The following is a 115343-nucleotide window of genomic DNA, read 5'->3' on the forward strand; positions in this document are numbered from 1 at the left end:
CGGCCCAGCCGAGATGCTGTACTTTTAACTCTGTGCATACGCCTGGCAATACAGTACAAGATGGGGGGAGACGAGGGACATGGTGATTCTGCTGCGGGTAAAAGTAAGGATAACCGGGCATATACCGGACAAGAGTGGCAGTATGCCTCTGGTGCATCGACCAGAGCTCATCTTCCCGATAATGAGTTCGGCCGCCCCACATATCGTAGAATCGGAAGGCAAACCAATCTGCATAATCCTGGTTAATAAGTTTGCGTATCGCCTTTTTGGCTTCTGTGCTGTATAGCTCATCCGCATCGACCGAGAGAAGCCAGTCTGGGCAGGTACTTATAGCTGCTTGCCACAGGGCGTTCCGTAGGCGCCATTCCTCGGAAAATAAAGGCTGCTCCAGCACCTCCAGGCGTACAACCTTTGGGAAAGCCCGGCATATATCCGAGGTGTCATCCGTACTGGCGTCATCCACGATGACAATCTCATCCACGAATTCACTCAGATGATGCAGCACTTCCTCAAGATATCTCCCTTGTTCGTTACGTACCTGAAGCATCGCTGTCAGCTTGTTGTTTTTACTTTTACGTACCCGTTGTATAGGGGAGAATTGTTTGAATGCATCTACTCCCATATCCCGGTTAGCGGAAGCGTCCGGTTCCTCTTCGATCCGGGAGTTCATCACGCGATGAATCTGACTTTGCTCGGTCGTAACGCCTGTATGCTCATCCGCTGCGGTTCGTTTGTCTGTATTTTGCGTTTGTAGAGAATCGTACATAATCGGTCTGCTCCCAGGGGTTCTGCGCTTTTTCGGGTCCATATTTTAAGGCACCTCCCCAAGTAGCTGCTGAACGGCATGATCCAGCAGCTCCAGTTCAATAATGCGTGACAGAGCATCTTCATTCTCCAGCGCTGTCTCCAGAAACAGCCTCACCGCTCCGTGGCGCTCTCCCCGAAGAGCGAGAGCTGTACCTGATAATTGCCGATACTGACGGAGGCTGGTTTCGTCCTGAATGTCGATCGCATGGATCAACGCTAGCGCAGACTCTACGCACTCCGTCTCCTGATAGATACGAAACTTCCAATGCCTTGCCGTTTCCCCACCAAGCTCATCCAAAATGCGCAGAGCTGTTCCATAATCGTCATTGATGCGAAGCAGCTCCGCTTGAACTAACGAAGTTTCTCCGGCTTCAAGCCAGCGGCATAATTGCTCGTAATGATGACGTTCCTGCTCATTGCTTGCGCTGATGCCAAAGACCTGTAAGGCTTCTTCGATCTGACCTGACCTCGCATAGATGGAAGAAAGAAAGCGATAATGCGACACTACACAATCTTGCCGTCCGTTGATGACAGCTTGGATGAAAGATTCTTTCAACGAAGTCGTGGCCCGGGAATCCTCCAGCAAATATTCATAAGCGGACAGAAGAAACGAGATCGTTTCATGAGGACCTGTTTTGGTTCGAAGTTGTCTGTAATAATCGGCACGCATACGGCTCTGAAGCGTCGTAATGTGGTCTGGCTTCCCGGCTAGTACCTCCTGCAATGCATGCATGAAAAACAGTTCATAGTCGCGCAGTGGAACGCGTGCTCCATGATGATGGATGTAACCGGCAGGAGAGGAGTCTTCTCCCCCTAACCAGACAGCACGGCTACCTTGAAAGAGTAGCTTCATGTACCGGGTTTCCGAAGAGGTCCCAACCAGGTCGGCAATGCCAACAAGCCTGGAGATGCTGTTCTCCCAGAGCGGAGAACTAGATTCATCTCCGACCGGTTCAGGAAGCAGGGCAATACATACTTGTGGATGCAGGGAAGCCACAGCGATCAGCCAGTAAGGATGGGCAACGACTGCAGCAGTGTTTGGCTCTTGTAATCGTGCCTCCGCTTCTTGCAGGGTAATCACTTGAATGGCTGTTGGCAGTTCTTCCTCTTCAGCAGTACGGCTGCTGACATAATAGATCGTTCCTTGCTGAGCCGCAAATAGAGCAGCAATCTCAGGGTAGGGAAAAGAAGACCAACCCCCTTTTCGAGGGAAAAGCACGAATTGAACCGGAGGGTATGCGGGCATAGACAGTTCGGGTGTTACCTTTTCCCATTCATCCTCCCATTCATCGGTGCAGTCGTCTGAACTTGTCTTGGAATCTGTATTGATTATCGAATCCAGTTGCTCCAACTGTAGTTCACCTCACTCTCTAAGGATGTTTCTCCTATGTAAAGTTGTTGTAGCGCTTCATATAATCTGTCTGACACTAACATATGGGCGTTTACCTCTAAACATGAACATCTTCCATGAATACATACAGCGATTAGGTTAATGAAGCATCGAGGAAGGTGGTTGAATAGGCTTAATTTTATCTATTGTGTGACTGAGGTCACTTTTTTTTCCTAGAAAGGGCCTGATTGTGATAATTATCACATGTGAAAAATAGGTAATCTGGCACAATACGATCATTAACGTATTTGGGAGACAGAGAGCGAAGATGCCGCTTCAGAGCCCTGTACATATCTTGCTAATGCTAACAGAAAGAAGGGGTAACGTATGGATCCGATTATGCTATCGCGTATCCAGTATGCACTTACAACGATTTTCCACTTTTTCTTCGTACCGTTGTCCATCGGCCTTGTGCTGCTGGTTGCGATTATGGAGACGTTGTATGTCATGAAGGGAAAAGAGATATACAAAACGATGGCCAAGTTCTGGGGCAAACTGTTCCTGATCAATTTCGCCGTCGGAGTAGTGACCGGTATTTTACAAGAGTTCCAGTTCGGGATGAACTGGTCGGAGTATTCACGGTTTGTTGGGGACGTCTTCGGTGCGCCACTGGCGATTGAGGCGTTGCTGGCTTTTTTTATGGAATCTACATTTATCGGTTTATGGATATTCGGCTGGGATCGTTTGTCTAAGAAGGTACATCTGGCCTGCATCTGGCTTGTGTTTGTGGGTACATTCCTCTCAGCACTGTGGATTTTGGCAGCTAACTCGTTTATGCAGCATCCGGTTGGATTCACCATCAATAATGGCCGGGCAGAGATGACCGACTTTTTTGCGCTCATTACGAATGGACAACTTCTCGTTGAATTCCCGCATACGATTTTTGGTGCGTTAATGACGGGAGCTTTTGTAGTAACGGGCATCAGTGCCTATAAACTAATGAAAAAGAAGGACGTGGAAGTGTTCCGCAGATCCTTCAATATCGCCGTTATTATCGGGCTTGTATCCTCGCTGGGTGTAGCTTTCTCGGGGCACTTTCAGGCTCAATATCTGGTGGAGACACAGCCGATGAAGATGGCTGCAAGTGAGGGCACATGGACAACAACGGAAGATCCGGCACCGTGGACGGTCATTGCTTCCATTGACCCGGAGAAACAGGAGAATTCAGGCGAGATCAAGATTCCTGGATTACTCAGTTATCTGTCTTATGGTAAATTCTCTGGTAGTCTCAAAGGCATGAAGGAGTTGAATGCCGAGTACCAGCAGAAGTACGGACCTGGAGATTATATCCCGCCTGTACGAACGACGTTCTGGAGCTTCCGTATCATGATCGCTGCTGGCGGACTAATGATTCTGCTGGCGATGTATGGAACCTATCTGGCTTGGCGCAAGAAGCTCGAAGTGGCCAAACCGTGGTTTATGCGTCTGATGATGTTTGCGATCTCACTACCGTTTATCGCGAATACAGCAGGATGGATTATGACCGAAGTGGGCAGACAGCCATGGACGGTATTTGGGTACATGACGACCGAAGCGGGTGTGTCGCCTAATGTATCCGCAGGTATGATTTTGTTCTCCACGATCGCCTTTACTGCGGCTTACACCGTTCTTGGCATCGTGATGGTTTACCTGTTTGTCCGTAAAATTAAAGCAGGACCATATGCCGTCGATAAGTCCGAAGAGCAAGACGAGTCTACGGATCCGTTTGACGTGGATGGGGGGTATTCCGTTGTTACTAAGTGAGCTGTGGTTTGTACTGATCGCCGTATTGTTTATCGGGTTTTTCTTTCTTGAAGGGTTTGACTTCGGAGTAGGGATGTCTACAGGTCTGATTGCTAGAACGGATCGTGAACGCCGCACACTGATTAACTCCATTGGTCCGTTCTGGGATGGCAATGAAGTCTGGCTGCTGACCGCAGGTGGTGCTATGTTTGCGGCCTTCCCTCACTGGTACGCAACGCTGTTTAGCGGATTCTACCTACCGCTAGTTGTTGTGTTGCTATTGTTGATTGGACGCGGTGTAGCCTTTGAGTTCCGCAGTAAAATGAAACAGCAGCGCTGGCGTAAAACATGGGATATCATCATTCTGGTGGCGAGTGCACTGCTTCCGTTCCTGTTCGGGGTCGTTTTTGCAACGTTGATGAAAGGTCTGCCTATTGACGAGCAGATGCAGATGCATGCTGGTTTGCTGGATATCGTGAATCCATACACCGTTGTGGGCGGTCTAAGTGTAACTTTATTGTGTCTCGTTCACGGGCTGTTGTTTGCTTCCCTGCGCACGGTAGGTGAATTGAGAGAACGAGCACTTCATTTGGCGAAAAAGTTAATGATACCGCTGGCGGCAGTCCTTGCTATATACGCGATATTAACCTATCTGATGACCGATATGTTTGCTGTTCGCGGCTGGGCGCTATGGATTATGGTGGTGCTTGGTGCTGTGACACTGTCTCTTGCTGCTTACTTCATTCGTCAGCAGCGCGAAGGCTGGGCTTTTGGGATGACGGGTGCAGTGATTGCCATTGCCTTTGCATCCGTATTTATCGGACTTTTCCCAAGAGTCATGGTGAGTTCAATCGATTCGGCATTTGACCTGACCGTATATAACGCAGCATCGGGTGCTTATTCACTAAAAGTGATGACGATTGTAGCGTGTACCTTGTTGCCGTTTGTGCTTGGATATCAAATCTGGAGTTATTATATTTTCCGCAAACGTCTGAACGACCAGCACCACTTGGAGTACTGACATGGGACGCGGGCTCATGAAGCTGCCGGGGATCCGGCCGGTACTTGCACTGGCCTCTATGCTAGTGTTGATGCAGGCATTGACGATAATTATGCAGGCCAAATGGCTGGCACAGGCCATTACAGCGTTATTTGACGGGGCTACTGTTTCTTCACAGTATCCGGTGCTGCTACTTTTCCTGGCTGCTTTTTCTGCCCGCTACGCCTTGTCATTCTGGTTGCAGCTTGTCACTACGAGCTATGCAGAGAAAACAGGGACCAATCTGCGCAGAGAGATGACGGAGCAGTGGTTTCGTCTTGGGCCGCGTTATGCCAAAACAGAAGGAACAGGACATCTGGTGACGCTGGCGCGAGAAGGTGTTTCTCAGTATAAAACGTATCTGGAACTGTTTATCCCGCGTATGCTGGGCATGGGATTCACACCTGTTGTCATTCTGCTCTATGTATTCAAACTGGATACGATGTCCGGCATTATACTCATGCTGACATTGCCTATACTGATCGTGTTTATGATCCTGATTGGTTTGGCAACTCAACGTAAGATAGATGGACAATTCAAGTCTTACAAAGCGCTGGCCAATCATTTTGTGGATACACTTCGTGGTTTAGAGACGTTGAAAACGCTGGGTCAAAGCAAGGCCCACGAAGGTTCCATTATGCGAGTGAGCCAGCGATATCGAAAAGCAACGATGTCCACGCTACGCATGGCCTTTTTGTCCTCATTTGCGCTCGACTTTTTTACGATGCTGTCGGTTGCGTCGGTTGCAGTAGGTCTTGGTCTCCGGCTGACAGAAGGACATATGGCGCTATTCCCTGCTCTGACCGTATTGATTCTAGCGCCTGAGTACTTTCTGCCTGTACGCATGTTGGGTGCGGATTACCATGCGACATTGGATGGCAAGGAAGCTGGGGAAGCCATTCATCAAGTGATTGAACGAGGTAAGGCTACAGAACAGCGCCAGAATGAGGCCTATGCCGCTATAGCGGATTATGCTGAAATGCTGGATGAGAACGTATCTGGGAATGGAGAAGGAGACGGAAATGGGATTGGAATAGGAAGTAGACATGGCAATGATGTGGGCGTGGCGGAATCAATGCAGGCTTGTCCAGCTAACCTGAATGATCTTGATCGAAGGTCGTCTTCTCAGCCGCATCAACCTGTATCCACTTCACAGCTCCGGGTAGTATTTAACCGGGATAAACATGGAATGCATCTGGCGGCAACCGCAACAACATCTTCTCCATCAGCTACAGTTGCTATGATATCTCCTAGCTCCTCTACTTCCTTAGACTTGGGAGATTCCTCGACATCCTTGTTCTCTTGGGGAGAACATAGTCGATTAGCGCTGACGGATATTCAGGTTCAACATGAAGCAAAAGGAGCGTATTCTCTTCAGAACGTGACGTTCCAGCTGACGGGACTAGGGAAAATTGGAATCATTGGTGCCAGTGGAGCGGGGAAATCTACGCTGATCGATGTTCTTGCCGGTTTTCAGGTGCCAACAGCCGGACAAGTGTTGGTCGACGGTCAGCATTTGACCCCGGAGATGCTTCAAGCCTGGCGTAACCAAACGGCGGCCATACCGCAGCATCCGTATATTTTCAGCGGTTCCATTGCAGATAATATCCGCTTTTACATGCCGGAGGTATCTGATGCAGAAGTGGCACAGGTGGCACAGGTAGCGGGGCTGACGAAGCTATTGTCATCCCTGCCCAAGGGGCTACATGAACCTATTGGTGCAGGAGGCAGGCAGCTCAGCGGTGGACAGGAACAACGTGTGGCATTAGCAAGAGCTCTGCTGAGCGAACGCAAAGTTCTACTCCTAGATGAACCTACGGCTCATCTAGATGTAGAGACCGAATATGAATTGAAGCAGACCATGTTGCCGCTGTTCGAAGGTAAACTGGTTTTCCTGGCAACTCATCGTCTGCACTGGATGCCGCATATGGATTGGATTATCGTCATGGAACACGGGACAGTAGCAGAGATGGGAACACATCAGGAACTGCTTGCACGAAAAGGTGTGTATTATCATATGATTCAGGCACAGATGGAGGCGATATAAGATGAAATCCGGATATTCGAGGGAAGAGACTGAACGCAGCAGTGAGTATCGGAAAAATAGCTGGATCGCTCCATATGCAGCACAGTACCGCTGGCGATTGATCGGTGCCATTGCGCTGGGCACATGTGCGGCATTCTGTGCGGTGATGCTCCTTTTTACCTCTGGATATCTGATCTCGAAGTCTGCACTGCGTCCTGAAAATATTTTAATGGTGTATGTCCCGATTGTAGGTATACGTGCCTTTGGTATTTTTCGAGCGGTGTTTCGCTATGCTGAACGATTGGCAGGCCATGATGCTGTCTTACGCGTTCTGGCGGATCAGCGGGTGAAGCTGTATCGCATATTGGAGCCGCAGGCCTTGTTCCTACGTTCGCGGATGCAGACCGGGGATGTGCTTGGTGCGCTTGCTGATGATGTGGAACGCCTGCAGGATATTTATCTGCGTACCGTATTTCCGGCCATTACAGCACTCGTGATCTACGGTGCGGCTGTGCTGGCTTTTGGCAGTGTAGATCCGATGTTTGCACTATGGATGGCACTTTATATGTTGTTTATTGTTGCAGCACTTCCCGCAATTTCTCTGAAAATCACCTGGAGATGGCGCGTACAGCTCAAAAGAGAAAACAGCAAGCTGTATACACGCCTGACCGATGGGGTGCTTGGGCTTGGTGACTGGATTGCCAGTGGCAGAGCAGCAGCATTTGTGCAGTGGCAGGAAGAGGATGAGGATCAAGCTGACCAGATTCGTCGCAAATTGCGGCGCTGGAACCGTTGGCGCGATTTTATTGCGCAATGTGTCATTGGGCTGATGGTTGTATCGGTGGCGCTGTGGGCAGGACAGGCGGCATCCGCTGCCCAGTTGCCCGCGGTCATGATTGCAGCATTTGTACTCGTCCTGTTTCCGCTCACAGAATCATTGTTGCCAGTGAACGATGCGATTGGGCATGTGCCCGATTACCGGGAATCATTGGATCGACTAAACAAACTGGAAGAACCAGAAGAGAATAAGCATCAGGGCAAGGAAGAAGATCGGGAGGAACATATTCAAGCGAGCGGATATCATAATGAACATCGATCATCCACTCTGGTTAAATTGCAGCAAACGGACGGAGATGAAGCGCCGGATGGACGTATCCGGCTGCGAATTCCACCGAAGCTACGTGCGGATATAAGCATGGAGCAGTTAAGCTATCGATATGAAGCAGAGGGAGAGTACGCCGTTCAGGATATTTCTCTGCACCTGCCTCAAGGCAAGCGACTGGCAATTCTTGGGCGTAGCGGCGGCGGCAAATCTACGCTGTTAAAGCTCATCCAAGGGGCGTTGTCCCCTTCATCCGGTAAAGTTTCGATTAATGACCTGCCTGTGGAGATGCTTGGCGAGAGTGTAACCGAAGTAGTGGCTGTGCTCAATCAGAGTCCACACCTCTTCGATACAACCGTTGCGGGCAATTTGCGAATTGGTCGTCCGGATGCAACAGATGAGGAGATTCGGAAGGTGGCTGCGCAGGTTGGTTTAGCTGATCTGATCGAGTCTTTGCCGCTGGGCTACCAGACCCCGATGTTAGAAACAGGACTGCGTTTCTCCGGTGGAGAGCGGCAGCGAATTGCGCTAGCCAGGGTCTTGCTGCGGAAGACGCCCGTTGTTATTTTTGATGAGCCGACCGTAGGGTTAGACCCCGTGACTGAGCGCGAACTGATTCGCACCATGCTGGACAGTCTGCAGGGCAAAACGCTGATCTGGGTCACCCATCACCTGATTGGTGCGGAGAAGATGGACGAGATTGTGTTTATGGAAAATGGAAAGATCGTCATGCAGGGTTCTCACGAACAACTGCTGGCGAGGGAAGAGCGATACCGCCGACTCCTTGAATTGGATCGGCCCGGGTGGCTGGGGCGGCAGCAGCGTGCAACGCTGCCTCCTGCAGTTTCCAAATAACGGACAGCATCGAGAGGTTCTGATGAGAAGTGAGAGAATCGGTGCCTCCCTGCTGATACCGATAGCTATAGCAAAAAGACGAAGCAGATCCATTGCCGCTTCGTCTTTTTGATCTTTCATTATCATTTTACTATTTAAGCACTACCGAGGGGTAGCGGGCGCATAAGGAGACTCTCCTCAGAATCTGGAAGTGTGGCCGAATGATACTTAAGCCCAAGCTTCTGCTCTGTATACTGCCTGATTTACGGATACGCCAGCAGTGTACCGCATGAGCGCCGCAGAACGAGCTCTGGCTCTACTTTGATGCAACGGTTATCCATCTGTTTATTCATCAGGTCGAATAGAATCATTGCGGCAAGACGGCCGATTTTTTCAGTATCCTGCTTCACGGTCGTTAGCGGTGGATCACTGTAGCGGCAAGCTTCAATGTCATCACATCCCGCAACTGCGATGTCCTCTGGAATGCGTAATCCAGCCTCTTTGAAGGCTCGTACTGCTCCAAAGGCGAGTAAGTCTGTGGCAGCGAAAACGGCGCGCGGCAGAACTTCCGCCTCTAACATCTGTTTGGCTGCCTCATAACCATCTATTGCGGCATAGTCTTTGCTGTATACTACCCATTCGGGTTTCTCTTCGAGACTAAACTGCTTTAGGGATTGTTTAAAGGCTTTCTCCCGCTGTTGCATGACGAGGGAGGCACGCTCGAGACCGATGAATCCGAGCTCACGATAGCCGTTCATATAAAACTGCTCCACCACTTTGGTGGAGATTTTCTCGTTATCTGACATGATGTAACAGGAGTTCTGTCCAGTCAGCTCAATATCGATCCCGATACATGGAATGGGGCTGGCATCCAGGTCGAATACGCTGCTCTCCACTTCATCCCCCGCAATAATAATACACCCATCAACCTGAAAATATTTGGAACGTGCCAGGTAATCCTCACCCTGATCAAGGAATTTTTCATTAGAAAAGAACAACAGATCATACCCTAACAAGCCAATCTGTTTCTTGAAGGCGTTAATAACCTCTACAAAGAAAGGATGACTGAAATCAACATTCAGTTTCCCTGCAAAGACAACACCCACCAGATTGGATTTTTTAGTAGCCAACGTTTTGGCTGATGATGAAGGGCGGTATCCTGTCTCCTCCATAATCTTAAGCACACGCTGGCGTGTCTCCTCGCCAATGTCAGGGTAGTTGTTAATAATTTTGGACACCGTTGCAACAGACACGCCGGCCAAACGAGCGATCGTTTTGATATTCATTTACATCCCTCTAATTCTAAACTAGTTTCGTAGATTGTGGCAGTGTCTTTATTATACTTTCCTGCCAACATTCTATGTCACAACCACCAGAGAGTCAATAAGATAAAGGGGAATAATCGAAGTGTTTATGATATGCATCCATATGATTTAGGCTTATCCTTTGGAGTTTTAACGAAAATCTGGCGTGATTTTAGTGAAATCACTCCCGTAGTAACTGAGTTTTAAGCCGATATAACGGAGGTGACAGTGTGTGGGGTTGTGAAAAAATCCGCTTTTACAGTTGCCATTTTCGTGAACTGTACTCCAAATTAATGACTACAAAAGCTAATGATTCTCAGGTGCGGAGCGTTTTTTTTCAAATTTTTGGGGAAAATTTAAAGAACCTATTTACAAATGTTTCAGGTAAAGGCATAATGAGGTTGTGAATAACGAAACTGATTTCGTAAACTCTTAAACGTGTAAATCAATCTAGAATGCTGGGGGAAAGTGATATGAAGAGAAAGTTTTTATCTATTACAATTGTAACCGCTTTAATGTTCGTGCTTGCAGCCTGTGGTAATGGCTCGACTGAATCAGAGGGGCAGACACCGGCTGATGGAAGCAAAAAAGTGACGTTAAAGATCATCCACTGGCAGCAAGAAAATATCAACAACTATATCAAAGAGTTCAATACCAAGTTTGAAGAAAAATATCCGGATGTGAAGGTCGAATACACCACAGTTCCAGCAGATGCAACTTACGACCAGTTGATGCAAACACGGATGAATGCTGGCAATACGGGTGATGTGGATATTATCCCGCTGAAGTCCAGCTTTGTAGGTGCTCCGCAAGATTGGTCTAAAGGTGCGGCTGATCCGATGTGGAAGCAGTGGATCGATGCCGGACTGGTTAGTGATCTGTCGGATCAGTCTTTTATCAAAAATTATAATGAGGTTGATGTGCAGAATGCGATGACGTACAACGACAAGGTGTACGGTGTGAACATGGGTAAAGTGGCGTTTACAGGCCTGTTCTACAATAAAGACCTCTTTGCCCAATATAATCTGCAAGTGCCTACAACGTGGGACGAACTGCAAAACGTCATCAAAGTGTTCAAAGATAATGGCGTAGAAGCACTGGGCTTTGCAGGTAAAGATGTTTGGCCGATTGGCCTTGCAGTGCAAGGGCTTCAAGCTTCCATTCATGACGACCAGCTCAGTTATATCCAAGGTCTGTGGACGGGTGAAACCAAGCTGACTGATCCGGTGCAGATTGAAGTATTACAGAAAGCGCAAACGTTGATGAACAGTGCAATGCCTGGATTTATGGGAATTGACTATGGAACATTGCCAAGTCTGTTTGCTACAGGCAAGGTAGCCATGATTGCTGACGGTACATGGGATGCAACAACGATTCAAGCAGCTAACCCGGAATTGAAATTTGGTTATTTCCCGATTCCAGGCAGCAATGATGCAGCTAAAAACAAAGATTTGGCAGGTAAGTACGATATGACCTGGATGGTTGTAGACAAATCACCAAACAAGGACTATGCATTGAAATGGCTTGAAATGTTGTCCGAGAAAGAGAATTACACCGATTTTGTAAATGCAGCCGGATTCCTTCCAACACAGCCGGATGTGGAGATCAAGAGTGAGTTCATCCAAGAAATTCAGCCGTACCTTGAGAACTTCAAGCTCTCCTGGGATCAACTGTTCATTAATCGTCAGAACGTAGGACAGTACATTGCAGAATCCAGCGTTCACGCAGAGATGCTCAAACCAGCTGGACCGATTGCAACACCTGAGGAGCTTGCAAGCAAATCACAAGCCGACTGGGATGCCGCAGCTCCGAAATAATGAACGCTTCATGCTGAGGTTCATCCGAATGATGGACTAAGCTGTAACATAATCCGGAATAGCGCTTGAGGTTAGAGCCTTCAGGCCAAACCAAGCTAGCGGTTATTCCGGTTTTTTCTTATGGTGTGCTTCATTGGTTTTGGCAGATTGGTTTAGTTTTACCCGATGAAAGGTGTGAGAACAATGTATCCGTTTGGAAAAGGGAAGGCGCGGCTGATTCCTTATCTGTATTTGAGTATTCCGCTGCTGCTTTATGTTGTGTTTGGCTTTGGTCCATCCCTTGTGACTGTACTGTTTTCGTTTACGGATGCGACAGGTGTGCGGGGACAGGAGTGGAGCTTTATTGGCTTGGAAAATTACAAAACGTTCTTTGGTGCATCCAATGCCGGAGACCGGCTGGATGCGATTGGACGATCTTTATATTTTGCGTTTGCTGTAGTTATCATCCAGAACGCCGTAGGTCTATTCATGGCCATTCTGATTAACAAAAAACTTCGGGGCGACAAGTTGTACCGTGCCGTATTCTTTTTACCAGTCGTGCTGGGTGTGACAGTGTCTGGACTGATCTGGCAGCTCGTAGCGAATCCGCTTGGCGGTCCAGCGCAGTCGATTCTGAATTTCTTTGGCACCAGCTCCAACTTTTTTGGAGATTATAACATCGCCTTCGAGCTGATTATTTTCGTTCAGATCTGGATGTATATGGGGTACTCCATGACCATTTTCCTTGCAGGTTTGCAGACCATTCCGAGTGATCTGTATGAGGCAGCTTATATGGATGGTGCATCAGGATGGAAAACCTTCACCAACATTACATTCCCGATGATTGCTCCTTCTTTTACAGTTAACATGCTGTTGTCCATCATCGGTGCACTACAAACCTTTGATATTATCTACGTCCTCACAGGCGGAAAGTTCAATACAACGACACTGGCATTTGACGTGTATGCAACCGCGTTCGGTAGTGGCACATCCGATTACGGCCTGGCTTCTGCGGTAGCGATGATTCAGTTTCTGTTTGTGTTTACGATCTCCATGGTAGCCTTGTTCTATCTTCGCAAAAGAGAGGTGGAAGTGTAATGAAGCAGAGCAGAACGTCAAGAACGATCAGCTACATCATTGTGCTGCTTATGCTTGCGTTATACGTCTTTCCTCTGTTCTATCTGTTTAATGTGTCGATGAAAACACAGACAGAGTACCTGCTGAATCCTGTGGCACTCACGGAAGGTATTCGGCTGGAGAACTTTGCTGAGGCGTGGACGAAGGGTAGCTTTTCGCAGTACATGTGGAACAGTGTGCTATACACAGGGATGTCTACACTGCTGACATTAATTTTGTCCATATTTGCAGCATTTCCGCTTGCGCGCAGATACGTGAAGTTCAGCACGCTGATCTATATCTTTTTTCTCATCTCGATGTACTTGCCGAATCCGCTGATTCCGCAGTTCTCTTTGATCAATCAGTTGGGTCTGTATAATACACAAACGGGATACATTTTGTTAAAAACGACCGGCACGGGCATTGCGTTTCTGATGTTTGTGGGTTATATCAAATCGGTATCACGCGAGCTGGATGAGGCGGCGGCCATGGATGGGTGTGGCTACACCCGGTATTTGTTCACCATCCTGGTTCCGTTGATGAAGCCGATTCTGGCAACGGGCATTATTCTCACAGCAATCGGGGTATGGAATGATATCATTGGACCAACGATCTATTTGTCTGATCCAAGTTATCAGCCGGTTACCAAAGGGTTGTTCACCTTCTACGGGCAATATATGAATAACTGGCCGCTGCTGGCGTGTGGTATTCTGATCGTTACACTTCCACTGGTTGTACTGTACGTTGCATTGCAACGTTTCATCGTTGGCGGTGCGATGGCGGGGGCAGTTAAATCATAAGTGTTGCTAACTCCAAGTACTGCTAACGCCACATCACCGCTGGTGGTGATGATTCATATGATTCAACAACATATGATAAAGAAACGAAGCCACCCTCATCGATTAAGGGTGGCTTCTTATTTATCTACGGGATTAGTTCATTTACTTATACTGTCTTGTAATTTGAATGAATTCTATTTGTACATATCCACTAACAACAAAATAATAGAGGAAAGACACAGACAAGTGCTGACCAGATAGAGCACGGCAACGACTTGTTTGTGGTTAAGACCGGCGCGCAGCAAGCGGTAGTGAGCTTGACTTGCATCCGCTTGATAGATAGCCTTGCCTTGCAAGAAACGTTTAATCACGACAAACACATTATCAAAAATAGGTACACCCAGTGCCAGGATTGGAATAAAAATGGACAGCATCGTGGCTTGTTTGAATGCACCGTCAAGTGCGATAACGGCCAGAATAAAGCCAAGGAATGTAGCGCCTGCATCCCCCATAAATACTTTGGCAGGAGCCTTGTTGTATTTGAGATAACCGAGTGTTACCCCCACGAGTGTGATGGACATAAGTGCAGAATCGCTCTGACCCTTCGTAATAGCTACAATAAACAGCGTAATTGCCGAGATGGCTGATAAACCGCCAGCCAATCCATCCATACCATCGGAGAAGTTAATGACCGTGGTCACTCCGAAGATCCACAAGATCGTCAGAATAAATTGCAGCCAGATCGGTAACAGCACATATTCTGCATTGAATGGATTCACGAAACCGGTAAACGCAATACCAGAGGCAAATACGAGCACTGCAGCCGAGACCTGGATGATCATCTTAGGCAGAGCAGGGAAATCTTTACCCTTGGTTTTGTACCAGTCATCAATCGTACCAATCGTCAGAAGAAGCATACCACCTGCAACCAGTGCAGCAGTTTCCCAAGTTAATTCTTTCGTAAAAGCAATGTATGTCAGGAAAAATCCAGTAAATATTGCGTAACTCGCCGTCAGCGGGATGGGCTGCCTATGCAGCTTGCGCTCCACATCTTCCCGGGGCTTGTCCACAAAATCCAGCCTGTGTGCCAGCCGGCCCAGCGGCGGAATCAGCAGAACCACGACAGCAAAAGACAATATGAAAGCCAGTATGTACATCATAGACTCGCTTGGTTCACTCCCATCTTCCCATTTCCTCTTATTATACGAGTTCAACACGAATTCTGTCGATGTCAGTATTGTAACCTGGAGCTTTGATGGATGCATGAGAGGTAAGGTGTCAGACTAGGTTCGGATATCCGCTTGAGGCAGGTATGAGCCAAAGTAATCGAGTACTTTTTCGGCATGATAGCCATCATCACCTTGCCATGCTGCTACAAATTCAAAATCGCTTAACCCACCTTTTCGTTTCCTTGGTGTATCACCGGGAACCAGGATGCCTGCGGCTGCCCAGATTTCTAGCAAGACATCTCGTTCCTGTTTGCTGGAGGGCAGACATTCCTTCCACTTTTTCTCCAGAGAGCGTGCGCTGTCTTTAGGGTCTCCCGTCTGCGCGGTTTCCAGCAGCTTGGCAAGAATCGTCTGGTCTTCCACAGTTACTTCGTACGGGATGGTGTCGTCCAGTAGCAGCAGTTCCAAATCCATCAGGCAGTAGAGCAGCCAACCATGTCGCACACCACCCCATTTCAGCCGTTCAAAATTCAGTACGTTCAAATCTTCATTAATATATTGTTTATCTGATTGTAAGCAAAGGAAGTTACAATCCCCGCAGGCACTTGTATTGGCATACAATGCCCGACGCTCAGCGTAGGTATGCAGAGGTATGTTTCGTGTCAAAGCCCAGCTGGCTAATGCGCTGCGTAGATAAACCTTTTTGGTCGAGAGACTGTGGAGAAAGGCTGTAATGACTCGCTCTTTGAGTGAAGAATCCTGATGTATCGTATACAGCCTCTGTACGATCTCGTCATGAGTAATGGTAACTGGGTCAAACATGACTCCCTTGCTTTTGGCGTATTCAAAATCATCACCCGAAAAGGGGCCATACTCTGATTTCCAGCCGCCCCCTCCCCAAAAAGTGTTCATTAGAATTTTGACTGCTTTTTTATCCATTAGGTAAGTCCCCCTGTTTGCAAAATCATATCAACCAGCCCCGGAAAACGGGTATTTAAGTCATCCTTTCTGAGCGAATAATAATGGTGTTTGCCTTCAATGCGAGGCTGAATAATGCCTGCCTCACGCAGTAGTTTGATATGGTGGGATAATGTTGATTTGGAGATGTGGTCGACTTCAAAAGCCGAGCAGTTTTTCTCACCTGAACTAGCCAGACAAAGTGCAATCTTCATGCGAATGGGGTCACCAAGTGCATTGCAAACCGTTGTCAGATTCATCTCCGAAGCTGTAGGCATCGTTAAAGTTCTCATAATGTAGACGTTAGCATAATCAACAGGCTCATTCAATGTTTGAAAATTTTCGAACTGATAAAAAAACCAAACTGTTAATACAGAAGCCCACATCACGATGTTAAATAACGATTTCCGCTTGTTTGATGCTTCACAAGCGGTAAAATTTCATAAGATTATCACCATACGTGAGGGTTATATCATGTGTAACAGTGCTATAGTCGGAATGTCTATAGCACTGTTACGCAATGATGACGAATCTTGAATTTTTGAGGGTCTTGAGAGACGCTATTGTGTGAATTCTCCATCCTGCATTATCCGATTCTGAAAAGCCGCGATGTCGGCGTATTCTTCTTCGAATTTGCGGGAGATGCGAATAAAAATGGGCAGCAATTCACGATACACACGCACACTGTCCACGTGAGGTTGATGGCGGTGTGTCGATCCGATCATGCCGGAGACGGCACTTAAGGAATCGATACGGCCGGTAGCATACAGCCCAAGTACGGCCGCGCCAAGGCAAGAGCTCTCGATGCTTGCAGGGATGATGACATCCTGATCGAAGATATCGGCCATCATCTGCCGCCATAGCTCGGAGCGGGCGAAGCCGCCGGTCGCCTGAATTTTTTTCGGACGGCCAATCTTCTCCTCAATCGCCAGCATGACCGTATACAGATTAAAGAGCACACCCTCCAGTGCTGCGCGAATCATATGCTCCTTCTTATGATGCAAGGTTAGGCCGAAGAATGAGCCTCGTGCATTCGGATTCCAGAGCGGCGCGCGTTCCCCAGTCATGTAAGGGTGAAAGAGCAGCCCTTCGGAACCGGGTGGTACATTTTCGGCGACACGTGTCAGCACTTCATATGGATCGATGCCGAGCCGCTTGGCCGTCTCAACTTCAGAAGCCGCGAACTCATCCCGAATCCAGCGAAAGATGACTCCGCCGTTGTTCACCGGTCCCCCGATTACCCATAGATCCTCGGTAAGTGCATAACAGAAGAAACGCCCTTTGGGATCAGTCACCGGTTGATCAACAACCGTACGAATAGCACCGCTGGTGCCGATGGTCACCGCAACAACCCCGGGGTCAATGGCGTTCACGCCCAGATTCGAGAGTACGCCATCACTTGCTCCGATGACAAACGGAGTCGTCTCTGCAATCCCCATTGCTTTGGCATATTCGGGGTTGAGTCCTTCTTTTAATACATGAGTTGTCGGTACAAGGGTGGAGAGATGTTCTGGAGTAATGCCAGCCACATGAAGAGCTTCTGCATCCCAATCGAGCTTCTCCAGATTCATGAGTCCGGTAGCTGAAGCCATGGAGTGGTCAATGATATATTTGGAAAAGAGCCGATAGAACACATATTCTTTCATGGAGATCAATTTATGGGTTTGCCGGAACATGTCGGGTTCTTCCCGGGTGAGCCACATGATCTTGGTTAGTGGAGACATCGGATGGATCGGCGTACCCGTCCGCGAGTAGATTTCATGGCCGTTCATCTCCGATTTGAGCGCTTCTGTCCATTCGGCACTTCGATTATCTGCCCATGTCATCGCTCGCATCAGTGGTTTGCCTTGAGGATCTACAGGCAGGATGCTATGCATCGCGGAGCTGAACGAGACAAACAGAATGTCATCCGGCTTCACCCCTGCTCTGGAGGTGGCTTGCTGCACGGAGGTAAGGACTGCCTGGAAAATATCCTCCGCATCCTGTTCTGCTATTGCAGGAGTTGGTGTGTGTAGCGGATAGCCTGCACTGCCCTGGGCCACGATACTGCCGTTCTGTTCAAACAGCACGGCCTTGGTGGAGGTTGTGCCGATATCTACGCCGATCATGTAAGGTGAAGCCGCCATTGGTGATCATCCCTCTTTCTTGGAAAATGAGCCTCTTGTATAGAATAGAATATCAGAGTTGAGGGATGGATCAAAATTCCTTAATCTTTCACAGCTCCCGCAGCGATATCCGAGATGAACTGGCGGCTGATGAACAGGAACATCAGGATAAGCGGGAGAACCGCGAGCAGGGTGCCTGCAATGACCATCGCGTAGTCTGTGTTATAGAGTCCGTTTAATTGAGACAAAGCGATCTGGAGCGTGTATTTACGTGCATCTGTCAGTATAATCAGTGGCCAGAGGTAGTCGTTCCATACCCCGATAAAAGTAAAGGCACCGAGAAAAGCAAACGCAGGACGCAGAATGGGCAATGCAACGTTCCAATATAAGCGAAAGAAGTTACACCCGTCGATCCGTCCGGCATCCAGCAGATCATTCGGAATGGATTCTGTCGCGTACTGCCGTATCCAGAAGATGCCGAAGGCATTGACCATGCCCGGTATAATGAGGGCTTTGAAGGAACCCACCCAGCCGAACGTGGCCATCAGCACGAAGGATGGTACCAGCGAGAGCTGGGAAGGCACCATCATGGTGGCGAGCAGCAGAACGAAGAGCCACTTTTTGCCCGGAAACTCAAACTTCGCAAAAGCAAACCCCGCCAGTGAATCAAAAAACAACACCAACATGGTCACAACACCCGACACAAACAATGTATTTAAGAAAGCCCCCCAGAAGTCAATCTGCTGCAGCACGCGCGTAATGTTGTTCCATAGTTCACTGCCGAACCAGAGCTGAGGCGGAAACTTATAGATGTCGGACGTCGTCCGAGTGGACATAACGATCAGCCAATAGAACGGGAACATGGATATGAGCATGCCACCGATCAGGCCAACATACAGCACCAGCGACTTGAGATGTTTGGACACCATGAACGCTCCTCCCTTGTCATATCAGGATGATTTGCCTTGAACAAGCTTCCAGTTCACGATGGAGAACAGGGCGATGATCAGGAACATGCCCCAGCCAACGGCAGCGCCGTATCCGAAGTAATTGTTGATAAAGGATTCCCGGTACAGATACAACACGATCGTCATACCTGCGGCTCCAGCTCCACCGTCATTCCCCACCAGCACCTGCGGTTCAGTGAATAGCTGCATGCCGCCGATGGTCGAGGTGATTACGGTGAACAGGATGACCGGGCGCAGCATCGGAATGGTGATGCGGAAGAAGGATTGTACAGCAGATGCCCCGTCGATTTTAGCTGCTTCATACAATGTCTGGGGGATGCTCTGGAGTCCGGCCAGATAGATAATGGCGTTATATCCCGTCCAGCGCCAGACAACCATGGAGGAGATGGCTACTTGGATGCCCCATGGTGCATTCAGCCACTCGACCACCGGGAGGCCCACCGACTGTAAAAGATAATTAAGGAAGCCGTAGTTGTTAGCAAATAAAGCTCCGAAGATAATTGCTACTGCCACAATGGACGTCACGTTGGGCAGAAAGTATCCAACCCGAAACAGGGTACGGAACTTGACGAAAGGTGCATGCAGTAAAAAGGCAATCAAGAGGGCGAAGAAGAGCATCGGAACAGTCGCGTAGATCCAGATCATGAGTGTGTTGCCCACCGCTTGCCAGAATTCAGCATCGGTAAGCATATATTTGAAATTGTTCAGGCCGTTATACGTCATGACACCAATACCATCCCATTTATGGAACGCCAGATACAGCGAGAAGGCAATCGGGAACAGTCCGAACACGGCGAACAGAATGTAAAATGGCGAGATGGCAACATAAAGCGCGCGATTCTCCCATATGCGAGTCCAGAGCGACTTTTGCGGGTCCAGATCAGGTTGAAATGAACTGGAGTCTGGGGACATGCGAGGTTCGGTAACAGCCATATGAATTCCTCCTTTGCGGATAGTGAAACTACATCAACGCGAGACTACTGAAGCCGAATATAACCGAATGATCCATGTTGGGATGAAAAAGGATCACAAAGGATTAAGAGGCCGCTTTAACGTTGTAACTCCCGTTCAACACGGTGCACCGTATCCGGCCAGACCTGCTGCGGATCAGCATTCTGTTTGGCGATATCATTCAGCCGCCTAGTAATGATGCTGTTGACGGATGGATATCGTTCACCAAAAAAGGCTTCCGGCACATGCCGTGCAGATTCCGCAAATACCGGACCTGTCGCCTGCCCACCGAAGAAGGGTTCATGCTCTTGCATGGCTGGTGAATCAAACACGCCTGGGGCCGACGGGAACAAGTTGATCGTCTTATATTGCTCCAATTGGTTCTCTGGACTTTGGAGCCAGCGGATGAGTTCAAAGGCCTCTTCAGGATGTTTGCTGGATTTTAAAATGGAGAGAAAGGAGCCGCCATTATTGCCATCTCCTCCAGGAGCACGCGTGACACGCCATGCGCCCGAGGTGTCTGGCGCAGCCTCCTGAAGCACCTGTTTCATCCAGACTGCACCGACGAAGGAGGCAATTTCTCCATTATTCATCGCTGCATTCCAGCCGGGTGTCCAGCCATCTGCGTTGGCGAGTAGTCCTTTTTCTTTAAAAGTAACAGCAGTATTCCAGCTTGTGCGTACAGCAGGAGAGTCCATGCCGATAAACGAACCATCCGGGCGGAAATAACGTTCGGGAGATTGGGAGAGCACTTGACTGTAAACGCTTCCAATATTATCGGTTAGAAAAACCTTTCCCTCGAACTTCTCCTTAATTTGCTCTCCGGCAGCTGCATAGGTTTCCCAGTTGTTGATCTGGCTTGCAACCTGCTCCGGTTCTGATGGTAGCCCTGCTTCTTTGAACAGGTCTGCGCGATAGAATAGTGCTGTCGGCCCCGTATCCATAGGGAATCCGATCATCTGTCCGTTTGGCGTTACGCCCTGCTTCCATTTCCAAGGTAAATATTGGTCTTCTACCTCACTTGCGCCAAGATCGTACAAGTTATAGAAACGGTCCTCGCTTGGAAATAGCTCCATAATCCAGTCGTTAAGTGCTACGATGTCAGGCTCACCTGAACGTGCAGCTAGGGTGGTTTTAAGTTTGGCTTTGAAATCTCCGCCGATCTTCTGGGCAATTAGTTCAATATTCGGAAACTTTTCTTTAGCCTTGGCAAGAAGTTCGTCATCAATGGATCGGTTCCAATACCATAATGTAAGCGTTATCTTTTTGTTGGATGCCGAATCATCTTGTCCCGACCAGATGGAGCATCCGCTGATGAACAGGACACAGACCATGATGATGGCTGTCCAGCAGGTTCTTTTACGGCCGATCATGTGAATAACCCCCTCATCATTAAGTTTGAGGCAAGAAGTGCCAAACTACAGCTGGGCTTCATGGACTACACCAATAGTGTATGAACAATTTTTAAACTCATGCCCATTATTCTTCATATAAAACACTAGCATTGTTTCTACTGCATAACATAATAATTAGTAGTTACTTTAAAAATAAAAGTTACTTGACACATGATAATTTTTATTTTAAACTTACTTACATTAAGTAACTAATTATAGTGAGAATAATATAGATACGTAATAATTAGCTGTGCATATGATCGTATTCAGTGGTTGTTTGAATAACGAGTGATCCCAAAATTAAACATTTGCGAATGTAATATATTGTGACAAGACGAGATAAAGATGGCTTAATAGGAGGAAGAAACGATGATCAATTCACATATTATTCAGTTGCTTGCACCTAAAATCCAAAGTTTTCCGAGTGGAAAAGAATTTATATATCTGGTGGGGCCGATCAAACTTCCCGTTAATCTGGATGGGGAAACCCAGACATTTCAATGGTACAGTTGGTTAAAATCCGACAAAGCGATGGAGAGTGGAGAACTGATTGCTTCTCTTGCGGATGCTGAACTGGCAGAGCACCAGCAATCGAGCGTGCTTGTGTATGGTGATTTCGCTGCATCTCAGGAAGCGTTGATTCGGATGCATAGCATCTGTCACACGGGCGATATCTTCGGCAGTAAACGTTGTGACTGTGGATTTCAGCTGGAGCAATCGATGAAGATGATTGCAGCACACGGCGCAGGTGCACTGTTCTATCTGGCGAATCATGAAGGACGGGGCATTGGTCTGTTCAGCAAGGCGATGGCTTATATTTTGCAAGAAGAAGGTTTGGATACGGTAGATGCGAACTTGCAGCTCGGGTTCACGGATGACGCACGGAATTATGATGATGCGATTGCTGTATTGCGTGCACTTCGCCAGGCTCCAGTTACTCTGATTACGAATAATCCACGCAAGCTGGCAGCTTTGCAGGAAGCAGGGCTCAATGTGGGCGGACGTGTTCCGCTGTGGGGAGATCGGTCAGCGTATAACGAAAAGTATCTGCAAACTAAAGTTAAACGTTCGGGTCATCTTGCGGAGATCGATGGCTGGGTAGATGCTGAGACAGATGCACGCATTCCACATGCACAGGCTTGACGAATGCATCTAGACTGTAAATATGAATCCGTGGGCTGTTACGATGCTTTTCACATTGAAAAGTAGCGTGGCAGTCTTTTTTTTGTGGAGCAAAATGTATGAGGGTGGTAAGGAATATCGCTTGGGGTCTGGATCTTCAATCTTCAATAATATTGTTCTCGAACTCGGTCTACTTGTCAATGAATGCCTTAAAAGTCTTGCTGTGGATATGTGACGGATTATACAATAGGGACATCAGATCATTGCAGGAGGAACAATCGTGGTATTTGAAGCACAGCGTATTTTGCCAGCTGCGAAGAGTATGAAGCAGTTTGAAGCAATCATCGAAGGACCCTTCACTTACGGGGTTATGTTGGAAACGCATATTGCCCAGTTACAGAGCATGATGGATCAGGCTCGGCGATATGAGAAGAAGATTTTGCTGCATGCTGATCTGGTGCAGGGATTGAAGAATGACGAGTACGGCGCAGAGTATCTGTGTCAGCATATACGTCCGGCAGGGCTGATCTCCACAAGAGCCAGTACCATACAGAAAGCGAAACAAAAAGGGATCACAGCGATTCAAAGGGTCTTTCTGCTCGATACACATGCTCTGGAGAAAAGTTATCAGCTACTCGCCAAAACACAACCGGACTACATTGAGGTATTGCCGGGTGTCATTCCGCATATTATTGCGGAGGTATCCGAACGTACAGGCATACCGATCATTGCCGGCGGGCTGATTCGTACACCTGAAGAGGTGGAGCTAGCGCTTGGGGTAGGAGCCGCAGCAGTAACTACATCGAATGATGATTTAATCAAGTATTTTAGGAAATCGCTTACATTCTAACTAAGCATAGGAGGACACCCATGGAAAAATTTATTTTGGCTCTCGATCAGGGTACAACGAGCTCTCGAGCAATTCTGTTTGATCACAGCGGTGATATTGTACATATTGCACAGCAGGAGTTTCCGCAGTACTTTCCCAAACCCGGCTGGGTGGAGCAAAATGCGAATGAAATCTGGAGTTCCATTCTGGCGGTCATGGCTTCATGTCTGGCGGAGAGTGGGGTCAAACCTGTGCAAATCGCAGGGATCGGTATCACGAATCAACGGGAAACTGTAGTGGTATGGGATAAACAAACGGGCAGACCGATCTATAACGCAGTGGTATGGCAGTCTAGACAGACGGCTTCGATCTGTGAGGAGTTGAAAACGCAAGGGCTGGATCACCTGTTTCACCAGAAAACAGGTTTGCTGATTGATCCATACTTTTCAGGGACCAAAGTGAAATGGATTCTGGATCATGTCTCTGGTGCCCGTGAACGGGCAGAGAGAGGGGAGCTTTTGTTTGGCACCATCGATAGTTGGTTGATCTGGAAACTAAGTGGCGGCACCCATGTCACGGACGTATCCAACGCCTCGCGTACGCTGATGTATAACATCTACGAACTGCAGTGGGATGATGAATTGCTGGCTATCCTGGGTATTCCGAAAGCGATGCTGCCAGAAGTACGAGGTTCTTCCGAAGTATACGCGCATACGACAGATGATCACTTCTTCGGACATCGGATACCCATCGCGGGAGCAGCTGGGGACCAGCAGGCTGCATTGTTCGGTCAGAGATGTTATGCCAAGGGGAGTATGAAAAATACATACGGTACCGGATGTTTCATGCTTATGAACACAGGTGAAGAGCCGGTACAATCCAACCACGGCCTAATTACAACGATTGCCTGGGGCATGAACGGGAAGGTTTACTATGCGCTGGAGGGCAGCATTTTCGTAGCGGGATCGGCTGTGCAGTGGTTGCGGGACGGTCTGCGTATGCTTCGATCATCCAAAGACAGTGAGGATTACGCCAAGCGAGTGCCTTCAACGGATGGGGTTTACATGGTGCCTGCCTTTGTGGGACTTGGAAGTCCATACTGGGACAGTGATGTGAGAGGAGCCGTATTTGGCTTGACCCGCGGCACAACGAAAGAGCATTTTATACGTGCTACGCTGGAGGCGCTGGCTTATCAGACCAAAGATGTGTTGGAAGCGATGGTCACGGATTCTGGCTCACCGGTTGATGCTCTGCGTGTGGACGGCGGGGCGGCGGCCAATGACTTCCTCATGCAGTTCCAGAGTGATATTCTGGGTATTCCGGTGGAGCGACCATCTGTTAACGAGACAACGGCTCTTGGAGCAGCCTATCTGGCAGGGCTGGCTGTCGGATTCTGGTCGGGGATAGAGGAATTGAACCAGCATGATAATTCGGAACGGACTTTCGAAGCCGTAATGGCAGAGGAGGAGCGAGAGCAATTGTATTCTGGCTGGCAGCGAGCAGTTCAAGCGGCCATGGCTTTTCAATAAAAGAGATCAGGTGTGTCATATCTCGTGTATGGGTATTTGTACTTTTTTGTTAAGTATATGCTATATATGATATTTACTAGTTGAAAATGATGTAAAACTTACAGGGATTAAATTCCTGGATTGTTCAAACCAGTTGCCCACAATAAGGAAAAATACAAGTTTAGTGGATTGCTTTGAAATTCCAACCTTATCCCCGAAAAAGTTTTTAAATTTTTTTGAATAATGTGTCAAATCAGGCCTTCACGCCATCGAAATTCTGTGATAGGATTAAGTCACAAGTTAAAAAATGATGTCTGGAGATCGGGAGGGACCACGTGCGTTCAGCAATTGCTGAGCGAATGACGTGGTCCTTTTTTTGTTGTTTTTTAGAGATAAAACAAGGTAAATAATGGAGGTCTACGACATGAAAGCAACGTTCTCGGCGACAAAACGAATGGAATATATGAATCAGATGTCAGATGCACAATTTGACGTATTGATTATTGGTGGCGGTATAACGGGGGCTGGGATTGCATTAGACGCGGTGTCTCGTGGGTTGAAGACCGCACTGGTGGAGATGCAAGATTTCGCGGCAGGCACTTCCAGCCGTTCTACCAAACTGGTTCATGGTGGTTTGCGTTATCTGAAGCAGTTTGAAGTGAAGATGGTAGCCGAAGTTGGACGGGAGCGAGCGGTTGTCTATGAGAATGGACCCCATGTAACAACCCCTGAACCCATGTTATTGCCGATCTATCAAAACGGTACATTCGGCCGGTTCAGTACTTCTATTGGTCTGATGGTCTACGACCGGCTTGCTGGAGTGAAACGTAGTGAACGACGGCAGATGCTGAATGCCCATGAGACATCATCTACCGAGCCTTTGCTGCGGAGCCAGGGTCTGTTGGGAGGCGGACGTTATGTGGAATACCGGACCGACGATGCCAGGCTTACGATCGAAGTGATGAAGGAAGCAGTTCGGCGCGGGGCACTGGCCGTTAACTATATGAAAGCTGTCTCCTTCGAGAAGGAGAACGGGATCATTACGGGCATCCAGGCCATCGATCAATTGAATGGAAACCGCTATTCGCTTCGAGCCAAAAAAGTCATCAATGCTTCGGGCCCATGGGTGGATGCGTTGCGTGAAGTAGATGGATCCCGTCAAGGGAAAACGCTGCAGATGACCAAAGGCATTCATCTGGTATTCGACGGTGCACGCTTTCCCCTACGGCAGGCGGTTTATTTTGATACAACGGATGGGCGTATGGTGTTTGCTGTGCCAAGGGACGGCAAAACGTATGTGGGCACTACGGACACGGTATATCGTGAGGACCCCGCCCATCCCCTCATCTCAGAGGCAGACCGCAATTATGTCATTGATGCAGTGAACGGTATGTTCCCGAATGTCCGTATTGGCCCCGAGGATGTGGAGTCCGGATGGGCAGGCGTGCGTCCACTGATTCATGAAGAGGGGAAGGGACCTTCAGAGATTTCACGTAAGGATGAAATCTGGGAGTCGAAATCAGGCTTGATTACCATTGCCGGAGGCAAATTGACGGGGTATCGCAAGATGGCGGAGATGGTCATGGATTTGGTCACTCGTCAGTTGCAGCAGGAGTTTGGGCTAACCCCGGGGCCATGCGTAACCAAAAAGATGCCGATCTCCGGGGGAGATGTCGGCGGCTCAGCTGGATATGTATCGTATACCGAACGTAAGATCAAGGATGGCGTTGCGCTGGGGCTGGATCGGCAAGCGGCAGAGCGGCTTGCGCGTACGTATGGTTCCAATGTAGATGCGTTGTATGAGCGCATGCCTGATCCACGAACCAAAGCTGAGCTTCATGGGATGCCGCAGGAGCTTTTGCTAATGCTTCGTTATGCTATAGAAGAAGAGATGGCGGCTACACCAGCTGATTTTTGGGTACGCCGAACGGGGGATTTGTTTTTCCGCATCGACGAGGTTCGCCGTTATAAATTGGCAGTCAGCACCTACATGGCAGAGCAGCTTGGCTGGTCAGAACAGCAGGCAGCGTCCTATGCGAAGGAACTGGATCAACTGCTACTGGAAGCATCCGGAAAATGCTAGAGCGGAAGGATTTTGCGGGTTCGGGTCGAATGGAACATGTAAGCGTATAACTGAGAGGGGATTACATCCATGACATTACAGATCGGAATCATAGGAACGGGCTGGTTCAGTAAGGTCCACGCAGATATTCTAAGACGCATGGAAGGTGTTCGTGTTGCAAGTGTATGTGGCACAACACTGGAAAAGGCAGAAGCAATGGCTTCCGTATATGATGCAACGGGTTACGACAAGCTTGAACATATGCTGGACGGTGTAAGACTGGATGCGATATATATCTGTGTACCTCCAATGTCCCACGGCCCTATTGAGGAAGAGTTAATTAAACGACGCATACCTTTCTTCGTAGAGAAACCGCTGAGTAATGGGATGGACACCCCGCTCCGCATCATGGAGCAGGTACAACAGTCTTCTTTGTTAACCTCTGTAGGATATCACTTCCGTTATCAGGATGCGGCGCAGGTCATGAAACAAGCGATGCAGGAGCAGAAAGTGGGTATGGCACTGGGACGCTGGATGGGCGGTATGCCTGGTGTGAGCTGGTGGCGCCGTCAAGAGGGTTCCGGAGGTCAGTTCGTGGAGCAGACGACGCATATCGTGGATTTGCTTCGCTTCTGCGCAGGAGAAGTGACCGAGGTATATGCGATGGCGGCCCAGCGCAGCATGCACGAGAAGCATGAGCATGTGACTGTTGCCGATGTAGCTAGCGTGACGCTGAAACTAGAGAGCGGTGCAATTGCGAGTATTGCGAATACATGTCTGTTGCCTGATGGAGAGGGAGGAGCTGGACTGCAGTTTTACACAGACACTGGTGTATGGGATTGGACGCCGGAGCGTCTGCTACTGCCTAGTGCGGCTTCGCATGCCATGGCTGGACTTGAGGTTCCAGCAGGACATGATCCGTATGTGCGCGAGAATGAAGCCTTTATTCATGCACTTCGCACAGGAGACAGATCTCTTATTCTGTCGGACTATGCAGATGCGTGCCGAACACAAGAGATCACAACCGCAGCACAGGCGTCGGTAGAGTCAGGACTGCCTGTGCAGCTTAAGTCCTCATCCCGTCACGTCCGTTAGAACGGCAAATCTAATACGCCTGCATCAGAACTAGGTGTCGTTCTAGTGCAGGCGTATTGATCATGCAACTTGCAGTGATTGTGTTGTTCGATGAAAGAAGTTGCTTTTGGTTTTGGTTTGGTGGCAATGAACTATTTTACTTGCCGCTGTTCTTTTAACCAGTCTGAGGACCAGCTGTAGATCTGATTAATGACAGGTTCAATCGCTCTGCCTTTAGGTGTAAGCTCATACTCCACACGAGGAGGGATCTCAGGGTACATATGCCGCGTAACGATGCCTTCCGTCTCCATTTCTTTCAGACGCTCCGATAACAACCGACCACTGATGGCCATCTCAGCCTCCAGTTCTGTGAAACGTTTGGGTCCGGACAACAGCTGATACATGATCAGCAGCACCCACTTTTTCCCGATGATGTCCATGGCCTGTGTAATCAGACAGGGACTTGAAGTTTTTACTTTTCTCAATTTCAACGTGTTTCACCTCGATTCATGGCAAATATGCGGTACAACACTATATAAAAGGACAACAATTTCTGCCGCTCTAAACAAATAAAAGCACCTTCATGTGAAGGGAGGGTTACTACAAAATACAATGTAACATACCTTTTGTACGTATTATACCTCTTTTTATGAAAAATTACTTGATGAAATTATCTAATAATTTTATATTAACTTTAAAAATGTAATTTGAAATGTAGAAGGTGAGAGAGGATAGATATGTTGAGGGATCTTTTTGGTGTTTCAAAAAAAATAAGAACCCAAAAACGAGCGGGTTCTTTCGTAGCATATTTCTTAAGTTGGAAGAAATATGCTGAATATTCATGATCAATAGAAATTAGATTATAACAATTTTTTTAATTGCGAGACGCGTCCTTGGCTGATGCCAAGTTTCTCTGCGATTTGTTGTTGAGCGAGCCCGGGATGCTGTTCAATAATTTCCTTCATTTGTTGTAGCATGCGTGCTGTCTTCGGCCGCAAGTCGGGGTAGTCCTGGCTCGCCGAGATCTCTCCTTCATTCCATGAGGCTGAAAAAGCAGCGGGTTTGGCAGAAGGGCGCTCTGTAGATGCAGAAGTCTGTTTCTTCTCAGGTATGAACCAGTCGGGAGTGTCATCTGGGTGTTTCAATTGAATCGCACAAGTCCGGCAGATGAATTGCTCTTTGAAATACATTTCCGTATCCACGTCACCACAAAAAATACACAATGTTGATTTGTACTTTCTTAAAATCAACTCTTTCCCTTCAATGAAAAACTCAAGCGGATCGCCGATATGGATTTCCATTGTATCCCGCATTTCCTTGGGAAGGACAATTCGTCCGAGACGATCCAGAGATCTCTTCATTCCGGTCCTTTTCATCGCATCTCCCCCGCAATATTAACATTAAAAACCTGTCCTTATTGTAAGGAAGAAAGGGCTTTAATACAACAATAATATTTCAAAAAAAAGGGATTATTCCATCTATTATGGGAAAATAAGTTTAGAAAGCGTGGGAGCGACGGCTAAAGTGAACAGAGCAGCCAGGACCATGGAGATGCTGGAGATGGTTCCCGTCAACGAACTTAGTTCGAATGCTTTGGAAGTACCCGTACCATGGGCACCGGTTCCAAGCAGTGTACCCTTCGCAATCTCACTATCGATGCGCAGCATTTTGACGATAGATGGTCCCATGATCGCACCAAGAAGCCCTGTCATAATGACGAAAACAGCGGTAACCGCCGGGATTCCCCCGATCGAAGCCGAGACATTCATGGCAATTGGCGTTGTGATGGAGCGCGGAATCAGACTATGAATCAAACCAGAGTCCAGGCGCAACCATTTGGCGAGCATGGCGGAAGAGAGTACGGCAACAACCGAGCCGGTCATGACGCTGACCACAATCTCGGAGATATGTTTTTTGAGCACATGGAAAAACGTATAAAGTGGCACTGCAAAAGCAACTGTAGCTGGCTGTAGTAACAGGCTGAGCCATCGGCCTCCGCTGTTATATGCGGCATAATCTGTGCCAGTCGCCAGCAGTACTCCTACAACCAGAAGTGGTGTAATGAGCAATGGAGACAGATATACTTTAGGCAGACTGCGATACATCCGCTTGGCTAAGAAGTAGATCCCGACAGTCAACAGCAAACATAAAAAACCTATCATTCGGTCTGACGCTCCTTTCGTGCAGCAATACGTTTAGCAACCAGGCCGGTGCAGGCCATAACCAGAAACGTGCTTAGCAGCACGATAAATAAAATCTGTAATCCGTCATGCTCTAACATAGGCATGTAGTTCATAATACCAACCGCTGACGGGATAAAAAATAACAATAGTTCACCGAGCAGCCATGCTGCCCCGATCTCAATCCAGCGCAACTTCACAACTCCGGTCTGCAGCAGAATGAACAGAACGACCATCCCGAGGATCGAGCCAGGTATAGGCAGGTGGAGAGTACGGGCCAGCAGGTCCATGAGCAGTGAAAAAACCATTAACAGCGCGACTTGTAAAATCCCGATGCCCCATTTTTTCACTTGAATCCCTCCTTGTATATCAACATGTTATAGATCAGTTTGAACTGAATTTGTGAAAATGAATGTAAATTTTTCTTCGTATCATAAATTTTACAACCCTTTCTTTCATGAGTAAAATGCATATTAAGAATGTTTACTATTCCATTTATCTATAATAGGTGTAGGGTTAGCAAGAAGGACAGGAGTGGAAGAGACGATGGATATTCGCCATCTGCAGTATTTTCTCGAAGTTGCCCGGCAGCAGAGCTTCACCAAAGCCGCCGAGGTATTGTACATCACCCAGCCCACGATCAGTAAAACCGTGAAAAGCCTGGAAGATGAGCTGGGGGTAACGTTGCTGGATCGGTATGGGAAACAGGTGCAGTTAACAGACGCGGGGCATGTTTTTTTTCGGCAGGCGCAGGAGATTGAGAAATCTTTTCGCAGTCTCTCGTCTGAACTGGATGATCTGATGAATCTGAAAAAAGGGCATTTACGCATCGGTCTGCCACCGATGGTGGGGTCGAGTTTCTTTCCTATGATTATCGGGGAGTTCCACAAGGCTTATCCTCAAGTGAGTATTCAGCTGTTTGAGGATGGGGCCAAAAAGGTAGAGGCGGATGTGATCAGTGGTGCGCTGGATATCGGTGTGGCTGTGCTACCAACGGTAGATGAACTGCTCGATCATTTTGTGTTTGTTCAGGAAAAGCTGAATCTGCTCGTCCATCCTTCCCATGCACTTGCTGAGAAAACATCGGTTGCGCTTCATGAGCTGGAGCAAGATGCCTTTGTTTTATTCCGGGAGGATTTTGCGCTTCATGATCGTATTATTGCGGCTTGTCAGCAAGCCGGATTCCAACCGCGAGTGGTCTATGAGAGTTCTCAGTGGGATCTACTAAGTGCGATGGTTGCGGCTAATCTGGGCGTTGCCCTGCTGCCGGAGACAATCTGTCGTGAGGTGGATCATATGCGCGTGCGGATCATTCCGGTCGTGGAACCAGTCATTCCATGGCAGCTTGGCATGATCTGGCGGAAGGATCGGTATCTTTCTTTTGCTACGAGAGAATGGATTGGATTCACCCAGTCGATGCTGGGAAATAGAGAATAATGTTATGTTAAACCCTAAAGCTCAGGCACAGGCTCATTCGTCAATCGAAGGGGATCTGATGAATGGGCTTTTTCGTTTATTTCACGATTTGTTTACTTCGTTTCTTCTAATTAAATTTCCATTTTAACCGATATACACATTGTTGCTTACATATATTGTTTACCTGTGAAGCATGTAGCTCGAATTTAAATATTCCGAATGTGAAAGGATTGTGTCAAATTGAAGAAAAGTACGAGAAACAAAGGGTTTACATTGTCTCTATTGATTGGCCTAATGGCGATTATGTTGGTAGCCTGCGGTAAACCGTTAACTGAAAAACTATATTCAGAATCGGTAGTCCAGGAAATTAAAGATAGTACTGAAATCACACAAGAAGATAAAGATCTCTTTGGGAAAGCCGTTTTATATTCAGTCGGTAGCAATACGGATCTATCCTCTAAAACGGTGGGTCAAATTATAGCAGATGAGAAGCTTAGACAGCTGAAGATTGAGGAAGAAGAGAAGAAGAGACAAGAAGAGATCAAAAGAAAACAGGAAGAAGCTGAAGCAAAGAAACAAAGCATATTAAAGCTGTTGGACGAGTCCATCCAGGTGGGCCTGATCAAAAAAAGTGTAACATTGAAAGACACGAATAAATGGATCTTCAGTGATGTGGTTCATATGACCCTTGATCTGAAAAACGTTGGAGAAAAGGACGTGAAAGGATTTCAGGGAATCATTACGTTCAAGGATATGTTTGATAATGATATCAAATCATTAAATGTGAAATATGATCAACCGATTAAGACTGGAAAATCAACTTCTTATGAGGGTAGTTTTGAAGTAAATCAATTCATGGACGAAGATAATGAACTTAGGGACACGCCTTTGGAAAAAATCAAAGTTGAGTTTGAGATGGATCAAATTATTTTTGCTGACGGAGATCCGGTTAAACGTTCGGAAATTGAATAAGTGAGTTTCAACACTGTGGGTAGCCCTTCTACAGGAGGGTACTGCAATAAGCCAAAGGTCTTTTCCGAATAGGAAGAGGCCTTTTTTTACTTTTTAATACCTCTAGGGACAATAAAATCAAGAATATAAATCGTCATTAAAGCAACAAATTTTACGGACCCCTCTTAAAATATTAAAAAAATTTCCAACTTTCTCATAACTTACAACGTTATTCTTTTAGCTAGACAAATTTAATCTGCGTATGATTAGATCCATGACCATGAAATATAAGCGGAACTTTCTTTTCTGAAATGAAAAAAGAAGAGGAGCAATAATAATGAAAAAGAAGAATAAGATTGTTGCAGTGCTTGCTACGGTTACTCTACTGGGTGGTGCTGGCTTTGCTTATAATCAAGCATTCGCTTCAAATTTGGACGAGCAACAGACCAGAAATTATGAATCGCCTTCAGTAGCTGAAGTGCAAGTTACTACTCCTACGATTGAAGAAGGAATACCGCTAGCAGAGACTTCGGAAGCTCAACTTGCTCAACGTAAAAAACTTGAGCTGGGGGATATTGGTGAAGTGAATATCCCTTTGAATTTGGATACTTCTTCAGTAGTGGGTGCCATGTCTACAAATGAAACTAAAAATAATCCTATTGTAGAGCTTGTTGAAGTTCAAGCATCCGAAAATATTTATGGAAAAGAGGTCTATGCCACTTATCGATTGGCTAAAGGACAAGAGATTTTCATCTCTCAATCTGAAGATGTTTTAGAGAGTGAACAAGCAACTGTGGAATTAGCAAAATCCTGGTATGATCCAAACAATGTTTCTACTCAAGAAATTAATGACGCTACTGCTGTCATTGAAAATGGTGAAACAAGAAAAACGGTTCACTTGATTAAAGACGATGTAATGTACACTATTTGTTCAAATGGTGCGGACAACCTTGATCAGTTAATCGAGATTGCAAACGGAATCCAGCCTTAAAAAATTATAGAAAATGCAAAAAAAAAGCATCTCCTTCAGGAAATGCTTTTTTTTTTTTGCTACGTGTTGATGTCTCTGACATGCATTCTTACTCTGCAAGCAATCACCCTTTGTCCATACCAAAGAAAAAGCGATTACTCGATCGTATATGTTGTCAAAAATGAAGGGCGAGGAAACATGGTTGGTTTCTGTGCAGTCAGACCCTCACTTGTGCTGCGATTGCGATGAGCGTGGTTGTATGCTTGTGACTGCTGCCAGCCCTTGAAATGTTCTTCCGATTGCCAGAGTGTAAGCACCACATAAGTATCATCTTTGAGCGGACGGAGCACGCGAATACCCACGAATCCGGGTTCGTCTTCCACTTTACGGGCACGATTCTTGAAACGTTCCTCAAAATCATTACGCCCATCCTCAGTGACCGGAATGTTGTTCAACACGGCGAAGCCGCCGCCTGTCCATGATCCGGCATCGTCAAAAGCTTCGTATGCAGCTACATGTTCATCCGACTCTATGTCCAGCAATCGATCCGTTGTTTCAAACGCGTAACACACTTGATCTTGTCCGCGCAGCGTCAGATGTGGATAAGCTGTAAGGGAATCTGGCAATGGGGATGGAATCAAATAAATATACATGATAATTCGTCCTCCTTTTCAGAGTAGATTTCAAGCGTAATCAAGACTACCGAACCGCTGTGAATGATCATTTAACGGGTAGTTCTAACATCTAACATAGCATACGGCAAGGAGGGTTTCCAAATCGGCTTGAACTGTGCACATTGACATTCAATTTCGAGCTGAATAGTAGAGATTTGCTGCAAGATAAGACACGTTGTGTAAGACAAATAATGCAGTAATAATGAAAAAGGATAGAGAAATGCCATCCACCGCAATGGCGATAATCCATGCCAAAGCAAGACTGATGGTAGTTGCCTTCCAGGAGAAAGCTTTTGCCTTGGTTAAACAGTACAGATATCTCTCATCCATGCTATGCTGCTTGCTCGCTATTCCTTTTGCTAAGAACATGATTGCCAGCGCGAGCAGCAGACCACCGACGATTCCGCCAATTCCGGTGAGACGATTCACTAATTCAGGACTCAATATTCTCATCTCCTTCAAAAATAAATAATTCTTCAATTTGACAATCAAATACTTGCGCAAGCTTGTGAGCGAGCACCAGTGACGGTTTGTATTTTCCAGATTCGAGCGATATCACCGTTTGCCGAGAGACCTTAAGTCGTTGAGATAGTTCTTCTTGTGTAATGTTCATATGCATACGTTTATCTCGGATTAGATTTCGCAAAAATATCCTCCCTAAAGTAAAGTGTGCTTTACGTAAAGCTAACTTTACATAAATGATAGGGAAAAGTCAATATGTCTTCATAGGATTTAACATCATGTGGAGATGCTGTTGTGTCTCGCAGGGGATTTCGTGATAAAGTATAAAGACTACAATTAGAACGGGTGATCGCATGGCAACAACAGTTCGGATATCTGTCAGACCGCTGGTTGAGTATGTATATCGTAGTGGCAGCATACGTCCGGGATTTCGCACGAACGCTTCGATGCAAGAAGGGACTCGCATTCATCAGCGGGTACAGAAGGCATATACCGAAGAGGATTTAAAAGAGATTGTGCTGGAAGCGGAACTTCAACATGGCGACCTGACATACGTTATCGAAGGGCGATGTGACGGCCTGATTCGTCTGGAGGGGCAACTAACGGTGGATGAGATCAAATCCACAGCCGGTAATCTGGACGAGCTGGATGGTGGACTCGACGTACACTGGGCGCAGGCGAAGATGTATGCCTATATGTATGCTGCACAGCATGATGAGCCGCGGATGCAGGTTCAGCTGACGTATGTGCATTCAGTGACGGGGGAGGAACGGCGCTTTCGTCGTATGGAAGATCGGCAGGAGCTGGAGCAGTTCGCAGCCGAAGTCATTGCTGGATATGCACCCTATGCGGAGATGATCGTGGCATATGAAGCGGAGCGGGATATTAGTGTGCGCGAGCTGCCGTTTCCTTTTCGCAAATACCGTGAGGGACAGCGCAAGCTGGCAGGCGCAGTGTACAAAACGATTCGTGAAGGACAGGGACTTATGGCGAAAGCACCCACAGGCATTGGCAAAACGATGTCTGTGCTCTTCCCTACAGTGAAAGCAATCGGTGAGGGTGAGGCCAGCCGTTTGTTCTATCTGACCGCGAGAACAACAACGCGAGTTGCAGCAGAGGAAGCCTTTGCCCGAATGCAGGCCGAAGGGTTGAAGATGCATGTTATCAGCCTGACAGCGAAGGACAAAATTTGTTTTAAGGACGAAGAAGCCTGTGATACGGGACAATGCAGTATGTGCGAAGGGTATTATGACCGAATTAACGGTGCAGTGCTGGACATGCTGGAACATGAAACGTTAATGACTCGGCCTGTCATAGAGCAGTATGCCCGCAAACATCGGGTCTGTCCGTTTGAGTTTTCCCTGGATGCGGCGTATGCAGCTGACGCGGTGATCTGCGACTACAACTATATATTTGATCCGCGCATATCGCTCAAGCGAATGCTGGAAGAGCAGAAACGCAAGACAGTACTATTGGTGGATGAGGCACACAATCTGGTAGACCGCGGGCGCATGATGTTCTCGGCAGAGCTGGAAAAGGCCGTATTTCTCGACGTGAAAAGAGAGTTCCAGACGCTGGGCAGCCATGTGCCAGGTGTGAAAGCCATTGTGGATTATACCGGTGCTATCGACAAGTATCTGATCACCCTTCGTAAGAACGGTGGCGATGAGGGCAAGATCATTCAGCAGGAAGCACCGGAAGAACTGATTGAACGGCTGGAGCCATTTATTATGGTGGCAGAGCAATGTCTGGTCGAAGGAGGTTCAGGCAACGCTGAGACGGATCAGCTGTTGCTGGATGCCTATTTCACAGCGCAGAATTTCGTGCGAATTGCCAAACTGTATGATGAGCGTTTCATTACCTATGCAGAGTGTGTGCGGAGTGAGGTGCGGGTGAAGTTATTCTGTCTAGACCCGTCTCTGCTGCTACGTCAGACGGCAAAAGGTTTCCGTTCTACCATTCATTTCTCGGCGACTCTGTCACCCCTTCGTTATTACCGGGATATGCTGGGGGCAGAGGAAGAGGATTACACGTTGCAGATCCCTTCCCCATTCAATAAGGAGCAGTTGGATGTACGGCTGTTACCTCTGTCTGTGCGTTACAAAGACCGGGAGCGTTCCAAACGGCCGATTGCCGAGATGTTACAACAGTTGGTATCCGAGTGGCCGCGTAGCAATCTGCTCGTCTTTTTCCCATCCTATCCGTACATGCGCGAGGTGTATGAGGTGTACGCGCAGCTTCCGAGCGATGCGGACACAGTGATGCAGGAGCAAGGTATGAACGAGCAGGAGCGGGAGCAGTTTCTGGCCGCATTCCAGCCGCATCCCGAGCGAACACGTCTTGTTTTTGCCGTCATGGGCGGAGTGTTCTCGGAAGGGGTCGATCTGCCGGGGGATCGGCTGAACGGTGTTGTCGTTGTAGGTGCAGGGCTGCCACAGATTGGCCTCGAGAACAACGTGCTGAAGGATTACTTTGACAAGTCGGGACGTAACGGTTTTAACTATGCTTATGTTTTTCCAGGTATGAATAAGGTGCTTCAGGCTGGAGGCCGACTTATCCGAACGGAAGAGGATCGGGGGGTGCTGGTACTCGTGGATGACCGTTTCACACAAGAACCGTATCGTTCTCTGTTACCTGAAGAATGGCTGGACTATAAGCGAATTTAAGCGGATTTAAGACAAGATTTATCATTTTTACTGAAATATTTTCTTAATTTTCTAAATATTCTTTCATTTTCATGATTGAAACATAGGTCAATCGGGTTATAACTTGGTTAGCACGAACGAACAACGGCGATACCCCATCCGTTCCGCGGTCCGCTTCGAATGCAAATCAAGGAGGTCGGTTTGTAATGAAGAGAAATCATACCATGATGCAGTTTTTCGAATGGCATTTGGCTGCAGACGGCAATCATTGGAAACGACTAGCTGAAATGGCCCCGGAACTGAAAGCAAAAGGCATAGACTCGGTATGGGTGCCTCCCGTAACTAAAGCGGTCTCTGCAGATGATACAGGTTATGGCGTGTACGATCTTTACGATCTGGGCGAATTTGACCAAAAGGGTACGGTACGTACCAAGTATGGCACCAAGCAGGAGCTCGTGGATGCCATTGCGGAGTGTCAGAAGAGTGGCATTACCGTATACGTGGATCTTGTCATGAATCACAAGGCCGGAGCAGACGAAAAGGAAGTATTTAAGGTGATTGAGGTGGACCCCAATGACCGGACGAAAGAAATTTCCGAACCATTTGAGATTGAAGGATGGACCAAATTCACATTTCCTGGACGAGGCGATCAATACTCCTCTTTCAAATGGACATCTGAACACTTCAACGGCACTGATTTTGACGCCAAGGAAGAACGTACGGGTGTGTTCCGCATTGCGGGTGAGAACAAAGCTTGGAATGAAAATGTCGACGATGAGTTCGGGAACTATGACTATCTGATGTTCGCCAATATAGATTATAACCATCCGGATGTGCGGCGTGAGATGATCGAGTGGGGTAAATGGTTGATCGACACGCTGCAATGCGGTGGTTTCCGACTGGATGCAATCAAACATATTAATCATGAGTTCATCAAGGAATTTGCTGCGGAGATGATCCGCAAGCGCGGGCAAGACTTCTACATCGTAGGTGAGTTCTGGAATCCAAACCTGGATGCTTGTCGTACGTTTCTAGATACGGTGGATTATCAGATTGACCTGTTTGATGTATCCCTTCACTATAAGTTTCACGAGGCCTCTCTGGCAGGGCGTGATTTTGATCTTTCCAAAATTTTTGAAGACACTCTCGTTCAGACCCATCCAACCCATGCGGTAACCTTTGTGGACAACCATGATTCACAGCCTCATGAGGCATTGGAGTCCTGGGTTGGTGATTGGTTCAAACCAAGTGCATATGCACTGACGCTGCTGCGTCGTGACGGATATCCTGTGGTCTTTTACGGAGATTATTATGGGATTGGTGGTCCTGAACCGGTAGAGGGAAAAAAAGAGATTTTGGACATTCTGTTGTCAGCTCGATGCAACAAAGCTTATGGAGAGCAGGAAGACTATTTCGATCACCCGAGCACGATTGGCTGGGTGCGCCGCGGCGTGGAAGAGATCGAAGGCTCTGGTTGCGCAGTGGTCATCTCCAACGGCGATGACGGTGAGAAGAGAATGTTTATCGGGGAGCATCGTGCAGGAGAAGTGTGGGAAGATCTGACGGGTAGTTGTGAAGATTCAATCACCATCCAAGAGGATGGTTGGGCTACGTTCTACGTATGCGGCGGAGGTGTGTCTGTCTGGGCACTCCCGGAGCCGAGCGAGGACTGTGACACAGTGGACACGGTGGAAGCAGAGCAGTAAGTGCATAACGTAGGAGATGTTTTAATTATATGACAGGGTGAACCCGTCACATCATGGTTACGTGACAAGTCCCTGTACGAGGATAACTATTAATTATGGAACCACCTGAAACCGAGCTGCACACACTTGTTTGATCGTATCAATCAGTGGGGTAGTTCAATCAGACACATGCTCTCATGTGCTGATTCAGGTGGTTTTGATGTTTTTATAAGAGTTCCAGACGCTCTGGCTTTCCAACTTCTCTTCTATTTATTCATCCAGCTCAAAAGACTCCAGCGTACCAACCATGCGCAAATCATCTGCGTGCTCTCGATTGAACTCTGCACGTTTGCCCGCATCGGCATACTCATCATGATAATGCATCAACACGGTTTTCCGTCTTACTTCGGCGGGCAGTTGTTCCAAGTCCTTCAGTGACGTATGGGATTTGATCACCAAGTCATGCATGTGGCATTCATGGAAGATCAGTTGCACATCAGGTGCGATCTGCTCCACTCGCTCACGATCAAGCGTGCTGTCCGCACTATAGTAAAAATAAGGCTTCGCCATCAGCCCGTTGCTGACCATCCCGGGAACGTGCTGCGTCCGAAACGTCTCGAACATGACCCCACCCAGTTCAAAGCTTGCCCCATCCGGCAGCGGAACGACATCATAATAATCACTCATTGTACGCTCACCGTCCGTTGTGTAACGCATTCCAGGAGAAAGGATGTTCCACAGAGGATCAACCAACTCTTCGTGAATGAACAGACGTGGCTTACGATCCCCGACAATCTGCGCATAATAGCCAAGCATCTGAACCCCGTTAATATGATCTTCATGCAGATGGGTGATAAACACATTATGAACGCCGGTCATCGCAAATCCGTATTCCTTGAGTGCCTTGGCATTGGACTCTGGAAAATCAATCACCAGATGCGTATCGCCGAATTCAGCGAGCATGCTGTTGTGATGCTGTTCTACACTGAACATATCTCCTGTGCCCAGAAAAGTGATTTTCATCGCAGTTCATCTCCTTCAAATCGGTATCACTAGCGTTAAATCCAGTATACCGTGTTTGCGAGAGTATGCCTAAATTAACCTTTTTTGAGAACGCTATCATTTTATATTGAACTTTGGCATCAAACGGTGTAGCGTTAAAGATGGAAAGTAAACCTAAATGAACGTAAACTCACCTAAAGGGAGCGTGCAAGGCGAATGAAATCTTTTCTGGATGAACAGTTCTTACTTCACAATGAAACGGCGGTCAAGCTCTACGAGCAATATGCGAAAGACATGCCGATTATGGATTATCACTGCCACCTCAGTCCTCAGGAAATTTACGAGAACAAAACATTTGGTAACCTGACAGAGGCCTGGTTATATGGCGACCATTACAAATGGCGTCTGATGCGGGCGAACGGAATTGAAGAGAAGTATGTGACGGGCGGCGAAGGGGTAACGGATTACGATCGTTTCCTGGCGTATGCCAAAACGGTGCCAATGATGATTGGTAACCCGTTATATGCTTGGTCTCATCTGGAATTACAGCGTTATTTCGATGTACATGAAGTACTTAATGAGACAAGCGCTCCAGCAATCTGGGAAAAAGTAAATGCCAAGCTAACCGGTGAAGGCTTCGGGGCGCGTGATCTGATTACCAAATCCAATGTCACCGTTGTCTGCACCACCGATGACCCAACCGATTCTCTGGAATATCATCTGAAGATTCAGGAGATTGAAGGTTTTGACACTGCGGTACTGCCATCTTTCCGTCCGGATAAGGGACTTGAATTGAACCGAGATACCTTCATCGAATGGGTAGGCAAGCTCTCACAAGCTTCCGGGACAGAGATTACGGATTACGACTCATTCCTGGCTGCGCTGGAGTCTCGTGTAGAGTTCTTCCATTCCGTAGGCGGTCGTGTCTCTGACCACGCACTGGACTATGTGCCTTACGCGGCAGCGACTCGTGAGCAGGCTGCTGATGCATTTGCCAAAGCACTTGCTGGCGAAAAAGTGTCACGCACGGAAGAGGATGGTTACAAGACAGTTACACTGACATTCCTTGGCAAGCTGTATGCGGAGCGTGGCTGGGTCATGCAGTTCCATATCAATGCAGCGCGTAACAATAACACGAAGATGTTCAAACAGCTCGGCCCGGATACCGGTTATGACGCCGTGAATGATACACCATTATCTGCGGCTGTCATCGGGTTGCTGGATACATTGGAGCAACAGGATGCTTTACCCAAAACGATTCTCTACTCCCTTAATCCAAGAGATAATGAAGTGCTGGCAGCCATCATCGGCAGCTTCCAGGGCGGCGGGATTCCGGGTAAAATCCAGCTTGGTGCCGCATGGTGGTTCAATGATACGAAGGATGGCATGCTCGCTCAGATGAAAGCACTGGCGAACGTGGGGCTGCTTAGTCGTTTTGTCGGCATGCTGACCGATTCAAGAAGCTTCCTCTCGTATACGAGACATGAATACTTCCGCCGCCTGCTCTGCAACCTGATTGGTGAATGGGCAGAACAAGGCGAAGCACCGAACGATATGGAGCTGCTTGGTCAGATCGTACAAGGGATTGCGTATAACAATGCCAAGGCCTATTTTCCATTTAATGCTGTACCGCAGAGCGTATCTGCTTCAAAATAACGTACACTCATTCTTACTTAAAAATGCTCTCAATGCCTTTGTTTGGTCTTCATCCAAGCGAAGGGGTTGGGAGCTTTTTGACTTACGGTTCATTCGCGTGAAAAGCTCTCGTACGTTGGATGTATTTGTGATGATGAAAGGATTGACATATCCTTACACTGAGAATATACTTAGGTAACCTAATTAATTGATAAGCTATTAAATAGAGTGTCTATCAAATAGGGTGTCTATCAAATAACCCCCCTATTTAATAGACAAACTACGATTATTTTTAACGGGAATAATGTTCCGATGAAGGAGGACGATAGGATGACGGGTATAGATCCGGTGGCTCAGAAGCTCTTATATTCGATCATGCAGTTTAACAAAGGCAAATGGAGACAACATAAACCACATGGGCGCAATCACAATGAAATTATGGTGCTGGCCTGTCTGCTTCACGGCTCCCATCCGGGAGAGCGCATGGATTGGCAGGATAACCCGCCTGATTTCGAGAGTCATTTCAACCAGGAACATCCGGGATTGAAAGTGTCCGAGATTAGCGCATTAATGCGTGTGAAATCACCGACAATTACGCCTGTCATTCGCGGTTTGGAAGACGAAGGCCTCGTTGAGCGTAAAATGGATCCGGAGGATCGGCGAGCTGTGCGAATTACGATTACGGATGCAGGTCGTGCAATTATCCGTGCGGCTCATGAAGAACGGATGGCTACTTTTAACCGGTTAGTTGAACATCTGGGTGAAGAGGATAGTATTCAGCTAGCGGAACTGCTCAGCAAGGTGTACACCTTCTTTGATGCACAGATATCTGGGCAGGATGAAGGACATGAACACGCTAATGAAGTCATAGGAAAAGATAATAAAGCCGTTGCGCAAAACAATACAGCACCTGACCGAGGAGATGATACGCTATGATGAAATTATTTCGCATGCTTAAGCCATATCGTATCCCGATTATTTTTATTTTGGCGCTCATATTCCTGCAAACGATGGCGGAGCTGTACTTGCCTACGTTAATGGCTGATATCGTGAACTTTGGTATCGTCAAAGGGGATGTGCCTTATATTTGGAAGATCGGCGGATTCATGTTATTGATTGCGATTGGTGGAACCACATGTTCCATTATTGCAAGTTATCTATCCGCACGCACAGCAGGTGGATTTGCCAAGCAGCTGCGCAGTCGGGTGTTTCGGCATGTCGAGAACTTCTCGCTGCAAGAATTCGATAAGCTGGGTACAGCATCATTGATCACACGTACAACGAATGATATTACACAGGTGCAGAACGTTTTAACGATGATGCTACGCATGATGATTATGGCGCCGATGATGTGTATCGGGGGGATCTTCATGGCCGTATCTCAGGATGCGAAGCTGTCCACCATATTCTTGGTCGTGCTGCCTGTTCTTGCGGGAGCCATTGCATTGATCGGTTCCAAAGGGTTTCCGTTGTTCAAGCAAATCCAGAAAAAGCTGGATCGTCTTAACCTGGTTCTACGTGAACAGCTGACAGGAATTCGAGTTGTTCGTTCCTTTAACCGAGGTGAGCATGAACGTGTTCGTTTCAATGGGGCGAATACAGAATTAAGAGATGCGTCGATTAAGGTCAACGTCCTGATGGCTACAGTGATGCCTGTCATGATGCTGGTTATGAACTTTTCAATGATTGCGATTCTGTACTTCGGTGGTCTGCGTATTGACAGCGGTAATATGAACATTGGTTCCCTGATTGCCTTTGTACAATATGCGATGCAGATCATGTTCTCGCTGATTATGGTGACCATGATTTTTGTCATGGTTCCAAGAGCTTCGGCATCGGCAGAACGGATTAATGAAGTGCTGGATATGCAGCCCGATCTGTCTGATCCTGCACAGCCTAGCACGATGAAATCCATGCAGGGAACGATTGAGTTCGATCAAGTTACTTTCCGTTATCCAGGTGCAGAGAATGCTGCCCTGTCCGATATTTCGTTCACGGCTCGCTCCGGTGAAACGACGGCGATTATCGGCGGTACTGGTTCTGGCAAAACAACGTTGCTCAGCCTCATTCCGCGTTTCTATGATGTGACTGAAGGGACTGTGCGAGTAAATGGAACCGATGTGCGGGAGTTAAGGCAGGAAGAGCTGCGATCCAAAATTGGATTTGTTCCGCAAAAGGCAGTTTTGTTCACGGGCACAGTTGCGGAAAATATTCGGCAAGGTAAAGAGGATGCGAGTATGGATGAAGTCATTCATGCGGCGCGCACGGCACAAGCCGAGAACTTCATCTCTGAGATGAAGGAAGGGTATGACAGCCTGATTGCTCAAGGCGGTAATAACGTGTCCGGTGGACAAAAGCAACGTTTGTCCATTGCACGTGCACTGGTTCGCCGTCCAGAAATTTATATTTTCGATGACAGTTTCTCGGCCCTTGATTTTAAAACCGATGCCAAACTTCGTGCTGCGCTCAAAACCGAAACGACGGAAGCGGCTGTTCTGATCGTAGCTCAGCGGGTCAGCACGGTTATGGATGCAGATCGCATCCTCGTCATGGATGAGGGCAAAATTGTCGGTTCGGGAACACATAAAGAACTGCTGGAGAACAATGAAGTGTATCGTGAGATTGTATCTTCCCAGCTGACTGAGGAGGAGATCGCATGAGTGAACGTACAGCAGAACGCAAAGTATCGAGTGCTCCGCGCGGACCGGGTCATCCTGGCGGCGGAATGGGCATGCGGCCTCCTGCAGAGAAAGCGAAGGATTTCAAAGGCACTCTGCGTCGCCTGATCCAGTATCTCCGGCCGCATAGCTCTCGTCTGATTGGTGTGCTGATTGCAGCTATTTTAAGTACGGTGTTCGGTATTATTAGCCCAAAAATCATGGCTGAAGGTACAGATATCCTTGCTGCAGGTGGCATTGCTATTATGCAGGGGATACAAGGTGCCGGAATTGATTTTCCAGCCTTGATGAAAGTATTGTACCTATTATTTGGATTATATCTGTTCAGTGCTGCTTTTGCGTATGTACAGCAATACCTGATGGCTGGCGTAGCTCAGCGGGTCGTGTATGATATGCGCGAACAGATCAGTGCCAAGGTTGGACGCTTGCCGCTGAAGTATTTTGATTCCCGTACGCATGGGGAGACATTAAGCCGGGCAACCAACGACGTAGATAACATCAGTAACACGTTACAGCAAAGTTTGGCTCAGTTCATTACATCGGTTGTGACCATTGTTGGTGTCATCATTATGATGCTGACGATCAGTCCATGGATGACGCTGATTACGATGTTGACTCTCCCACTGAGTGTTATCGTGGTTATGCTGGTCGCCTCCCGTTCGCAAAAACATTTTGCGGGGCAGCAGAAATCGCTCGGTGAATTGAATGGTCACGTCGAAGAGATGTACACCGGTCATAAGGTCGTTAAAGCCTTTGGTCGTGAAGAGCAATCGGTACAGGAATTTGAAAAAGTAAATGAAGAGCTGTATGCATCAGGCTGGAAAGCCCAGTTTATTTCCGGGATTATTATGCCGCTGATGAACTTTGTCGGTAACCTGGGGTATGTACTGATCTGTGTAGTCGGCGGGATTTTCGTTACACGGGGCTCGATCTCCATCGGGGACATTCTGGCCTTCACGCAATATTCGCGTCAGTTCACTCAACCGATTAACCAGATTGCGAACATCTCGAATATTATTCAATCCACCATTGCATCGGCAGAGCGTGTATTCGAACTGCTGGATGAAGAGGAGGAAGTTCCGGAGTCCAAACAACCTGCAACTTTACGTTACCCGACAGGTGCTGTAGCTTTTGAAGCAGTGGACTTTGGTTATAAAGAAAATGAACTGCTCATTCATAATATGAATATTGATGTTGCACCGGGGCAAACGGTAGCGATCGTGGGACCAACAGGCGCTGGTAAAACAACGCTGATCAATCTGCTCATGCGTTTCTACGAGCTGCAGAGTGGCCGAATTACGATCGATGGCATTGACATCAAAAATATGTCTCGCAGCAATCTGCGCAGTATGTTTGGTATGGTGCTTCAGGATACGTGGCTGTTTAACGGTACAATTCGGGATAACATTGCCTACGGACGGGAAGGCGCAACGGAAGAAGAAGTGGTCAAAGCGGCTGTGGCTGCCCATGCCGACCATTTCATTCGCACACTGCCGGACGGTTACGATACGATACTGAACGAAGAGGCATCCAACATCTCACAAGGCCAGAAACAACTGCTGACGATTGCGAGAGCGATTCTGGCGAATCCGTCAATCCTGATTCTGGATGAAGCGACCAGCAGCGTGGACACACGTACCGAGGTCTTCATCCAGAAAGCAATGAATGAGCTGATGCAGAACCGTACGAGTTTTGTCATTGCCCACCGTCTGTCCACCATTCGCGGCGCCGATCTGATCCTGGTTATGGATCACGGTAACGTGATTGAGCAGGGCAACCATGAGGAGCTGATGGCGAAGCAGGGCTTCTATGCTGATCTGTACAACAGCCAGTTCACGGAACAGCAGCCGCAGGCGATCTAACGGGACGGATTGGATTGGTTGTTAAGGCTATTTAACATACAGGAGCGAGGAACGTCTAAAGCTTGAGCCTTTAGAAAAATAGAGCCCTCACCAAGGTGCTCCACGCACCGCTAATGTAAGGGTTCAAAACAAACGGGACGAAACAGTCATTGCACTGCTTCGTCCCGTTTTATTATATTCCGGCTATGGCCCGGCACTTTCTATGGGCCAAAGTGCTGTTTACCCCTTGATATCCATAGGTTAATTCTTGCCGTTACTGCTGTCATGATGGTCCTGATGCTTTTCCTCAAGATCATGACGAGTATCATCTTCCAGTGAAGACGTTGATGGTTCGCCGGGCAGGCCTTCGCGCTGTTCAATCATCCGTCTAGCTACTTCATAACAGTCGTCGATGTGTTTGTTGCCCACATAGCGCATGGCCGTGAAGCTGAGCACTGCCGCAAGACCTTGGCCGGCAAAGGGTACAAACTTGGCAACGGATTTGGTCGCTACACGCATACCTACCCGTCTGAGCACTTGCACGACCAGTTCCTTGGTGATCATGCGACCAATGATTTTACTGCCAATGGACATGATAAATCCATATATCATGGACTTTGTTTCAGGGTCCATGCCACTGAGCTGTTGTTGAGATAATCCGAATTTATTGTTAATGGCAGGTAACAGCTGCATCAGCATGCCCACATCAGCTACGACATCCGTACCGGGAACTGGCACGAGTGTGGTGCCAGCTGAAGCGGTGGCTCGTTTATTAACCATAGCACGGCATTCCTTGCGCACTTGTTCTAATTGCTCCATTGTAGCTGGAATCATAGGGAATTCCTCCATTCCTGTATAGTCTACATATAACCGTTTTGTGGCGAGTTGAATGGGTTGCTCCCGCAAAATTTTTGCCTAATAACCTATAGGTTGCGGAGGAACCTTTTTTCTCATGCATGCACGAATTAAGGCGGATCAGGCATTGCCTAAGTATTGTTTATACAGCATACAGATATCTGATATGACGCAAGAATCATGTAGATGGTTTCGAGCTGTTGCATTTGTTTATAATTTTGCCTTTTTTGGGTAAAGGGAAGCAAGCATTGGAATGGAGGAAGAGCAGCATGAAATGGAATAAAGCCTTGTTAATTCATCATCTTCATGCAGGGAAAGCGAAACGCGAAAACACAGTAGGTCTGGTTACAGGCGTGTTGGCTCCAGCTATTCACGAATTGGTGGTGGTTCGGACGGATGAACCGGGTGAAGGAGAAAGGCTGTGCCGAGAACGTGGGGAAGAATTTGATGTGGTATTTATTTTGGGCGGCGACGGTACAGTGCATGAGTGTGTAAACGGGCTAGCATCCCTGCACAACCCTCCACAGATTGGCGTGCTTCCAGGCGGTACATGTAATGATTTTGCGCGTTCACTCGGCATTTCACCAGATGTGGAAGCCGCCGCACAGGAGCTGCTGGAAGGACGGGTTATACCCGTGGACGTGGGACGAGCAGGTGATCGGGTATTTACGAACTTTTTCGGTATAGGTCTAATCAGTGATACATCCCAGAATATTAATGAGAACTTGAAAGGTGCGCTCGGCAAAGTCAGTTACTTCATCAGCACGCTTCAGACGATTAGTCGTTCGGAGCCTTTCCGTTATGAGCTTGAGATCGATGGAGAGTGGAAGAAAGGCGAGGCAGTGATGATCTATGCAGCCAATGGACGCTTTCTGGGTACGAATGCATTGCCCTTTGCTCCAGATGCGTTGCAGGACGGCCAGTTGGATGTGCTCATTATCCATGAGACAGGCATTCCGCTGTTGCGAGAAGTACTTTCACATAAGCCGGAGGGGGAGTGGCAACCTCGGAATGAGAGTATTTCCTATTTCAAGGCCTCTACACTGAACATTAAAACCGATGTACCGATGCCAGCCGATACTGATGGCGAGTTGTACATGAAGACACCCGCCGAGCTATCGGTGCTGGCGGGTCATCTGCATTTTCTGACCGGAGCGAAGGAGTAACCTCCCCCAGTTTTGTTTTTTGTACGCAAATTAGATAGCCATTATTCCGAGGTAGACATGCTATGGTTTTTCAGACAAGGAGTCATTCGGGTGCAGCTTCACAACCTCGCGCTAAATGTGACTATAAGTGTTAGCGTAATTGTTATACTAAGAGAGCATTATGTAGTAATAATGTTGCATCACACTGCTAGATCTACAATTAATGGACAATGGGTTGTTACACAGGAACAGCTTGGCAGTACTTATTTTAATATTTTTATACTTTTGAAAATCCTGTCCAACAAATCCTGATTTTTTTCGGAATAGCTATTTGACATATCGAATGTGATTTCGTGCACTTTATCGGGCGTTTCCACAATGATCATATTGATTACGTTTGTTGGTCTAGGCACATCTCCCCAGCCATCTGCCTTCGCATCGAATGACATCCATAATATATTGTCGGCAAGTTGATCTTTTTCACGCAATTCATAAAAAAATTTGTAGGTTCCATTGTCCATATTAAAAAATCTGCTTCCCCTGCTTCTATAAAAATCTTTTGGTACGGCTCTTATGTGAAAAAAACCATCAAATTTTACATCTTTTCCAATCCAATAGTGAAGCTCTATTTCGTTCGTGTGCGATTCATTTATCATCCAATCCTGAGGTAAATTCATTACAATTCCAGCAAACTCTACCGTTTTCATTTTTTCTTTCGAGCTGCAACTTGTAAATACAATCGCTACCAAAAATAAGCAAGACGCAATGACCCATATTTTAACTCGCATAACTATCTGTCCCTTCTTTCTGTAATACTTCCATATTTATATCGGTTTTCTACAAAAAATATAAATAGAAAATGAGAAAGAAAGTACTCTTATACATTTATGTCCGTGACACTGCCCCATCTAGAAACAGGGTAACCAGTTCGTGTGAAAGTTCTTCAATGCTTCCCCCGTTCATATTACGCACATCTTCTCGGTTCGCAAGCATTAACAATGACGTAAATGCATGGGCAAGCAGCATGGGATTGGCGGACCGCAGATAACCGTTGTCCATCTCTCGCTGGAAGTGGGTGGCTAAAACTGCATAGATCTGAAATTCAGCTTCCCGAATCTGGGCTAGTTGCTTTATGTCTAGATGCTTCTCGGCCTCTCGCATCATGGTCTCCGTTTCAATATGGGAGTGTCTCATCTTCGCTTTGGCAACCTCGACCAGTCGCTCTTGCAACGTCCCAGGTTCATCGAGACGAAGTGTTGTCTGCTTCATACCCATCGCCATCATGCGAGTAATGGCGATGGTGAACAGTTCCGGTTTGCTGGAAAAATGATAATATATGGACGCTTTGGTCACCTGGCACAAGGAAGCGATCTGTTGAAGCGAGACAGCTTCGTAGCCATGTTCCATAAACAGCCGCGAGGCTGTCAGCAATATGTTGTTGTAGGCGGAAGCCTGGTCTGCACCTGCTTTGGGTCTGCCTGGAGGACGTGTGGAGCCAGCTTCTTTTGTTGGTTTTTTGTTCAAAATGATCAACCTCATTCATAGTTTAAATTAAATATTATACACTTTATAAAATTAGGGATTGCATAATTAACCTTCCGGTATATATAATTAACTCAATTATATTATGACCCATGGTTCATTTCTACACCATGACAATAATTAGGCACTATTTTTTAAATAAACAATACTAAAGGGAGATGAATAAACAATGCAGGAAGGTTCAGGTTATGGCCGTTTTATAGCGGGCAAACGAAGTAAATGGATCACGCTGATCGTATGGATTATTATTGCAGTGGGGCTTAGCCTGGTGTGGCCAGCCGTGAATGAGCGTGAGACTAATAATGCACAGGATTTGAGCGATTCCAAACCATCCGTTCAAGCCGCTACACTGGCCAAAAAGGAATTCCCTGGCGGTGAAGGACTGCCTGCCCTGATCGTGTGGCGCAATTCTGCTGGACTGACGGATGACCAGATTCAGCAGATTCAGGCGTTAACCGAGCGACTCGAACAGGATCCAGTGGAACAGCAGCAGTCTGTTGTGCCACTGCACAAGTTGCCGCCACAGGCGCTGCAGGGCCAACTCTCGGAAGACGGCAGTACCATCGTTATGCCACTATTCTTCAATAAGGATGCCGATTCGGAACAGTTGAAGGAAGGCATTGAGGCAGTAGAGGAAAAAGCAAAAGCCATCTTTGGCATGAATCCGTTCGATACGGATATAGACAATGAGAGCAAGCTCATTGCCCGCGTAACCGGGCCAGTCGGAATATCCATTGATGCCATCGGACTCTTTTCCTCCGCTGACGTGTCACTGTTGATTGCAACTGTAGTGATTGTTCTTGTACTACTGTTGTTAATCTATCGCTCTCCAGTACTGGCCATCATTCCGATTATTGCGGTTGGCTTCGCATATATGGTTACCAGTCCAATCCTAGGATTCATGGCAGATCAGGGCTGGATCACCGTCGATGCACAGTCGATCTCCATTATGACCGTATTGCTATTTGGAGCCGGAACGGATTATTGTCTGTTCATGATCTCCAGGTACCGTCAAATTCTGTATCATGAGCCGGACAAAAAGAAAGCAATCTTCCAGGCAATTACTGGTTCCTCCGGTGCGATAGCGATGAGTGGATTTACCGTTGTTGCTGCAATGCTGGTGCTGCTGCTGGCTGAATACGGAGCATACCAACGCTTTGCGGTTCCATTTAGTCTGTCGATCTTTATTATGTTTATTGCAAGTTTGACACTTGTTCCGGCATTGCTCGCGATCTTTGGTCGGGGTTCATTCTATCCGTTTGTTCCGCGTACTCACGAGATGGAAGTAGAGCGTGCGAAGAAAAAAGGAAAACCGGCTCCAGCACCTCGTAAAGTACGTGAAAGCTGGATTGGACGGATCGTAACAACCAGACCATGGGCGATTCTGGCAATTACAGTTGTGTTACTCGGCGGACTGGCTACGTTCTCAACGCAAGTAAAGTTCACGTACGACCTATTGTCTTCTTTCCCGGAAAATGTACCTTCTCGTGAAGGCTTTAAGGTCATTGGTGAGCAGTTCTCTCAAGGAGAGCTTGCTCCAGTTAAAGTGATTGTGGATGCTGGCGGTAAAGAAACGGATCTGAAGCAACGTCTTGAATCACTGGATTATATCAACAAGGTAGGCGAACCGCAGCAAGGTGCGGAGAATGCCAACATTACGGCATATGATGTGGAGTTTAATCTTAATCCATACTCTATCGAGGCCATGCAGCATATCCCGGATCTGCGTGCTACAGCACAAGCCGCATTGAAGGATGCTGGAGTTGCCAATGCGGGTCAACAAGTCTGGATTGATGGGCAGACGGCTGAACAGTATGACATTGAAGTGGCTGGAGAACGGGATGCCAAGGTTATTATTCCGGTCGTTATCGGTATGATTACCTTGCTATTGCTGATCTACCTCCGTTCCATTGTTGCAACGGTATATCTCATAATCACCGTAGTTCTGTCTTACTTCTCCGCACTCGGTCTGGGCTGGATCATCATCCACTACGGACTCGGGGCAGATGCTATTCAAGGAGCAATTCCGCTATATTCCTTTGTCTTCCTCGTAGCACTGGGAGAGGACTATAACATCTTCATGATCTCTAGCATCTGGCAGAAACGTAAAACGATGCCGCTCCGTCAGGCTATCAAAGAAGGTGTAGGCGAGACGGGTTCCGTTATTACCTCAGCGGGTCTGATTCTGGCAGGAACGTTTGCCGTCTTGGCGACATTGCCGATTCAGGTGCTGGTGCAGTTCGGAATCATTACAGCGATCGGTGTCCTGCTCGATACGTTCCTGGTTCGTCCATTCATGGTGCCAGCAATTACAGCACTACTGGGCAAATGGGCATTCTGGCCAGGCAAATACGTACCGATTGCGGAGAAAGAAGAAAAGAAAGCATACCAATCCCTGTAATACAGGAGTAGGGATAGATGGACCGTGGGGCTTCATGCCCGTGGTTCATCTTTTTTTTACAGAGGAATAGTTGAAGGTTGTGTGTATGAGATGGAATGGATGAACTGACAAAAATACGCAAAAAACCGCGTGGTTATGGTATTCTTTGGGTGTCAATGGTTTACTTCGCTGGTGGTTATGGGACATAATAGAGGAAGCGTCGGCCTTGGGCGGACGGGTAAGTTCACATCAATGGGGTAACCAGAGGAAGGATGAAAGCAAGCATGACGAACAAACTGAATGTGTATTTCAATCATGACGGCGGTGTAGATGATCTCGTATCGCTGTTTATGCTTCTGCAAATGGATAATGTACATGTAACCGGTGTATCGGTTATTCCGGCAGATGGGTATTTGGAGCCGGCAACAGATGCGAGCCGTAAAATTATTGATCGTTTTGGAACCTATTCTATCGAAGTATCCAAATCTAACTCCAGAGGCAAAAACCCGTTCCCGCCTGCATGGAGATTGCACTCTTTCTATGTAGATGCACTGCCTATTTTGAATGAATCGGGTAAAATGGAAGCGCCACTCTCGGCTATTCCTGCACATCAGCATCTGATTGAGAAAGTACGCAATACCGAAGGTAAAACACTTCTGTTGTTCACAGGCCCATTGACAGATCTTGCGCGTGCGCTTGACGAAGCACCAGATATTGAAGAGAAAATCGACAAACTGGTGTGGATGGGTGGTACGTTTGAGCGTGGAAACGTAGAAGAGCCGGAGCATGATGGTACAGCAGAATGGAACGTATTCTGGGACCCGGAAGCAGCATATCGCGTATGGCAAACCGGCATTCAGATTGATCTAGTTGCACTCGAAAGCACGAACAAAGTACCTCTTACTCCAGCCGTCCGTAACCGCTGGGCAGCAGAGCGCCGCTATGAAGGCGTAGATTTCCTGGGGAATTGTTATGCAGGTTGTCCGCCGCTGGTGTACAGTGAAACTAACTCTACATACTATCTGTGGGATGTCTTGACTACGGCTTCCGTAGGTCGTGAAGACATTGTGAAGAAAAAAACGGTGAATTGCATCGTCATTCCGGATGGTCCGAGCCAAGGTCGCACAGTAGAGCAGGCAGACGGACGCCCTGTGCAGCTGGTCTATGATACGGATCCAGATGCATTCTTCACATACATGACCGATTTGGGTAAAAAAGCTGCTCCGCAGCGCTACTAAGAATTGCAGCCGTAAGGCTAGCCTTCTTTAAGGAAGAACAAAAATAAGCCGCAGGCTATGTTCCCACCATCGGGTGAATCCCGATGATCGGATCGTTGCCATGCGGCTTTTTGGTGCATCTGTAGATCGATTATGAATGAGGCTCCCCCTACATTTGGAGGGAGCGTATAGTCTCTCTACTACCACGAAAAAGTTTGTTTACCAGCGTCCAAAAGGAGAGAATAGCCCACTGTAGAAGCCAGCTATAACGGAAGTTAACAAACGGTAGATGACATAAAACAACACAGCATTCACAATCAGCACGCTGTATATGCTGTCAATCGTTGCTTTGGTGCGATCCAGAGGGTGGTGGAACAACAACGTATTCATCGACACAAACAAAATGATATACGACAGCACCAGCAGTGATAAGGCAAATGAGTATGAGATAAAAATCATCACGTTTGCGAGCACCAGCGTAATGATTGCAGGAATGAGCAGCGTCCCCAACTGGGCAACCAGCATTTTCGGACGGAAGGTAATCCGTTCCAGCTTCAACACTCCATAGATTAACGCTATAGCTACGACTAGAATAATTGCTGCATATAACAGTGGACGCAAGAAACCACTAATAAACAGTCCATCCGCTTCGAGGCGGCCAAATGTAATTAAAACGTATGTAGAGGTCAATAAGGCAAACAATATCATCGTTACCAAGCCATGAAGGGCATGCTGTTCGCCCACGGTTTTCATCGATTGATAGGGACGAGCTAAAACACTGAGAAAATAAGACAAATATTGTTTGCTAACTTCTTTGGCTTGCTGTACTTTCTCATTTTGTACGATGTTGCTCCATTGATTTGCTCCTTGGTTTTGTGCAGAACCATCGGCGGAACCAAGGTTACTGGCATTTTCGTTGTCCTGAACAGATGACGGGACAGGGGAAACGGATGAGGAACGTGTAGGCGCCGCTTCATAAGAAGCAGGCTGCTGGGTGCTCGACCAACGAGTGTATTCCGAGTCGGCAGATCCTGAATCTGTGTGTGTCACAGTATCCGTAAGATCGGAAGAAGCGTGGTTGCCAGTCAAGTTCGAGCCGCACCTCTCGCAAAAACGGGCATCTCCATTTTCATGATTACATACTGGGCATTGCATGTTATAAGCCTCCAATTCCTTGAAATAATGAATAAGGTATACATTGTGTCTCATTTTAACGTTCGATGACGAACTTTGTCTATGTATAGCAGAAATAAATACCCAAAAATATTGTTATGAAACAGGAAAGTGAGATTGGAGAATGATAATACAGTGAAGTAAAACAGGGAATCAGAAGAGGGATTATCAGGTGTGGATGACGATCATCATGAAGTTCAGCTTCATCGAATCTTCATTTCAATAAGAGCCTCGAGCCCTTTTCAAAGTGTGTCGGCAATGATATAATTAAATCAAGATTTAGATTAAGTCTAAATTAAACAATGATTATTTATTAACTCTTAAACAAATAATAAGACAAATCACAACGATCCAATTGAAAGGGGAACTATTCCATGAGTACTATTCAAACAAAGCAAAACACAACAACGAACACATCTGCACTTCAAGAGAGCTTGAATCGTCAAATTGCTGGGTGGTCAGTCCTTTACACGAAACTGCATAACTTCCACTGGTATGTCAAAGGACCCCACTTCTTCACACTACATGCCAAATTCGAAGAGCTGTACAACCTGGCTACTGCCAACATGGACGAAGTGGCTGAGCGCCTATTGATGATTGGAGGTCGCCCTGTCGCAACAATTGCAGAACAACTGCATCTATCTCCCATTGCAGAAGTACAAGGCCAAATGTCTGCTGAGCAGATGGTAGAACAGGTGATTGCCGATCTGAATGCAATGCTGTCGGTCATTCATCAAGGTATATATGAAGCGGGAGAAGCAGAAGACAATGCGACCGAAGATATACTAATTGGGTTCACAGCGGCACTGGATAAAGAAATCTGGATGTTAAACGCATTTCTGGGTAAATAATTGTAGTTAACCTGTCTCCTGACAACGATATGTAGAGTCCGTGAACAAATGTCCCGTTCGCTTACAAATCCGGTATGCTTCACGTATAATAATGGCATCCAAGATGTACAGAATGGTGGAATGAATAATGCGGGCAGACCTGGAACGATTACAGGAAGAAGCCGAACGGTTTATATATACATGTTACAAAGAGCTGGGTTATACGCGTGAAGACGCGGAAGCCCGGCTTCTTGCCATTAAACGCGAGGTGGACGAGACGGGGACCTATACCCATACCACGGAAGAGCTGGAGCAGGGTTGTAAAATGGCATGGCGGAATAGCAATCGCTGTATCGGGCGGTTATTCTGGGACAAGCTGCGCATCGTAGATGCTCGCCATGCGGATACCCCTGAAGCCGCCGCGCAAGCCATACTCGGTCATATTCATTCCGCTTCTAACGGAGGAAAGATTATCCCGACTATTACTGTTCTGCCACCGGAAGGTCCGAACGGGGTGCCGATTCGGATCTGGAATCATCAGTTGATTCGTTATGCAGGATACGAAACAGAACAAGGAATTATAGGTGACCCCGCATCGGTTGAGATGACCCAAGCCGCCATTTCACTCGGTTGGGAAGGAGCTGGTGGTGATTATGACGTATTGCCGCTCATCATTCAAGCTCAGGGGCAAGCTCCAGCGTTGTATGTTATACCAGAACAGGAGATCATTGAAGTGCAGATTGAGCACCCCGAGCGAACAGAGATTGCAGAACTGGGGATGCGCTGGTATGGTGTGCCGATGATTGCCGATATGCGTGTGGAGATCGGTGGAATTAACTACCCGGCAGCACCGTTTAACGGCTGGTATATGGAGACGGAGATTGGTGCACGTAACTTCGCAGATCCGTTCCGATATAACAAGCTGCCATCTGTAGCTGCGGCACTGGGATTGAATATGTCGAGTGAAACGACACTGTGGAAGGATCGGGCACTGGTGGAGCTGAATGTCGCTGTGCTGCATTCATTCAAGAAGGCTGGCGTGAGTATTGTGGATCATCATACGGCAGCATCACAGTTTGCCTTGTTTGAACAGCGCGAGGCGAAGGCCGGACGTGAGTTGACCGGGGATTGGGGATGGTTGATTCCGCCGGTATCGCCAGCAACAACCCATATTTTCCACAGTTCTTATCGTAATGAGATCGTGAAGCCGAACTTTTTTTACCAGGATCGAGCCTTTCAAATTCAGGATGGGATCGTCGTTGCCGCAGGCCCGAGCAGCAGGGAGCAGTATGAGCGGCATTCGGAGCATCTGTCCAATGAGGAAGCTTCGTTACAGAAGATCTCGTCACAGGCTGGTCATAAACCATTGAAATGCCCGTTTGCACATTAGTCGTGTGAACGGGTTTATTGTTTTGTGGATGGATTCACTCGAACCAGATGATACCAGCTTGAACGGTAATGAGGTAAAGGTATCTTATTGCATATATTGAGTTACATACAGTGCAAAATAAGTAAACAACGAATAGGGAAGATTCATTTCTAATTCAATGAGGTTGAAATTACATAGGGCGTTTACATCAAAACCATTGCGGTTATACCTGAATCATATATAATTAATGGGCATTGTTATTCACAGATGTATTTTATTAGTGTACAGACTTAAGTGTACCTCAAGGATAAGGGGGCGAAGTAAGCATGTCAGAACAACAACCGATTATACGGTTTGACCGGGTGACACAGCAATACGATCAGGATGAGGCCGTATTAAAAGCTGTCAGTTTCGAGATTGAACGTGGTAAATTCTATACACTTCTCGGGCCATCCGGCTGTGGTAAAACTACAATATTACGGCTGATTGCCGGCTTTGCGGAGCCGACGGAAGGCAGTATTTATTTTAACGGCGCACTGATTAATCAAGTGCCTGCGCACCAGCGTCAGGTGAATACGGTATTTCAGGACTATGCGTTATTCCCACATTTGAATGTATTTGAGAATGTGGCTTTTGGCTTGCGGATCAAAAAAATGAAAACATCCGAGATTCGCAGCAAAGTGCTGGAAGCTCTCAAGTTTGTCAATCTGTCCGGTTACGAGAATCGGGAGATTAGCGAGATGTCTGGCGGACAGCGTCAGCGTGTAGCCATCGCCCGTGCGATCGTGAACGAGCCTGAAATTTTGCTGCTGGACGAGCCTCTGTCAGCGCTCGACTTGAAGCTGCGTACTGAGATGCAGTATGAGCTACGGGAGTTACAGCAACGCTTGGGCATTACATTTATTTTTGTCACGCATGATCAGGAAGAAGCTTTGGCCATGTCGGATGAAATCTTTGTACTAAACGGCGGTGTCATTCAACAGAGTGGTACACCCAATGATATTTATGATGAGCCAATTAATCGTTTTGTGGCGGATTTTATTGGAGAGTCCAATATCGTGGCAGGCAAGATGAAGCAGGATTTTGTGGTTGAGTTCGCTGGCGCACAGCATGAATGTGTCGATCAGGGACTGCAGCCGGATGAGCCAGTCGAGATCGTTATTCGTCCGGAGGACCTTGAGATCACTACGGAGGAACAGGGTAAGCTTAAGGTGAAAGTGGACTCGCAGTTGTTCCGCGGCGTACACTACGAAATCTCGACCTATGATGACGCAGGCAACGAATGGTTAATTCATTCCACGAAGAAAGCGGTCGTCGGATCGCGCATCGGGCTTTATTTTGACCCGGAAGCCATTCATGTCATGCGTTTCAATGAGACCGAAGAAGAGTTCGACAGACGACTCGAAGCTTATCAAGAGGCCGCTCATGCAGACTAAAGCCAGCACGCGCAATGCGTATCTGATTCCATATGTGTTATGGATGGTGTTGTTCGTTGTAGCGCCGGTTCTGCTGGTCATCTATTACTCGTTCTTCGATGTGGAGGGTAACTTCACACTGGGCAACTATGCGCGGTTCTTTACGCCGGTGTATATGCAGATGACGCTCAGTTCATTCTGGTACGCGTTTCTGATTACAGCGTTCTCGCTACTTATCTCGTATCCAACAGCGTACATGTTGACTCGAACCAAGCATAAACAGTTATGGCTCCTGTTAATCATTTTGCCAAGCTGGATTAATCTGTTGTTAAAAGCGTACGCCTTCATCGGCCTGTTCGGAACGTACGGTCTGACCAACTCCCTGCTGGAAGTGGTGGGCATTGGTACACAGCAGATTTTGTTCACCGATTTCAGCTTTATTTTTGTTTCGGTGTACATTTTCATTCCATTTATGATTCTGCCGATCTTCAATGCGCTAGAAGAGATGAATCCCTCTTTGATCTATGCTGCACGAGATCTTGGCGCTTCATCGTGGTTAACGTTCCGGCGCGTGATCTTTCCGCTGACGCTCAGCGGAGTGAAATCCGGCTGTCAGGCCGTGTTTATCCCGGCGCTCTCGCTGTTTATGATTACTCGCCTTATTGCGGGGAACCGTGTTATTACGCTGGGTACTGCCATTGAGCAGCATTTTCTCGTCACCCAGGACTGGGGCATGGGATCGACCATTGCCGTCTTTTTGATTATCGCGATGGCTGTCATTATGTTTCTGACCGGATCAGGCAAGAAGGAGGTGCGGAATGGGAAGAAACGGAAAACTGTCTAATGTGTATCTGGCGGTCGTATTTGCCATTTTGTATGCACCGATTGCTTATCTGATCTTCTACTCGTTCAACAGCGGTGGCCATATGCGGGGGTTCGAGGGCTTCACGCTGGAGTGGTATAGAGAAGTGTTTGCCGATACCCGGTTGCTCATTATTGTATTAAATACGTTTATTATCGCTCTGTTGTCCTCCGCCATTTCCACGATTTTGGGTGTGGCAGGTGCACTGGCGATCTATCATGTACGTCGTAAACGGACTAAAAACACGCTGCTATCTCTAAACAATGTGCTGATTGTTAGCCCGGATGTCATTATCGGTGCATCATTCCTGATATTGTTTACGATGATCGGTATCAAACTGGGTTTCACTTCGGTATTGCTGTCGCATATCGCATTCAGTGTGCCGATTGTCGTAATCATGGTTCTGCCGAAACTTCAGGAAATGAGCTCAACCTTGATGGATGCTGCTCGTGATCTGGGCGCAGGAACATGGCAAATATTAACGCGTGTTGTGCTGCCTTACGTGAAACCTGGTATTTTTGCTGGATTCTTCATGGCTTTGACGTACTCACTCGACGATTTTGCCGTAACCTTCTTTGTGACGGGGAACGGGTACTCTACCCTCTCGGTGGAGATCTACTCCAGAGCAAGGCAAGGGGTGTCGCTGTCCATTAACGCCCTGTCTACGCTGCTGTTCCTGCTCACGGTGTTGCTGGTGGTTGGATATTACTTCATTAACCGCCGTGCAACACGGATACCACCTGGAGGAAAGGGGCTGCGTCCATGAAACAGCTGGTACGGACATTCGCACTTGTGTTTGTGGCCGCTTTTGCCTTGATGGTTCTGGCTTCGTATCTGAACAAAAGTCAGGGATATTCCGGCGGTAACACGCTGACGATCTACAACTGGGGCGATTATATCGACCCTGATCTATTGCAAGAATTCGAGGAAGAGTCCGGTATGAAGGTCATCTACCAGACGTTTGATTCCAACGAAGCGATGCTGACCAAGATTGAACAGGGCGGTACAACGTTTGATGTGGCGATACCTTCGGAATATGCGATTAGCAAAATGAAAGAAGAGAACTTGCTTGTACCCATCGATCATAGCAAGTTGCCTAACCTGAAAAATATCGACGAAAGGTTTTTGAACCTTTCCTACGATCCGAACAACCAATTCTCCGTCCCGTACTTCTGGGGAACGGTCGGTGTTGTGTACAACCCGGAGCTGGTTGGGGGATTGACGTTTAACAGCTGGAATGACCTATGGGACCCACGTCTGAAAAACCAGATCCTGCTGCTCGATGGCGCTCGTGAGGTCATTGGTATGGGGCTGAACAGTCTGGGCTACTCGCTTAACGATACGAATGAAGACCATCTTCAGGCGGCATTGAAAAAACTGTCGACCCTGACGCCTAATGTTAGAGCCATTGTAGGGGACGAGATCAAAATGCTGCTTGCGAATGAAGAAGCGGCAGTTGGACTCGTATGGTCTGGGGATGCATCGGAGATCATGGATCAGAACGATAAACTGGATTACATGGTACCGGAGGAAGGCTCCAACCTGTGGTTCGACAGCATGGTCATCCCGAAAACAGCTCAAAATGTGGAGGGAGCCCATCAGTTTATCAACTTCATGCTCGACCCGGATCATGCTGCACGCAACGCCGAGTATGTGGGATATTCTACACCGAATGCGGAGGCACTCAAGTTGCTGCCCGAAGACATCTCGCAGGATGAGCGCTTCTATCCAGACGAGACGCTGACAAGCAAGCTGGAGGTCTACAACAATCTGGGTAGAAAAATGCTATCGCATTATAATGACTTGTTCCTCGAGTTTAAAATGCACAGCAAATAGCATGAACCGAGGCGTTTAACAAAGATTTACTTGCGGAAAATTAATCGCTAATTATGGTTACAGAAAAAAGCAACTCCTACACAAAACCTCCCCTGATCACTAATGATTCAGGGGAGGTTTATTTTATATCTGCTTCAGAGCAACAAGCATAGAAGTGCGATATCAGAGGTATGAAATTACACGTAACGGAGAGGGCAGAGATAAGCTGGAGAAGCGAAGCGATCACCTTTATCCCCGGATTTTCTCATATGATATGAGATTCAAAAAAAACCGGGGATAACAGTGATCGGAAGCTTACTCTGCGCGCGGAGTGGCCTAGTGTAATTAAGACTTTTCATCTTATATCATTGCCACTACATATGCTTTTTGCGTCCCATAATGAGGTACGCACCGCCCATAATCAACACAATAGCCACAACAGGCTGGATGTAGCTCATATTACTGAGTGCAGATCCGATGGACATTACGGAGAAGAACAGCAAGGAAAGAACGGTCAGAATGTTAATCGGAATGAGCAGCCATTTATTCCGGCCGCCAAACCAGTAGAGCTCGAATAGACCGATAGCTGGCGCCAGAATGAAACCAGGCCACATCGTACCCCAGTTGCCGAACAGCATAGCGATCTGAGAGACGAGACCAACGGTTAGCAGTACTCCCCCTGGAACAAGCAACCCCACCCCTCTCCCAATCATGGAGAAGTACATCCAGTGGAAGAACAGACCGAGCGGAATAACAAACAAAGTAGGCCAGAAGGTAGCAAAGATCGTGCCTGGGCCCATGGCGCCGCCTTGATTCAGAATGAGGTATACACCCAGCAAAATCAGGACAGGTGCCAGAATGGTACGTTTAGCCATAATTTCTCTCCTTTTGAATAGGAATCATTGTTCCATGCGTATGTTTTCGTCGCTTTCGTTAATTACAGCATACCACGAACTGGAAAACGGGAACCTCCGTCTTTGGCGTTAAAGTTAACCTAGACTTAAGTCTAGGTATTGAATGGAGTTGCTATGAATATCAGAAATATCAGAACCTTATCTTTATTATGTTTTGGCTAGAGTATCCCGATATTGGCCGGGAGTCAGTCCAGTCCACTTTTTAAATGCGTTCTGAAATGCACTTTGTTCCGAAAAATGCAGGGCATACGCGATATCGCCAACGGAATAGCTGCCTCTTTGTAAATAACGCTGTGCCAGTTCCTTGCGTACCTGAACAGAGATGTCATGAAACGTTGTACCTTCTTCGCGTAATCTGCTCTGCAGTGTGCGAATGCTCATGCCGAGATGCGCGGCCGTATGTTGTAATGTGGGGAAGAAGGAGGGCAAACTCTCTATAATAAACCGGCTTACCTTGCTGGAGAAAGGTTGAGAGGCATACAGGTCTGCTCTGGCCTCTTCAGCCATCTTCTCGAACACCTTCAGCATTTTGGCATCTGAATATAAGACGGGCAGCTCCAGGGTCTCTTTGGGTAGGCGCAGCAAGGTGTGGACAGCACCGAATTGTGGAGTGACCCCGAATGCATTTATGTAAGGAGACAGATCGTTCACAGCGTCGGGAGCTTCATGCCGGAATTGTACTTCCCGAATGACGACGAGGTGATTCGCCAGTTTATTGATCAGATGTATTACCGATACTGTCATATCCTCAACGCAATGGCGAGATAAGGGAACGTCCTCATGTTGTACAGATAATCGAATAATCAGATCGGTTTCGTTCACTTCCCACTCCAGTTGAAATCCACTGTACAAAATATCGTTATATCGCTGGTAAGCGATCAATGCATCACCAATCGTTCTGGAGTGCATCATGACGTATCCGACCAAGCTCAGATCGGCCATATCCAGCCGCCCACCCTGATTTAATCCGAAGTACAGATCATTCGTGTAATCCGCAGCAAGCCGCATCATCCGTTCCAATTCAGTGACGGGTATGCGTGCATCTGGATTCTCCATCTGTGCTGGAACCACATCCATATCTTTGAAAAACGATTCAGGCGGAATGCCTTTGTGTACCAAGGTTTTCAAAATAGGATACACCATGGAAATCGGAACACTTTGATTAAAATGGTTCATAATTCCTCCCGTTTGCACGAATCCGCAATGATTCGGCGTGGTTGATCATTTGTTTATCCTGTCCTTCACTCTATGCTTGTGATATGTCCGTTTCATTAGTCTTGATGAGACCTATTATACAGGAGGAGCAAACGTATGAATGCAACTAAAATTTTGATCATTAACGGTCATCCTGATCCGTTGAGTTATTGCAAAGCGCTATCCGAATCCTATGCAGAGGGAGTGAGGCAGTCTGGAGGGGCTGTGGAGACGATCGATCTGAGTGAGATCGAGTTCAATCCGAATCTTCGCTATGGTTACCGTAAGCGGACAGACTTGGAGCCGGATTTGCTCAAAGCACAGGAATGGATTCGCTGGGCTGATCATCTGGTGTTTGTATACCCGACATGGTGGGGAACGATGCCGGCTGTGCTGAAGGGGTTTATTGACCGGATATTCTTACCGGGGTTTGCGATGAGATATCGAGAAAACTCAGTGCTTTGGGACAAATTGCTTAAGGGTAAATCTGCACAACTCATCGTGACTTCTGACACGCCTCGTTTCTACAATGCTCTAGTTTACAGAAATGCGGGTCATAGAATCATGAAATCGAACATTCTTAAATTCAGCGGTGTGTCCCCGGTACATGTCACTGATATCAGTCCAATTCGCAAGTCTACCGAAGCGTTCCGTCAGAAATGGCTGGATAAGGTGATGAAAATGGGGATGAAGCAGGTGCGGTAATCATCTAATTACCTTGTTGAGCTGAAGAGCAGGGGCTATTTAGAAGTGACTATAACAAGGTCTGTTTACGTCAAAAATAGCAATGAACACAAAAGAGACGAGGCAGGGTGATTTCTGCTTCGTCTCTTGGCTGTGCATCTTTTTGTCGATGATCAAGTTATTCGAATACTACTTCACTACATCCGAGTCTTTTTTGCTCCAACTGTTCACTCCGTCATCTTCAATGATCGAGATTGAGGCGTCTGCAATATCCGGGTTCGTCATCAGTTTCTCCTGAATCCTGAACTTGATATCATCTGCATCGGCAAGACTGAGTCCCTTGGTCAGCTCGATCAGACCCTCAACATGGTAATACCGTCCTTCTTGGATGATGCGCATCATTTGAATGTCAGCCACATGGCTGTCTGCCAGAATGGTCTCGGATACTTTGTCCTCGATATCCTGCGGTGCTGCCACACCAATCAAACCGATCATGTTGTCGTATCCGACGCGGAAAGCGACAGCAATCATCAGGCATCCGATGATGGTGGTTACAACGCCATCGAGCAAGGCGAAGTTAGTCAGTGCAATGATAACAACAGACAGAAGCGCAAGGATGGCTCCAATCACGGCCACAACATCCTCGTAGAACACGAGTCGGGTTGGAGGTGCGGCACGTCTTACATTTTTAATCGCAGCAGGTACCAGGGCGAGTCCCGTCGCTTTTGGCGCACGAGCTTCCTTGAGAATTTCCTTCATCGCTTTGATGAGGATGGCCCCATCAATTACGATATTCAGTACAAGTACACCAATATTGATCCACAGTCCACCCGAGCTGCCAGCAGGATGTCGAAGCAGGTTGATGCCTTCGTGAATCGTTTCATAGGCCATAATCGTCACAACAATAACGGCGATCATACAGAAAATGTTGATGACCCGTCCGAATCCGGTTGGAAAGCGGCGTGTAGGCTGCTTCTCGGATAATACACTTCCGACAAATACAAACCCTTGGTTGATGGCATCGGCCAGTGAATGCATCGCTGATGCGAACATAGCACCGCTACCACTGAATAAAAACGCGCCTCCCTTGCACAGTGAAAGTATGGCGTTTCCAGTCATGGCAACGGCAGAGGATGTGTTTCCTTTTTTGATGAGAGACATAAAGCTCTCTGACTTCACTTGTTCAGCCACTTCGATAGTTCCTCCCAGATATGTAGTTGATGTAGAAAAATTGTCTCTATTCCATTAGTTTACGCATTTCCACTAAATGTTATTATACTCTCCTTTACATATCCCAGCATTATGAAAAAATGGTCATATTACCATCCAGTCTACAATGGTGGCTCTGTTCTAGACTAGTGTAGTTTTAAGTTACTGTACTTTTAATATTCAATGCTTTGTATTTCACGCAAATATGTGTAAATGTAGGTCTACACTATTCAATTCAGTCTGTCGTTCAGGAAGCAAACTCAAAGAAAGCGTGAGACGCAGGGGAACCCTGCAACTCACGCTATTTAAGATCTATGCTTGTACATGTCGTATCATTTTGTAACTATGCAGCTTAGTCAAATCTCCAGCAGGACAAGCTCAGATTGCCATACTGATACGCCCGGAATAAGAGAGAGGCCTGCTTGGTAGCATCTCCTGCACCCATAGCCAGTAGAAGTGGCACAAAGTGCTCTGGTGTAGGGACTGCCGCATCTACAGATGGAGCCAATCTGTCGTAAGCGAAGAGAGCGTCTGTATCCCAACGTTCCAACTTATCCTGTAGCCAGTTATCAAATTCCATGGCCCATGCATCCGCACCTGTACTTTCCCAGTTCAAACGGCGCAGATTGTGAACAGTTCCGCCGCTGCCGATGACAAGAACATCTTGTTCGCGCAGAGAGGCGAGCGCTTGACCTATGCGATACTGTTGCTCACCCGTGAGATAACGATTGACGGACAGAGCGATAACAGGCACATCTGCTTCAGGGTAGAGTAGACGCAGCACAACCCATGCTCCGTGATCGAGCCCTCGTGTCTCATCGGTCTGCACTGGAATACCAGCTTCCGCGAACAGTCTGGTGATCTCGGCGGATGTCTCGGCATGCCCGTGAGCGGGATATTTGATCTGATACAGTTCAGGTTGAAAACCACCGAAGTCATAGATCGTTTCATAAGAGCCGGTAACGGATGATACAAGCTGTGTAGTTGATTCCCAGTGAGCGGAGAACAAGACGACAGCTTTGGGTTTAGGCAGATCCTGTCCAAGCTTCTGTACAAATTCAGTGTAAACATTCTCCTCTAGCGCCAGTGAAGGGGCACCATGAGCGATAAATAGGGAAGGCATCATCATTCATTCATCCTTTCGTATCTTCGGCAGTGACCTGGGCATCCGTCCGAAGGAAATGTTGGAGTTGTGCATATAGCTCGGATGTCACATGGTGACCGCCGTTGTAGGGAACATAGGTGACTTGATTCGTATAGCTGCGGAAAAATGAAGCATTATCTTCACCGAGTTGCAGCGGAAACAGATGATCTTGATCGCCGTGTGAGATAAATGCAGACAGGCTCGAAGAAGGTTGCAGCGTATATTCCTCTTTTACAAATTGCGGAATGTATCCACTCATCGCAACGATGCCCTTGATCGCATCGCCCATAACCAGAGCCAGGGTCATTGCCATGATGCCACCCTGACTGAATCCGGCGATATAGCGCCGAGCAGGATCAATCGCATATTGGAGCGACAGCTCGTTAATGAGCTGCTCCAGTCCTTGAACTGAGGCATCATATAACTCGCGAACAGGATTGCCTATACTTTTAATCTGAAAATAAGCATACCCTCCGCCTTGTGCAATGGGCCCGCGAACGGCCACGATAATGAAATCGGAAGACAAAGGCTCCATTAAGCGAAGCATGTCCTGTTCGTCCGAACCCATACCATGCAGGGCAAAAATAACAGGGTATTTCTGATCTTTATCATAATGGGGAGGCAGCTTCACCTCATGAATATATGAAGAATTCAAACGGGATACACCTCCAGCTGGGCTATGGTTGGTATGAACCAGATGTATGATCAAACTTAAGTAAAGGATGAACTACACTCCAATAAGTTCACTCATATGAAAATAATATTCTTATTTATGAACAAAATTTATCATGATTTCATTGTAAGGTCAATACTTTTTTTGTATCATGAAAATATGTTTGATATAAGGTAACTTGGAATGAAGAGATGAAGATTTATTTTGTAAAGGAGGACGTGATGTAGATGATGAAGGGAATCATACCTATTTTGAGGATATTTGATGAAACGAAAGCGAAGGAATTTTATATGAATTATTTAGGTTTCAAGCTGGATTGGGAGCATCGATTCGAGGCGGACATGCCTTTGTATATGCAGGTTTCATATGACACCGTAGTGATTCACCTATCAGAACATCACGGCGACTGTACGCCAGGTGCAGCCCTACGTATTGCGACAGAGCATCTGGAAGAAATGCATGAGAGGCTTACTTTGCAAAATTACAAATATGCGAGACCGGGTATCGAAGAAACGCCTTGGCAAATGCGTGAGATGAGCATTACCGATCCGTTTGGCAATCGTCTTATTTTCGCAGAGACATCTGTTGAATCATAAATTCAGGAATACTTGCAATCATAGAGAGGGAAGAGGATGACATGGATATTGGCTTGGCAATTCGAACGATACGCAAACAGAAACAAATTACAATCATGCAGATGTGTGAGGGGACAGGACTATCCAAAGGCTTTATTAGCAACGTGGAAAATAACAAAACATCTCCGTCCATCGCTACACTGGAGAGCATCGCTGATTATCTGGAGGTCCCGCTACCGTACTTGTTATTAACGCCGGAGCAGCGTATGAATGTGGTGCGCAAGCATGAGCGCAAGGAGACAACGGCTGGCAGCGGTCAGATCAAAGTACAGCAGCTAACCGCCAAAGGTGCGATGCGCATGTCCATTGTAGAACTTCCTCCAGGGGCTTCCACCGGAATGAGTAAACATGCAGGAGAGGAGAGTCATCTTGTAATGCAGGGTGTGATCCAAGCGAAGCAGGGGGAAGATGTGGAAACGCTGGAGGCTGGAGACTCGTTTACATGGAACGCCATTGTACCGCATGAAGTGACTAATATTGGTGAGGAACCAGCAGTCGTTCTGATTGCGGTATCCAAGGAATTAGAGCTGGATCATCTGTTGAGTCCATAGAAGGATAGTGGTCGATGGCGAATAATAGAAAGATCGTATGTTCTATGATCTAACGGTATGTTGTCATCCTGCCCTTGTTTCTACTCCAACAGAAAAGGTGGGGGACACATTGTCCCCCACCTTTTCTCGGTTTATCCCACTAAGTTCCTGGGCGATTCCTGTACTTTATTGCGGATTCGTTGTCCAGATTCCTGCGGCTTTGACAAATACACGGTCGGACAGCTTGAGTGTTGCCAGCGCAAGCTCGGCTACATCTTCGGCTTGCATCATGCGATCCTCGTCTCCGATTTTGAGTCCAGCATTCACAGCCAGTTCCGTATTCACGGTGCTTGGTGTCAATGCAGTGACACGAATATTGGATTTGCGAACTTCTTGCATCAGGGATTCTGTCATGCCAAGCAAAGCGAATTTGGAGGCACAGTACGCGGAACCTGTAGCGAACCCACGCTCGCCTGCCGTGGAAGCGATATTAATGATGCTGCCACTGCTTTCCTTGATCATGCTCGGAAGAACGGCACGTGTGACATAGTATGTACCCATGACATTGACATGCAGAATGCGTTCCCACTCTTCAGGGTCCATATCCAAGAGTGTTCCGAAGCTTGCAATACCCGCATTATTGATCAGGATATCCACTGCGCCAAGTTCCATTTCAATGGCTGCTACCGCTGCTTCCGCTTGGGAGCGATCCGAGATGTCAGCAGCTGCACTTGTTACTTTTACGCCGTATTCCTGGCTAAGAGACTCTTGAAGGGCTTGAAGATCCGAAGCGGTACGGGCAATCAGGCCCAAGTGTACACCTTCTTTGGCGAGTGCTTCAGCAATCGCACGTCCAATACCTTTACCGGCACCTGTGATAATAGCTGTTTTATTTTTTAGTTCCATGAGTAATCCTCCTCAGCTTATGGGTTAGCATTTGATTATACTATACTTTACCCTAAGATCGGAAATATGCTTCGTGGCTATTTCACAATCTCAATGCTACCGGAGGTTGTACTTGCTTGAATCCGATCCTGGCTTAAAGCGGGTGATTCTGGCATATCAACATCGCCGGAAGTGGCTCGTGCATCATATATGCCTTTAAAATCAGGTGCAGCTTGAATGAAGATATCCCCTGAAGTCCCGGAAGCGTTAATGGATGCAGCATGGGACTGTTCGATATGAATGCTGCCCGAAGTGAACTCGACATCGGCAGCACCGTTTAATTTCGTAATCTCGATATCTCCGGATTGGATGGTACTCGTTACTTTTCCAGTAATCTGATCAGCTGTGAAGCTTCCTGATGTTTGTTCTACGGTCATATCACCATTGATTGAGGAAGCGGCAATGTCTCCAGAAGTTAGAGATAGTTTCATCTGGGGAACTTTAACGTCTTGCAAACGAACCGATCCCGACGTATTCTGCAATTCCAATGACTGAGCATGAAGCCCGGTCAGATCCCAATCACTCGATGAAGCGTTCAGGGTGACATCATTCAGGCGATATCCTTGCGGCAAAGCTACTGTTATTTGGGAATCCCGTTCATTCCAATTCAGTGTAAAAAATTGAAATCGGTCACGCTGATTCCGGGATAGCTTGAACGTACCATCTGCGAATGTTGCCTGCTCAAAACTTTTGATTTCATTGGCACTCCACTGGCCATCCACCTCGATATATGCGATATCATCCGGGCTAACCACGAATTCAATATCCGCATCAAATTCTCCATCCATTTGAATGTTCTGTAGTTCTCCGGCTTTGAAATCCCAACGTTTGGCATAAGCCTCTCGATCATCTCCAAACTGAAAACCATAGATGGACGTTCCAAGTAAGCCAATACCGATACAGATGATAGCTAAAGCAATCCATTTTTTTGTACTCATTCAGAAACATCTCCTCTCATCACTCTTGCATTCCAACGAATATACTGAAGCGTAATCACCTTAAATGCTCTAAAAACAGATTTGGAGGCTATAGCAAACAAAATGCCGATCCCGAACAGCCCAATGGAAATGAAAATTTCTGCTTTTTCGAGATGACCCAGAAACAGATAGTCCACTGCAGCGGCTACAGGAGCTAGCACCAGCAAGGACAGTCCTGCAAGGGTTAACCACACGGACCAGAGGCTAAGACCGATCGGAATCATGAGCATCAGATTGAGAAATATCAAGCCGACCGCTGCAAAAAAGTTCCTTGTAGCCCGGTTTCGGCTGCTGGGGGGCTGCATTTCTCTGAATGTTGGTACATCGAAGGGGTCGACACCAGATGTGTCGGAGGTCTCATGAGCGTTGTACCGATCACCCAGTGCTTCGCGTGCAATTTCTTCCGGGCGACCAAGCTCACGTGCGATATCCTCTTCGGACCTGCCTTCACGTAAACCAAGGACAAAATGCTGATCATAATCGGCGAGCAGTTCGGCTCGTTCTATTCGGTCCATCGGACGCAAATACTTCTCCATGTCCTGCATAAATTTTTGTCTATTCATCTCGGGTTCCTTCCTCCATCAGATTAGTGACGTTGCGCACAAACGCGTTCCATTCTGTACTTAATGCAGCCATATATTCACGACCTGTATCCGACAATCGGTAATATTTGCGCGGTGGTCCCTCGCTGGATTCTTGTAGATATGTGGTGCAATATCCCTCATTAACAAGCCGGCGAAGCAAAGGGTACAGTGCACCTTCGGCAACTTCGATATGTTTGGAGACCGCCTGAGCCAGTTCATAGCCATATCGATCCTGACGATGAATCAAAACCAGGACGCATAGCTCAAGCACCCCTTTTTTGAACTGGATGTTTACATTCACATCGGTTCCTCCTGCTTCTGTTTGATAATCACTAGTATGTATTGATCAGTAGTGGTGGATACATCATAGCACTCACTAGTGTTTAATGCAAGGTAGTGTTTATAACTAAGTTCCAAGTTCTATACCAGCATACGCAAAAACCGGAGCGGTTACTTCCGTCTGGAGGCGGATACCGGTCCGGTCTAAGAGATGAAATATGTGCCCTGATCACTAACTTTGCTACGAATACAGGTTGTGGTTATCAATTCAAAGTAAGTTACCTGTTGCAGCTGTACCTCCTTGAATCAGGATTGCACATCAAGGATGGGCAGATCTTCTACAGCAGGACCTTCGATGACATGGCCCTCATAATTGAAACGTGAACCGTGACATGGGCAATCCCATGATCGTTCGCCGTTGTTCCATTCGACCTCACACCCCAAGTGTGTGCACGTTGTGTCGACCAGAAACAGCTTACCACTGGTATCTTTGTATGCACCGGCCCGTTTACCATTATGAGTGACAACGGCTCCTTCATCGTTGCCGATCTCACTTATATTTTTATGCACCATGCCTACTTTACCCGAGATTAACTCCTTGGCAACATTGACATTTTCGACAATAAAGTTCTTCATACCCGGATCGGCTTTGAATCTGGCAGGATGAAATACTTCCGCATGAGGATTATCCCTTCCGGTAATGCGGTCTGCCAGAAGATGTCCAGCCATGGTGCCGGTAGTCATCCCCCATTTGGCGAAGCCAGTTGCCACGTAAACCCGCTCATGTCTGCTCGTAATAGGCCCGATGTACGGCACCTTGTCAATCGAGATCATATCCTGCGCGGACCATCGAAACGGAATGTTACGAATACCGAAGGTTTCTGCTGCATATTGTTCCAGGCGCTCGTAATGGCCAAAAGTGCAGATGCCTTGTCCGGTTTTGTGATTCTCACCACCAAAAATAATATGTTCTTTTCCGTTATGAACAACAGTACGGAGCGAACGGGCAGGATTATCATCGGAAATGTACATGCCGCCCGCATAAGGTTTCTCCGGTTCAACCATAACCGCATAGGACCGTTCGGCATGAAGACGAGTAAAGTAAAATCCGGGATCATATACCGGGAAGTGAGAAGCGACAACGATATGCTCCGCCGTAACGAATGAACCACCATACGTTCTTATGCGTAGAGATGCTTCTTCTTCGACATCGGTCACAGTAGTATGCTCATAGACACGCACGCCTTGCTTCACTGCTTCATCCAGCAAATAGTGCAGATAAGCTAGTGGATCAAAACGTGCCTGACCTGGCATGCGAATCCCTGCTCTGGCTGGGACCGGAATCGGAAGCGGGTCTACCCATTCACCGGGAATATTCAGTTTTCCGTAAGCTGTAAGTTCGATCTCCAGTTTTTTGATATTTTCTTCAGATTGAATATAGACATAGGCGTCCTCATCGGCCCACTGGCACTGGATTTGTTTATCATTCACCAGCTGGCGTATCCACTTCGCAGCTTCTGCATTACCCTCATAGTACATACGTGCCTGTTCGTGTCCGAAGTGGTGCATAATTTCATCATAGATGACTCCATGCTGTGCAGATACTTTGGCCGTTGTATGGCCTGTTGTTCCATCCAACACTTTTCCAGCTTCAAGTAAAACAACACTCAGACCGGACTGTGCAAGCAAGTAGGCTGTTGTAATGCCTGCGATCCCAGCGCCGATAATAGCTACGTCCGCAGTCGTATCCTCTGCGAGTTTCGGATAGGTATCGAACGTATTCGAGGCACGCCATAAAGACTCCGGAACCGGCGGCAGGTTTGTTTGCAATTGCTCGTTTTCACTCATATATTGTTCTTCCTCCTAGATCTGGATCAGACCCTAATTTATGACGTTAGGTGTATACATGTCCCTACTTCTATTCAGGATTGCCAGAGAGTACCAGAAAAAAACGAGTATATATATTTTTTATATAGGACGGAGAAAGATTTCTGGAAGGAAGCCTCTGTTTTTTTGAATCCATTTGCTTTATAGTAGGAATATCGAAATCGTTTTAGGTTCTGGTGTAGTAGAGTGTGTAAATAGAAAAACATGTTCATTTATAAGGTGTTACCAACTATTTATGTGATGTAATTTAGCAATTATAATGTGTTTTCAGGAATTAAAATGTATTCGCTATCATAATGATCTATATTTCAAATGTTGAAGGAGACTTGATATGACGACTCATCAAACGAAATATCCGTTTCAAGATACGACACTTGAGCTTAACGATCGGGTGAAGGACCTCGTATCTCGCCTGACGGACGATGAAAAAATCGAATCTATGCTGCAATACCAGCCGGCCGTGGAACGCTTGGGGATTGCTGCGTATAAACATGGAACGGAAGCTGCGCACGGCCTTGCTTGGCTTGGTGAAGCTACGTCTTTTCCCCAGCCTGTCGGGCTGGCATGTACGTGGGACACGGATCTGATGAAGCAGATCGGCTCCGTTATCGGAGACGAGGCTCGTGTATTTTACAAACGCAACCCTGCTGTCAATGGTCTTACACTTTGGGCACCCACAGTAGATATGGAGCGTGATCCACGCTGGGGCCGAAACGAAGAAGCCTATGGGGAGGACCCGGAGCTGACTGCGGAGCTGACAACGGCGCTGGTGAAAGGGATTCAAGGTGATCATCCCAAGTATTACAAGGCGGTAGCGACGCTCAAGCATTTCCTCGGCAACAATAACGAAGTGGATCGGGGTAGTGGTTCATCCAGTATTGATCCACGTAATATGCGTGAATATTATTTGAAAGCCTTCGAGAAGCCGTTCAAGCAAGGCGGTGCACAGTCCATGATGACAGCGTACAACTCTATCAATGGTACACCTGCCCTGTTGCACCCTTATGTGAACGAAATTGTTAAAGGTGAATGGGGGATGGACGGTTTTATCGTTAGTGATGCGGGCGACGTGATGGGCATCAAGAATGATCATAAATATTATGATTCTCATACCCCAGGTACGGTGGAGTCGATTCAAGCAGGCATTGACAGCATCACCGATGATGCTGAACTATCCAAACAAGCTCTTCGTGAAGGGCTGGAGCAAGGATTGCTCACGATGGAGGATATCGATAAAGCCTTGTTCAACACGTTCCGTGTTCGTTTCCGTCTGGGTGAATTCGATCCGGAAGAAGGCAACCCGTATGCAGCAATCGGCGAAGAATCCATGATGACGGAGAAGGCCAAAGCCTTATCTCTTCGAGCAGCAAGAGAACAAGTGGTACTGCTCAAGAACGAGAAAGGCATCCTTCCACTCGACAAAACCAAAGCAGGCAAAGTGGCTGTCATCGGACAGCTCGGCGGAACGGTCTATCGAGACTGGTATGCAGGCTCACTGCCTTACCGTATAACACCTCTGGAAGCGATTCGTGGCAAGGTAGGCAACGATAACGTAACTTTCAAAGACGGTGATGATCGCATTACGCTGACCTCCGCAGCAAGCGGCAAAAAGCTGGGACTTGTCAGAGCAGCAGGTTCACCTGAAATGGTAGTTAAAGCTTCGGGAGAAGCAGAGACGTTCCGAGTGACGGATTGGGGATTTGGCAGTTACACGCTGCAGGCGGAGAGCAATGGTAAATATCTGACGACAGATGAGCAGTCCGTTACAGCGTCAGCTAATGAAGTGTACGGCTGGTTTGTCAAAGAAGTATTTCATATGCTGCCACAAGCAGATGGACACGTGGGTCTTACAACATGGAATGGTAGAATCGTGACCGCAGCGAACGATGGACATGATGTGCTCAAAGTGGCTGAAGAATGGAAAGAATTCGGTGCTGCAGAGACATTCCAGCAAGATGTCGTCACCCGTGGAATTGATGAGGCTGTTGCTGCTGCGAAAGAAGCCGAGACTGCGATCGTATTTGTGGGTAATAACCCGCTCGTCAATGGTAAAGAAGAAGTGGACCGTCCAAGCCTGGAGCTGGCTGAATCACAGCAACGAATGGTGCAGGCTGTCTATGAAGCTAACCCGAATACGGTGGTGGTAATTGTGGGCAGTTATCCATTTACCTGCAACTGGGTTCAGGAGAACATTCCCGCAGTCCTGTATACGTCACATGCCGGACAGGAGCTGGGTAATGCAGTTGCAGACGTGCTGTATGGAGACTACGCCCCTGCTGGACGCCTGAACATGACCTGGGTACAGTCAGCAGATCAGCTCCCAGATATCCGGGATTACGATATTATTCAAGGTGGCCGCACCTATCAATATTTTGAAGGTAATGTGTTATATCCGTTCGGACATGGATTGACCTATGCCCCGTTTAAATACAGCAATCTGGAAGTTAGTCCTGCGCAAGCGGGCACAGAGGATCACGTGACGGTTCGTGTGGATGTAACCAATACCGGTTCAATTGCCAGTGATGAGGTCGTGCAACTGTATGTGCGTGCAGGTAAGTCTCGGGTAAAGCGCCCACTCAAAACGCTCAAAGGCTTTCGTCGTCTACATATTGAAGCTGGAGCCACAGCAACCGTTCATTTCGATCTGCCTGTTCAGGAACTGGCCATCTGGGATGTTACCCGTGACCGCTACGTGGTAGAGGAGGGGATTTACTCTATCATGGTAGCTAAGTCCTCATCCGATGTGCAGCTAGTTGCCGATCTGCAGGTCGATGGAGAGACAATCCCGCCACGTCATCTGGGGATAACTACACGTGCTGAGAACTATGATGCTTATCAAGGTGTGGAACTGGATGAGTGTAAAGAGGGCGGAACAGCAGTCCGTGTGATTGGAGAGCAAGGATGGATTGCTTTTAAGGAGGCTGACTTCGGTAACGGAGCAACTGCATTGGAGGCACGCGTATCCTCAGAACAGCAAGATGCTGTGCTGGAAGTGAGATTGGGTGCGCCAGATGGCACCATTGCCGGCCGTGTAGAGCTCGCACAGGGCGGTGCCCAGCAGTGGTCCACGGTTAGAGCTGAACTATCAGGAGCAGAGGGAATACAAGACGTCTATCTCCTGTTGACATCTGGCATTCGAATTTGTCATTTTGAGATGCGTTAGATCTAACAAAAGAAAAGCAGGTTCTGTTGACAAGAAACGTGACAGAGCCTGCTTTTGTATTGTGTTGTTTTGTAATGATAGAAAAAAACAAAAACATCGTTACACTCCATCGAGCTGTAAGGTAACGATGTCTCCGGTTGCTTGTGTTGCACTCACATCAATCAAACGCTGGTTGCGACTTCCGCGAAAAGGCAGAGACACATCGCGCTCAGTTGCAATATATCTTCCGTCGATAATTACATCGCATAACCGTGCAAGCTCTGCTCTCTCTTTGTCTTTAACGAGTTCCTCGTATTCGAATCCGGTGTAGGCCCATACCGACAGATCTGGTCGTGCATCCCGTAACTGACGCACCCACTGGGTACATTCTGCTGCTGAGAAAAAGGGGTCACCCCCGCATAACGTTATACCGTCGAGGAGGGGATGGCTGATGACTTCCTGTAGAATCTGCTGCTGCCGCTCTTCTGTGAAGGGTTCACCCGCCCGGAAGCTCCATGAGTCGGGGCTGAAGCAGCCCGGACATGCATGGCGACAACCGCTGATGAACAGAACGGCACGCAGCCCTGTTCCTTCATTGACCGATTCGGGAATATAACCAAACAGATTCACCGATGCTTCACCCGATCCCGCACTTCGGCCTGCTTCGCAGCATTGAAGCGTACCTTGTAATCCCCTGTCAGGTACCCTGTAACGCGTCGAAGGCGCTGGAAGTGTACTTCATTTTCGTGAACTTCGCATTCTGGACAGATATCTCCGATGACCCCTTCGTACCCACATGCCGGGCAGCGATCAATCGGATGATTGATGGAAAAGTAACCGATATCCTGTGCCAACGCGTACTGCACGATTCGCATAAAGGCTGACGTGTTCGCTCGCACATTGCCATCAAGCTCGACATAAGAGATCGCTCCGGCATTACAGAGGGCATGGAATGGAGCCTCCAGCTCGATTTTACGGTAGGCCGGGAGAGTATAGTAGACTGGAATGTGGAACGAATTCGTATAATATTCACGTTCATTCACACCAGATATGGAGCCGTAACGTGCCCGATCTAGCTTGGTGAATTTGCCAGATAAACCTTCAGCAGGTGTAGCAAACAACGTAACGTTCAGGTTGTGTCGCTCACTCATTCGATCACAGAATTTTCTCATTGTGCGGATTACATTCAGCGCTTCATGATGTACATGCATATCTTGTCCATGGTGCCGTCCATACATCGCCATCATACATTCAGCGAGTCCGATAAATCCGATAGACAACGTGCCGTGTTTTAATAGGTCGGCAACCGGCTCATCCGGTTCCAGATTCTCTCCGCCTTCCCATACGCCTTCACGCATCATGAAGTCCGATGATTTGGCAGGCTGTTTCTTCTGAATAGCATAACGATGAAGCAAGCCGTCAAGAGCAAGGTTCATCATTTTGTCCAGAGCTGTATAGAAACCTTCTCGATCAGGGACAGGCCGATTTCCTCGGCAGATTCCAAAACGAATCCCCAATTTGACCAGATTGACCGTATTGAAGGACAGGTTCCCTTTCCCACTCTGTCGGTTCCGTCCAAACCGATCCGCAAGGGTGCGTGTGCGGCAACCCATAGTCGCAATAATCGTATCCGGGTCTTCTGGTCGATAGAAGGGCAGATTAAACGATGCGTCCACATTGACAAAGTTAGGGTACATACGCCGTGAAGAACAGGTTACTGCGAGGCGAAACAAGTCATAATTCGGATCACCCTGAGCCTGATTAACCCCTTGTTTGCACTGGAAAATATGCTGTGGAAATACGGGTGTTTCTCCGTGTCCAAGGCCCCTGATCGTTGCTTCCAGCAGGGAACGGGATACAAGACGACCCTCTGCTGAAGTGCACATGCCATAGTTCAGTGATGTAAAAGGAATCTGTCCCCCAGCCCGGCTGCTCATCGTATTCAGGTTATGTATAAGCGATTCAGCAGCTTGTCCGGTCTCCAGAACCGTCTCGTCATAGGCAAAGGCAAAAGAACGCGGGCACTGCTGCTTCGCTTCGGCGCTGTCCAGGTGAAGCTGCTCGTCTGCCAGCGGTGCATGTTCCTCGAAGAGGCGCTGCCCTTTACGGAAATGCTTAGCAAATGAACGCTGCACATAAGGTGCCAGATCCCAGTCTATTTTGTTGGCTGATACGCCTCCGTACTGACTATTTTGCTGAGATTGGAAGATGATTGCGACCAGTGCCATCGCAGACATGATTGTTTGGGGTGTACGAACCGATCCGTTACCTGTATTGAAGCCAGAAGCCAGCAACCGATCAAAAGGAATGAAGATACAGTTGGTCGTTCCCAGGGCGTACTGGTCCAAATCGTGTACATACAGATCGCCATGATCAACAGCATCGGCAAGCGCCTCTGGCAACACATGACGCATGGCATGCCACTTGGCTGTCTCCGACCCAAGCCTGCTCATCTTGCCACTGAAGGAATCTCCGTTCAGATTCGCATTCTCTCTCAGTGTATCAGCGTCCTCTGCGCCAATAATACGTCTTCCCAGGTCAGATAAGAGATCCGATGCCGGTGGTGCGGCATACTCAAGTATAGTCATATTAAGGTACCTCCTAGATGATTATTATAGATCATTATTTTTAAAATATATTAGCTATACACTACATGTAGATTCATATTATCCATTTATAAACTATATGTGGATTTTTGGGTGTGATTATGATCACACCCCTAGAGAGGGAACAATTCATTTCCGTGATGGGTCGCGGGTTAAAGGTTCCAAAAGCTCAGACAACAGCGTATAATCTCTAGTTATCTTGTATGTACAAATAAATCTCTTACGCTCCTGCAGTGTTACGATATAAATATAGTTGAAGATATCTTCCGGATTACCTAGCAGAGTACGTAATTTGACATTCTAATTTGACTTTCTAACAAGCCAAGTGGATATCAGCATCTAAGACAAGAGAGGTGAACTATGGGTACGGTAGAAGGCATCAACAGAGGTTTCTTTGAAGATATTGAAGAAGCAGCGGCCCATATTGTGGATGTATTAAGTGGCATATTGAGAGTCAATACCATTTTCGTAGCTACGAATGATGGGGTGACCAATGTCATTCTGGAAGCCTTCAACCGCAATGAAGAATTAGTCATCAAAGGTACTGCAATGCCATTCATAGAATCCTATTGCAGCCTTGTATTAAAAGACAATGGTAATATAATCAACATTTCGGATACTCGTGAGCACTCCATCACCAGATCCATGGATGTTACAAATGGGTTGGGAAACCGCTTTTTCTTAGGAGTACCTATTCTGAGAAGAACAGGAGAAGCCTTTGGGACAATCTGCTTAATGGATGATCCAGGCTATGTAATCAGCGAGGCAGACATGAAGACATTGCAAGCTATGGCTGTGTTTTTGGGATATGTGATTGACCTCGAGAATACGCTTCACGTTCAGGGGCAGAAGCTCAATGACTCAGAACAGCAGCAAGAAAAGCTACAAGCCGAGAAGGAACGTGCCGAATTGGAGTCCACGGCCAAGAGCCAGATGCTCAAGCTGATGAGCCATGAGATTCGTAATCCACTGAATGGGATTTTGGGATTAACAGACTTGATGCGAACACCGGATATGTCGGAGGAACAAGTCGAGTATGCAAATATGATTGAGAATAGTGGAAAAATATTACTTTCACTACTCAACAACATGATGAACTTTAATATTAACGATGCTGGAAAAACGATTATTCATGATGACCCTTTTGATCTGGTCAGCACCATCGAGGACACGGTCTACCACTATGCAGGTATCGCCTCCAGCAAAAGGTTAGAACTTGGATTAAATCTTAATCTGAATGTGTCACAAGTTTTCATTGGTGATGAGATGAAGATTGGTCAGCTCTTGGATCATGTGATGCAATATGCAATCGATTCCACTCGCGAAGGTAGTGTACTGGTTACAGCCGAGATGAGGGGGGAGGAGTTGGAGGAGACCAACCTTCTCGTGCTTCGAGTAAGATATACGGGACAGATGTTATCTGATAACCGATTGCCAACCTCACTGGTCAAACCTAAGGAGATCAAAACGGAAAATTTGATGGGAAGCAATCTAGGTCTGGCGATCAGCCAGAACTTGGCGATTCTGATGCATGGTCGGATTCAGGTGAATAGCAAGCAAAACAATGAGACAGAGTTTCTAATATCGTTGCCATTACGTAAATACTGGGATCTTCCACAGATTACAAGTGTACAACAACGTCTGAAAACCAAAAAAGTGCTGCTAGCCAAAGATCCAGATATTTTGCAAGGCGTGTCTACCTTAATGCGCAATTGGGGTATGGATGTACACATGACCTCGGGCTCTGCTACAGCATATGAATGGATTAAAGAAGGATTTAGACCTGACGTTGCTGTTGTAGATATGGGATTGCGTGAAGGGATTACGGTCGATTTTGTTATTGAACTAAAACGACAGATTGACAATTTGCCCGTCATTGTCCTCGTCCCCTATGGGATGCATATCGATATGCATCAGTCAGATGCCTTTTTTGATGCTGTGTTAACGAAGCCTGTTCGGCAGACTGAGTTGCTCAATGCACTAAGCGTTATTTTGCCATAAAAATGGTCTCTATGAACTAGCTATGCAGGCTGTGTTGTTTCGCGCTAATGAAGATAAACGAATTGAGAGCACATCCTCTGAGGGTGTGCTTCTTTTTTGATGACCTTTCCCGGTCGTACACTTAGAGGTACTGCATTTGCGCAGATTAGGTTACAATAGGAAGTGGAACTTCAATCATATGGATCGAAGAGGAGGACATGCAATCAATGGATTATCGCAGACTGGGTGGAAGCGGACTGAAAGTAAGCGAGATCAGCTTGGGCAGCTGGTTAACGTACGGAGGTTATGTGGAACGTGAAAATGCGGTGAAATCGATTGAAACAGCATTCGATGAGGGCATCAACTTTTTCGATACAGCCAACGCCTATGAACGAGGAGCTGCCGAGGTACTACTAGGGCAAACGTTGAAAGCGTATTCTCGCTCATCCTACGTTCTCGCCACGAAAGTGTTTAACAAAATGGGTGATGGTCCTAACGATCACGGGTTGTCTCGGAAGCATATTATGGAGCAGTGCGAAGCAAGTTTGAAACGTTTGGGTACCGATTATGTTGATATTTATTATTGTCACCGGTATCACAGTGAAACACCGATCGAGGAGACGCTTCGTGCTCTGGATGATCTGGTGCGCCATGGCAAAGTGCTTTATGTAGGTGTAAGCCAGTGGACAGCGGCTCAGATGGAAGCAGCGCTGGGAACGGCAGATCGCCTGCTACTGGATCGCATTGTCGTGAATCAGCCAGTATATAATATGTTTGACCGTTACATTGAGAGTGAAATCATCCCATTGGGTGAACGTAAAGGTATTGGACAAGTAGTCTATTCTCCACTAGCTCAAGGTCTACTTACGGGAAAATACACCTCTGTCTCGGATATTCCGGAGAATAGCCGTGCTGCGAAGCTTGGCTGGGATGAAGGAAAGATAAATCCTGACCGCATAGGCAAAGTGAAGCAACTAATGGAAGTTGCTGATCAGCTTGATCTGAAGGTAGGGCAGCTCGCGTTAGCCTGGATTCTTCGACAAAAGAATGTGTCCAGTGCACTCGTTGGGGCTAGCCGCCCGGAACAAGTTAAAGAAAATGCAGCAGCTTCCGGAGTCAAGTTAGAGGCATCTGTAATTGAAGAGATTGAACAAATTCTTGCGTGATATTAAGTCTATATGGTTCTGTGAGAACGGAATTTGCTAAGGTATAAAAGAAAGGGATGACCAGCTTCTAGCCTTGTATTGAGGCAGACGGGCATCCCTTTTGGTATGTAGAGAGCTATTGTGTTTAAAACGGTTATAATGAACCGTTATTCACAACTGCAATATTGCGGGGTGGCAAAGAACAAACTTTGTTGCGCCCTGTATTTTTTGCTTCGTAAAGTGCGCGATCTGCCTGTTCAAACAGGTCATTGTCATCGATATCATCACAATGATCAGGATACACAGCTACACCAATAGAGATGGTCAGCTTTAACGTCTGTCCATCGGGTAATGTGAACAGGTATTTGGCGACAGTTTTCCGCACAGATTCAGCAATTGCCATGGATTGATGATATCCGCAATCAAGCAACAAGATTGCGAATTCTTCCCCACCATTGCGGGAGACAAGATCAGTGGAACGCCCATGTTGGACCAGCAATTGCCCGAGCTGTTTTAGTACGGCGTCCCCGGCAGAGTGGCCATAGGTGTCATTTACTTTTTTGAATCGGTCAATATCAATAGCCAAGAGGGATAGCTTCTGTTGACACTGTCTGGCATGCTGAAGCTCGGATTGCAGAGATTGCTCAAACTGCCGCCGATTACTCAGGTCCGTTAGATGGTCAGTGGAAGCACGGCGTTCGAGCAGGAATAACATCTCATTGGATCTGTTAATAAACTCCGCGATGAGATAGATGAAAATCCCGCCAGAGAAGGAAATAGACATCTGTATCGGATATACCTTCATCAAGGTAGTCATGCTGGTGGTATTCAGGAGTAGGACGATAAAGATCATGGTCATCCCCATCAGGTTCATCATGATAATTTTCGTTAGTCTAGACCATGAAGTATAGGCAAAATATACACCAGCCAGCCCGAGCAATATTATAGTGAAAGCCGCATCAATCGCGGAGGAAGTTAGACCAAACATAAGGATACGGAGGATGGCAATAATGAATGCCGATATTACTGAAGCCAATCCGCCAAGATATACGGCTGCCATGATGACGGCCAGATGTCTCAGATCTACAATTGTGGTGTCGTTTATTCGAAAAGAGTAATTCATAAGTACTGTACCATATAAACCAAATAACAAGCCGCCAATGGCCTGAACACGCAGCGAAGGAAAAGGCAAACGAATACGATAGAATTTAGCGAGAATCCCCGATAGGTACAAAAAGGTGATGATTACACAGATATTAACAAAAAACATACTTAACAACCAGCATACCTCCTTTTAAGGCATCCCTCTATTTTATCTGAAAATCGACGTGGCGGCGAACCATATAATCCCAAATGGTTGAGAGAATCAGGTCTAATTTTCTATAAAATACTAGATCAGACACGTATGGAGACAAGGTTGACTTTGATATACATTAAGATTTATACTTAATCTAAATCAAAATGGAAATCAAAAGAAAAGTTATACTTATCCTATAGAAAAGCCTAGCGAACGAAATTGTTCGAAACGGATACACGCTGAAAAAACAATAAAGGAGACCTTGTAGTGAAAACGTTAAATCTGATCATACAACGGCAAGCCGTATATGATGTCGTACGTAAATCAGAAGATCACCCTACTGCCGCCGATGTGATGAATCGTCTAGTGGAGCAAGGGTATAATCTGGCTTATGGTACGGTGTACAATTCTCTTCGATATTTAACAGACAAAGAACTGATCAGAGAGCTTAAACTTGGCGAAACAGCGAGTCGATATGATGCCCGAATGGATGATCACCAACATATTATGTGTGAAGTATGTGGCAAAGTGGACGAGGTGATGACAGAAGTCCCTCCACAATGGATGAAGCAGGTAGCAGCGGAAACGGGTTATGCAATTGATCATGCACATGTGGTGTTTGGAGGTGTATGTGGGGAATGCAAAAGCAAAAGGATCAAGTAAAACTGAAATGGTCGGGCCGGCGGTTACCGCTTCGGGTCAAACCTGTTCTAGCGGATTCAGGGGCTGAACCCTTTGTGGACAATTGCCCGGTTACAAGACGGGTCATTCTGATCAGCCCCATGCCGGGTCAGGTACATGAATTAGTTAAAGCTCTGACCGATAGCTGTTTTGATGTACTTGTGTTTCATCGCTGGGAGCCAGATCTCCACGAGCGTCTTGTGTTTGATCTGCTGATCTATGATCTCTCGGTTGCCGGAACAATCGATGCATTCGCAGGAATTAGCAGCCGATTGAATCGCGAAGCTGAACATATGGCACCATGTCTGTACTTGGTAGGAGAGAAGATGATTGGCAGCGCAAGCGGACCCATGCTTCAGGAGGAATTGCTTGTATGGCCAGCACGCCCGCAGGAGGCACTTTATCGGGTACAGCGGATGATCGGCAGTAGTCCTGTGATGCCCAAACGTGCCTTCTTACCCCAAGAGGGACAGCGAATCGGATTCAAGGATCTGACGCTCGATCGGGAACGCATGAGTGTACAGCGTGATGAGGAACGAATTCATCTGACCAAGACAGAATATGATCTGTTGCTCAAGTTGATTGATGCCAAAGGTGCAGTCATCTCACGTGAAGAGATGCTAAACGACATCTGGGAGACTGATTTTACAGGTGGCAGTAACGTGGTCGATGTTCATATCAAAAGCTTGCGCAAAAAATTGGGGGATAACGCGTCATCCCCGCAATATATCGTAACGGTAAGAGGCGTTGGCTACCGCCTGGCAGATTAGATGGATGAGAAAAATAGTGGTCAATGGGGCCACCTATTGGTGGAGCTATAGTACGGTCAGAGATGTTTACTGCAGGTCCAGGCTGACCATCATTACGGATAATAAGGATATGAAATATATCATATTATTTGTAACCAGGGATACTCCAATTTCCGGCAGTCCTTTGAATGAAGGATTACGAATGGAAAAAGAGGATTTAACGTACGCCGTTAATTTGAACCAGCCTAAATATGTGGCAGAAGTTTTATGTTTTTTACTTGAAATGGAATTAGATAAGAGCGTGAAGAAGGTGCAGGAGCTGAATGGCAATGAGCTGCTAATGCGAATGGGTTATAAGGATCTTACAGGGCTGATGATCCAGGAACATGACTTCTCATAGAAAAAGGCACTTGAGGAGCAGCAGTCATCACTGTGAATCTGACTTGTTCATGCTCATTAAAGATGAAGCAAAAAGCGGAGACCGTTATTAGACGGTCTCCGCTTTTTTGTTTTTTCAGTGGGATGAAAGGAGTTTAGTATCCTTCATATTTCATTCATCTTTACCGCAGTAACCTCATCCTAATCTCATATGAACCTCATGCAGCGAAGCAATGGGACATGTTAGAATCATTTTAACAGTTAGATCAAGTCTAAATGTATATTTGAGCGAATGACGAATATGAATTGAATTAGTAGAACGATACAGCAGCAGACAAGATACCCATACTAGAGGAGGACGACAGGATGACAGATCGTTTGACAACCAACCAGGGAGCTCCAGTAGGAGATAACCAAAATTCAAGGACAGCAGGAAGAAGAGGGCCTACCCTGCTGGAGGACTACCATCTGATTGAGAAGATTGCGCACTTTGACCGTGAGCGTATTCCTGAACGGGTTGTGCATGCGAGAGGTGCAGGGGCACATGGTGTGTTCAAGCTGGAGCAGAGCATGAAGGCATATACGACGGCTGATTTCTTGCAGGAGCCTGGTACCGAGACGGATGTGCTTGTACGGTTTTCGACGGTTATTCATGGTACGGGATCTCCCGAGACCGCACGGGATCCACGCGGGTTTGCCGTTAAATTTTATACACGTGAAGGCAACTATGATCTTGTGGGTAACCATCTGCCGGTTTTCTTTATACGTGATGCGATTAAGTTTCCGGATATGGTACACTCCCTTAAACCTGCTCCAGACACCAATATTCAGGACCCGGCGCGTTATTGGGACTTCATGACCCTCTCGCCGGAATCTACACATATGATGACCTGGCTGTTCTCAGACTTGGGGACTCCGGCCAGTTACCGTGAAATGGATGGATTCGGGGTGCACGCTTTTAAATGGATTAATGCCGAGGGTAAAGTGCACTATGTGAAATACAAATGGGAATCGGTGCAAGGCGTTCGTGCTTACTCCCGTCAGGAAGCTGCTGAAGTCCAAGGACAGGATTTCAATCATGCGACTCGTGACTTGCACGATCATATCAAAAATGGGGATTATCCGCAGTGGAAGCTGCAAGTTCAGTTAATGAAGCCGGAACAAATGGATGATTTCTCCTTTGATCCGCTGGACCCGACCAAAACATGGCCAGAGGATGTTTTTCCGTTCCAAACGGTAGGAACGATGACACTGAACCGTAATCCGCAGAACTTCTTTGCAGAAGTAGAGCAAGCGGCATTCTCACCGAGTGCACTTGTACCAGGGATTGAGCCATCAGAGGATAAATTACTGCAGGGTCGTCTGTTCTCTTATCCGGATACACAGCGTCATCGCCTTGGCCCTAACTATCTACAGATTCCGGTCAATTGCCCGTATGCACCTGTGCGCAATCATCAGCGTGATGGGCTCATGAACGTGAACCAAGATCCATCGCCGGTAAACTATGAGCCTAACAGTTCGGGGAACAGTCCACAGGAGGACCCAGCTTATCGTGATAGCCGAGTTCCATTACACGGCCATGTAGTACGAGAAAAGATCGAGAAAACAGATGATTACACGCAGGCAGGCGAACTGTTCCGCTCATTCACACCTGTAGAGCAGCAGCATCTACTGGATAATTTGACGAATGATCTCCGAGCCGTACCTATGGACATTCAGATGAGAGCATTGTGCCACTTTTTCCGCGCTGATGCACAGCTAGGTGGGCGATTGGCTCAGGGTTTGGGCGTAGATATCTCTGCGCATATGCCGAAGTAAAGCAAACGAAAGCATGATACGAACCGGGCAGGACTGCAATGTTGCAGAATAGCCCGGTTTTTTTGTTTTTTATCCTCAAATGAAAAACAAATTTACAAATCTTTTACATAAAATAGCTGACATAGAGGTTGACTTCTCGTCTTTGTACACTACAATGGGTAGTGTGAGGGGTGTCTGACGATGAGAATACTTAATTTCAAAGTAGGTGAGCGCGGGCTCAACCGTTTTTTTGGCCCGCTGGAGGCCAAGATTATGGATATTCTATGGGCTAATCCTGGCAGTAGCATTCGCGAAGTGCAGATGGCATTGGAGCAAGAAAAAGACGTAAATTTCAATACGGTTATGACTGTGATGAATCGTTTGGTGGATAAGGGATTACTCAGTAAAACACAGAAGGGCCGCACATCATTATACCAGCCGGTCCAGAGCAGGGAGGCATTTATGAATGATCAATCCAAGGAATTGTCCCAAGAATTAGTGGATGAATTCGGAACTCTGGCTTTGAATCATATGCTTGACGCACTGGATGAAGCCGATGAGGGCTTGATCGAACGATTGGAAATGAAAATTAAGCAATGGAAAAAGGATAACGATTAGGATGTGGAGGACCCGTTCCAAGATTTTGTTCACCGTCGGGTTTGGTATTCCGGTACTTGTGCTTATACAGATGTTCATGTACGCGATGTATAAAATATTTGGATGGGACATCCGGCTGAATGTATTATGGCTGTGTAATCACTGGATGAGCCGAATGGGTTGGATGTCTATAGGTCATTTTCTGTTAATGCTGGTCGTGCTGACCTTTGCGGGTACAGGCTGGCTATTGTCTCGGCGGATTATTCAAACCCGAGCTGCGATCACTAAGCTTCGTTCAATGGAGATTCGAGCTTGGTCAACGGAGCTCAATGCAAGATACCAACACCTCAAGAAACCACGGTTCCTTGTTGTGGACAAATCTTCTCCAGTAGCGTTTACCATTGGTTTGTGGCGGCCTTGCATTGTGCTATCCACTGGGCTGCTCAGCATGCTGGACCCGGAAGAAGAAAAGGCAGTGGTATATCATGAAGTTCATCATCTGTGGCATCGAGACCCGCTGAAAACAACACTACTTTCGGTATTTGCTGTCATGATGCCGTATATTCCCGTATTAAAACATACCTCGCAGCAATATCGTATCGTGAGAGAGATTTTGGCGGATAACGAAGCCATTGAACGTACCGGTAATGCTGCTGGTATTGGCAGTGCACTCTTGAAACTTCTCAAGGCATGTTCACCATCCGGAGAGAGACGGGAAATGATCATACAGTCCTCGTTTGCCGATACATCAGTGAATGTGCGCATCTCGCGTCTTCTCAATCCTGAACTGGACGTTACACTTCGGTTACCGCGTTACGCCATTCTGATCTCAGCAACCGTGTTTCTGCTGCTGTCCATTCTTTTTGTATGGTCGATTGGATAGAGCGCGGCGATGAACGAGGATCCATAATGAACAAGAATAACAATGAAAAGGGAGATGAATGATGAATAATAAAAGCATTGAAATTGGACTGTTTTTCTCAAGGATTATGATTGGTCTTATCTTTATGTTGCATGGCTGGGCCAAATTCGAGGGTGGAATTAGTGGTACTGTAGGCTTTTTTGAAAGTATAGGCATTCCGGGTTTCATGGCATCGGTTGTTGCAATCATTGAGCTGGCAGGTGGTGCAGCTATGATTCTGGGTCTGGGTACACGTGTATTTGCCTTGTTGTTTGTCGCTGTGATGGTCGGTGCGCTGTTTACAGCTAAAGCGGGTCAGCCGTTCCTGAGCGGAACAGAGTTTGACTATATGCTGATGGCAGGCTCTTTGACTCTTCTCTTGACGGGAAGTCGTTTTCTGGCGCTGGATTATCTGTTCAACCGCCAAGGAAGCGCACGTCAGAATAGTCAGAATATGAGTGCCTGATCTGCATCAGAGGGGAATACGAATGTGCACGATTGTACACAACCAAGAACACCAACAAAATGATAGTCTACAAGCATAAAAGAAAGTGTTGAAAAGCAGGAAGGTTCTTGAGACTAGGCTCTTTGCTTGCCAGTTCGATAAGGTAATGATGATTACCGGATCGAATGGACAAGTAAAGAGCTTTTTTAGTTTGGACGAAAGAACGTTACTTTTGATATAATGAAAATAAGTATGCTACTAAGAAAAAATAAGAAGAATTTGGTACGCACAATAACAGGTTTAAGGAGGTTGCGCCATATGATTAAGATCATTCCATCCGAAGCACGTTCCAGCTTTGATCGGGGCTGGCTGCGCGGTAGTCACAGCTTTTCTTTTGGGGAATATCAGGACCCGGACAACACCGCCTTTGGACCGATGCGGGTAGCTAACGATGATATTATTGCACCAGGTCGAGGTTTCGGTGCACACCCACACAGTGATATGGAGATTGTATCCATCGTGCTGAATGGCAAGCTGAGACATGAGGATAGTCTGGGTAACGTTGCAGTAACAGGTTTTGGCAGTATTCAGCGCATGTCGGCAGGAAGCGGCGTCATTCATACAGAGCATAACGCCTCAGATACCGAGGAAGTTAGACTTCTACAGCTTTGGTTTATGCCACATACGAAAGGGCTGCAGCCATCCTACGAAACGACTTCCTTTGATGTATCCGCTCTTGAAGGGGCTATTGTGCCTGTAGCATCATCTCAAGGTGGGCCACGGACAGCCACGGTTCATCAAGACATGACCATTTACCTTGGGCGGTTATCGAAAGGCAAGACGCTTGATTTCGAACAAAACGAAGGTCGCCGCGTCTACATTTTCTCCATCGAAGGCAAGCTTGGACTTCAACAGGAACATGTGTTACACACAGGAGATACGGCACGGATCGAAAAGACGGCTTCCCTGAAGCTGGAAGGGCATGAGGATACCTTCTACATGTTGATTGATCTGCCTTAGTTAAGAAACATAAATTCTCACTCCAAGATCAAAGGAGGAATGATCCGTATGGCACAGCAGGAATGGTTCATGGTAAAACACGGTGTGACCGGTCGCGGACTAGCGAATAGCAAGACAGATGCAGAGCTGTCCTATCGATTTCAGCAGGAAGGAACAGGATATCTCTTCACCGTGACAGGGCTGGACGAGCAGACCGTGAACAAGATTCTGGAGCTTCGACAGGAATTGAATGTATTCCGGTTCGTACAGCGCAAAGACCGGCCTCTAACAAAGCATTGGTATTATGTTGATGGAGACCGTGTAAAATATGATAAAGAGCGGTATACTCTTATCATCTATGCCAAGTCAGAGATTCAATATGTACCTGATGAGTATTTTGCAGATTGATGCTCTACTTGAAGACATAGAAATCATTGTTTGAACCTTCCAATCGGGAGGTTTTTTCCTAATGGATGTAGGATAGAAAGATTAGATGTTGCACCTTGATTGTTTAAGGAAATTCAATAAGATTCTATAAAATGGATATTAAAATTAAACATCAAAAGGTTGACACTTTAAAATAGATGTCGGTATACTGATTATCATTGATAATGAATATCAATATCAGCGAACAGAGCAAAGTAGAGCAGATGTGCATGTTTTACAGCGATACTAAGGGGATAAATGCAGAGATGAAGTTAAGGTATATGTTGGTTGTGCTTGTGGTTCTATCAGTTGTGTACATATTTATTGGCAATTCAAATATTTCACCTTTGGATATCTTTCATCTGACTCCTGTTCAGCTACAAGTGCTGCAAGTCAGTCGCTTCCCTCGCTTAATCAGCATTCTGGTTGCGGGAATCAGCATGAGTGTCATCGGTTTGATCATGCAGCAGCTTACACGTAACCGATTCGTATCCCCAACAACTGCAGGTACGATGGACTCGGCCCGTCTGGGTATACTAGTTACGCTAATGTGGTTTCCTGGGGCATCCCCTCTGCAGAAGATGCTGGTAGCCTTTGCCTTTGCTCTTGCCGGAACGTTAATTTTCATGCGCATTCTGGAGAAGGTCAAATTCAAGGACACGATCTATATCGCACTGCTAGGATTGATGTTTGGTAACATTGTTAGCTCTGTAACGACATTTTTTGCCTACAAAAATGATCTGATCCAGAACATCTCTTCCTGGTTGCAGGGGGACTTCTCTACCATCATGAAGGGACGCTACGAACTGATTTACATCAGTATCCCTTTACTCATTATTGTATATCTGTTTGCCAATCGTTTTACACTTGCGGGCATGGGTGAGGATTTTGCAACCAACCTCGGACTAGCTTACCGACGAGTTGTGAATCTTGGTCTGATTCTTGTCGCCATGGTTTCGGCCGTCGTTATTATCACCGTAGGTACGATCCCGTTTCTGGGACTGGTTGTGCCGAACATAGTAACCCTCTATAAGGGAGATAACCTGCGTGATACGCTGCCGCATACGGCTGTTCTTGGTGCGATATTTGTGTTGGTCTGCGATATTCTCGGACAGCTAATCATCTATCCTTACCAGCTTTCTATCAGTCTGACAGTAGGTGTAGTGGGCAGTGTACTGTTCCTGTATTTATTGCTTCGAAGAAAGGCACATGGATCATGAAAATGAAATATACGGCGAATACTTGGAAATTCGGCTTGCTGATTGTTGCGGCAATGTTGCTCATCGGTCTGTTTCTGATCATTCAGGCTGGCGGCAATTGGGATTACATCTTACCCCGCAGAGGCAAAAAAATACTGGCCATCGTGCTGACAGGGGGCTGTATTGCCTACGCTACGACTATTTTCCAAACGATTACAAACAACCGGATTTTGACACCTGGCATTATGGGGCTCGATTCTCTATATATGCTGTTTCAGACCTTTGCCGTCTTTGTGTTCGGCAGTACGCACATCAGCTTTGTGAATAAAAACCTGAATTTCACCATATCGGTGATCCTTATGTCTTTGTTTGCACTCCTGCTGCACCGGTTTATGTTTCGCAAGGAACAGGGGCGTAATATTTATCTGCTTCTACTGGTAGGTTTGATCTTGGGAACGCTGTTCCAGAGCATGTCGTCCTTCATGGAGGTGCTGATCGACCCGAACGAATTTTTGGTGCTGCAAGGTAAAATGTTCGCAAGCTTTAATAATGTGAATACGGATCTTCTACTCATATCTATTCTTGCTATATTAGCAATTTTATTGTATGCGCGGAAATTCACAAAGTATCTGGATGTGTTGTCCCTTGGAAGAGATCATGCGGTCAATCTGGGTCTGGATTATCAGTACATTGTGAAAAGATTGCTGCTGGTAGTTATGATCATGGTTTCAATCTCTACAGCGCTGGTTGGCCCGATTATGTTTCTGGGCTTGCTCGTTGTCAATCTGGCACATCAGGTATTCCGGACACATCGTCACGTCGTGTTGATCTGGGGCTCCGTTCTGATTGCTGTGGTTGCTCTGGTTGGTGGGCAGCTCATTGTCGAGCGGGTGTTTACTTTTGCGACCACGGTCAGCGTTATTATCAATTTCATAGGCGGTGTGTACTTTATCTATTTGCTGCTAAAGGAGAATAAGTCGTGGTAGAAGTTCGAAATGTCACCAAACAATACGGGGGCGTCCGGGTAGTGGATGACGTGTCACTAAACATCCCCAAAGGAAAGATCACATCGTTTATCGGTCCCAACGGTGCAGGCAAGAGCACATTGTTATCCATGATCACCAGATTAATCGGCAAGGATGCGGGACAAGTGCTGATCGAAGGCAAGGAAATTGAAAGCTGGAAGAACAAAGACCTGTCACGCAAACTATCTGTACTCAAACAATCCAATCACATCAATATCCGATTGACTGTGGAGGATTTAGTGGCGTTTGGCCGATTTCCTTATTCGCAAGGAAGGCTGACAGCCGAGGATCGACAGTCGATTCAGGAAGCGATTGATTACATGGAACTGTCTCCTTTCCGAAAAAAATATCTGGATGAGCTGAGTGGTGGGCAGCGCCAACGGGCCTATATTGCCATGGTGATTGCACAGAACACAGAGTACATTCTGCTGGACGAGCCGCTCAACAACCTGGACATGAAACATTCCGTCCAGATTATGAAAGTGCTGCGTAATATGGTGGACGAGCTTGGTAAAACAATCGTTATCGTCATTCATGACATCAATTTTGCCTCCTGTTACTCGGATTATATTGTTGCCCTCAAAGACGGCCGTATCGTGAAAGAAGGCAAAACAGAGGACATCATTAACACGGATGTATTACAGGAAGTCTATGATATGCATATTCCGGTGCATGTCATTGATGGCCGGAAGATCGGCGTGTACTTTACTTAGGTGGAACATACAAATCAACATTAAACAGCGAGAGGGGTTTATTTTAATGAATACAAAAAAGGGTTGGTTATTTACATTGTTAGTTGTGCTGTCTGTTGTACTGGCAGCGTGTGGTGGCAATAAAGCAGAGGAACAGACTGGAGCTAGTAGTGGCAAAGGATCAGAAGCTGCTGCAGGAACAGAGCAGGCTGGTGACAGTGTAGTGATAAAACACAAGCTTGGTGAAACAACGGTGAAGAAAAATCCAGAAAAGGTTGTTGTGTTTGACTATGGCGTGCTGGATACACTCGATCAGCTTGGCGTTGAGGTAGCAGGTGTCCCACAGGAGGCGGTACCTTCTTATCTGGCTAAATATGAAGATGCGAAGTATACCAACGTAGGAAGTCTGAAGGAAGCTGATTTTGAAAAAGTGAATGCCATGAATCCAGATCTCATCATCATCTCTGGCCGACTGCAGGATTCCTATGAGGAACTTAGCAAGATTGCGCCAACCGTTTATATGGCTGTAGATAATGCGGATTACATGAATTCTCTGAGCAGCAACGTGAAAACGCTGGGTGAGATTTTCGGAAAAGAAGAGGAAGCAAAAGAGGCTATGGCATCGATTGAATCTTCCATTAAGGCTCTGCATGACAAAGTAACGGCTTCAGGCAAAAATGCACTGGTCGTGCTGACCAACGAAGGCAAGCTTAGCGCATACGGTGCGGGTTCCCGTTTTGGTGTCATTCATGACGTATTCGGATTCACTCCGTCGGATGCCAACATTGAAGTATCTACGCACGGGCAAAGCGTCTCATTTGAATATGTGATGGAGCAGAACCCGGATTATCTCTTCGTTGTGGATCGCAGTGCAGTTGTAGCAGGAAGTGGTGAGGCTGCACCAGCGAAACAGGTGATTGAGAACGATCTGGTTAAAAATACAACGGCTTATAAAGAAGGACATATCGTCTATTTGGATCCAAATTACTGGTACCTTTCGGGCGGTGGACTTGAATCGGTCCAGGAGATGATCAAGGAAGTCGACGCCAGCGTTCAATAATGAAGTAAAAGACTATAGATCATAGGCATGGCACCTGAAAGGTCTCTGTTTAACACAGAGGCCTTTTTGGTGCCTGTTTGTTTTAGGGGCACAATCCAATTTGTGAAAAAAGACCACATAATTCCTTGCCTTCTGGCACAAGCTACCTTGTATAAAAACAAGAATGGAGGGGCGGCATATGGCAGGTAACTCATCAGGCAACGACAAGTCTAAAGGGTCAAAACGATCTTCTGACGATAACAACTATGTACCATTGGGACTGCCGTCCCCGCCTATTTTGAAGCAACCGATCAGTGAAATTCATACGAACCAGGTTCAGGCGTTAAAAGAAATTTTCTCAGATTGCTCTGATGTGGTGTTCCGAAACGTCATGATTACTCCGGAAGTACAGGGACTGCTTGTATACGTCGAGGGGATCGTGAATTCGGCAGATATTCAGGAGCATATGCTACGTCCGCTCATTCGAGGGTTGATCCAACAACGAACCGATGAGCCAGATATGCCTATTGATGATACGCGGATTGAGCTGACACAAGTGAAGCGAGTTCAAACCTGGGCTGCTGCGACAGAGGGCGTGCTTGCCTCGTCCGCATTATTGGTCATGGACGGAGAACGTGAAGCTTGGTTGTTCAACGTCAAAGGTGGGGTCAGAAGAGGCGTTGAGGAGCCGCAGACCGAGTCTGTCATACGTGGACCTCGCGAGGGATTTACAGAGACCTTGCGTATGAACACGGCGTTGTTGCGTTTCAAGCTGAAGACACCTGCACTCAAGATGGTGAGTATGACACTGGGCTCCGATAGCAAAACCGATATCGTTTTGGTCTATCTGGAGGGTGTTGCAGATCCCCAAGTTATTCAAGATGCCAAGAAACGTCTGGAGAAGATTGAAATAGACGGTATTCTGGAGAGCGGTTATATCGAAGAACTCATTGAAGATCATCCGTACTCTCCTTTTCCACAGATGCATTATTCCGAGCGACCGGATACAGTCGCTGGAAACTTGCTGGAGGGGCGCTTCTCCATTATGGTGGACGGCACGCCATTTGCTCTAATCGCACCCGTCACGATGTGGCAGATGTTACAGGCCAGCGAGGATTATTATGAACGGTTTTTCATCAGTAATCTGATTCGCTGGATTCGATTCTTGTTTGTTGCCATCGCTCTATTCCTGCCAGCACTGTATATTGCTATAACAACCTTTCATCAGGATATGTTGCCAACGACGTTGATCCTCAGTATTGCAGGTGCGCGGGAAGCAATCCCTTTCCCAGCTCTCATAGAAGCGCTCATTATGGAATTATCCTTTGAGGCCCTTCGAGAAGCCGGGGTAAGATTACCTAAAACAGTCGGACAAGCCGTCAGTATCCTCGGTGCTTTGGTTATTGGTCAAGCGGCTGTACAGGCAGGAATTGTATCTGCACCGATGGTTATTATCGTATCCATGACGGGGATTGCATCCTTCACTATACCTAGGTTCAACTTTGCTATTACCGTTCGATTATTGCGGTTTCCGCTCATGCTCCTGGCAGGGATGATGGGGTTATACGGCATTGTTATTGGTCTGGTGTTAATCTCTGTGCATCTGACGCAGATGACCTCATTTGGTGTACCTTATCTGTCCGGGCTCAGCCCGTACAACATGAAAGATACCAAAGATATTGTGGTTCGGGCACCTTGGTGGAAGATGATCAATCGTCCTTCGACCGTACACCGAGACCGCAAACGTATGGTCAGAGATATTAATGGTTCGCCGGAAGCAGAGGAAGGATGGTGAGTCCATGAAGATTTTAATGAAATACAAGGCGGTCATTGCGCTCATTCTGTGCACCTCCCTGCTATCGGGCTGCTGGGATCGAGAGGAGATCAATGATATTGCTTTTGTGATAGGCATTGCCGTTGATAAAGAAGAGGATAACTATAGAGCAAGCCTGCAAATTGCGCTTCCAGGACAGTCAGGTTCAACGGGCAGTGAGGGAGGAGGCGGGGGAACAAGTGGTGACAAATCCTGGTTTCTTCTCTCCAACACAGCCCGAACGCTGCGTGAAACAAGCCTTGCAGGTCAAAAATCGTTATCTCGGAGAATTTATTATGCACATCGGAGAACGATTCTCATCGGAGAAGAACTTGCCCGTGAAGGAGTGGCCTCCATGCTTGACTTACTTACGCGATATCCGCTCAATCGGTTATCAGCATTGCCAGTCGTCACTCGGGGCGATGCTTACAAAGTGATTGATACAGACGCTCCCATTGAGAAGTTCCCTTCCGAGATGGTTCGTGAATTATGTTTCCTGCATATGAGAAAACCACGCTCACTCAAAATATTTGTTGATTCTATTTTGAGTGAGGGCATTGATCCATTTCTGCCCATAGCTTCAGTCTCGGATAGCATACCGAAAGATTGGAAGGACTCCAAGACGAATATCAAACTAGATGGTCTGGCTATTTTCAAAAAAGATAAACTTGTTGGTTTGATGGATAAAGAACCGGCAGACGCTCTAATTCTTGCGATGGGGGAAGCCAATGCGCCTGAAGTAATGATCAAGGCTCCTCGCGGGAAGGGCGATATATTTATCAAACTGAATGAGAATAATGCTTCTCTTCAACCTCGTATAGAAAATGGCAAGGTCAGTGTAGACATTGAACTATATGCTAAAGGTGTAGTCGTGGACAACGAATCGAATTACGGTGATCTGAGGGAAGAAGAGATCGTCAGAATCAATAATGATATTCGTCAGAAGATTAAGGCAGATATCGAAGAAGGCGTTCATCTGATCCAGAAGAAATTCAAAGCAGACATTCTGGGTATGGGCCGATCCATTCATCAACAACTGCCAAAGGAATGGAAGAAAATAAAGGATCGCTGGGATGTCCTCTACCCGGACGTTAAGGTTGAAGTCGTGCCGCATGTCTTGATTGAGAATGTTGGTGTGTTCAATAAACCAATCGGAGTCGTAGAGGAGGATATCGTACATGATTAAACCGCTTGTGTATACATATCTGGCGATGGTTATTGTAGTGCTTGTCATGGATTTTCGACATCTGAAACAGGCAGCACCTATTAACCGCTGGTTGTCGTATGGTTTGATCGGCATTGGGATTGGTATCTGGATGCATGTAACGACACTCAGCAAAACGTTTTATGTAACGGTATGGATAAGTCATGTGATCCAGCGCATACTGCCGTTGCCCTGATGAAGTTTATAGAAGGGCTTTAATATGAAAAGCTACACGAATGAAAGGAGGGGGAAGATGAATCAAAAGGTAACCCATAGGCAGATGGTATTGATTATTATGCTGCTTAGTTTTTCGAGCACGTTGCTTCAACCTCATGCTCAGGCTATCTTCTATGCCAAACAGCATGCATATCTCTGTTATGTGCCCGTTATTCTGATTATGGTGGCATCGATGTGGATGTTAAGTCGAGTCCAGCGGCGTTTTCCAGATAAGGATCTATTTGAATCACTGGTGGAGCGATTTCCTTTTCTCGGGAGAGTGATGGGAAGTCTCTACATCACATTTTTCTTCTTTGTCCTTGCTAGAGATATCCGGCTGACAGGTGACTATGTAAGCATCACATTGCTGGAGACAACGCCCATATCCATCATCGTACTCACCCTGATTATTATGGCTGTTTTTATCGTCCGGGGAGGGCTGGGTTCCCTGATTGGGATGATTGAGCTATATGTGGCTCTTTTCATATTAAACTCCGCCATCGTGCCGTTTATGTTGATTCAGCAGATCAATCTGGAGAACTTAAAACCCTTTCTTGATATGGACTTGGCCGGAATTGTAACGGGAAGCTGGTATCTCTTCTCGTTCTTCGGTGAGATGATTGCCTTGCCATTTGTGGTGAGGGGCAGTGATTTCCGAGTAAAGTCGATATTTTCGGGTGCAATTTTTACCGGACTGCTAATGATGCTCATTGTTGTGGAAACTATCGCTGCTATTGGAGTACCTATTGCTTCAAGACTTGTATATCCGTCGTATGAGCTCGCAAGACAGTTGCAGATTAGTGACTTCCTGGATCGGTTTGATCTGCCGCTTGCGGCGTTGACTTTACCATGTATTATTACGAAGATTGCGTTCGACCTGTATTTTGTATGCTGGGGATTGAAACGTATGATTCCAAAGGTATCTGGTAAAGTCTTGACGGGGCCGATTGCACTGCTCGGTTTTGTATGTGCATTCTGGTTTTTCCGTAATGCCATTCAGTTGAATCGGTTTACTCGAGAATGGACGTGGGTCGCGATCGTGTTCGAGATTCTATTCCCGATCGTTTTGTTTCTATTCCATCGTCCACGTAAAAAAAATGCAGAACATGCCCCGATTTCCGCTTCCGAAAAGAAACAAAAGGATTCTCATGGTAGCGGCAATCTGCAGCCTTCCTGATGAAAACCATAAATAATCGTTATAGCCAGATCGCCCATAAATCATGCTGCGTTGGTTTCCCTCTGCACAAGTAGCCTGTATACTGTAGTCAGACTGATGAACATTCGGCTGACAAACGGAGGGGACTTGAATGGCTCAACACTTGGCAGGGGTACGCGTAGCTTTAACTGGACCGCGGAAGTCCAAAGAGATGTCTTTATTGGTAGAGAAAATGGGTGGAATTCCTCTTGTGCGTCCCGCACAGGGAACGGTATTTTTAGATGATCGAAATATTAGAGACGGGCTGGTCTCTTGGATATCTAATCCCTCGGACTGGGCGATTTTTACGACGGGCATGGGGATCGACGCCTTGTTCGACATGGCTGAGGATATGGATGTAGCAGGACAGCTTCGGAATGTGTTGGCTGAATCTTGTATTGCAGCAAGAGGGTACAAAACGGTGAATGCGCTAAGAAAGCTGAAGTTGACACCCTTGGTACGAGATGATGATGGTAGTACAGACGGATTGATTCGTGAGTTTGGTTCGCATGATCTGACCGGTAAAAAGGTGATGTTGCAGCTGCACGGGGAAACTGCTCCCAAGCTGGTTCGTTGGTTAGAAGAGCAGGGGGCCACTGTACGACAAGTGTTGCCGTATCGCCACGTCCCACCGGAAGAGGCAGAGCTGGAGCAACTTTTGGATGATGTGCTTGAGCATAAGGTTGACGCAGTGGCTTTTACAAGCGGACCACAGGTTCGATTTTTGACGGAATATGCATCTTCTCAAGGCAAGCTGGACCAGTTGCGCACTGCTTTCAAGGAAGGCGTCGTTCCAGCCTCCGTCGGTAAAGTTACAGCCAATGCCATGCGTGAGGAAGGGATCGAAGCGTTAGTTGTCCCAGAGGAAGAGAAGATGGGGGCACTTATTGTTGAACTGGGACGTTACTTTGCAGCACATCCGATCGGTGTTCGGAGAGAGTAATCAACGAACACGGTGCAGAACTCTTCGGAGTATGCCTGCACTTCAGGTTCGGAGAGGAAAATGACCGTCCCAGACTGTTGCAACAGATCAGGGATGGTCTATTTGTTCTATGTACGACAAAGAGGCGGGATAAACGATGAATATCAAAACCACCATATCCAGCGATCGAACAAAGACAACGAGTACTCAGGGCGGCACCTTGCCTGGTCATCACAGGTACGAGCAGTGATGCTGGCAAAACGACAGGATCGTACGACTGAGCTTGGCTGCTACTGCTTCGGCGTGAGTGTTTTTACTTTTCTCGTAAGAGACTGGAGTAAGGTTATTATTCCTGTGACTTTGGTCGTGAAGTTAGACAGGAGACTGTCTAATTAAAGGTTTTTAGTGAAGGATGTTGAATGTGTTTAGAGACGGAGCATCCAGAACCCAAGCGCAGACCTCGCAACGCAACGGAGAACAATCAACACAGTATCCTATGAAAGGAGATGTAGATGATGGATCATCGTAAGAAAGCACTATTGATTGGAGATTATACGCATCCGGACTGGCATCCGCTTCAGGGTGTAGATGCAGAGATTAGCCGGATCTTTCAAGATACGATCACAGTTCAGTGCAGCGAAAACCGCAATATGTTCCTGCATGAAAATATTTCTGGATTTGATGTCTGTATCTCATACGTGGACGATTGGAGGGGGAAAATCTCTCCACAGCAGACAGCGGGTCTATTGTCTTATGTGAGCAATGGGGGCGGACTGGTCATCTTGCATAATGGAATCTCTCTTCAAAATCGGAATGAGATCAAACAGATGATTGGAGCCAAATTTCTACAGCACCCTCCCTACGCACCACTCGAATTCACGGTTACAGAACAGAGTCACCCAGTGACGGAGGGGATCTCCAGTTTTACCATGGAAGAAGAACCTTATGAATTCGAATTCGGTTCATTTGCCGAGACCAAAATTCTGTTGGAGTACCAGTCCAGTGAAGGGCCAAAACCCGCTGCTTGGGCGCATAAATATGGATTAGGACGAATCGTATATTTGATGCCAGGACATTCGGTTCCATCCTTTGCGAATGAAACGTATCGAAGATTGGTGTTGCAGGCAGGCAAATGGGCAGCGCGGTACGTATAATGAAGCTCTCCTTTTTGCATGTCGAGGTTTAAGAGGTGTAATATAAAGACAACCAAAGAGGAGGATGAATAAGATGAGCGATTTGTTCAAGAAGGCGTTCTCGTTAGGTCTTGGTCTTACGGTAGTCAGCAAAGAAAAGATTGAGAAAACCGTGGAAGATCTGGTGGAGCGCGGCAAGCTTGCACCCGGAGAATCCAAAGCGTTTGTTGATCGGTTGTTGGAGCGTGGTGAAGAAGAACAAGGCCAGTTGAAACGTGTCATTCAGGAGCAGGTCAAGCGTGTGCTTCAGGAAGCTGGCGTGGCATCCCAGAATGATGTGGCCAGTCTGGAGCAGCGTATTACAGTGCTGGAACAAAAGTTGGCTGAACTGCGTCAGACACCACAGCTTCATCCTGATGAATCCCCGGCTCCATCTGAAGATGCTCCTCCTCTTAAAGGAAACGAGATCGAATAGATGGTTGTGCGGATTAAACATATCGGCAGATACCGTGAAATTGCCATGGCGCTGATGCGTCATGGCTTCGGTTATATGGTCGAGGAGCTGGGGCTGTTTCAGATGCTGGCTCTACCACGGCGGTGGATGTCGCGTGAAGCACAACCAACCAAAACGCTGAGTGAACGGATCAGGCTGGTGCTTCAGGAGCTGGGGCCGGCTTTTGTCAAGCTGGGGCAACTTGCAAGCACAAGAGCAGATTTGTTACCTGAATCGGTTATTCACGAACTGGTTAAATTGCAGGATCAGGTTCCAGCGTTCTCATCCGAGACGGCAAGGGGTATTTTGGAACAGGAATTGGATACACCGCTGGAGGAGATCTTTTCCCGGTTCGAGGATACCCCGGTGGCTGCGGCCAGCATTGGTCAGGTGCATCTGGGCAAACTTCAGAGCGGAGAAGCAGTAGCGATCAAAATCCAGCGCCCGGGTATATCGCGGATTGTGCAGCGTGATCTGGACATTCTACGTGAGCTGACCGCCATGGCGGAGAAACGGTGGGACTGGGTGAAGCAATATCAGATTCCACAGATGGTAGAAGAATATGCGCAGGCCCTCATGGCGGAGTTGGATTACACAGTAGAAGGTCGCAATACGGAGAAGATTGCACAGCAATACCAGCAGGACAACAAAGTGAAGATTCCCGTGATCTATTGGGATCAGACCTCATCACGTGTATTGACGATGGAGTATATCGAAGGGATCAAGCTGAACAACCGGGACGAATTGGTAGAGCGTGGTCATGATCTGAACGATATTGCGGAGCGTCTGGTGGATGCGTTGCTGAATCAAATATTTATGCAAGGTTTCTTCCATGCCGATCCGCATCCTGGTAATCTGATGGTGCTCAAGGATGGACGCCTTGCCTTTATTGACTTCGGTATGGTGGGAAGTCTGAGCGATGAGATGAGGCAACAGCTCTCGTCGCTTATTATAGGCTTGATGCGGAAGGATACCGATAGCATGATTCGCTCCATTGAGAAGCTGGGCATGATGCCGGATGATATGGATGTGCGTGGATTTCATGTTGATTTGGACAAACTTCGGACGAAATATTATGACATTCCCTTTTCCAAAATCAGTGTGGGTCTGGCCCTAAATGACCTGTTCGGCGTTGCGCAGAGGCATCGGGTTGTGATGCCAGCTGATATATTACTTATGGGCAAGTCGTTGCTGACGATGGAGGGCGTCATTGAACATCTCGATCCTAATTTGAGTATCGTGGATATGGCGGAGCCGTTTGGTCGTAAGCTATTAAAGGAACGTTTTAGTGCAGGTCGCATCAAAAATAGATTGTTCCGCAGTGCCGCAGATATGGCAGAGAGTGTCATCGGTTTGCCAGGGCAGCTTCGGCAGCTATCTTCCATCATCAGCAAAGGTAAGCTACGGCTTGAAATTAGCGTACCTGAACTGGAGTCTCTTCTGCGCAGATTGGATCAGATCAGTAATCGTTTGTCCTTTAGCATTGTGCTGCTTGCCTTTTGTATCATTATGGTTGGACTTATTATTGGCTCTTCGATTAGTCATCAGTCCACGATGTTATGGGATATTCCGGTGATAGAGATTGGTTTTCTGGTGGCGATTCTGATGGTTGCCTTTCTGCTCTATTCGATATTTAAATCGGGCAGGTTCTAAACCAGAATTGCACAAGGTTGCAAAGGGTTGCAGAGGATTGCACAAGGCCTGTAGAAACATAGATATACCACATGTTAAGTAAAATCACTGTAGGGAGCCTTCTTTAAGGCTCTTTTCTTTTTTTTCTGAAACAAAGTAATGACCACAATATGGATCGTATTGTTTATGAGATAGAGATAAAGGGAGTTAAATAGTGTTAGATGAAGATAATAAGAGATAGGGATCTATTTTCAAGGGAATACCGAGTTCGTACATATGTAATCCTGAATTTATAATAATAGGTCAGTAGATGAACGGACCCGGTTTTTCTGAGAGGGGAAAACCTACAGGCATCGCATTCCCGCGTCGATTCGATGGACGTGATGGTGTAATAGAGATGAGATGTTATGAGTAAGAAAGAGTACTGAATGGGTGACGGAACAGGCCAGTGCACGCTGGAACGGTAATGAAGATGGTGAGTACGCCATGGCATGGAGCTACATCGTAGAAGTGGAACCATCGTGAACTTGGGAACCATTAGACTGGACATGGATCAAAGGCAAGGTGTCTTCGGTTATGCTCTTTAGCAGGAAAAACGGCGGGAACAATATGTTTTTTCTGACGGAGAATGATCCGTTGTTTTGTGTTGTTTGTGGCGCTGCTAATGTTGCTGTCTATGGATTCCAAGGCTTCAGATCGGACGTGTACTGCTTCCGTTATTCTTAAGTGGATTGGAAAAAATTAATAATATGAGGAGTACATCTGGGAGGCTAGGCAACAATATATGAATACATTAAAACAACAGTGGTTTGGTAACATTCGCGGCGACCTGCTCGCAGGTATCACGGTAGCGCTAGCGCTCATTCCGGAAGCGATCGCTTTCTCAATCATAGCAGGTGTTAGTCCAATGGTGGGACTATATGCATCGATTACCATCGCGATAGTGATCTCAATTGCGGGCGGCAGACCAGGCATGATCTCGGCTGCAACAGGAGCTATGGCGATATTGATGGTCGGGCTCGTTAAGGATTATGGGGTGGAGTATCTTTTTGCAGCTACCATTCTGACGGGTGTGATTCAGTTTATTTTAGGTCTATTCAAAGTGGGGCGATTTATTACGTTTGTGCCTCATTCTGTATTAACCGGATTCGTGAATGCACTTGCAATTCTGATCTTCATGGCACAGCTTACCCACTTCACAGGGGCTAACTGGATCATGTATGTGATGGTGGCAGGAACGCTGGCGATCATCTATATTTTGCCACGCTTTTTCAAAGGGGTTCCGGCTCCGCTCGTGGCTATTATTATCATGACCATCATTACGGTGGTCTTTCATCTGGATGTCAAAACCGTAGGTCAGATGGGTAATCTGACAAGTACGCTGCCGATGTTTCACCTGCCGAATATTGCGTGGACATGGGATACACTGATGCTACTGCTGCCGTATTCATTTACGATGGCACTTGTCGGTTTGCTGGAGTCGTTGCTGACAGCGACCATTGTCGATGAAATGACTGAAACCAAAAGCAGCAAAAACCGTGAGGTACGTGGTCAGGGGATTGCAAACTTCGTGAATGGGTTATTCGGTGGCATGGCTGGCTGTGCAATGATCGGACAATCGGTGATTAATGTGAAGTCGGGTGGACGCGGCAGGTTATCGACATTTACGGCGGGAGCATTCCTCGCGATTTTGCTGCTGTTGTTCAGCGGTGTTGTGAAGCAGATTCCGATGGGTGCACTGGTTGGCGTGATGTTTATGGTGTGTATTGGGACATTTGACTGGGGTTCTGTTAAAAATATAGCCCGCGTACCGCGTGCTGAGGCGATCGTTATGGTGGTGACGGTAGCCATTGTTCTCTACACTCACGACCTATCACTCGGTGTTATGGTTGGTGTCGTGCTGAGTGTGCTGCACTTCGGCTGGAAACAAACTAAAATTCGCGTGCAGTCTAGTCAGGAGCAAGGACAGAAAGTGTACCGCGTATACGGGCCCTTCTTCTTCGGCTCTTCGTCCCATTTCGTCGATGAATTCGATGCAGAAGCCGATCCGCAGGAAATTACGATTGACTTTGGCGGCTCACATATCTGGGATAACACAGCGGTTGTCGCAATTGGCAAAGTGAAATTTAAATACGCGAAGCTCGGTAAAACCGTGCATCTGCGCGGATTGAACGAGGAAAGCTCCCGTCTGCTGGAGCGCAGCGGATTTATCGTTTCAAGTGCCAAAGGTTGACGTATCCGCATCATAAATATAGCGGTTCTCTTTTACGGATAAGCCGGAAGGGAGCCGCTTTTTTGTCTGTCTGAGAGGCCAGTGATTATTAGATGAATGATTCATTGATGTCTAATTGGGCTTGTTTCATCTTACTGGGCCACCATGGGGGTGTCTACCTGAGCAATCAGTTTATGCTACAAGTTGGCGCGGTAGTTCAGTTTCGCTTTTGTTTTGCTGGATGAACGTGTAAACTACAGAATATGGAGAAGAAGAGCAACGGGATGATTGCTTTTTAAAAAATTCATTTCATATTCAGAGTAGAATTCAGGAAAACTAGTACCGTGTACGATGAAATGGACTTATCTAAATGAATATACAGAGGTGTAACGATTGGCTAACTTTGAACAACTGGGCATACGCCCGGAATGGTGCGAGGTGCTGAAACAGCAGGGCATTGCCGTACCGACTCCAGTACAGGAGCGTTCTATTCCCGTACTACTAGGTGGACGTGATATCATTGCCGAAGCGCAGACGGGCACAGGAAAAACACTTGCTTTTTTGCTGCCGATTATTCAGAAAATTAACGTATCCGACCGCTCTCCACAGGCACTGATTATTGCGCCTACGCGTGAGCTGGCTCTGCAGATTACGGAAGAAGCGAAGAAACTGACGGCGAACGATGACAAGATTCATGTGCTTGCTGTATATGGTGGACAAGATGTAGAGAAACAGCTACGCAAGCTGCAAAACGGAACTCAAATCGTAGTAGGGACACCAGGCCGTCTTCTGGATCACCTGCGCCGTGGTACCCTGAAGCTCGATAATGTGAGAAAACTGGTGCTGGATGAAGCAGATCAGATGTTACACATGGGTTTCCTGGACGATGTGGAGACCATTTTGCGCGAACTGCCGCATAAACGTCAGACGATGCTATTCTCCGCGACGATGCCTAAAGGCATTCGTGTGCTGGCCAAGAACTACATGAAAGACCCGGAGGATGTGAAAGTGTCTTCCCGATCGGTCATTCCTATTCACCAGATCCGCCAGCAGGTGCTGGAGTGCACGGATCGCGGCAAATTTGCTGCGCTATGCGGCATGATTGATACGTATCGCCCGTATTTGGCGATTATTTTCTGCCGGACGAAACGCCGGGCGTCGAAGCTGAACGAGGATTTGCGTGAAGCTGGGTATGACAGCGATGAGCTTCATGGTGATTTGTCTCAAGCGAAGCGTGAGAATGTTATGAAAGCGTTCCGTGATGCGAAGCTGCAAGTGCTTGTGGCTACAGATGTAGCGGCACGCGGACTGGATGTTGAAGGAGTTACTCACGTGTTCAACTACGACATTCCGCATGATGCTGAAAGTTATATCCACCGCATTGGTCGTACAGGCCGCGCAGGTGGAACGGGCCTTGCCGTAACGTTTGCAACCCAGCATGACAGACCGGAGCTTGCTCGTATTGAGGAAGGTACGAACCAGAAGCTGAACCGTATTCAATGGACAAGCGATGGCCCGGTTGCTTCCACGGGAGAGACTCGCCGTGCGATTCATCGTGAAGGCGATGATGAGCGTGGAGGACGTTCCGCCGGAACAGGCAGTGCCCGTCGCGGTGCAGGCCGTAATGACCGCAGAGAAGGCGGACGTAGCGGTCGGGGCTCACGCGCAGGCGATGGTGGACGCAGCGGCGGACGCAGTGGCGGCCGTAGCGGTGACGAGCGCGGCGCAGGCCGTGCATCGGCGCGCAGCAGTAGTCGCGGCACAAGCCAAGGCGGCGGCCGCGGTGGTGCAGGCCGCAGCGAAGAGCGCAGCAGCAGCGGCTGGGCTGGCCGCAGCGCAGACAAGCGCACCGCTGGGCGCGGCGGCGCTGGTTCGGGCCGCCCGGACTCCGCAGGACGCGGTCCGGGCAGGGGCGACCGCCGCGATTCTCGTCGCGGGCGGTAAAAGCAATGGCGCAAGCGGCGATGCAGCCGCATTCTGCGCATTGCATCATCGCCATGCCACCGCAGCAGCGGGTGCAGCATGGCATATCACCGAGAGCGTTCGGGTACGGAATCGTACCGAACGCTCGAACTAAGGGTCGCGACGGAACCACGTCGCGGCCCTTTTTTACAACCAAGCTCAAGCTGCCGTTGCTGAACACAACGTACAACGTACTGAGAGAATAGTAACGACAAAACACCTCATCCTAGACCTAAGGACGGGGTGTTTTTTGCTTAAAACTTATATGATTAAGGATGGTACGAGAACGGGTTACTTCGTAGCAAGGTGCAGGGAAGTGCAATATACGGTTCGTCTATATATGGGGGAGTTGATTTGCATTCTATTACACTTCCCACTATGACTGTTGTAACATCACCCATGAACATCGGCGTACTGATCACGGTACTTCTCGTTATATACCCTGCCAACAGACTCGGCGAGTCCACCGCGTGCCTTGGATGGATAACGTTCAATCGTATGATACAGCCGCATGAACCGGTCTTTGGACAAGAAGCGGGCGTAACGGGTAATCAGGCTGGGAAACAGTTCAATATATTTGCTTTTGCGCACGGCAGCGGCGGCCACGGCGGTCAGAATCTGGATCCCGTTATGCAGCTGTAAAATATGAACCTCATACGTTGCGATATATCGTATCGCATCTTCGTGGATCAATTCCGGCTTCAACCGGGCCACTTCGCCAATATACTCGGCAAGGAGCCGTTCGAAGTTTTGGAGCAGGAGCGGTTTCACTTGCAAGTCCATATCGCTACGTAGCACGAACGATTGAAGTAACGCGACCTGCTGTAGCCGAATTCGGTCGTTGTAGATCAGGGAACCGATTTCGCGCAGCATTTCATAGGCAAGTGCCTCGTCCTCTTTTCGCGCTTCGGCAACGAGAGCCCAATTCCGGTTAATGCCCTGGCGGATGACCTCTTCATTCAGTTGCAGCATGCGTCTTACCTCACGCCGCTGTTCAATCTGGAATGAACGTTGCTGCATGAAAATCAGGATGCCGAGCAGCACTAAGGATGCCGTCGCTGCGATCATCGATTGATCCAGCGTTTCGCCGAAATAAGTGGCGGCTGCGCCAATCAGCATAACGAATAAAACATGACGTACCATTCGGCGCTTCACCCGTGAACCTGCTTTCTCTTCGACAGAGACAAGGGCGCTACGTCCACAGGACGTGCAATGGTCTTCCCAGAGGCATGTATATTGCCCGCAACGCTTGCAAATATGCAACTTTTGATAGGCGTATGTCGTTCGGTAGAAAGGTCGTATGGATACCACTTTTTTTGTACTCATACCTTATCACCGCCCGCCATTCAAAATATTATACAGGGTGCGATCGGCATCTTCGCGGGAGACAGGTTTCCGGCGATGAATGAGGAATGCAACGACCTTGATCATAACAAAAAGAAACAATATGGCGAGGCATACGTATGTAACCATAATTCCGATCCTTTCTATGGCTTGAGGATCAAGCACTGTAATATTGCAGTTTGCTGCCCATAACTATATCATATTCCCATAGCTGGAATAATCATCCGAAAACAAAGCCCGAAATCGTTAAATTTTGTTAGACATGACAAAACTGTAACTCGGAATAGGGGTGCTTTTCAGATTTTATTAGAAGACTGTTAAGATTTCCTTAAGGCTTGACGCCTATAATAAACTATTCCCATTTTAATCTCAAACGTGAAGGAGTACATCTTATGCTGCGGACACGCAAAATACGCTGGTTCAGCGGAACCCTAGTTCTGTTGTTCCTACTAACCCTGTTGTTGCCTACGGCAATGCTATCCCAAGCGGAAGCAGCTCAGGCACAGACGAGCGGGATTGACGCGGTGCTTGTAGCCGATGTCAGCAACTCGATGAATACAAGTGATCGGGACAAGATCAGTAACGAAGCGATGAAAATGTTTATAGATATGCTGCCCACCACTGGGGATAAAGTAGGTATCGTTGCCTACACCGATCAGGTAGAGCGAGAAAAAGCCATGCTCGAGATTCAATCTGATGCAGATAAAAACAATCTGAAAGACTTCATCGATCAGCTCGGCAGAGGCCCATATACGGATATATCCGTTGGTATTGCGGAAGCGATGAACATCTTGAACCATGGCGCCGACCCAGCGCACTCCCCGATGATTGTGCTTCTGGCCGATGGCAACAACGATTTTAATAAAAGTAAAGGACGCACTCAGGCCGAGTCGGATGCAGATCTGGCGAATGCCGTCAAAGATGCGCAAGCGAAAGGTATCCCAGTCTATACGATTGGACTGAATGCCGATGGGAAGCTGAACAAAAATGCACTTGCAGACCTTGCCAAACAAACGGGGGGCAAATCCTTTATTACGAATACACCGGACGATCTGCCGCAGATTCTAAGTGAAATCTTCGCTGATCATGCCAAGCTCAATGTCGTGAAGCTGCCTTCTGTAACCGGAAACGGCAGTTATCAGGAAGTTACCGTGAACGTGCCGAATGACAGCGTATTGGAAGCCAATATTTCTATCATGTCTTCGAAGCCTGTACAGATACAGCTTAAAGATCCTTCTGGCAAGGACGTTAATCTGAACTCCAATGAAGCGAAGCTGTCCACATCCAAGAGTTATTCACTCGTGAAGTTGTTGAAACCTCAGGAGGGTGACTGGAAACTTCGGGTAAAAGGAGCTCCCAAAGACAGCATTGATATCAATCTGCTGTTTAACTACGATCTTCAACTCGTTGCGGACCCAATTAAGACCAAGTCCTATAAAAAAGGAGACAAGATTGATCTGGCAGCGAGGCTCGAAAATGGTGGTCAGCCGCTACAGGATAATGACCTGTATGCAGACATGAAGGCCACGCTCGTTATAAACGACAAGGACACAGGCAAGAGCGAAGAACAACCGCTCAATAACACCGGTTCTGGTTTTGCCGGAACATTCGAGATTCCAGATAATCATAACTATGAGCTGGTCATTCGTGCGGAGGAAGACAGCTTCTATCGTGAGAGTGAACCGATCATCATCAACGCTGGGGGGGCAAGTGGAGGTCAGGCACAACCAACGACCCCAGCGGGCGCAGATGACAAGCCTTTTCCTTGGATGCCGGTCATTCTGGGTGCGATTGCTCTGATCGTCGTAGTGGTTGGAGGTTGGTTCTTGCTAGGCTGGCTGAAACGTAAAAACCGCGGCTTTGTCGGTCAGATTATTGTTGAGATTCGGGATGAGAATACCGGTGACAAGTCCTATCCGCAATATAAGAAGCTGGCATCCTTCCGGGGCAAGTTCCACCTGCATCAATTGCTGCAGCTTGACCCTGAACTGAAGGAGACGGAGAAATATATCTTTACACCTGGTAATGGAGACCGATTAATCATTCGCAATACCGCAGGAGGTACGCTGGAGAAATCCGGCCGTGCGGTCGATGCAAGCTCAGGCGTTGAACTGAAGAACGGTGATCGACTGAGCATCCCGCTGCAACAGGCGGATAAAACCATTTTGATTGAGTATTTGGTGTAACATGTTTGAGCTCAGTGAATGAGAGCTTTAAAAGACAGACTGCAATTTACACGTTAACGGAGAGGACAGAAAAAAGCTGGAGAAGCGAAGCGTTCGCCTTTATCACCGGATATCAACCTTGAAAACATATTCAAAGAAATCCGGGGATAACAGCGATCGTAAGATTTTTCTGTCATCGGAGTGGCAAGTGTAAATGATATTTCTAGTTTTTTTAATTGAAATACAGGGAGGATATTGAATGAAACCGATTGTTAGAGAACATATTCAGCAACTGGATGTATCACTGGGCGGAGGTATCGTCAGTGAGAAGATCAGGGTCGATACGATCGATAACCCGATTCTGATTATCGGATTGGGCGGAACCGGTATTGATGCGTTGTTGCGTCTGAAATATCAGATTAACCGCCGTTTCAAGTTGCCACAGGATCCCGTTTCCAAGAAAAAGATGGAGAAGCCAGATAACGTTGAGTTTCTCGCATTCGAGACCAATGAACAGGATCGCGCGAAGAAATACAGAGGCATCGGACTTGATCCGATCAACGAATTCGTATTGCTATCGAACGCCGAGATTGGCGGATTGTTGCAGAATCGAAGCGTCCTGGAGCCATATATCACGGACTGGCTTTCTCCTGAACTGAGCATCACAGATGGCATGAACGGAGCCGCAGGGGTACGTCAGGCCGGGCGTTTGCTTTTGTTTACGAAGATCAATCAAGTCGTGCAGGCCATTGATAAAAAGATCAAAACCCTATCCGTTGGCACGAACAAAAAACTGATGGTGTTCCTGCTCACCGGTCTGTCCGGTGGTACAGGCAGCGGCTGCTTCCTCGATATTTCCTATATCGTGCGCGGTATCATTGAGCGGGATCACGGCTCTGCCGGTATTGACCGCGTTAACACGCTCGGTTATCTGTTCACGCCAGACGTGAACCTGTCTAACAAAAGTCTGAGCGAGCACACACGCGAATATATTCGCAAGAATGGATATGCAGCGCTCAAAGAGCTGGATTACTGGATGAACGTGGACAGTCGCGGCGAGCGGTTTACGCAGAAGTACGGCAACATTTTGACTGTAAACTCACCACTGCCGCCATTTAACCTGTGTCATCTGATCTCGGCAACGAATACAGAGGGCAAACTGCTGGAGAATGCCTACGACTATTGCATGAACGTGACCGCGGAGAACATCACCAACTTTATCTCCAGTGAAGAGAAGCAGTCGGGCGAGGAATTCGCGATCCATGACTATATCAGCAACATTCGCACGAACATCGCACAGATGAACAAAGTGTACCCGGCCAACTATGATTACAATATCATCGGTGCTTCGTCGGCCGTACTGCCGATTGAAGAGATGACGACGTATCTGGCCTACCGGATGTTCGACAAGATGAGCACCATGTTCTCCAAAGCGCCGAATCAGGAGGATACCGAGAAGTTCGCCCGCAAGCTGGGCATTGATCTCGAAAGTGTAGTCAAAGCCTTTGAATCCCGTGTACCTGAACCGCTACCGGGTTACCAGAACAGCGAACGTCTATCCTATGGCAATGTGGTGAAATCCCAGGTCGTCAACATGGATACGGAACTGGAACAGAACTTCCTGGCACGTGCCCGTGAGGAATACATCAAGGCGAAGAAACAGCTCCCGGGTGAGATTGCGGGTCAGTTTACAGAGCAGATCCGGCGTATGTTTTTGCATCCGGAACAGGGGCCTTTCTATGTATCTCGTTTAATTTATACGGAAAAAGGGTTCTGTGTACTGAAGATGATTCAGTCGTACATCGAGACGCTGCGCGAGAATGCCTTCCGCATTCCACGTGATATCGAAGCGGCACAGGAGCAATCCGAAGAGAAACTCGGTGATGCGAAGAGTGCTTTTGTCTCCAAAGAGAAGAAAAAGAATGCTTATATTGAAGCCAAAATTCATGAATACTGGCTGCATGCCGATGTGGAACGCAACGATCAAATGATCGAGTTCTATGAAGACCTGTACGAACTGCTGAACCAAGAGAACAGCCGCATTTATAACGTATTTACGGAGACGCTGAATGCACTCAGCACGATCTTTGCCAAGAACGGCGATCTGCTGACACGCGGCGAAGAGCAAATCGATCATAAAGGCAACAAAACATATTATTGGAACGTGGTAAGTGTCCCGGATATCGTCAGCGTGGTGGATGGGCTGCTGGACAAACGGGATACGGATGATTTGATCCGTGACTTCTCCCGTGAACTGCTTGAGAATTCGAGCCAGTGGGTGAAGGAAAACGAGATTGATATCGTCAGCTCCATCTCTGACTTCCTGAGTGAGAAGTTTGGTGATCTGATTACTCGCTCCATGGAGGACTTCCTGGTCATTAAATACGGAAAAGATGAGTCTGTCGAAAAATTCGTAGAACGTTTCATCGCAGGCAAGCTGGATGACGAAGCGGTTCCGGTGTTTAATCTGAGCAACAGCACGGGCAGTCTGCACTTCCCTTCCTGGGGATTTGTCTCCGTGCCAGCACAGGCTCCGGGTATTCTGAAAGGGATTCGCAACTACCAGAACAATGCCGTGGGCAAATCCCACTTTACAGTCAAAGAAAGTGAAGTACGGAACCGGATTTTCTGGCTGAACACCCGCAACGGGGTACCCCTCTTCGTATATACACCTCTCAAAGTGTATGAAGAGAGCTACGAACGCACCATTTTGGATAAAGAGGGCATAGGACGCCACTTGGTGCAGACAGAGAAAAACAACTGGACGTACCTGCCATCTCCGATCCCGGAAAAATCCTGGGGAGATGTGTATGAGAATGCGCGTGTGAAGCAGTATAACGCCAGAGTTCGTAGTGAATTCGAGCAGGCACTTGGATATAAGATTGTTACTGCCAAATCGGTAGATGAAAATACGAGCAATCGGTATGCGGTTGTTACAACAGAACCTTTTGACCTGTCAGCGAAGCTGGCTGCGTACGACATGCGTCTGACGTCCACCACACCGAACTTGGGTGAAGTGAAACGAGCAGTCCTTGAATTGAAACGTCTGCAATCCGAAGGTTTGCCACGCGTAGATGTGAAGGATATTTTCGGAAGTATTAATGAAGATATGGCCAAAGAAAACCTGGTACGCTCTCCGCAGTTGATCGCGCGGGTACGTGAGGAACTGGCGAAGATGAATGCCATCACCACCAAAGTGGCTGAACTGGAAGGCATTCTTGCTCAGTACCAAGATGAAGAACAGTGGTACGATCGCTTCATTGAAGCCCTATACACAGATACCATTGTTAAAAAAGGTGCACTGTACGTCTACGATCGTGATCCGGAAGAGGACGCGTGGGAGCCATTCGCCAACTTGATGAAGAGCCGTAATTTCGCTGAGTACGAAGTGTTTGGCAACTTCCGCGCTCTGTCCGAGAAGGATCGCAGTACGCTACTGCGCAAATCCTCACGCCGTGATAATGAACTGACCGCTTCGGAGGATATTACTCCATTGCTCAGCAAGCTGGACGATCTGGCTGCACTGTTCATGGAGTCGCGTGATCGCCTGGAGTATGAGCGGGTAGAACTGGCGAACGGGGAAGACATCTATCAGTTCTACAGAACGATGTCGTCGAAGTTGAACGACATTCGTAGAAGGCTGAAGTAAGGTGGCTGATGGTATGAATGTACCAATAAATAGGCAGCGAATAGAAGCAGAACAAGGAATGCAGCAAGTATTAAAGCGAGAACTGGAGCAGTACGCTGCCCGTTACGCAGCAGAACAGGAACGTCAGGGCAGCCAAGGGGATGGACGCAGCAGCATCCATTACCCGGCCCTGTTCCTGTTTGTCGGTGATCTGGTGAAACCTGCGGTGTCTGCGGTGCATGGCATTAACCAGTTGAAGTGGGATAACGAAGACGGTGTGGTCTACGTGCATATTGGAGCAGATGATTCGTTAAATGGAGCCAATACCGCTCATACAGCAAATTCATCACATGAAAATGCCCAGGTGACGTATCACCGTTTACCGCTCTCCACTATGCAGTCACAACGGCAGGCATCCAAAACGTTGCGCAAGGACGTACACCGCAGCTTTCACGAGTCGGCGGACGCACTTTTTGGATTGAACCGTATGATGCGAAGGGTAAGTAACCGCATTGCTGACTACGGACGTCTGTATTCGTCCTTTGATCGAATTTACGTAACCGTCATTACCCGAGCAGATGATCCGCTGAATGTACTGTTGCCGGAAATTACGAAGCTTGCCGAGACGATCCTGGCACAGTCCTTCAAATCGGTGCAGACGGATCTGCATGTGCTCGTTAGCGAGATGGAGCAGGTCGATTCCTTCGGATACGCTAGTGCTGCAGGACTTGCGTTTCTGCGAGAGCTCGATTTCATGCAATCGCTGGACTACAGGTTTAGCGGCAATCTGCTGGTGACGGAGGACGGAATCTCCATTCCTGTCAATCATCCTGCTGCTCCATTGTTCGACCTTGTCTATGTGCTATCGGACAAAAACGAACGTGGCACCGGTGTTCCTGGCGGCTGGATTGAAAATGCCGAGATCATCTGCCGCATCTGTCTGCTGAAGAACCGGAAGCAGGAGGAGACTCACGAAGACCGGGCTGCTATCGCCAGCACAGGCGCGAATACCTACAATAATACGTCGTTTAAAAATAATATCCGCACCACCTCAGATCAGCACGGATATGCCAGTGCAGGTTTTGCCGAGATCAGGCGGCCGAACAAACCGATTGCGCTGACGGTGTTGTATCACCTTTACCGTTATCTCCTTCGTCGATTGCAGCAAGAGCCGGATTGGAGCATCAAGGAGAAGCTTGCTTTTTTCGGACTGGATGCTTCGTCGGTGGAGCGCAAAGTGGATGGACTGCTACCGCGTGAAGACTTGATTAGTGGCATGAGCGGCATCATGACGCATAATCGCAGCTTTGCTGAGCTCAAGCCGCTCTCCTTGCGGGAAGCTGAGCGAGCACTGTATGGAGATGGGGCGGAAGCCTATTTCCGCGAGAATGTGGTCCGTCCTGTACAGGAGCGTGTCCGTGAGCGCAGTTCTGCCGGGTCGCTTCGCCGTCAGGCTGAACAGTCCCATATGGAATACCCCGAAGTGGGTTACTTCCAATGGGCTGCCTGGAGTGACGGTGAACCGGGCAGTGTGCGTGAAGCGCTGTTGGCCCTGATCCGCGACAAGTCGATGCAGCTCGAATCCGCACGTGCCTTGCTGGAACAGCGTCAGCAGGAGCGAGTAGAGGATCAATCGATCAAGCGGGCGCTCTTCCGCGACAAGCAGAGTGTGCGCAATCTGATCGACTGCCTGCTGGAACGAGTATACGAACCCAAGGTCGACCTGCTTCGTTTGGAAAATGAACTACATCTGCTTCGCATCTACGATACAGAAATGGAAGAACTGCATCGGTACAGTCTTCAAGTTACCAGCTCACTACAAGCGTTGGAACGTACGTTGCGCGGAACAGCTGAAGAGAGTATCGCCGCTGCCGA

General features: G+C 47.3%; 99 protein-coding genes (2 of these 99 cut by a window edge). 63 read left to right on the forward strand and 36 right to left on the reverse strand.

What is annotated here, in order from left to right; translation table 11 throughout:
* A protein-coding gene (locus tag PQG66_RS14620) for a glycosyltransferase family 2 protein (protein WP_272038462.1) crosses the window boundary here: on the reverse strand, positions 1 to 808 show its 5' portion. 137 nt of this gene lie to the left of the window's left edge; the window shows 808 of its 945 coding nt (coding positions 1–808); the start codon lies at positions 806 to 808; the stop codon falls past the left edge of the window.
* 3 nt (positions 809 to 811) lie between these two features.
* The gene (locus PQG66_RS14625; protein WP_272038463.1) at positions 812 to 2158 is read right to left on the reverse strand and encodes a hypothetical protein; all 1347 of its coding nucleotides are present in this window, start codon (positions 2156 to 2158) and stop codon (positions 812 to 814) included.
* 366 nt (positions 2159 to 2524) lie between these two features.
* Between PQG66_RS14625 and PQG66_RS14630 the strand changes: the two genes are divergently transcribed.
* From PQG66_RS14630 to cydC, 4 genes are read left to right on the forward strand one after another with little or no spacing between them, the layout of a single operon-like run.
* Positions 2525 to 3940, forward strand: a complete 1416-nt coding sequence (locus tag PQG66_RS14630; protein WP_272038464.1) for a cytochrome ubiquinol oxidase subunit I — start codon at positions 2525 to 2527, stop codon at positions 3938 to 3940.
* The gene (gene cydB / locus PQG66_RS14635; RefSeq protein ID WP_272038465.1) at positions 3912 to 4940 is read left to right on the forward strand and encodes a cytochrome d ubiquinol oxidase subunit II; all 1029 of its coding nucleotides are present in this window, start codon (positions 3912 to 3914) and stop codon (positions 4938 to 4940) included. The genes PQG66_RS14630 and cydB overlap by 29 nt, the downstream gene beginning before the upstream one ends.
* Before the next feature lies 1 nt (position 4941).
* Positions 4942 to 7005 carry an ABC transporter ATP-binding protein/permease gene (locus tag PQG66_RS14640; RefSeq protein ID WP_272038466.1) on the forward strand — a complete coding sequence of 688 codons (2064 nt, stop codon included), beginning with the start codon at positions 4942 to 4944 and terminating at the stop codon, positions 7003 to 7005.
* Between the two features lies 1 nt (position 7006).
* Entirely contained in the window at positions 7007 to 8941 is a 1935-nt protein-coding gene (cydC, locus tag PQG66_RS14645) for a thiol reductant ABC exporter subunit CydC (RefSeq protein ID WP_272038467.1), read from the forward strand.
* Between the two features lie 242 nt (positions 8942 to 9183).
* On the opposite strand, the gene PQG66_RS14650 is transcribed toward cydC, so the two are convergent.
* The gene (locus PQG66_RS14650) at positions 9184 to 10206 is read right to left on the reverse strand and encodes a LacI family DNA-binding transcriptional regulator (protein WP_272038468.1); all 1023 of its coding nucleotides are present in this window, start codon (positions 10204 to 10206) and stop codon (positions 9184 to 9186) included.
* Positions 10207 to 10697: 491 nt separating this feature from the next.
* Between PQG66_RS14650 and PQG66_RS14655 the strand changes: the two genes are divergently transcribed.
* From PQG66_RS14655 to PQG66_RS14665, 3 genes are all read left to right on the forward strand, one after another.
* Complete coding sequence (locus PQG66_RS14655) at positions 10698 to 12041, forward strand: ABC transporter substrate-binding protein (RefSeq protein WP_272038469.1); 1344 nt, start codon at positions 10698 to 10700, stop codon at positions 12039 to 12041.
* 183 nt (positions 12042 to 12224) lie between these two features.
* On the forward strand, positions 12225 to 13118 hold the full coding sequence (locus PQG66_RS14660) for a carbohydrate ABC transporter permease (RefSeq protein WP_272038727.1): 894 nt from the start codon (positions 12225 to 12227) through the stop codon (positions 13116 to 13118).
* Positions 13118 to 13936 carry a carbohydrate ABC transporter permease gene (locus PQG66_RS14665; RefSeq protein WP_272038470.1) on the forward strand — a complete coding sequence of 273 codons (819 nt, stop codon included), beginning with the start codon at positions 13118 to 13120 and terminating at the stop codon, positions 13934 to 13936. The genes PQG66_RS14660 and PQG66_RS14665 overlap by 1 nt, the downstream gene beginning before the upstream one ends.
* A gap of 173 nt (positions 13937 to 14109) precedes the next feature.
* Here the strand turns inward: PQG66_RS14665 and PQG66_RS14670 are convergent, their stop codons facing one another.
* From PQG66_RS14670 to PQG66_RS14700, 7 genes are all read right to left on the reverse strand, one after another.
* Positions 14110 to 15075: an MraY family glycosyltransferase gene (locus PQG66_RS14670; protein ID WP_272038471.1), complete on the reverse strand. Its 966-nt coding sequence runs from the start codon at positions 15073 to 15075 to the stop codon at positions 14110 to 14112.
* 123 nt (positions 15076 to 15198) lie between these two features.
* A complete protein-coding gene (locus PQG66_RS14675) occupies positions 15199 to 16023 on the reverse strand; it encodes a hypothetical protein (protein WP_272038472.1) in 825 nt (274 codons plus the stop codon).
* Positions 16023 to 16334 (reverse strand): ArsR/SmtB family transcription factor, encoded by a 312-nt coding sequence (locus PQG66_RS14680; RefSeq protein WP_272038473.1) that lies wholly within the window; start codon positions 16332 to 16334, stop codon positions 16023 to 16025. The genes PQG66_RS14675 and PQG66_RS14680 overlap by 1 nt, the downstream gene beginning before the upstream one ends.
* Positions 16335 to 16601: 267 nt before the next feature.
* Positions 16602 to 18167 (reverse strand): gluconokinase, encoded by a 1566-nt coding sequence (gene gntK, locus PQG66_RS14685; RefSeq protein WP_272038474.1) that lies wholly within the window; start codon positions 18165 to 18167, stop codon positions 16602 to 16604.
* Between the two features lie 80 nt (positions 18168 to 18247).
* Positions 18248 to 19075, reverse strand: coding sequence for a carbohydrate ABC transporter permease (locus PQG66_RS14690; protein WP_272038475.1), 828 nt, complete (start codon positions 19073 to 19075; stop codon positions 18248 to 18250).
* Between the two features lie 21 nt (positions 19076 to 19096).
* Positions 19097 to 20047: a carbohydrate ABC transporter permease gene (locus PQG66_RS14695; protein WP_442955102.1), complete on the reverse strand. Its 951-nt coding sequence runs from the start codon at positions 20045 to 20047 to the stop codon at positions 19097 to 19099.
* Positions 20048 to 20163: 116 nt separating this feature from the next.
* Entirely contained in the window at positions 20164 to 21438 is a 1275-nt protein-coding gene (locus PQG66_RS14700; protein ID WP_272038476.1) for an ABC transporter substrate-binding protein, read from the reverse strand.
* A gap of 390 nt (positions 21439 to 21828) precedes the next feature.
* Here PQG66_RS14700 and PQG66_RS14705 point away from each other — a divergent pair, with 390 nt between their 5' ends.
* The 5 genes from PQG66_RS14705 (at position 21829) to PQG66_RS14725 (ending at position 28075) form a co-directional block, all read left to right on the forward strand.
* Complete coding sequence (locus PQG66_RS14705) at positions 21829 to 22602, forward strand: GTP cyclohydrolase II (protein ID WP_272038477.1); 774 nt, start codon at positions 21829 to 21831, stop codon at positions 22600 to 22602.
* Positions 22603 to 22861: 259 nt separating this feature from the next.
* Complete coding sequence (locus PQG66_RS14710; protein WP_272038478.1) at positions 22862 to 23431, forward strand: glycerol-3-phosphate responsive antiterminator; 570 nt, start codon at positions 22862 to 22864, stop codon at positions 23429 to 23431.
* A 20-nt stretch (positions 23432 to 23451) separates the two neighbouring features.
* Entirely contained in the window at positions 23452 to 24939 is a 1488-nt protein-coding gene (gene glpK, locus PQG66_RS14715; protein WP_272038479.1) for a glycerol kinase GlpK, read from the forward strand.
* A 403-nt stretch (positions 24940 to 25342) separates the two neighbouring features.
* Positions 25343 to 27001, forward strand: coding sequence for a glycerol-3-phosphate dehydrogenase/oxidase (locus PQG66_RS14720; protein ID WP_272038480.1), 1659 nt, complete (start codon positions 25343 to 25345; stop codon positions 26999 to 27001).
* A 69-nt stretch (positions 27002 to 27070) separates the two neighbouring features.
* The gene (locus PQG66_RS14725) at positions 27071 to 28075 is read left to right on the forward strand and encodes a Gfo/Idh/MocA family protein (protein ID WP_272038481.1); all 1005 of its coding nucleotides are present in this window, start codon (positions 27071 to 27073) and stop codon (positions 28073 to 28075) included.
* Positions 28076 to 28206: 131 nt separating this feature from the next.
* Here PQG66_RS14725 and PQG66_RS14730 read toward each other — a convergent pair whose 3' ends face one another.
* The 4 genes from PQG66_RS14730 to PQG66_RS14745 all read right to left on the reverse strand — a co-directional run bounded on the left by PQG66_RS14730 (position 28207) and on the right by PQG66_RS14745 (position 30584).
* Complete coding sequence (locus PQG66_RS14730) at positions 28207 to 28494, reverse strand: winged helix-turn-helix transcriptional regulator (protein WP_272038729.1); 288 nt, start codon at positions 28492 to 28494, stop codon at positions 28207 to 28209.
* A 420-nt stretch (positions 28495 to 28914) separates the two neighbouring features.
* The gene (locus PQG66_RS14735) at positions 28915 to 29430 is read right to left on the reverse strand and encodes an AbrB/MazE/SpoVT family DNA-binding domain-containing protein (protein ID WP_272038482.1); all 516 of its coding nucleotides are present in this window, start codon (positions 29428 to 29430) and stop codon (positions 28915 to 28917) included.
* Positions 29431 to 29535: 105 nt separating this feature from the next.
* Positions 29536 to 30216: a CidB/LrgB family autolysis modulator gene (locus PQG66_RS14740; protein ID WP_272038483.1), complete on the reverse strand. Its 681-nt coding sequence runs from the start codon at positions 30214 to 30216 to the stop codon at positions 29536 to 29538.
* Positions 30213 to 30584, reverse strand: a complete 372-nt coding sequence (locus tag PQG66_RS14745) for a CidA/LrgA family protein (protein ID WP_272038484.1) — start codon at positions 30582 to 30584, stop codon at positions 30213 to 30215. Before PQG66_RS14745 ends, PQG66_RS14740 begins: the two co-directional genes overlap by 4 nt.
* A gap of 196 nt (positions 30585 to 30780) precedes the next feature.
* Between PQG66_RS14745 and cidR the strand changes: the two genes are divergently transcribed.
* From cidR to PQG66_RS14760, 3 genes are all read left to right on the forward strand, one after another.
* The gene (cidR, locus tag PQG66_RS14750) at positions 30781 to 31671 is read left to right on the forward strand and encodes a cidABC operon transcriptional activator CidR (RefSeq protein WP_272038485.1); all 891 of its coding nucleotides are present in this window, start codon (positions 30781 to 30783) and stop codon (positions 31669 to 31671) included.
* A gap of 219 nt (positions 31672 to 31890) precedes the next feature.
* Positions 31891 to 32622, forward strand: coding sequence for a hypothetical protein (locus PQG66_RS14755; protein WP_272038486.1), 732 nt, complete (start codon positions 31891 to 31893; stop codon positions 32620 to 32622).
* A 316-nt stretch (positions 32623 to 32938) separates the two neighbouring features.
* The gene (locus PQG66_RS14760) at positions 32939 to 33592 is read left to right on the forward strand and encodes a hypothetical protein (RefSeq protein ID WP_272038487.1); all 654 of its coding nucleotides are present in this window, start codon (positions 32939 to 32941) and stop codon (positions 33590 to 33592) included.
* Positions 33593 to 33726: 134 nt separating this feature from the next.
* Here PQG66_RS14760 and PQG66_RS14765 read toward each other — a convergent pair whose 3' ends face one another.
* The 3 genes from PQG66_RS14765 to PQG66_RS14775 form a co-directional block, all read right to left on the reverse strand.
* The gene (locus PQG66_RS14765; protein ID WP_272038488.1) at positions 33727 to 34224 is read right to left on the reverse strand and encodes an antibiotic biosynthesis monooxygenase family protein; all 498 of its coding nucleotides are present in this window, start codon (positions 34222 to 34224) and stop codon (positions 33727 to 33729) included.
* A 150-nt stretch (positions 34225 to 34374) separates the two neighbouring features.
* Complete coding sequence (locus tag PQG66_RS14770; RefSeq protein WP_272038489.1) at positions 34375 to 34689, reverse strand: hypothetical protein; 315 nt, start codon at positions 34687 to 34689, stop codon at positions 34375 to 34377.
* Positions 34679 to 34891, reverse strand: coding sequence for a helix-turn-helix transcriptional regulator (locus PQG66_RS14775; RefSeq protein WP_272038490.1), 213 nt, complete (start codon positions 34889 to 34891; stop codon positions 34679 to 34681). Before PQG66_RS14775 ends, PQG66_RS14770 begins: the two co-directional genes overlap by 11 nt.
* Positions 34892 to 35060: 169 nt before the next feature.
* Here PQG66_RS14775 and PQG66_RS14780 point away from each other — a divergent pair, with 169 nt between their 5' ends.
* Together PQG66_RS14780 and PQG66_RS14785 are read left to right on the forward strand one after the other, a co-directional pair.
* Positions 35061 to 37373: a helicase C-terminal domain-containing protein gene (locus PQG66_RS14780; protein WP_272038491.1), complete on the forward strand. Its 2313-nt coding sequence runs from the start codon at positions 35061 to 35063 to the stop codon at positions 37371 to 37373.
* A gap of 185 nt (positions 37374 to 37558) precedes the next feature.
* On the forward strand, positions 37559 to 39058 hold the full coding sequence (locus PQG66_RS14785) for an alpha-amylase (RefSeq protein WP_272038492.1): 1500 nt from the start codon (positions 37559 to 37561) through the stop codon (positions 39056 to 39058).
* 249 nt (positions 39059 to 39307) lie between these two features.
* On the opposite strand, the gene PQG66_RS14790 is transcribed toward PQG66_RS14785, so the two are convergent.
* On the reverse strand, positions 39308 to 40060 hold the full coding sequence (locus PQG66_RS14790) for an MBL fold metallo-hydrolase (protein ID WP_272038493.1): 753 nt from the start codon (positions 40058 to 40060) through the stop codon (positions 39308 to 39310).
* Positions 40061 to 40255: 195 nt separating this feature from the next.
* Here PQG66_RS14790 and uxaC point away from each other — a divergent pair, with 195 nt between their 5' ends.
* From uxaC to PQG66_RS14810, 4 genes are all read left to right on the forward strand, one after another.
* Positions 40256 to 41695 carry a glucuronate isomerase gene (gene uxaC, locus PQG66_RS14795; protein ID WP_272038494.1) on the forward strand — a complete coding sequence of 480 codons (1440 nt, stop codon included), beginning with the start codon at positions 40256 to 40258 and terminating at the stop codon, positions 41693 to 41695.
* A 309-nt stretch (positions 41696 to 42004) separates the two neighbouring features.
* Entirely contained in the window at positions 42005 to 42610 is a 606-nt protein-coding gene (locus PQG66_RS14800; protein WP_272038495.1) for a MarR family winged helix-turn-helix transcriptional regulator, read from the forward strand.
* On the forward strand, positions 42607 to 44334 hold the full coding sequence (locus PQG66_RS14805; RefSeq protein WP_272038496.1) for an ABC transporter ATP-binding protein: 1728 nt from the start codon (positions 42607 to 42609) through the stop codon (positions 44332 to 44334). Before PQG66_RS14800 ends, PQG66_RS14805 begins: the two co-directional genes overlap by 4 nt.
* On the forward strand, positions 44331 to 46214 hold the full coding sequence (locus PQG66_RS14810; RefSeq protein ID WP_272038497.1) for an ABC transporter ATP-binding protein: 1884 nt from the start codon (positions 44331 to 44333) through the stop codon (positions 46212 to 46214). The genes PQG66_RS14805 and PQG66_RS14810 overlap by 4 nt, the downstream gene beginning before the upstream one ends.
* A gap of 240 nt (positions 46215 to 46454) precedes the next feature.
* Here PQG66_RS14810 and PQG66_RS14815 read toward each other — a convergent pair whose 3' ends face one another.
* On the reverse strand, positions 46455 to 47027 hold the full coding sequence (locus tag PQG66_RS14815) for a hypothetical protein (protein WP_272038498.1): 573 nt from the start codon (positions 47025 to 47027) through the stop codon (positions 46455 to 46457).
* 290 nt (positions 47028 to 47317) lie between these two features.
* Between PQG66_RS14815 and PQG66_RS14820 the strand changes: the two genes are divergently transcribed.
* On the forward strand, positions 47318 to 48214 hold the full coding sequence (locus PQG66_RS14820; RefSeq protein ID WP_272038499.1) for a diacylglycerol/lipid kinase family protein: 897 nt from the start codon (positions 47318 to 47320) through the stop codon (positions 48212 to 48214).
* Between the two features lie 242 nt (positions 48215 to 48456).
* Here the strand turns inward: PQG66_RS14820 and PQG66_RS14825 are convergent, their stop codons facing one another.
* Together PQG66_RS14825 and PQG66_RS14830 are read right to left on the reverse strand one after the other, a co-directional pair.
* A complete protein-coding gene (locus tag PQG66_RS14825; RefSeq protein ID WP_272038500.1) occupies positions 48457 to 48981 on the reverse strand; it encodes a hypothetical protein in 525 nt (174 codons plus the stop codon).
* Positions 48982 to 49078: 97 nt separating this feature from the next.
* On the reverse strand, positions 49079 to 49717 hold the full coding sequence (locus tag PQG66_RS14830; protein WP_272038501.1) for a TetR/AcrR family transcriptional regulator: 639 nt from the start codon (positions 49715 to 49717) through the stop codon (positions 49079 to 49081).
* A gap of 187 nt (positions 49718 to 49904) precedes the next feature.
* Between PQG66_RS14830 and PQG66_RS14835 the strand changes: the two genes are divergently transcribed.
* A complete protein-coding gene (locus PQG66_RS14835; RefSeq protein ID WP_272038502.1) occupies positions 49905 to 52136 on the forward strand; it encodes an MMPL family transporter in 2232 nt (743 codons plus the stop codon).
* A 263-nt stretch (positions 52137 to 52399) separates the two neighbouring features.
* A complete protein-coding gene (locus PQG66_RS14840) occupies positions 52400 to 53353 on the forward strand; it encodes a nucleoside hydrolase (RefSeq protein WP_272038503.1) in 954 nt (317 codons plus the stop codon).
* Between the two features lie 198 nt (positions 53354 to 53551).
* Here PQG66_RS14840 and PQG66_RS14845 read toward each other — a convergent pair whose 3' ends face one another.
* The gene (locus PQG66_RS14845; protein WP_272038504.1) at positions 53552 to 54487 is read right to left on the reverse strand and encodes a hypothetical protein; all 936 of its coding nucleotides are present in this window, start codon (positions 54485 to 54487) and stop codon (positions 53552 to 53554) included.
* Positions 54488 to 54879: 392 nt separating this feature from the next.
* Between PQG66_RS14845 and PQG66_RS14850 the strand changes: the two genes are divergently transcribed.
* From PQG66_RS14850 to PQG66_RS14875, 6 genes are all read left to right on the forward strand, one after another.
* On the forward strand, positions 54880 to 55356 hold the full coding sequence (locus PQG66_RS14850) for a Dps family protein (protein ID WP_272038505.1): 477 nt from the start codon (positions 54880 to 54882) through the stop codon (positions 55354 to 55356).
* Positions 55357 to 55483: 127 nt separating this feature from the next.
* Complete coding sequence (locus PQG66_RS14855; RefSeq protein WP_272038506.1) at positions 55484 to 56725, forward strand: nitric oxide synthase oxygenase; 1242 nt, start codon at positions 55484 to 55486, stop codon at positions 56723 to 56725.
* Positions 56726 to 57030: 305 nt separating this feature from the next.
* Positions 57031 to 58140: an ABC transporter ATP-binding protein gene (locus PQG66_RS14860; RefSeq protein WP_272038507.1), complete on the forward strand. Its 1110-nt coding sequence runs from the start codon at positions 57031 to 57033 to the stop codon at positions 58138 to 58140.
* Positions 58130 to 58963, forward strand: a complete 834-nt coding sequence (locus tag PQG66_RS14865) for an ABC transporter permease (RefSeq protein ID WP_272038508.1) — start codon at positions 58130 to 58132, stop codon at positions 58961 to 58963. The genes PQG66_RS14860 and PQG66_RS14865 overlap by 11 nt, the downstream gene beginning before the upstream one ends.
* Entirely contained in the window at positions 58938 to 59747 is an 810-nt protein-coding gene (locus PQG66_RS14870; protein WP_272038509.1) for an ABC transporter permease, read from the forward strand. Before PQG66_RS14865 ends, PQG66_RS14870 begins: the two co-directional genes overlap by 26 nt.
* The gene (locus PQG66_RS14875) at positions 59744 to 60817 is read left to right on the forward strand and encodes an ABC transporter substrate-binding protein (RefSeq protein WP_272038510.1); all 1074 of its coding nucleotides are present in this window, start codon (positions 59744 to 59746) and stop codon (positions 60815 to 60817) included. Before PQG66_RS14870 ends, PQG66_RS14875 begins: the two co-directional genes overlap by 4 nt.
* A 353-nt stretch (positions 60818 to 61170) precedes the next feature.
* Here the strand turns inward: PQG66_RS14875 and PQG66_RS14880 are convergent, their stop codons facing one another.
* Both PQG66_RS14880 and PQG66_RS14885 read right to left on the reverse strand, forming a co-directional pair.
* Positions 61171 to 61671 carry a hypothetical protein gene (locus PQG66_RS14880; RefSeq protein WP_272038511.1) on the reverse strand — a complete coding sequence of 167 codons (501 nt, stop codon included), beginning with the start codon at positions 61669 to 61671 and terminating at the stop codon, positions 61171 to 61173.
* 186 nt (positions 61672 to 61857) lie between these two features.
* Entirely contained in the window at positions 61858 to 62886 is a 1029-nt protein-coding gene (locus PQG66_RS14885; RefSeq protein ID WP_272038512.1) for an AraC family transcriptional regulator, read from the reverse strand.
* A gap of 135 nt (positions 62887 to 63021) precedes the next feature.
* Here PQG66_RS14885 and PQG66_RS14890 point away from each other — a divergent pair, with 135 nt between their 5' ends.
* On the forward strand, positions 63022 to 63609 hold the full coding sequence (locus PQG66_RS14890) for an NAD(P)H-dependent oxidoreductase (protein WP_272038513.1): 588 nt from the start codon (positions 63022 to 63024) through the stop codon (positions 63607 to 63609).
* Between the two features lie 168 nt (positions 63610 to 63777).
* On the opposite strand, the gene PQG66_RS14895 is transcribed toward PQG66_RS14890, so the two are convergent.
* The 3 genes from PQG66_RS14895 to PQG66_RS14905 all read right to left on the reverse strand — a co-directional run bounded on the left by PQG66_RS14895 (position 63778) and on the right by PQG66_RS14905 (position 66596).
* The gene (locus PQG66_RS14895; RefSeq protein WP_442955109.1) at positions 63778 to 64749 is read right to left on the reverse strand and encodes a cation diffusion facilitator family transporter; all 972 of its coding nucleotides are present in this window, start codon (positions 64747 to 64749) and stop codon (positions 63778 to 63780) included.
* A gap of 400 nt (positions 64750 to 65149) precedes the next feature.
* The gene (locus PQG66_RS14900) at positions 65150 to 65923 is read right to left on the reverse strand and encodes a DODA-type extradiol aromatic ring-opening family dioxygenase (RefSeq protein WP_272038731.1); all 774 of its coding nucleotides are present in this window, start codon (positions 65921 to 65923) and stop codon (positions 65150 to 65152) included.
* A 7-nt stretch (positions 65924 to 65930) separates the two neighbouring features.
* A complete protein-coding gene (locus PQG66_RS14905) occupies positions 65931 to 66596 on the reverse strand; it encodes an alpha/beta hydrolase (RefSeq protein ID WP_272038515.1) in 666 nt (221 codons plus the stop codon).
* A gap of 248 nt (positions 66597 to 66844) precedes the next feature.
* On the opposite strand from PQG66_RS14905, the gene PQG66_RS14910 reads away from it, so the two are divergent.
* Together PQG66_RS14910 and PQG66_RS14915 are read left to right on the forward strand one after the other, a co-directional pair.
* Positions 66845 to 67210, forward strand: coding sequence for a glyoxalase superfamily protein (locus PQG66_RS14910; RefSeq protein WP_272038732.1), 366 nt, complete (start codon positions 66845 to 66847; stop codon positions 67208 to 67210).
* A gap of 41 nt (positions 67211 to 67251) precedes the next feature.
* Positions 67252 to 67800 (forward strand): helix-turn-helix domain-containing protein, encoded by a 549-nt coding sequence (locus tag PQG66_RS14915; protein ID WP_272038516.1) that lies wholly within the window; start codon positions 67252 to 67254, stop codon positions 67798 to 67800.
* 165 nt (positions 67801 to 67965) lie between these two features.
* Here the strand turns inward: PQG66_RS14915 and PQG66_RS14920 are convergent, their stop codons facing one another.
* From PQG66_RS14920 to PQG66_RS14940, 5 genes are all read right to left on the reverse strand, one after another.
* Positions 67966 to 68685, reverse strand: coding sequence for a 3-ketoacyl-ACP reductase (locus tag PQG66_RS14920; RefSeq protein WP_272038517.1), 720 nt, complete (start codon positions 68683 to 68685; stop codon positions 67966 to 67968).
* A gap of 77 nt (positions 68686 to 68762) precedes the next feature.
* Positions 68763 to 69662 carry a DUF4097 family beta strand repeat-containing protein gene (locus PQG66_RS14925; protein WP_272038518.1) on the reverse strand — a complete coding sequence of 300 codons (900 nt, stop codon included), beginning with the start codon at positions 69660 to 69662 and terminating at the stop codon, positions 68763 to 68765.
* Positions 69659 to 70264, reverse strand: a complete 606-nt coding sequence (locus tag PQG66_RS14930; RefSeq protein ID WP_272038519.1) for an HAAS signaling domain-containing protein — start codon at positions 70262 to 70264, stop codon at positions 69659 to 69661. Before PQG66_RS14930 ends, PQG66_RS14925 begins: the two co-directional genes overlap by 4 nt.
* The gene (locus PQG66_RS14935) at positions 70257 to 70586 is read right to left on the reverse strand and encodes a PadR family transcriptional regulator (protein ID WP_272038520.1); all 330 of its coding nucleotides are present in this window, start codon (positions 70584 to 70586) and stop codon (positions 70257 to 70259) included. Before PQG66_RS14935 ends, PQG66_RS14930 begins: the two co-directional genes overlap by 8 nt.
* A gap of 284 nt (positions 70587 to 70870) precedes the next feature.
* Positions 70871 to 72412 (reverse strand): FAD-dependent oxidoreductase, encoded by a 1542-nt coding sequence (locus tag PQG66_RS14940; protein WP_272038521.1) that lies wholly within the window; start codon positions 72410 to 72412, stop codon positions 70871 to 70873.
* Positions 72413 to 72782: 370 nt separating this feature from the next.
* Here PQG66_RS14940 and PQG66_RS14945 point away from each other — a divergent pair, with 370 nt between their 5' ends.
* Positions 72783 to 75614: a glycoside hydrolase family 3 C-terminal domain-containing protein gene (locus PQG66_RS14945; RefSeq protein ID WP_272038522.1), complete on the forward strand. Its 2832-nt coding sequence runs from the start codon at positions 72783 to 72785 to the stop codon at positions 75612 to 75614.
* 99 nt (positions 75615 to 75713) lie between these two features.
* Here the strand turns inward: PQG66_RS14945 and nrdG are convergent, their stop codons facing one another.
* Entirely contained in the window at positions 75714 to 76223 is a 510-nt protein-coding gene (nrdG, locus tag PQG66_RS14950; protein WP_272038523.1) for an anaerobic ribonucleoside-triphosphate reductase activating protein, read from the reverse strand.
* Positions 76220 to 78181: an anaerobic ribonucleoside triphosphate reductase gene (locus tag PQG66_RS14955; RefSeq protein WP_272038524.1), complete on the reverse strand. Its 1962-nt coding sequence runs from the start codon at positions 78179 to 78181 to the stop codon at positions 76220 to 76222. Before PQG66_RS14955 ends, nrdG begins: the two co-directional genes overlap by 4 nt.
* Positions 78182 to 78559: 378 nt before the next feature.
* Between PQG66_RS14955 and PQG66_RS14960 the strand changes: the two genes are divergently transcribed.
* Positions 78560 to 80200 carry a hybrid sensor histidine kinase/response regulator gene (locus PQG66_RS14960; protein WP_272038525.1) on the forward strand — a complete coding sequence of 547 codons (1641 nt, stop codon included), beginning with the start codon at positions 78560 to 78562 and terminating at the stop codon, positions 80198 to 80200.
* 206 nt (positions 80201 to 80406) lie between these two features.
* The gene (locus tag PQG66_RS14965) at positions 80407 to 81345 is read left to right on the forward strand and encodes an aldo/keto reductase family protein (RefSeq protein ID WP_272038526.1); all 939 of its coding nucleotides are present in this window, start codon (positions 80407 to 80409) and stop codon (positions 81343 to 81345) included.
* 133 nt (positions 81346 to 81478) lie between these two features.
* On the opposite strand, the gene PQG66_RS14970 is transcribed toward PQG66_RS14965, so the two are convergent.
* The gene (locus PQG66_RS14970) at positions 81479 to 82594 is read right to left on the reverse strand and encodes a GGDEF domain-containing protein (protein ID WP_272038734.1); all 1116 of its coding nucleotides are present in this window, start codon (positions 82592 to 82594) and stop codon (positions 81479 to 81481) included.
* Between the two features lie 294 nt (positions 82595 to 82888).
* On the opposite strand from PQG66_RS14970, the gene PQG66_RS14975 reads away from it, so the two are divergent.
* From PQG66_RS14975 to PQG66_RS15090, 24 genes are all read left to right on the forward strand, one after another.
* The gene (locus PQG66_RS14975) at positions 82889 to 83284 is read left to right on the forward strand and encodes a Fur family transcriptional regulator (protein WP_272038527.1); all 396 of its coding nucleotides are present in this window, start codon (positions 82889 to 82891) and stop codon (positions 83282 to 83284) included.
* Positions 83260 to 84072: a winged helix-turn-helix transcriptional regulator gene (locus PQG66_RS14980; protein WP_272038528.1), complete on the forward strand. Its 813-nt coding sequence runs from the start codon at positions 83260 to 83262 to the stop codon at positions 84070 to 84072. Before PQG66_RS14975 ends, PQG66_RS14980 begins: the two co-directional genes overlap by 25 nt.
* A 4-nt stretch (positions 84073 to 84076) precedes the next feature.
* Complete coding sequence (locus PQG66_RS14985) at positions 84077 to 84451, forward strand: hypothetical protein (RefSeq protein WP_272038529.1); 375 nt, start codon at positions 84077 to 84079, stop codon at positions 84449 to 84451.
* Positions 84452 to 84795: 344 nt separating this feature from the next.
* Positions 84796 to 86247: a catalase gene (locus PQG66_RS14990; RefSeq protein WP_272038530.1), complete on the forward strand. Its 1452-nt coding sequence runs from the start codon at positions 84796 to 84798 to the stop codon at positions 86245 to 86247.
* A 180-nt stretch (positions 86248 to 86427) separates the two neighbouring features.
* Positions 86428 to 86844 carry a BlaI/MecI/CopY family transcriptional regulator gene (locus PQG66_RS14995; RefSeq protein WP_272038531.1) on the forward strand — a complete coding sequence of 139 codons (417 nt, stop codon included), beginning with the start codon at positions 86428 to 86430 and terminating at the stop codon, positions 86842 to 86844.
* 1 nt (position 86845) lies between these two features.
* Entirely contained in the window at positions 86846 to 87706 is an 861-nt protein-coding gene (locus PQG66_RS15000; RefSeq protein WP_272038532.1) for a M56 family metallopeptidase, read from the forward strand.
* A 58-nt stretch (positions 87707 to 87764) separates the two neighbouring features.
* Positions 87765 to 88190, forward strand: coding sequence for a DoxX family protein (locus PQG66_RS15005; protein WP_442955103.1), 426 nt, complete (start codon positions 87765 to 87767; stop codon positions 88188 to 88190).
* A 297-nt stretch (positions 88191 to 88487) separates the two neighbouring features.
* Complete coding sequence (locus PQG66_RS15010; protein WP_272038533.1) at positions 88488 to 89189, forward strand: pirin family protein; 702 nt, start codon at positions 88488 to 88490, stop codon at positions 89187 to 89189.
* A gap of 48 nt (positions 89190 to 89237) precedes the next feature.
* Positions 89238 to 89576 (forward strand): hypothetical protein, encoded by a 339-nt coding sequence (locus PQG66_RS15015; RefSeq protein ID WP_272038534.1) that lies wholly within the window; start codon positions 89238 to 89240, stop codon positions 89574 to 89576.
* Between the two features lie 284 nt (positions 89577 to 89860).
* The gene (locus tag PQG66_RS15020) at positions 89861 to 90814 is read left to right on the forward strand and encodes an ABC transporter permease (protein ID WP_272038736.1); all 954 of its coding nucleotides are present in this window, start codon (positions 89861 to 89863) and stop codon (positions 90812 to 90814) included.
* A gap of 2 nt (positions 90815 to 90816) precedes the next feature.
* The gene (locus tag PQG66_RS15025) at positions 90817 to 91779 is read left to right on the forward strand and encodes an iron chelate uptake ABC transporter family permease subunit (RefSeq protein WP_272038737.1); all 963 of its coding nucleotides are present in this window, start codon (positions 90817 to 90819) and stop codon (positions 91777 to 91779) included.
* Positions 91773 to 92531, forward strand: coding sequence for an iron ABC transporter ATP-binding protein (locus tag PQG66_RS15030; RefSeq protein WP_272038535.1), 759 nt, complete (start codon positions 91773 to 91775; stop codon positions 92529 to 92531). Before PQG66_RS15025 ends, PQG66_RS15030 begins: the two co-directional genes overlap by 7 nt.
* 46 nt (positions 92532 to 92577) lie before the next feature.
* On the forward strand, positions 92578 to 93570 hold the full coding sequence (locus PQG66_RS15035) for a siderophore ABC transporter substrate-binding protein (protein WP_272038536.1): 993 nt from the start codon (positions 92578 to 92580) through the stop codon (positions 93568 to 93570).
* Positions 93571 to 93748: 178 nt separating this feature from the next.
* On the forward strand, positions 93749 to 95344 hold the full coding sequence (locus PQG66_RS15040; protein WP_272038537.1) for a spore germination protein: 1596 nt from the start codon (positions 93749 to 93751) through the stop codon (positions 95342 to 95344).
* A gap of 16 nt (positions 95345 to 95360) precedes the next feature.
* Positions 95361 to 96548, forward strand: coding sequence for a Ger(x)C family spore germination protein (locus PQG66_RS15045; RefSeq protein WP_272038538.1), 1188 nt, complete (start codon positions 95361 to 95363; stop codon positions 96546 to 96548).
* A complete protein-coding gene (locus PQG66_RS15050; RefSeq protein ID WP_272038539.1) occupies positions 96541 to 96762 on the forward strand; it encodes a hypothetical protein in 222 nt (73 codons plus the stop codon). The genes PQG66_RS15045 and PQG66_RS15050 overlap by 8 nt, the downstream gene beginning before the upstream one ends.
* Before the next feature lie 57 nt (positions 96763 to 96819).
* Positions 96820 to 97959, forward strand: a complete 1140-nt coding sequence (locus PQG66_RS15055; RefSeq protein ID WP_272038540.1) for a GerAB/ArcD/ProY family transporter — start codon at positions 96820 to 96822, stop codon at positions 97957 to 97959.
* Positions 97960 to 98089: 130 nt separating this feature from the next.
* On the forward strand, positions 98090 to 98920 hold the full coding sequence (locus tag PQG66_RS15060) for a uroporphyrinogen-III synthase (RefSeq protein WP_272038542.1): 831 nt from the start codon (positions 98090 to 98092) through the stop codon (positions 98918 to 98920).
* Positions 98921 to 99414: 494 nt separating this feature from the next.
* On the forward strand, positions 99415 to 100053 hold the full coding sequence (locus PQG66_RS15065) for a ThuA domain-containing protein (RefSeq protein ID WP_272038738.1): 639 nt from the start codon (positions 99415 to 99417) through the stop codon (positions 100051 to 100053).
* 73 nt (positions 100054 to 100126) lie between these two features.
* On the forward strand, positions 100127 to 100507 hold the full coding sequence (locus PQG66_RS15070) for a phasin family protein (protein WP_272038543.1): 381 nt from the start codon (positions 100127 to 100129) through the stop codon (positions 100505 to 100507).
* A complete protein-coding gene (locus PQG66_RS15075; RefSeq protein WP_272038544.1) occupies positions 100508 to 102178 on the forward strand; it encodes an ABC1 kinase family protein in 1671 nt (556 codons plus the stop codon).
* Between the two features lie 763 nt (positions 102179 to 102941).
* Positions 102942 to 104390, forward strand: coding sequence for a SulP family inorganic anion transporter (locus PQG66_RS15080; protein WP_272038545.1), 1449 nt, complete (start codon positions 102942 to 102944; stop codon positions 104388 to 104390).
* 372 nt (positions 104391 to 104762) lie between these two features.
* Positions 104763 to 106313, forward strand: a complete 1551-nt coding sequence (locus PQG66_RS15085) for a DEAD/DEAH box helicase (RefSeq protein ID WP_272038546.1) — start codon at positions 104763 to 104765, stop codon at positions 106311 to 106313.
* A gap of 53 nt (positions 106314 to 106366) precedes the next feature.
* Positions 106367 to 106537: a hypothetical protein gene (locus PQG66_RS15090; RefSeq protein WP_272038547.1), complete on the forward strand. Its 171-nt coding sequence runs from the start codon at positions 106367 to 106369 to the stop codon at positions 106535 to 106537.
* Positions 106538 to 106724: 187 nt separating this feature from the next.
* On the opposite strand, the gene PQG66_RS15095 is transcribed toward PQG66_RS15090, so the two are convergent.
* Positions 106725 to 107657, reverse strand: coding sequence for a hypothetical protein (locus tag PQG66_RS15095; RefSeq protein WP_272038548.1), 933 nt, complete (start codon positions 107655 to 107657; stop codon positions 106725 to 106727).
* A 410-nt stretch (positions 107658 to 108067) separates the two neighbouring features.
* Here PQG66_RS15095 and PQG66_RS15100 point away from each other — a divergent pair, with 410 nt between their 5' ends.
* From PQG66_RS15100 to PQG66_RS15110, 3 genes are all read left to right on the forward strand, one after another.
* A complete protein-coding gene (locus PQG66_RS15100) occupies positions 108068 to 109861 on the forward strand; it encodes a vWA domain-containing protein (protein ID WP_272038549.1) in 1794 nt (597 codons plus the stop codon).
* A gap of 238 nt (positions 109862 to 110099) precedes the next feature.
* Positions 110100 to 113489, forward strand: coding sequence for a tubulin-like doman-containing protein (locus PQG66_RS15105; RefSeq protein ID WP_272038550.1), 3390 nt, complete (start codon positions 110100 to 110102; stop codon positions 113487 to 113489).
* 13 nt (positions 113490 to 113502) lie between these two features.
* Positions 113503 to 115343, forward strand: the 5' portion of a protein-coding gene (locus PQG66_RS15110) for a transcription initiation factor TFIID (protein ID WP_272038551.1). It continues 640 nt past the right edge of the window; the window shows 1841 of its 2481 coding nt (coding positions 1–1841); its start codon is at positions 113503 to 113505; its stop codon lies off the right edge, out of view.

Source organism: Paenibacillus sp. JJ-100 (genome assembly GCF_948329825.1).
Taxonomy (GTDB): domain Bacteria; phylum Bacillota; class Bacilli; order Paenibacillales; family Paenibacillaceae; genus Paenibacillus.

What these genes read in the sequence shown, in the direction of transcription:
- PQG66_RS14630 (WP_272038464.1), top strand. Translation starts at nt 2,525, where the DNA reads ATGGATCCGATTATGCTATCGCGTATCCAGTATGCACTTACAACGATT.
- cydB (WP_272038465.1), top strand. Translation starts at nt 3,912, where the DNA reads ATGGGGGGTATTCCGTTGTTACTAAGTGAGCTGTGGTTTGTACTGATC.
- PQG66_RS14640 (WP_272038466.1), top strand. Translation starts at nt 4,942, where the DNA reads ATGGGACGCGGGCTCATGAAGCTGCCGGGGATCCGGCCGGTACTTGCA.
- cydC (WP_272038467.1), top strand. Translation starts at nt 7,007, where the DNA reads ATGAAATCCGGATATTCGAGGGAAGAGACTGAACGCAGCAGTGAGTAT.
- PQG66_RS14650 (WP_272038468.1), bottom strand. Translation starts at nt 10,206, where the DNA reads ATGAATATCAAAACGATCGCTCGTTTGGCCGGCGTGTCTGTTGCAACG.
- PQG66_RS14655 (WP_272038469.1), top strand. Translation starts at nt 10,698, where the DNA reads ATGAAGAGAAAGTTTTTATCTATTACAATTGTAACCGCTTTAATGTTC.
- PQG66_RS14660 (WP_272038727.1), top strand. Translation starts at nt 12,225, where the DNA reads ATGTATCCGTTTGGAAAAGGGAAGGCGCGGCTGATTCCTTATCTGTAT.
- PQG66_RS14665 (WP_272038470.1), top strand. Translation starts at nt 13,118, where the DNA reads ATGAAGCAGAGCAGAACGTCAAGAACGATCAGCTACATCATTGTGCTG.
- PQG66_RS14670 (WP_272038471.1), bottom strand. Translation starts at nt 15,075, where the DNA reads ATGATGTACATACTGGCTTTCATATTGTCTTTTGCTGTCGTGGTTCTG.
- PQG66_RS14675 (WP_272038472.1), bottom strand. Translation starts at nt 16,023, where the DNA reads ATGGATAAAAAAGCAGTCAAAATTCTAATGAACACTTTTTGGGGAGGG.
- PQG66_RS14680 (WP_272038473.1), bottom strand. Translation starts at nt 16,334, where the DNA reads ATGAGAACTTTAACGATGCCTACAGCTTCGGAGATGAATCTGACAACG.
- gntK (WP_272038474.1), bottom strand. Translation starts at nt 18,167, where the DNA reads ATGGCGGCTTCACCTTACATGATCGGCGTAGATATCGGCACAACCTCC.
- PQG66_RS14690 (WP_272038475.1), bottom strand. Translation starts at nt 19,075, where the DNA reads ATGGTGTCCAAACATCTCAAGTCGCTGGTGCTGTATGTTGGCCTGATC.
- PQG66_RS14695 (WP_442955102.1), bottom strand. Translation starts at nt 20,047, where the DNA reads ATGGCTGTTACCGAACCTCGCATGTCCCCAGACTCCAGTTCATTTCAA.
- PQG66_RS14700 (WP_272038476.1), bottom strand. Translation starts at nt 21,438, where the DNA reads ATGATCGGCCGTAAAAGAACCTGCTGGACAGCCATCATCATGGTCTGT.
- PQG66_RS14705 (WP_272038477.1), top strand. Translation starts at nt 21,829, where the DNA reads ATGATCAATTCACATATTATTCAGTTGCTTGCACCTAAAATCCAAAGT.
- glpK (WP_272038479.1), top strand. Translation starts at nt 23,452, where the DNA reads ATGGAAAAATTTATTTTGGCTCTCGATCAGGGTACAACGAGCTCTCGA.
- PQG66_RS14720 (WP_272038480.1), top strand. Translation starts at nt 25,343, where the DNA reads ATGAAAGCAACGTTCTCGGCGACAAAACGAATGGAATATATGAATCAG.
- PQG66_RS14725 (WP_272038481.1), top strand. Translation starts at nt 27,071, where the DNA reads ATGACATTACAGATCGGAATCATAGGAACGGGCTGGTTCAGTAAGGTC.
- PQG66_RS14730 (WP_272038729.1), bottom strand. Translation starts at nt 28,494, where the DNA reads ATGGACATCATCGGGAAAAAGTGGGTGCTGCTGATCATGTATCAGCTG.
- PQG66_RS14735 (WP_272038482.1), bottom strand. Translation starts at nt 29,430, where the DNA reads ATGAAAAGGACCGGAATGAAGAGATCTCTGGATCGTCTCGGACGAATT.
- PQG66_RS14740 (WP_272038483.1), bottom strand. Translation starts at nt 30,216, where the DNA reads ATGATAGGTTTTTTATGTTTGCTGTTGACTGTCGGGATCTACTTCTTA.
- cidR (WP_272038485.1), top strand. Translation starts at nt 30,781, where the DNA reads ATGGATATTCGCCATCTGCAGTATTTTCTCGAAGTTGCCCGGCAGCAG.
- PQG66_RS14760 (WP_272038487.1), top strand. Translation starts at nt 32,939, where the DNA reads ATGAAAAAGAAGAATAAGATTGTTGCAGTGCTTGCTACGGTTACTCTA.
- PQG66_RS14765 (WP_272038488.1), bottom strand. Translation starts at nt 34,224, where the DNA reads ATGTATATTTATTTGATTCCATCCCCATTGCCAGATTCCCTTACAGCT.
- PQG66_RS14780 (WP_272038491.1), top strand. Translation starts at nt 35,061, where the DNA reads ATGGCAACAACAGTTCGGATATCTGTCAGACCGCTGGTTGAGTATGTA.
- PQG66_RS14785 (WP_272038492.1), top strand. Translation starts at nt 37,559, where the DNA reads ATGAAGAGAAATCATACCATGATGCAGTTTTTCGAATGGCATTTGGCT.
- PQG66_RS14790 (WP_272038493.1), bottom strand. Translation starts at nt 40,060, where the DNA reads ATGAAAATCACTTTTCTGGGCACAGGAGATATGTTCAGTGTAGAACAG.
- uxaC (WP_272038494.1), top strand. Translation starts at nt 40,256, where the DNA reads ATGAAATCTTTTCTGGATGAACAGTTCTTACTTCACAATGAAACGGCG.
- PQG66_RS14800 (WP_272038495.1), top strand. Translation starts at nt 42,005, where the DNA reads ATGACGGGTATAGATCCGGTGGCTCAGAAGCTCTTATATTCGATCATG.
- PQG66_RS14805 (WP_272038496.1), top strand. Translation starts at nt 42,607, where the DNA reads ATGATGAAATTATTTCGCATGCTTAAGCCATATCGTATCCCGATTATT.
- PQG66_RS14810 (WP_272038497.1), top strand. Translation starts at nt 44,331, where the DNA reads ATGAGTGAACGTACAGCAGAACGCAAAGTATCGAGTGCTCCGCGCGGA.
- PQG66_RS14815 (WP_272038498.1), bottom strand. Translation starts at nt 47,027, where the DNA reads ATGATTCCAGCTACAATGGAGCAATTAGAACAAGTGCGCAAGGAATGC.
- PQG66_RS14820 (WP_272038499.1), top strand. Translation starts at nt 47,318, where the DNA reads ATGAAATGGAATAAAGCCTTGTTAATTCATCATCTTCATGCAGGGAAA.
- PQG66_RS14825 (WP_272038500.1), bottom strand. Translation starts at nt 48,981, where the DNA reads ATGCGAGTTAAAATATGGGTCATTGCGTCTTGCTTATTTTTGGTAGCG.
- PQG66_RS14835 (WP_272038502.1), top strand. Translation starts at nt 49,905, where the DNA reads ATGCAGGAAGGTTCAGGTTATGGCCGTTTTATAGCGGGCAAACGAAGT.
- PQG66_RS14840 (WP_272038503.1), top strand. Translation starts at nt 52,400, where the DNA reads ATGACGAACAAACTGAATGTGTATTTCAATCATGACGGCGGTGTAGAT.
- PQG66_RS14845 (WP_272038504.1), bottom strand. Translation starts at nt 54,487, where the DNA reads ATGCAATGCCCAGTATGTAATCATGAAAATGGAGATGCCCGTTTTTGC.
- PQG66_RS14850 (WP_272038505.1), top strand. Translation starts at nt 54,880, where the DNA reads ATGAGTACTATTCAAACAAAGCAAAACACAACAACGAACACATCTGCA.
- PQG66_RS14855 (WP_272038506.1), top strand. Translation starts at nt 55,484, where the DNA reads ATGCGGGCAGACCTGGAACGATTACAGGAAGAAGCCGAACGGTTTATA.
- PQG66_RS14860 (WP_272038507.1), top strand. Translation starts at nt 57,031, where the DNA reads ATGTCAGAACAACAACCGATTATACGGTTTGACCGGGTGACACAGCAA.
- PQG66_RS14865 (WP_272038508.1), top strand. Translation starts at nt 58,130, where the DNA reads ATGCAGACTAAAGCCAGCACGCGCAATGCGTATCTGATTCCATATGTG.
- PQG66_RS14870 (WP_272038509.1), top strand. Translation starts at nt 58,938, where the DNA reads ATGGGAAGAAACGGAAAACTGTCTAATGTGTATCTGGCGGTCGTATTT.
- PQG66_RS14875 (WP_272038510.1), top strand. Translation starts at nt 59,744, where the DNA reads ATGAAACAGCTGGTACGGACATTCGCACTTGTGTTTGTGGCCGCTTTT.
- PQG66_RS14880 (WP_272038511.1), bottom strand. Translation starts at nt 61,671, where the DNA reads ATGGCTAAACGTACCATTCTGGCACCTGTCCTGATTTTGCTGGGTGTA.
- PQG66_RS14885 (WP_272038512.1), bottom strand. Translation starts at nt 62,886, where the DNA reads ATGAACCATTTTAATCAAAGTGTTCCGATTTCCATGGTGTATCCTATT.
- PQG66_RS14890 (WP_272038513.1), top strand. Translation starts at nt 63,022, where the DNA reads ATGAATGCAACTAAAATTTTGATCATTAACGGTCATCCTGATCCGTTG.
- PQG66_RS14895 (WP_442955109.1), bottom strand. Translation starts at nt 64,749, where the DNA reads ATGTCTCTCATCAAAAAAGGAAACACATCCTCTGCCGTTGCCATGACT.
- PQG66_RS14900 (WP_272038731.1), bottom strand. Translation starts at nt 65,923, where the DNA reads ATGATGCCTTCCCTATTTATCGCTCATGGTGCCCCTTCACTGGCGCTA.
- PQG66_RS14910 (WP_272038732.1), top strand. Translation starts at nt 66,845, where the DNA reads ATGAAGGGAATCATACCTATTTTGAGGATATTTGATGAAACGAAAGCG.
- PQG66_RS14915 (WP_272038516.1), top strand. Translation starts at nt 67,252, where the DNA reads ATGGATATTGGCTTGGCAATTCGAACGATACGCAAACAGAAACAAATT.
- PQG66_RS14920 (WP_272038517.1), bottom strand. Translation starts at nt 68,685, where the DNA reads ATGGAACTAAAAAATAAAACAGCTATTATCACAGGTGCCGGTAAAGGT.
- PQG66_RS14925 (WP_272038518.1), bottom strand. Translation starts at nt 69,662, where the DNA reads ATGAGTACAAAAAAATGGATTGCTTTAGCTATCATCTGTATCGGTATT.
- PQG66_RS14930 (WP_272038519.1), bottom strand. Translation starts at nt 70,264, where the DNA reads ATGAATAGACAAAAATTTATGCAGGACATGGAGAAGTATTTGCGTCCG.
- PQG66_RS14940 (WP_272038521.1), bottom strand. Translation starts at nt 72,412, where the DNA reads ATGAGTGAAAACGAGCAATTGCAAACAAACCTGCCGCCGGTTCCGGAG.
- PQG66_RS14945 (WP_272038522.1), top strand. Translation starts at nt 72,783, where the DNA reads ATGACGACTCATCAAACGAAATATCCGTTTCAAGATACGACACTTGAG.
- PQG66_RS14955 (WP_272038524.1), bottom strand. Translation starts at nt 78,181, where the DNA reads ATGACTATACTTGAGTATGCCGCACCACCGGCATCGGATCTCTTATCT.
- PQG66_RS14960 (WP_272038525.1), top strand. Translation starts at nt 78,560, where the DNA reads ATGGGTACGGTAGAAGGCATCAACAGAGGTTTCTTTGAAGATATTGAA.
- PQG66_RS14965 (WP_272038526.1), top strand. Translation starts at nt 80,407, where the DNA reads ATGGATTATCGCAGACTGGGTGGAAGCGGACTGAAAGTAAGCGAGATC.
- PQG66_RS14970 (WP_272038734.1), bottom strand. Translation starts at nt 82,594, where the DNA reads ATGTTTTTTGTTAATATCTGTGTAATCATCACCTTTTTGTACCTATCG.
- PQG66_RS14980 (WP_272038528.1), top strand. Translation starts at nt 83,260, where the DNA reads ATGCAAAAGCAAAAGGATCAAGTAAAACTGAAATGGTCGGGCCGGCGG.
- PQG66_RS14985 (WP_272038529.1), top strand. Translation starts at nt 84,077, where the DNA reads ATGAGAAAAATAGTGGTCAATGGGGCCACCTATTGGTGGAGCTATAGT.
- PQG66_RS14990 (WP_272038530.1), top strand. Translation starts at nt 84,796, where the DNA reads ATGACAGATCGTTTGACAACCAACCAGGGAGCTCCAGTAGGAGATAAC.
- PQG66_RS14995 (WP_272038531.1), top strand. Translation starts at nt 86,428, where the DNA reads ATGAGAATACTTAATTTCAAAGTAGGTGAGCGCGGGCTCAACCGTTTT.
- PQG66_RS15000 (WP_272038532.1), top strand. Translation starts at nt 86,846, where the DNA reads ATGTGGAGGACCCGTTCCAAGATTTTGTTCACCGTCGGGTTTGGTATT.
- PQG66_RS15005 (WP_442955103.1), top strand. Translation starts at nt 87,765, where the DNA reads ATGATGAATAATAAAAGCATTGAAATTGGACTGTTTTTCTCAAGGATT.
- PQG66_RS15010 (WP_272038533.1), top strand. Translation starts at nt 88,488, where the DNA reads ATGATTAAGATCATTCCATCCGAAGCACGTTCCAGCTTTGATCGGGGC.
- PQG66_RS15015 (WP_272038534.1), top strand. Translation starts at nt 89,238, where the DNA reads ATGGCACAGCAGGAATGGTTCATGGTAAAACACGGTGTGACCGGTCGC.
- PQG66_RS15020 (WP_272038736.1), top strand. Translation starts at nt 89,861, where the DNA reads ATGAAGTTAAGGTATATGTTGGTTGTGCTTGTGGTTCTATCAGTTGTG.
- PQG66_RS15025 (WP_272038737.1), top strand. Translation starts at nt 90,817, where the DNA reads ATGAAATATACGGCGAATACTTGGAAATTCGGCTTGCTGATTGTTGCG.
- PQG66_RS15035 (WP_272038536.1), top strand. Translation starts at nt 92,578, where the DNA reads ATGAATACAAAAAAGGGTTGGTTATTTACATTGTTAGTTGTGCTGTCT.
- PQG66_RS15040 (WP_272038537.1), top strand. Translation starts at nt 93,749, where the DNA reads ATGGCAGGTAACTCATCAGGCAACGACAAGTCTAAAGGGTCAAAACGA.
- PQG66_RS15045 (WP_272038538.1), top strand. Translation starts at nt 95,361, where the DNA reads ATGAAATACAAGGCGGTCATTGCGCTCATTCTGTGCACCTCCCTGCTA.
- PQG66_RS15050 (WP_272038539.1), top strand. Translation starts at nt 96,541, where the DNA reads ATGATTAAACCGCTTGTGTATACATATCTGGCGATGGTTATTGTAGTG.
- PQG66_RS15055 (WP_272038540.1), top strand. Translation starts at nt 96,820, where the DNA reads ATGAATCAAAAGGTAACCCATAGGCAGATGGTATTGATTATTATGCTG.
- PQG66_RS15060 (WP_272038542.1), top strand. Translation starts at nt 98,090, where the DNA reads ATGGCTCAACACTTGGCAGGGGTACGCGTAGCTTTAACTGGACCGCGG.
- PQG66_RS15065 (WP_272038738.1), top strand. Translation starts at nt 99,415, where the DNA reads ATGGATCATCGTAAGAAAGCACTATTGATTGGAGATTATACGCATCCG.
- PQG66_RS15070 (WP_272038543.1), top strand. Translation starts at nt 100,127, where the DNA reads ATGAGCGATTTGTTCAAGAAGGCGTTCTCGTTAGGTCTTGGTCTTACG.
- PQG66_RS15075 (WP_272038544.1), top strand. Translation starts at nt 100,508, where the DNA reads ATGGTTGTGCGGATTAAACATATCGGCAGATACCGTGAAATTGCCATG.
- PQG66_RS15080 (WP_272038545.1), top strand. Translation starts at nt 102,942, where the DNA reads ATGAATACATTAAAACAACAGTGGTTTGGTAACATTCGCGGCGACCTG.
- PQG66_RS15090 (WP_272038547.1), top strand. Translation starts at nt 106,367, where the DNA reads ATGCCACCGCAGCAGCGGGTGCAGCATGGCATATCACCGAGAGCGTTC.
- PQG66_RS15095 (WP_272038548.1), bottom strand. Translation starts at nt 107,657, where the DNA reads ATGAGTACAAAAAAAGTGGTATCCATACGACCTTTCTACCGAACGACA.
- PQG66_RS15100 (WP_272038549.1), top strand. Translation starts at nt 108,068, where the DNA reads ATGCTGCGGACACGCAAAATACGCTGGTTCAGCGGAACCCTAGTTCTG.
- PQG66_RS15105 (WP_272038550.1), top strand. Translation starts at nt 110,100, where the DNA reads ATGAAACCGATTGTTAGAGAACATATTCAGCAACTGGATGTATCACTG.